The sequence below is a fragment of the Cupriavidus sp. SIMBA_020 genome, from assembly GCF_046535395.1.
Classification (GTDB): Bacteria; Pseudomonadota; Gammaproteobacteria; order Burkholderiales; family Burkholderiaceae; genus Cupriavidus; species Cupriavidus campinensis.
On sequence record NZ_JAWRWU010000007.1, the window covers coordinates 1 to 113,651 of the forward strand.

At 67.9% G+C, this 113,651-nt stretch carries 106 protein-coding genes and 4 pseudogenes (1 of these 110 running past the window's edge); 83 read left to right on the forward strand and 27 right to left on the reverse strand.

Going from position 1 to position 113,651, the window contains the following annotated elements:
* On the forward strand, positions 1–112 hold a 112-nt coding region (locus SB751_RS14870; protein ID WP_410748228.1), incomplete at its 5' end, for an IS3 family transposase.
* A gap of 71 nt (positions 113–183) precedes the next feature.
* Here the strand turns inward: SB751_RS14870 and SB751_RS14875 are convergent.
* From SB751_RS14875 to minC, 4 genes are all read right to left on the reverse strand, one after another.
* Entirely contained in the window at positions 184–1,257 is a 1,074-nt protein-coding gene (locus SB751_RS14875) for a porin (protein WP_144202629.1), read from the reverse strand.
* A 450-nt stretch (positions 1,258–1,707) separates the two neighbouring features.
* Positions 1,708–1,962, reverse strand: coding sequence for a cell division topological specificity factor MinE (gene minE / locus SB751_RS14880; RefSeq protein ID WP_011296252.1), 255 nt, complete (start codon positions 1,960–1,962; stop codon positions 1,708–1,710).
* 14 nt (positions 1,963–1,976) lie between these two features.
* Positions 1,977–2,792, reverse strand: coding sequence for a septum site-determining protein MinD (minD, locus tag SB751_RS14885; protein ID WP_144202627.1), 816 nt, complete (start codon positions 2,790–2,792; stop codon positions 1,977–1,979).
* 72 nt (positions 2,793–2,864) lie between these two features.
* A complete protein-coding gene (gene minC, locus SB751_RS14890) occupies positions 2,865–3,671 on the reverse strand; it encodes a septum site-determining protein MinC (RefSeq protein WP_250024973.1) in 807 nt (268 codons plus the stop codon).
* Positions 3,672–3,869: 198 nt separating this feature from the next.
* Between minC and SB751_RS14895 the strand changes: the two genes are divergently transcribed.
* The 15 genes from SB751_RS14895 to SB751_RS14965 all read left to right on the forward strand — a co-directional run bounded on the left by SB751_RS14895 (position 3,870) and on the right by SB751_RS14965 (position 25,290).
* Complete coding sequence (locus SB751_RS14895) at positions 3,870–4,841, forward strand: magnesium and cobalt transport protein CorA (protein ID WP_410748199.1); 972 nt, start codon at positions 3,870–3,872, stop codon at positions 4,839–4,841.
* 187 nt (positions 4,842–5,028) lie between these two features.
* Complete coding sequence (locus SB751_RS14900; protein WP_255370702.1) at positions 5,029–5,157, forward strand: hypothetical protein; 129 nt, start codon at positions 5,029–5,031, stop codon at positions 5,155–5,157.
* Positions 5,157–5,246, forward strand: a complete 90-nt coding sequence (gene kdpF, locus SB751_RS14905) for a K(+)-transporting ATPase subunit F (protein WP_092291198.1) — start codon at positions 5,157–5,159, stop codon at positions 5,244–5,246. The genes SB751_RS14900 and kdpF overlap by 1 nt, the downstream gene beginning before the upstream one ends.
* 11 nt (positions 5,247–5,257) lie before the next feature.
* Positions 5,258–7,084, forward strand: coding sequence for a potassium-transporting ATPase subunit KdpA (gene kdpA / locus SB751_RS14910; protein ID WP_186296974.1), 1,827 nt, complete (start codon positions 5,258–5,260; stop codon positions 7,082–7,084).
* Between the two features lie 14 nt (positions 7,085–7,098).
* Positions 7,099–9,279, forward strand: a complete 2,181-nt coding sequence (gene kdpB, locus SB751_RS14915; protein WP_144202618.1) for a potassium-transporting ATPase subunit KdpB — start codon at positions 7,099–7,101, stop codon at positions 9,277–9,279.
* Between the two features lie 25 nt (positions 9,280–9,304).
* The gene (gene kdpC, locus SB751_RS14920) at positions 9,305–9,940 is read left to right on the forward strand and encodes a potassium-transporting ATPase subunit KdpC (RefSeq protein WP_244845102.1); all 636 of its coding nucleotides are present in this window, start codon (positions 9,305–9,307) and stop codon (positions 9,938–9,940) included.
* A gap of 67 nt (positions 9,941–10,007) precedes the next feature.
* On the forward strand, positions 10,008–12,884 hold the full coding sequence (locus SB751_RS14925; protein ID WP_144202616.1) for a sensor histidine kinase: 2,877 nt from the start codon (positions 10,008–10,010) through the stop codon (positions 12,882–12,884).
* A gap of 5 nt (positions 12,885–12,889) precedes the next feature.
* A complete protein-coding gene (kdpE, locus tag SB751_RS14930) occupies positions 12,890–13,585 on the forward strand; it encodes a two-component system response regulator KdpE (RefSeq protein WP_144202614.1) in 696 nt (231 codons plus the stop codon).
* Positions 13,586–13,990: 405 nt separating this feature from the next.
* Entirely contained in the window at positions 13,991–14,671 is a 681-nt protein-coding gene (locus tag SB751_RS14935; RefSeq protein ID WP_377731808.1) for a tetratricopeptide repeat protein, read from the forward strand.
* 152 nt (positions 14,672–14,823) lie between these two features.
* Positions 14,824–18,363 carry a DUF2126 domain-containing protein gene (locus tag SB751_RS14940; RefSeq protein WP_284454411.1) on the forward strand — a complete coding sequence of 1,180 codons (3,540 nt, stop codon included), beginning with the start codon at positions 14,824–14,826 and terminating at the stop codon, positions 18,361–18,363.
* A 30-nt stretch (positions 18,364–18,393) separates the two neighbouring features.
* Positions 18,394–21,036, forward strand: coding sequence for a circularly permuted type 2 ATP-grasp protein (locus SB751_RS14945; protein WP_410748200.1), 2,643 nt, complete (start codon positions 18,394–18,396; stop codon positions 21,034–21,036).
* Entirely contained in the window at positions 21,033–21,971 is a 939-nt protein-coding gene (locus tag SB751_RS14950) for a transglutaminase N-terminal domain-containing protein (RefSeq protein WP_144202606.1), read from the forward strand. The genes SB751_RS14945 and SB751_RS14950 overlap by 4 nt, the downstream gene beginning before the upstream one ends.
* A 168-nt stretch (positions 21,972–22,139) precedes the next feature.
* The gene (locus SB751_RS14955; protein WP_144202604.1) at positions 22,140–23,006 is read left to right on the forward strand and encodes a hypothetical protein; all 867 of its coding nucleotides are present in this window, start codon (positions 22,140–22,142) and stop codon (positions 23,004–23,006) included.
* A gap of 103 nt (positions 23,007–23,109) precedes the next feature.
* Positions 23,110–23,985: a hypothetical protein gene (locus SB751_RS14960; RefSeq protein ID WP_410748201.1), complete on the forward strand. Its 876-nt coding sequence runs from the start codon at positions 23,110–23,112 to the stop codon at positions 23,983–23,985.
* A 195-nt stretch (positions 23,986–24,180) separates the two neighbouring features.
* On the forward strand, positions 24,181–25,290 hold the full coding sequence (locus SB751_RS14965; protein WP_144202598.1) for a hypothetical protein: 1,110 nt from the start codon (positions 24,181–24,183) through the stop codon (positions 25,288–25,290).
* Positions 25,291–25,388: 98 nt separating this feature from the next.
* On the opposite strand, the gene gatB is transcribed toward SB751_RS14965, so the two are convergent.
* From gatB to gatC, 5 genes are all read right to left on the reverse strand, one after another.
* Positions 25,389–26,843 carry an Asp-tRNA(Asn)/Glu-tRNA(Gln) amidotransferase subunit GatB gene (gene gatB, locus SB751_RS14970; RefSeq protein WP_144202596.1) on the reverse strand — a complete coding sequence of 485 codons (1,455 nt, stop codon included), beginning with the start codon at positions 26,841–26,843 and terminating at the stop codon, positions 25,389–25,391.
* A gap of 60 nt (positions 26,844–26,903) precedes the next feature.
* Positions 26,904–27,893, reverse strand: coding sequence for a dienelactone hydrolase family protein (locus SB751_RS14975; RefSeq protein WP_244845096.1), 990 nt, complete (start codon positions 27,891–27,893; stop codon positions 26,904–26,906).
* Positions 27,894–27,996: 103 nt separating this feature from the next.
* Positions 27,997–28,461 (reverse strand): hypothetical protein, encoded by a 465-nt coding sequence (locus SB751_RS14980; protein WP_144202592.1) that lies wholly within the window; start codon positions 28,459–28,461, stop codon positions 27,997–27,999.
* The gene (gene gatA / locus SB751_RS14985) at positions 28,461–29,957 is read right to left on the reverse strand and encodes an Asp-tRNA(Asn)/Glu-tRNA(Gln) amidotransferase subunit GatA (RefSeq protein ID WP_410748202.1); all 1,497 of its coding nucleotides are present in this window, start codon (positions 29,955–29,957) and stop codon (positions 28,461–28,463) included. The genes SB751_RS14980 and gatA overlap by 1 nt, the downstream gene beginning before the upstream one ends.
* A 62-nt stretch (positions 29,958–30,019) precedes the next feature.
* On the reverse strand, positions 30,020–30,319 hold the full coding sequence (gatC, locus tag SB751_RS14990; RefSeq protein WP_144202588.1) for an Asp-tRNA(Asn)/Glu-tRNA(Gln) amidotransferase subunit GatC: 300 nt from the start codon (positions 30,317–30,319) through the stop codon (positions 30,020–30,022).
* 780 nt (positions 30,320–31,099) lie between these two features.
* Here gatC and SB751_RS14995 point away from each other — a divergent pair.
* The 11 genes from SB751_RS14995 (at position 31,100) to SB751_RS15045 (ending at position 41,880) form a co-directional block, all read left to right on the forward strand.
* Entirely contained in the window at positions 31,100–32,143 is a 1,044-nt protein-coding gene (locus SB751_RS14995) for a rod shape-determining protein (protein ID WP_011296266.1), read from the forward strand.
* Between the two features lie 127 nt (positions 32,144–32,270).
* Positions 32,271–33,242, forward strand: a complete 972-nt coding sequence (gene mreC / locus SB751_RS15000; RefSeq protein WP_144202586.1) for a rod shape-determining protein MreC — start codon at positions 32,271–32,273, stop codon at positions 33,240–33,242.
* Positions 33,239–33,751, forward strand: coding sequence for a rod shape-determining protein MreD (mreD, locus tag SB751_RS15005; protein WP_144202584.1), 513 nt, complete (start codon positions 33,239–33,241; stop codon positions 33,749–33,751). Before mreC ends, mreD begins: the two co-directional genes overlap by 4 nt.
* A gap of 85 nt (positions 33,752–33,836) precedes the next feature.
* A complete protein-coding gene (mrdA, locus tag SB751_RS15010; RefSeq protein WP_250024977.1) occupies positions 33,837–36,215 on the forward strand; it encodes a penicillin-binding protein 2 in 2,379 nt (792 codons plus the stop codon).
* A 14-nt stretch (positions 36,216–36,229) separates the two neighbouring features.
* Complete coding sequence (gene rodA, locus SB751_RS15015) at positions 36,230–37,372, forward strand: rod shape-determining protein RodA (RefSeq protein WP_144202580.1); 1,143 nt, start codon at positions 36,230–36,232, stop codon at positions 37,370–37,372.
* Positions 37,373–37,421: 49 nt separating this feature from the next.
* The gene (locus SB751_RS15020) at positions 37,422–38,093 is read left to right on the forward strand and encodes a DUF484 family protein (protein WP_144202578.1); all 672 of its coding nucleotides are present in this window, start codon (positions 37,422–37,424) and stop codon (positions 38,091–38,093) included.
* 1 nt (position 38,094) lies between these two features.
* The gene (gene xerC, locus SB751_RS15025; protein WP_211944097.1) at positions 38,095–39,144 is read left to right on the forward strand and encodes a tyrosine recombinase XerC; all 1,050 of its coding nucleotides are present in this window, start codon (positions 38,095–38,097) and stop codon (positions 39,142–39,144) included.
* 143 nt (positions 39,145–39,287) lie between these two features.
* A complete protein-coding gene (locus SB751_RS15030) occupies positions 39,288–40,172 on the forward strand; it encodes a hypothetical protein (protein WP_410748203.1) in 885 nt (294 codons plus the stop codon).
* Complete coding sequence (locus tag SB751_RS15035; protein ID WP_244845083.1) at positions 40,114–40,605, forward strand: hypothetical protein; 492 nt, start codon at positions 40,114–40,116, stop codon at positions 40,603–40,605. Before SB751_RS15030 ends, SB751_RS15035 begins: the two co-directional genes overlap by 59 nt.
* 58 nt (positions 40,606–40,663) lie before the next feature.
* Positions 40,664–41,200, forward strand: coding sequence for a DUF3274 domain-containing protein (locus SB751_RS15040; protein WP_246119035.1), 537 nt, complete (start codon positions 40,664–40,666; stop codon positions 41,198–41,200).
* Positions 41,200–41,880: a hypothetical protein gene (locus SB751_RS15045; RefSeq protein WP_211944098.1), complete on the forward strand. Its 681-nt coding sequence runs from the start codon at positions 41,200–41,202 to the stop codon at positions 41,878–41,880. Before SB751_RS15040 ends, SB751_RS15045 begins: the two co-directional genes overlap by 1 nt.
* Positions 41,881–41,886: 6 nt before the next feature.
* On the opposite strand, the gene SB751_RS15050 is transcribed toward SB751_RS15045, so the two are convergent.
* Positions 41,887–42,846 (reverse strand): transcriptional regulator GcvA, encoded by a 960-nt coding sequence (locus tag SB751_RS15050; RefSeq protein WP_144202572.1) that lies wholly within the window; start codon positions 42,844–42,846, stop codon positions 41,887–41,889.
* A gap of 195 nt (positions 42,847–43,041) precedes the next feature.
* Between SB751_RS15050 and SB751_RS15055 the strand changes: the two genes are divergently transcribed.
* From SB751_RS15055 to pcp, 9 genes are all read left to right on the forward strand, one after another.
* Entirely contained in the window at positions 43,042–43,410 is a 369-nt protein-coding gene (locus SB751_RS15055) for a DUF2917 domain-containing protein (RefSeq protein WP_144202570.1), read from the forward strand.
* Positions 43,411–43,528: 118 nt separating this feature from the next.
* Positions 43,529–44,272 (forward strand): lipoyl(octanoyl) transferase LipB, encoded by a 744-nt coding sequence (gene lipB / locus SB751_RS15060; RefSeq protein ID WP_144202635.1) that lies wholly within the window; start codon positions 43,529–43,531, stop codon positions 44,270–44,272.
* 82 nt (positions 44,273–44,354) lie between these two features.
* Entirely contained in the window at positions 44,355–45,347 is a 993-nt protein-coding gene (gene lipA / locus SB751_RS15065; protein WP_144202568.1) for a lipoyl synthase, read from the forward strand.
* A 324-nt stretch (positions 45,348–45,671) separates the two neighbouring features.
* On the forward strand, positions 45,672–46,322 hold the full coding sequence (gene pxpB / locus SB751_RS15070; protein WP_144202566.1) for a 5-oxoprolinase subunit PxpB: 651 nt from the start codon (positions 45,672–45,674) through the stop codon (positions 46,320–46,322).
* Positions 46,319–47,338, forward strand: a complete 1,020-nt coding sequence (locus SB751_RS15075) for a biotin-dependent carboxyltransferase family protein (protein WP_313819217.1) — start codon at positions 46,319–46,321, stop codon at positions 47,336–47,338. Before pxpB ends, SB751_RS15075 begins: the two co-directional genes overlap by 4 nt.
* Positions 47,339–47,373: 35 nt before the next feature.
* On the forward strand, positions 47,374–48,114 hold the full coding sequence (pxpA, locus tag SB751_RS15080; protein WP_144202562.1) for a 5-oxoprolinase subunit PxpA: 741 nt from the start codon (positions 47,374–47,376) through the stop codon (positions 48,112–48,114).
* Positions 48,115–48,180: 66 nt separating this feature from the next.
* Positions 48,181–48,912 (forward strand): DUF969 domain-containing protein, encoded by a 732-nt coding sequence (locus SB751_RS15085; protein ID WP_144202560.1) that lies wholly within the window; start codon positions 48,181–48,183, stop codon positions 48,910–48,912.
* A 3-nt stretch (positions 48,913–48,915) separates the two neighbouring features.
* Positions 48,916–49,866 (forward strand): DUF979 domain-containing protein, encoded by a 951-nt coding sequence (locus SB751_RS15090; protein ID WP_250024979.1) that lies wholly within the window; start codon positions 48,916–48,918, stop codon positions 49,864–49,866.
* Between the two features lie 18 nt (positions 49,867–49,884).
* A complete protein-coding gene (gene pcp / locus SB751_RS15095) occupies positions 49,885–50,541 on the forward strand; it encodes a pyroglutamyl-peptidase I (protein ID WP_144202558.1) in 657 nt (218 codons plus the stop codon).
* A 15-nt stretch (positions 50,542–50,556) separates the two neighbouring features.
* Here the strand turns inward: pcp and SB751_RS15100 are convergent, their stop codons facing one another.
* Genes SB751_RS15100 through SB751_RS15120 form a run of 5 tightly spaced genes read right to left on the reverse strand, consistent with a single transcriptional unit; the run spans position 50,557 to position 55,547 of the window.
* Positions 50,557–51,867 (reverse strand): VanZ family protein, encoded by a 1,311-nt coding sequence (locus SB751_RS15100; protein WP_144202556.1) that lies wholly within the window; start codon positions 51,865–51,867, stop codon positions 50,557–50,559.
* A gap of 29 nt (positions 51,868–51,896) precedes the next feature.
* A complete protein-coding gene (locus tag SB751_RS15105; protein ID WP_144202554.1) occupies positions 51,897–52,598 on the reverse strand; it encodes an ABC-type transport auxiliary lipoprotein family protein in 702 nt (233 codons plus the stop codon).
* A 38-nt stretch (positions 52,599–52,636) separates the two neighbouring features.
* Positions 52,637–53,578 carry an MlaD family protein gene (locus SB751_RS15110; protein ID WP_186296971.1) on the reverse strand — a complete coding sequence of 314 codons (942 nt, stop codon included), beginning with the start codon at positions 53,576–53,578 and terminating at the stop codon, positions 52,637–52,639.
* Positions 53,578–54,420, reverse strand: coding sequence for an ABC transporter ATP-binding protein (locus tag SB751_RS15115; RefSeq protein ID WP_144202550.1), 843 nt, complete (start codon positions 54,418–54,420; stop codon positions 53,578–53,580). The genes SB751_RS15110 and SB751_RS15115 overlap by 1 nt, the downstream gene beginning before the upstream one ends.
* The gene (locus tag SB751_RS15120) at positions 54,417–55,547 is read right to left on the reverse strand and encodes an MlaE family ABC transporter permease (protein ID WP_211944100.1); all 1,131 of its coding nucleotides are present in this window, start codon (positions 55,545–55,547) and stop codon (positions 54,417–54,419) included. Before SB751_RS15120 ends, SB751_RS15115 begins: the two co-directional genes overlap by 4 nt.
* A gap of 206 nt (positions 55,548–55,753) precedes the next feature.
* Here SB751_RS15120 and SB751_RS15125 point away from each other — a divergent pair, with 206 nt between their 5' ends.
* The 3 genes from SB751_RS15125 (at position 55,754) to SB751_RS15135 (ending at position 58,369) form a co-directional block, all read left to right on the forward strand.
* On the forward strand, positions 55,754–56,650 hold the full coding sequence (locus tag SB751_RS15125) for a biotin--[acetyl-CoA-carboxylase] ligase (protein ID WP_144202546.1): 897 nt from the start codon (positions 55,754–55,756) through the stop codon (positions 56,648–56,650).
* Entirely contained in the window at positions 56,647–57,477 is an 831-nt protein-coding gene (locus SB751_RS15130; protein ID WP_313819218.1) for a type III pantothenate kinase, read from the forward strand. Before SB751_RS15125 ends, SB751_RS15130 begins: the two co-directional genes overlap by 4 nt.
* Before the next feature lie 61 nt (positions 57,478–57,538).
* Positions 57,539–58,369, forward strand: coding sequence for an SPOR domain-containing protein (locus tag SB751_RS15135; protein WP_250024981.1), 831 nt, complete (start codon positions 57,539–57,541; stop codon positions 58,367–58,369).
* Between the two features lie 13 nt (positions 58,370–58,382).
* Here the strand turns inward: SB751_RS15135 and rfaE2 are convergent, their stop codons facing one another.
* The 6 genes from rfaE2 to SB751_RS15165 form a co-directional block, all read right to left on the reverse strand.
* Positions 58,383–58,877 carry a D-glycero-beta-D-manno-heptose 1-phosphate adenylyltransferase gene (gene rfaE2, locus SB751_RS15140; RefSeq protein ID WP_211944262.1) on the reverse strand — a complete coding sequence of 165 codons (495 nt, stop codon included), beginning with the start codon at positions 58,875–58,877 and terminating at the stop codon, positions 58,383–58,385.
* Between the two features lie 21 nt (positions 58,878–58,898).
* Positions 58,899–59,753: a ferritin gene (locus SB751_RS15145; RefSeq protein WP_092291283.1), complete on the reverse strand. Its 855-nt coding sequence runs from the start codon at positions 59,751–59,753 to the stop codon at positions 58,899–58,901.
* A gap of 255 nt (positions 59,754–60,008) precedes the next feature.
* On the reverse strand, positions 60,009–61,196 hold the full coding sequence (locus tag SB751_RS15150; RefSeq protein ID WP_211944264.1) for a patatin-like phospholipase family protein: 1,188 nt from the start codon (positions 61,194–61,196) through the stop codon (positions 60,009–60,011).
* Between the two features lie 70 nt (positions 61,197–61,266).
* Positions 61,267–62,136: a PhaM family polyhydroxyalkanoate granule multifunctional regulatory protein gene (locus SB751_RS15155; RefSeq protein ID WP_313819219.1), complete on the reverse strand. Its 870-nt coding sequence runs from the start codon at positions 62,134–62,136 to the stop codon at positions 61,267–61,269.
* Positions 62,137–62,195: 59 nt separating this feature from the next.
* Positions 62,196–63,035, reverse strand: coding sequence for an enoyl-CoA hydratase/isomerase family protein (locus SB751_RS15160; protein ID WP_144202536.1), 840 nt, complete (start codon positions 63,033–63,035; stop codon positions 62,196–62,198).
* A gap of 89 nt (positions 63,036–63,124) precedes the next feature.
* Complete coding sequence (locus SB751_RS15165) at positions 63,125–64,105, reverse strand: fumarylacetoacetate hydrolase family protein (protein ID WP_144202534.1); 981 nt, start codon at positions 64,103–64,105, stop codon at positions 63,125–63,127.
* A gap of 196 nt (positions 64,106–64,301) precedes the next feature.
* Between SB751_RS15165 and SB751_RS15170 the strand changes: the two genes are divergently transcribed.
* The 4 genes from SB751_RS15170 to SB751_RS15185 all read left to right on the forward strand — a co-directional run bounded on the left by SB751_RS15170 (position 64,302) and on the right by SB751_RS15185 (position 67,596).
* On the forward strand, positions 64,302–65,186 hold the full coding sequence (locus tag SB751_RS15170; protein ID WP_144202532.1) for an IclR family transcriptional regulator: 885 nt from the start codon (positions 64,302–64,304) through the stop codon (positions 65,184–65,186).
* A gap of 40 nt (positions 65,187–65,226) precedes the next feature.
* Positions 65,227–66,231: a DUF3108 domain-containing protein gene (locus tag SB751_RS15175; RefSeq protein WP_313819222.1), complete on the forward strand. Its 1,005-nt coding sequence runs from the start codon at positions 65,227–65,229 to the stop codon at positions 66,229–66,231.
* A 36-nt stretch (positions 66,232–66,267) separates the two neighbouring features.
* Positions 66,268–67,098: a 3-oxoadipate enol-lactonase gene (pcaD, locus tag SB751_RS15180; RefSeq protein ID WP_144202530.1), complete on the forward strand. Its 831-nt coding sequence runs from the start codon at positions 66,268–66,270 to the stop codon at positions 67,096–67,098.
* 240 nt (positions 67,099–67,338) lie between these two features.
* Positions 67,339–67,596: a DUF3567 domain-containing protein gene (locus SB751_RS15185; protein WP_092291295.1), complete on the forward strand. Its 258-nt coding sequence runs from the start codon at positions 67,339–67,341 to the stop codon at positions 67,594–67,596.
* 84 nt (positions 67,597–67,680) lie between these two features.
* On the opposite strand, the gene SB751_RS15190 is transcribed toward SB751_RS15185, so the two are convergent.
* Positions 67,681–68,073, reverse strand: a complete 393-nt coding sequence (locus tag SB751_RS15190; RefSeq protein ID WP_144202528.1) for a rhodanese-like domain-containing protein — start codon at positions 68,071–68,073, stop codon at positions 67,681–67,683.
* Between the two features lie 225 nt (positions 68,074–68,298).
* Between SB751_RS15190 and SB751_RS15195 the strand changes: the two genes are divergently transcribed.
* From SB751_RS15195 to SB751_RS15215, 5 genes are all read left to right on the forward strand, one after another.
* The gene (locus tag SB751_RS15195; RefSeq protein ID WP_410748204.1) at positions 68,299–69,375 is read left to right on the forward strand and encodes a homocysteine S-methyltransferase family protein; all 1,077 of its coding nucleotides are present in this window, start codon (positions 68,299–68,301) and stop codon (positions 69,373–69,375) included.
* 45 nt (positions 69,376–69,420) lie between these two features.
* Positions 69,421–72,168 carry a methionine synthase gene (gene metH, locus SB751_RS15200; protein ID WP_144202524.1) on the forward strand — a complete coding sequence of 916 codons (2,748 nt, stop codon included), beginning with the start codon at positions 69,421–69,423 and terminating at the stop codon, positions 72,166–72,168.
* A gap of 148 nt (positions 72,169–72,316) precedes the next feature.
* On the forward strand, positions 72,317–72,721 hold the full coding sequence (locus SB751_RS15205) for a hypothetical protein (RefSeq protein WP_144202522.1): 405 nt from the start codon (positions 72,317–72,319) through the stop codon (positions 72,719–72,721).
* Between the two features lie 308 nt (positions 72,722–73,029).
* Positions 73,030–73,662, forward strand: a complete 633-nt coding sequence (locus SB751_RS15210) for a response regulator transcription factor (RefSeq protein WP_061956399.1) — start codon at positions 73,030–73,032, stop codon at positions 73,660–73,662.
* A 52-nt stretch (positions 73,663–73,714) separates the two neighbouring features.
* A complete protein-coding gene (locus SB751_RS15215; protein WP_144202520.1) occupies positions 73,715–74,119 on the forward strand; it encodes a response regulator in 405 nt (134 codons plus the stop codon).
* 4 nt (positions 74,120–74,123) lie between these two features.
* On the opposite strand, the gene SB751_RS15220 is transcribed toward SB751_RS15215, so the two are convergent.
* Positions 74,124–75,527 (reverse strand): CHASE3 domain-containing protein, encoded by a 1,404-nt coding sequence (locus SB751_RS15220; protein ID WP_144202518.1) that lies wholly within the window; start codon positions 75,525–75,527, stop codon positions 74,124–74,126.
* Positions 75,528–75,811: 284 nt separating this feature from the next.
* Between SB751_RS15220 and SB751_RS15225 the strand changes: the two genes are divergently transcribed.
* From SB751_RS15225 to SB751_RS15235, 3 genes and pseudogenes are all read left to right on the forward strand, one after another.
* Positions 75,812–75,976, forward strand: a complete 165-nt coding sequence (locus SB751_RS15225) for a DUF1328 domain-containing protein (RefSeq protein ID WP_092291307.1) — start codon at positions 75,812–75,814, stop codon at positions 75,974–75,976.
* An 83-nt stretch (positions 75,977–76,059) separates the two neighbouring features.
* On the forward strand, positions 76,060–76,491 hold the full coding sequence (locus tag SB751_RS15230; RefSeq protein ID WP_144202516.1) for a YqjD family protein: 432 nt from the start codon (positions 76,060–76,062) through the stop codon (positions 76,489–76,491).
* A 380-nt stretch (positions 76,492–76,871) separates the two neighbouring features.
* Positions 76,872–76,994, forward strand: a pseudogene (locus SB751_RS15235) (ESPR domain-containing protein); the annotation flags it as partial.
* A 35-nt stretch (positions 76,995–77,029) separates the two neighbouring features.
* On the opposite strand, the gene SB751_RS15240 reads toward SB751_RS15235, so the two are convergent.
* Positions 77,030–77,269, reverse strand: coding sequence for a hypothetical protein (locus tag SB751_RS15240; RefSeq protein ID WP_244845093.1), 240 nt, complete (start codon positions 77,267–77,269; stop codon positions 77,030–77,032).
* On the opposite strand from SB751_RS15240, the pseudogene SB751_RS15245 reads away from it, so the two are divergent.
* From SB751_RS15245 to SB751_RS15255, 3 pseudogenes are all read left to right on the forward strand, one after another.
* Positions 77,256–78,755: pseudogene (locus tag SB751_RS15245) on the forward strand (hypothetical protein); the annotation flags it as partial. The gene SB751_RS15240 and the pseudogene SB751_RS15245 sit on opposite strands and share 14 nt — an antisense overlap.
* Positions 78,756–78,884: 129 nt before the next feature.
* Positions 78,885–79,049 (forward strand): annotated as a pseudogene (locus SB751_RS15250) (hypothetical protein); the annotation flags it as partial.
* Positions 79,050–79,277: 228 nt separating this feature from the next.
* A pseudogene (locus SB751_RS15255) lies at positions 79,278–82,430 on the forward strand (YadA-like family protein); the annotation flags it as partial.
* Positions 82,431–82,562: 132 nt separating this feature from the next.
* Here the strand turns inward: SB751_RS15255 and SB751_RS15260 are convergent.
* Positions 82,563–82,883 carry a DUF1840 domain-containing protein gene (locus SB751_RS15260; protein ID WP_144199279.1) on the reverse strand — a complete coding sequence of 107 codons (321 nt, stop codon included), beginning with the start codon at positions 82,881–82,883 and terminating at the stop codon, positions 82,563–82,565.
* Positions 82,884–83,073: 190 nt separating this feature from the next.
* On the opposite strand from SB751_RS15260, the gene argS reads away from it, so the two are divergent.
* The 5 genes from argS (at position 83,074) to SB751_RS15285 (ending at position 88,240) form a co-directional block, all read left to right on the forward strand.
* Positions 83,074–84,882 carry an arginine--tRNA ligase gene (gene argS, locus SB751_RS15265; protein ID WP_144199277.1) on the forward strand — a complete coding sequence of 603 codons (1,809 nt, stop codon included), beginning with the start codon at positions 83,074–83,076 and terminating at the stop codon, positions 84,880–84,882.
* Between the two features lie 105 nt (positions 84,883–84,987).
* Positions 84,988–85,737: an SPOR domain-containing protein gene (locus SB751_RS15270; protein ID WP_144199275.1), complete on the forward strand. Its 750-nt coding sequence runs from the start codon at positions 84,988–84,990 to the stop codon at positions 85,735–85,737.
* 115 nt (positions 85,738–85,852) lie between these two features.
* The gene (locus SB751_RS15275; protein WP_144199272.1) at positions 85,853–86,491 is read left to right on the forward strand and encodes a thiol:disulfide interchange protein DsbA/DsbL; all 639 of its coding nucleotides are present in this window, start codon (positions 85,853–85,855) and stop codon (positions 86,489–86,491) included.
* Positions 86,492–86,594: 103 nt separating this feature from the next.
* Positions 86,595–87,407, forward strand: a complete 813-nt coding sequence (locus SB751_RS15280) for an SDR family oxidoreductase (RefSeq protein ID WP_144199270.1) — start codon at positions 86,595–86,597, stop codon at positions 87,405–87,407.
* Entirely contained in the window at positions 87,407–88,240 is an 834-nt protein-coding gene (locus SB751_RS15285; RefSeq protein ID WP_144199268.1) for a helical backbone metal receptor, read from the forward strand. The genes SB751_RS15280 and SB751_RS15285 overlap by 1 nt, the downstream gene beginning before the upstream one ends.
* 12 nt (positions 88,241–88,252) lie before the next feature.
* Here the strand turns inward: SB751_RS15285 and SB751_RS15290 are convergent, their stop codons facing one another.
* Positions 88,253–89,329, reverse strand: a complete 1,077-nt coding sequence (locus SB751_RS15290; RefSeq protein WP_313819083.1) for an MBL fold metallo-hydrolase — start codon at positions 89,327–89,329, stop codon at positions 88,253–88,255.
* A 193-nt stretch (positions 89,330–89,522) separates the two neighbouring features.
* Here SB751_RS15290 and SB751_RS15295 point away from each other — a divergent pair, with 193 nt between their 5' ends.
* From SB751_RS15295 to SB751_RS15410, 24 genes are all read left to right on the forward strand, one after another.
* A complete protein-coding gene (locus tag SB751_RS15295; RefSeq protein WP_144199305.1) occupies positions 89,523–89,948 on the forward strand; it encodes a MerR family transcriptional regulator in 426 nt (141 codons plus the stop codon).
* 101 nt (positions 89,949–90,049) lie between these two features.
* Positions 90,050–91,231, forward strand: coding sequence for an isovaleryl-CoA dehydrogenase (locus SB751_RS15300; RefSeq protein ID WP_144199264.1), 1,182 nt, complete (start codon positions 90,050–90,052; stop codon positions 91,229–91,231).
* Positions 91,232–91,323: 92 nt separating this feature from the next.
* On the forward strand, positions 91,324–93,147 hold the full coding sequence (aceK, locus tag SB751_RS15305) for a bifunctional isocitrate dehydrogenase kinase/phosphatase (RefSeq protein WP_144199262.1): 1,824 nt from the start codon (positions 91,324–91,326) through the stop codon (positions 93,145–93,147).
* The gene (can, locus tag SB751_RS15310; protein WP_144199260.1) at positions 93,144–93,815 is read left to right on the forward strand and encodes a carbonate dehydratase; all 672 of its coding nucleotides are present in this window, start codon (positions 93,144–93,146) and stop codon (positions 93,813–93,815) included. The genes aceK and can overlap by 4 nt, the downstream gene beginning before the upstream one ends.
* 38 nt (positions 93,816–93,853) lie before the next feature.
* Positions 93,854–95,050, forward strand: a complete 1,197-nt coding sequence (locus SB751_RS15315; RefSeq protein ID WP_410748205.1) for an acetyl-CoA C-acetyltransferase — start codon at positions 93,854–93,856, stop codon at positions 95,048–95,050.
* A gap of 38 nt (positions 95,051–95,088) precedes the next feature.
* Positions 95,089–95,769 carry an SDR family oxidoreductase gene (locus SB751_RS15320; RefSeq protein WP_250024985.1) on the forward strand — a complete coding sequence of 227 codons (681 nt, stop codon included), beginning with the start codon at positions 95,089–95,091 and terminating at the stop codon, positions 95,767–95,769.
* 29 nt (positions 95,770–95,798) lie between these two features.
* Complete coding sequence (locus tag SB751_RS15325; RefSeq protein WP_211943014.1) at positions 95,799–96,929, forward strand: acyl-CoA dehydrogenase family protein; 1,131 nt, start codon at positions 95,799–95,801, stop codon at positions 96,927–96,929.
* A gap of 120 nt (positions 96,930–97,049) precedes the next feature.
* Complete coding sequence (locus tag SB751_RS15330; protein WP_144199252.1) at positions 97,050–97,718, forward strand: 2-hydroxychromene-2-carboxylate isomerase; 669 nt, start codon at positions 97,050–97,052, stop codon at positions 97,716–97,718.
* On the forward strand, positions 97,715–98,407 hold the full coding sequence (locus tag SB751_RS15335; protein ID WP_144199250.1) for an HAD family hydrolase: 693 nt from the start codon (positions 97,715–97,717) through the stop codon (positions 98,405–98,407). Before SB751_RS15330 ends, SB751_RS15335 begins: the two co-directional genes overlap by 4 nt.
* Positions 98,404–98,835 (forward strand): YchJ family metal-binding protein, encoded by a 432-nt coding sequence (locus SB751_RS15340; RefSeq protein WP_211943015.1) that lies wholly within the window; start codon positions 98,404–98,406, stop codon positions 98,833–98,835. The genes SB751_RS15335 and SB751_RS15340 overlap by 4 nt, the downstream gene beginning before the upstream one ends.
* A gap of 44 nt (positions 98,836–98,879) precedes the next feature.
* A complete protein-coding gene (locus SB751_RS15345; RefSeq protein WP_144199246.1) occupies positions 98,880–100,487 on the forward strand; it encodes a carboxyl transferase domain-containing protein in 1,608 nt (535 codons plus the stop codon).
* A gap of 61 nt (positions 100,488–100,548) precedes the next feature.
* Positions 100,549–101,475 carry a dienelactone hydrolase family protein gene (locus tag SB751_RS15350; protein ID WP_144199244.1) on the forward strand — a complete coding sequence of 309 codons (927 nt, stop codon included), beginning with the start codon at positions 100,549–100,551 and terminating at the stop codon, positions 101,473–101,475.
* Positions 101,476–101,505: 30 nt separating this feature from the next.
* Entirely contained in the window at positions 101,506–102,294 is a 789-nt protein-coding gene (locus tag SB751_RS15355) for an enoyl-CoA hydratase/isomerase family protein (RefSeq protein ID WP_144199242.1), read from the forward strand.
* 257 nt (positions 102,295–102,551) lie between these two features.
* Positions 102,552–103,970, forward strand: a complete 1,419-nt coding sequence (gene bioA / locus SB751_RS15360) for an adenosylmethionine--8-amino-7-oxononanoate transaminase (protein ID WP_410748206.1) — start codon at positions 102,552–102,554, stop codon at positions 103,968–103,970.
* Positions 103,960–105,174 carry an 8-amino-7-oxononanoate synthase gene (gene bioF, locus SB751_RS15365; protein ID WP_410748207.1) on the forward strand — a complete coding sequence of 405 codons (1,215 nt, stop codon included), beginning with the start codon at positions 103,960–103,962 and terminating at the stop codon, positions 105,172–105,174. The genes bioA and bioF overlap by 11 nt, the downstream gene beginning before the upstream one ends.
* Positions 105,171–105,968 carry a dethiobiotin synthase gene (gene bioD / locus SB751_RS15370; protein ID WP_211943017.1) on the forward strand — a complete coding sequence of 266 codons (798 nt, stop codon included), beginning with the start codon at positions 105,171–105,173 and terminating at the stop codon, positions 105,966–105,968. The genes bioF and bioD overlap by 4 nt, the downstream gene beginning before the upstream one ends.
* Positions 105,969–105,999: 31 nt before the next feature.
* Positions 106,000–107,052 (forward strand): biotin synthase BioB, encoded by a 1,053-nt coding sequence (gene bioB / locus SB751_RS15375; RefSeq protein WP_144199234.1) that lies wholly within the window; start codon positions 106,000–106,002, stop codon positions 107,050–107,052.
* Between the two features lie 64 nt (positions 107,053–107,116).
* Positions 107,117–109,156, forward strand: a complete 2,040-nt coding sequence (locus tag SB751_RS15380) for an acetyl/propionyl/methylcrotonyl-CoA carboxylase subunit alpha (protein WP_211943018.1) — start codon at positions 107,117–107,119, stop codon at positions 109,154–109,156.
* A gap of 63 nt (positions 109,157–109,219) precedes the next feature.
* A complete protein-coding gene (locus SB751_RS15385; RefSeq protein WP_144199230.1) occupies positions 109,220–110,161 on the forward strand; it encodes a 2-hydroxyacid dehydrogenase in 942 nt (313 codons plus the stop codon).
* A gap of 40 nt (positions 110,162–110,201) precedes the next feature.
* On the forward strand, positions 110,202–111,134 hold the full coding sequence (locus tag SB751_RS15390) for a hydroxymethylglutaryl-CoA lyase (protein ID WP_144199228.1): 933 nt from the start codon (positions 110,202–110,204) through the stop codon (positions 111,132–111,134).
* Positions 111,135–111,171: 37 nt separating this feature from the next.
* Positions 111,172–111,705: a YbaK/EbsC family protein gene (locus SB751_RS15395; protein WP_410748208.1), complete on the forward strand. Its 534-nt coding sequence runs from the start codon at positions 111,172–111,174 to the stop codon at positions 111,703–111,705.
* An 8-nt stretch (positions 111,706–111,713) separates the two neighbouring features.
* The gene (locus SB751_RS15400; RefSeq protein WP_144199224.1) at positions 111,714–111,974 is read left to right on the forward strand and encodes a DUF1289 domain-containing protein; all 261 of its coding nucleotides are present in this window, start codon (positions 111,714–111,716) and stop codon (positions 111,972–111,974) included.
* Positions 111,971–112,912 carry an MBL fold metallo-hydrolase gene (locus SB751_RS15405; protein ID WP_410748209.1) on the forward strand — a complete coding sequence of 314 codons (942 nt, stop codon included), beginning with the start codon at positions 111,971–111,973 and terminating at the stop codon, positions 112,910–112,912. Before SB751_RS15400 ends, SB751_RS15405 begins: the two co-directional genes overlap by 4 nt.
* Before the next feature lie 15 nt (positions 112,913–112,927).
* On the forward strand, positions 112,928–113,476 hold the full coding sequence (locus SB751_RS15410) for a GNAT family N-acetyltransferase (protein ID WP_149137608.1): 549 nt from the start codon (positions 112,928–112,930) through the stop codon (positions 113,474–113,476).
* A 3-nt stretch (positions 113,477–113,479) separates the two neighbouring features.
* Here the strand turns inward: SB751_RS15410 and SB751_RS15415 are convergent, their stop codons facing one another.
* On the reverse strand, positions 113,480–113,651 hold the 3' end of the coding sequence (locus SB751_RS15415) for a TonB-dependent receptor (RefSeq protein WP_410748210.1). It continues 1,970 nt past the right edge of the window; 172 of the gene's 2,142 nt are visible here — the last part of the coding sequence; its start codon lies off the right edge, out of view; it ends in the stop codon at positions 113,480–113,482.

Consider the following 113,651-nt stretch of genomic DNA (forward strand, 5'->3'; position numbering starts at 1 on the left):
GCTCAAGACCGGACTAGCGCGCTACATCCGCTACTACAACCACGACCGTATCAAGCTCAAACTAAAAGGGCTGAGTCCCGTGCAATACAGGACTCAGCCCTCCGGCGCCTAGCGTCACCGACCGTCCAACTTTAGGGGGTCAGTTCACGAAGGTGCCTTTCTGCGATGCGGTCAGACCAACAATCAGAAGATGTGGCGGATACCTGCGGCCACGCCCGTCTGGTTGTTCTTGCCAGGCAGTTCGGTGACTGCGGCGCCAGTGACCTTGTTGTAGTCGACGGTGCCGTACACCTGGGTACGCTTGGAGAGCGAGTACTCGGCCAGCAGCACGCCGGTGTAGCGGTTGCCGCTGTTGTCCAGGCCGTTCTTGCCCTTGATGTGATCGCCGTAGAACACGCCGGTCACGGCCAGTGCCGGGGTGACCTGGTAGGTCGCGCCGACGTAGCCGATCATGTCTTCACGCGGGTTGGCCTGTGCGTTGCCGCCAGCCGGGATCGGGTTGGCAGTGTTGGCCGGCGAGAAGAAGTTGGCGTCGATCAGGCCAGTGCGGTCCTTGCCGCCGATGTAGCCCAGGAAGACCTTGGCCGCGCCAAAGCCGACCTTGCCGGCGGCGCCCCACATCTGCTGCTTGTTGCCGAGCGGGTCGCGGACTTCCTGGTACACGCCACCGAAGCCGAACGGCCCGATGTCGTAGGAAGCGCGGGTACCCCAGTACTGGCTGCGCGTCATGCTGCCTGCGGACTCGCCGAAGCCATAGCTGGCGCCGACGTTCAGGCCTGCGAACGAACCTGCGTAGCTGACGACGTTGTTGTTGCGGAATTGCGTCAGGAAGAACGGCCAGGCGTTGTTGTCGTAGTTGCCGATGGTCAGCGGATCGAAGTCGCCGAAGAAATTAAAGCCTTCGGTGTACTGGCGGCCCAGCTTGACCGTGCCGAACTCGCCCGACAGGCCCACGTACGCCTGACGACCGAACAGCGAACCGTTCTGGTTTGCGCGGCCGGTATCCGGATCGAAGCCGTTTTCCAGCTGGAAGATGGCCTTCAGGTTGTTGCCCAGTGCTTCGCTGCCCTTGATACCCCAACGGCTGTTGGTGATCGCGCCGTTGGTCAGTTGGGTCTGGCTGTGGTTGCCTGCGTCAGCGTTGGTCTGGAAGCGGATGCTCTGGTCAACGATACCGTAGAGCGTCACCGACGACTGTGCGTAGGCGCTGCCGGCCAGCAGACTGCCAATGGCGAGGGTGAGTAGCGATTTCTTCATGGTGCTCCTTTTCTGTCTTGTGGTTGTGCCGTAGCCGGATCACGGCCGGCACAAAGGTTTACGTTTGCAGTAAACGCCGCGAAAATTTAACAAAACACGGAACTTTCGGACATAAAAGCAGCGTGAACCAGCGCTCTAGAGAGACATTTGGTGCAATTCCGTTGGTTTGTCGCTACACAATGTCACACCCTCGTGATAATGGTGCATTGCAGCGTGCGCCATGGCAGTGCATGGACGTGGGAGGCGAGCAGTGGGGCGGGTGTGCAGGCGCGATCGCAGCCACCACGCGGAGGGTTGCTGCAATGCAAAAAGCCCCTACTTGAGAGGGGCGGGTTATCCCTTAGATAATGGGATAACGGCGCACGGAAGGTATCCGGGCGCCGTTCAGGACCGAGAAACTCGAATTAATCCGAAAACCGAAAAGCGAATACCGAAAATGCCGAAAGGCGATCAGTTTTGCGGGATTTCGATTTTCACCTCGAGCACTTCGAGGTTGTCCTGGCGCTCCAGGCTGACGCGCAGGTCCTGGTCGCTGATCTTCACATACTTGGATATCACGGCTACCAGCTCGCGCTGGAGGGCCGGCAGGTAATCGGCCGGCGCGGAATGGCCGGTGCGCTCATGGGCGAGGATGATCTGCAGCCGCTCTTTGGCGACCGACGCTGACTTCTTCTTCTCCCCCAGCAGGAAGGACAGGATCGACATGGGATGAGTCCTCCTTACTTGTTACCGAAGAGGCGCGAGAGCAGGCCCGGCTTCTGGTAGTCGGTGAAACGCATCGGCTTGTCCTTGCCCAGGAAGCGGTCCACCACGTCGCCATAGGCGTCGGCCACGTCGCTGCCTTCCAGGTGGATGGCCGGCGTGCCCTGGTTGGACGCGTGCAGCACGGCTTCCGATTCCGGCACCACGCCAATCAGCTTGATGCGCAGGATTTCCTGGATGTCGGTCAGCGACAGCATTTCGCCGCCGTGCACGCGCTTCGGGTTGTAGCGCGTGATCAGCAGGTGCTCCTTGATCGGCTCGCCGCCTTCGCTGGCGCGCTTGGTCTTCGAGGCCAGGATGCCGAGGATGCGGTCCGAGTCGCGCACGGACGAGACTTCCGGGTTGGTCACGACGAGCGCCTCGTCGGCGAAGTACATCGCCATCAGCGCGCCGGACTCGATGCCCGCCGGGGAGTCGCAGACGATGAACTCGAAGCCCATGTCCACCAGGCCGTTGATGACCTTCTCCACGCCGTCGCGGGTCAGCGCGTCCTTGTCCCGCGTCTGCGAGGCCGGCAGGATGAACAGGTTCTCGCACTTCTTGTCCTTGATCAGCGCCTGGTTCAGGTTGGCTTCGCCCTGGACCACGTTGATCAGGTCATACACCACGCGGCGCTCGCAACCCATGATCAGGTCGAGGTTGCGCAGGCCGACGTCGAAGTCGATCACGGCCGTCTTGTGGCCCCGCAGGGCCAGGCCGGCGGCGAAGCTCGCGCTGGTGGTGGTCTTGCCAACGCCTCCCTTGCCGGAGGTCACAACGATGATTTTTGCCATGGCTCTATGGTCCAGTATGGGTGCAGGGTATTTCGTACCGGGCGGGCCGGCCGTACCGATGGGTTAGCGCGGTTATTTCATCCGCAGCGGTTCGAGAATCAATTTTTCGTCGGCCAGGCGCACCTGGGCCGACTTGCCGAGCACGTCGGCCGGGAGCGTCTGCTCGGCGGTCCGGTAGATGCCGGCGATGGAAATCAGCTCGGGTTCCAGGCACGTGCAGAAGATGCGCGCGTCCGGGTTGCCCTTGACACCCGCCAGCGCGCGGCCGCGCAGCGGGGCGTAGATATGGATGTTGCCTTCGGCGATGACCTCGGCGCCGTAGCTGACCAGGTCCAGGATGACCACGTCGCCCTGGGCGTAGATCTGCTGGCCGGAGCGCAGCGGCTTGTCGATCAGCAGGGTCGGCACCGCGCGCGGCGCGGCGGCGGCGGCCATGATCTCGGCGATATCCGAGGCCGTGCCGTTGACTGGCGGAGCCTCGGCGGCAGTGGATTCCGGGGTGTCGGCGGCCTTGGCGGCGGCGGTGGGGGCGGGCGGGGCAGCTTCGTCCCGGCCGCCACGCCGGCTCTGGCTTTCCAGCAGCGGCAGGCCGAAGGCTTCGGCCCAGCTGCGCTGGTCGTCGCGCGCCACCACCCCGATGGCCCGGGCGCGCAGCGTGGAAAGCGTGTCGATCACGCGGTCCAGCGCCAGCGGGCTATCGCCTTCCAGGCGGCGCAGGTCCAGCGCAACCACGTCATTGGAGAAGAAATCGGGGGTCGATTCGAAGCGGGAGAGGAGATCGTCCCGCAACGCGTCGATGTCGGCGGTCTTGAGGGCGAGAAGGAGGGCGTCGACGTTGCCACTGCGCAGCTCGAAGCGTGGCGATTTCTTCTGAGACATAGTCGGTGACCGTGGAAATGCCACATTCTAACGTCGGTTCTCCGGCGAACTGTAACAATTCTCGAACCCGGCCCCGAACGTGCCCGATGCGGGGCTTCCCGGCCGGATCGCACCGCTAAAGTGGCGGGCGATGCCGCTTGCGCTCGCGTAAAGGGTGACGCTCTTGTTACGATTGCGCATCTCGACAACGGAGTTCCCATGGGCGCCATCGTGAATTGCGCGGCCTATCGCAGCGGCAAGAAGCTCGGTCCGGTCGAATTCGACGCCATCGCCGGCGTGCTGGCCGACCCCGGCACCTTCGTCTGGCTGGGCCTGCACGAACCGGACCTGGCGTTGCTGCGCAAGGTCCAGCAGGCGTTCGGGCTGCACGATCTGGCCGTGGAGGACGCCCTGGACGCCCACCAGCGGCCCAAGCTGGAAACCTACGGCGATTCGGTCTTCGTGGTGCTCAATACCGCGCAACTGGTCGGGGAGGAGGTGGTGGTGGGCGAGACCCACCTGTTCGTCGGCCCGAACTACGTGGTTTCGGTGCGGCACGGCGCCAGTTCCACCTACGCCCCGGTGCGCGAGCGTTGCGAGAGCGACCCGCAGGGCCTGGCCAACGGCCCCGGCTACGTGCTCTATGCGCTGATGGACTTCGTGGTGGACCACTACCTGCCCATCGTCAACCGGCTGGAGGACAACTTCGAGGCCCTCGAGCAGGACATTTTCCGCGACGAGTTCGACCGTGCCGCCATCGAGCGGCTGTACCAGGTCAAGCATCAGGTGCTGCGGCTGCGCAACGCGGTCTACCCGGTGGAGGACATCTGCAGCCAGCTGATCCGGCTGCACGAGGAACTGGTGCCAAAGGAGCTGCGCGCCTATTTCCGCGACATCGAGGACCATGCCAGCCGCATCGTCCGCACGCTGGACGTGGTGCGCGAGATGCTGACCACGGCCGTGCAGGTCAACCTGGCGCTGGTCACGGTGGGCCAGAACGAGGTGGTCAAGCGGCTGGCCGGCTGGGGGGCCATCCTCGCCGTGCCGACCGTGATCTTCAGCCTCTACGGCATGAATTTCAGCTTTATGCCAGAGCTGAAGCTCCATTACGCCTATCCGGTGGTCATCGGCATCACCGCCACGGCCTGCACCTGGCTCTGGCGCAAGCTGCACCGGGCTGGCTGGATCTAGCCCCGCCCGCATTGCCGGTCATGGCTGCCATGGCTGGAAAACGGTGCCGCGCCTGGTGTTGGCGCCGTTTTTATATCTTCTTTACACCCCTCCTTCCCCTCTCTACCCCGTTTTTACCCCGCCGTCCCTAATCTCCAGAACGTGATGTCAACGTGAATCCTTCACGTTTTTCCTATTTGGGGTTTGTATGGACGGGATCTATTTCCTCGTGTTGCTGGCCTTCGGCGCGCTGACCGGCGCGCTGCTGGCATTGTGCGCCGCGCTGGGCGCCAACCCGCCGTCTGCGCGGCAGACGGACGACGAGCGGGGGCGCTGATGGACTGGACTGACATCCTGAGCGGGGCCCTGGCCGCCGCGATCTTCCTCTACCTGCTTTTTGCCCTGTTCCGGCCGGAGAAATTCTGATGTCCACGCCGTTGTCCACACAATTCATCGGGCTGCTGGTCCTGTACCTCGCGGTCCTGTTCGCAGTGGCGCCGTTCCTCGGCCGCTACATGCGCCGCGCGCTGGAGGAGGGCGACTATCGCCTGACCGCCTGGGGCCGTCCCTTCGAGCGCGCGCTCTACCGCCTGGCCGGTGTGCGCGCCGACGCGGAGATGGGCTGGAAGCAGTACGCCATCGCCGTGCTGGTCTTCAACGTGCTCGGCGTGGTCTTCGTCTACGCGATCCAGCGCCTGCAGGGCATGTTGCCGCTGAACCCGCAGGCGTTCGGCGCGGTCTCGCCCGATTCCTCGTTCAACACCGCCATCAGCTTCGTCAGCAATACCAACTGGCAGGGCTACGCCGGTGAATCGACGATGAGCTACCTCACCCAGATGCTGGCGCTGACGATGCAGAACTTCGTCTCGGCGGCCACCGGCATCGCGGTGGTGTTCGCGCTGATTCGCGGCTTCGCGCGGCACGGCGCCGCCACGCTCGGCAATTTCTGGGTCGATCTGGTACGCACCACGCTCTATGTGCTGCTGCCGCTGTCGCTGATCACCGCGCTGCTGCTGGTCAGCCAGGGCGTGATCCAGAACTTCGACCGCTACCAGGACGCCACGCTCGTCTCGGAACTCTCCTATACCCAGCCTAAGGTGGACGCAGCCGGCCAACCCGTGCTGGACACCGCCGGGCAGCCCGTGACCGAGGACGTCAAGACCCGCACGCAGACGCTGGCGATGGGTCCGGTGGCGTCGCAGGAAGCCATCAAGATGCTCGGCACCAACGGTGGCGGCTTCTTCAACGCTAACTCGGCGCACCCGTACGAGAACCCCACGCCGTTCACGAATTTCGTGGAAATGCTAGCCATCTTCCTGATCCCGGCGGCGCTGTGCTTCGCCTTCGGCGAGATGGTGCGTGACCGCCGGCAGGGCGTGGCGGTGCTGGCGTCGATGACCGTGATCTTCGTGGTCATGGCGATTGCCGCCGTGGTGTCCGAGCAGCAGGTCAACGCGGCGCTGACGTCGCTGGGTATCGACCACGTGGCCTCCGCGCTCCAGGCCGGCGGCAACATGGAAGGCAAGGAAGTGCGCTTCGGCATCTCGGCGACCTCCCTGTTCGCGACGATCACCACGGCGGCGTCGTGCGGCGCGGTGAACGGCATGCACGACTCCTTCACGGCCATCGGCGGGCTGGTGCCGATGCTGCTGATGCAGCTGGGCGAAGTGGTCTTCGGCGGCGTGGGCTCGGGCCTGTACGGCATGCTGGTCTACGCGGTGCTGGCGGTGTTCATCGCCGGGCTGATGATTGGCCGCACGCCGGAATACCTCGGCAAGAAGATCGAAGCCTACGAGATGAAGATGACCGCCGTGGCGATCCTCGTCACGCCGCTGCTGGTGCTGGTGGGCACGGGCATCGCGGTCATGACCGAGGGCGGCCGCGCAGGGGTGTTCAACCCCGGCACGCACGGTTTCTCGGAAATCCTCTATGCGCTTTCTTCGGCGGCGAACAATAACGGCAGCGCGTTCGCGGGCCTCTCCGCCAACACGCCGTTCTATAACACGCTGCTCGCCGCGGCGATGTGGTTCGGCCGCTTCTGGATCATCGTGCCGGTGCTGGCGATGGCCGGCTCGCTGGCCGCCAAGCGCCGTACCCCGCCTACCGCCGGCACCATGCCGACGCACGGCCCGCTGTTCGTGGTGCTGCTGGTGGGCTCGGTCCTGCTGGTGGGCGCGCTGACCTATGTGCCGGCGCTGGCGCTGGGCCCGGTGGCCGAGCAGTTGCAGCACATCCCGGCCGCCGTCCAGGCGGTGGCCCGGTAATCGTGGAGAATCGTATGCAGCAAGACACTACGGTGACGCGCACTTCGGTGGCGCGCACCCCGCGTCAGGTGCCGGCCCGGGGCGGCATGTTCGCGCCCGAGCTGGTCAAGCCGGCCATCGTCGACGCCTTCAGGAAACTGTCGCCGCGCGCCCAGTTGCGCAATCCGGTGATGTTCGTGGTCTACGCGGGCAGCGTGCTCACGTCGATCCTGTTCCTGCGCGCGCTGTTCAACCCCGCGCCGGGTGGGGAATCGGCCGGTTTCATCCTCGCCATCTCCATCTGGCTGTGGTTCACGGTGCTGTTCGCCAACTTCGCCGAAGCCATGGCCGAAGGCCGCAGCAAGCAGCAGGCCGCCGCGCTGCGGGGGCTGAAGACCACGGTGACGGCACGCGTGCTGCGCCCGGGCCGGACCAACATCCGTGCCGACGGCGCCACCGAGGCCCGCATCGCCACGGACCTGCGCCGCGGTGACGTGGTGCTGGTCCAGGCTGGCGACATGATCCCCGGTGACGGCGACGTGATCGAAGGCGTGGCCTCGGTCGACGAGTCCGCCATCACGGGCGAGTCCGCACCGGTGATCCGCGAGTCCGGCGGCGATTTCTCGTCGGTCACGGGCGGCACGCGCGTGCTGTCCGACTGGATCGTGGTGCGCATCACCGCCAACCCCGGCGAGAGCTTTATCGATCGCATGATCGGCATGGTGGAAGGCGCCAAGCGCCAGAAGACCCCCAACGAGCTGGCGCTGACCATCCTGCTGGTGGGCCTGACGCTGGTGCTGCTGCTGGCCACGGCCACGCTGCAACCGTTCTCTCTATATAGCGTGATGGTGGCCAAGGCCGGCGTGCCGGTCTCGGTGACGGTGCTGGTGGCGCTGCTGGTGTGCCTGATCCCGACCACGATTGGCGGCCTGCTGTCTGCCATCGGCGTGGCTGGCATGAGCCGGATGATGGAGGCGAATGTGATCGCCACGTCCGGCCGGGCCGTGGAAGCTGCCGGCGACGTGGACGTGCTGTTGCTCGACAAGACCGGCACGATCACGCACGGCAACCGCCAGGCTGCGCGCTTTATCTGCGCACCGGGCGTGACCCCGCGCCAGCTGGCTGAGGCTGCGTGGCTGTCGTCGCTGGCCGATGAGACGCCGGAAGGCCGCAGCATCGTGGCCCTGGCCCGCCAGCAGCCTGACGCCACCGTCCCCGAGATGGGCGGCAAGGGCCTGGACGCCCCCGTGTTCGTACCCTTCACCGCGCAGACCCGCATGAGTGGCGTCGACGTCACTCACGGGATGCGCGTGCGCAGCGTGCGCAAGGGCGCCGCCGATGCGGTACGCCGCTACGTGGCCGACCGCGCCGGCAAGTTCCCTGATGCCGTGATGCAGGCCGTGGACGATGTGGCGCGCGCCGGCAGCACGCCGCTGGTGGTGGCGGAGGCCATCGCCGAAGGCACCGAGGACAGCGTGCGCGTGCTCGGCGTCGTCGAACTCAAGGACATCGTCAAGACCGGTATCCGCGAGCGCTTTGGCGAACTGCGCCGGATGGGCATCCGCACGGTGATGATCACCGGCGATAACCGCCTCACGGCGGCGTCGATCGCGGCGGAAGCCGGCGTGGATGACTTCCTGGCCGAAGCCACCCCCGAAGCCAAGCTGGCGCTGATCCGCGAGTACCAGCGCGAGGGCCGCCTCGTCGCCATGACCGGCGACGGCACCAACGACGCCCCCGCGCTGGCCCAGGCCGACGTGGCCGTGGCCATGAACAGCGGCACGCAGGCAGCGCGCGAGGCCGGCAACATGGTCGACCTGGACAGCAATCCGACCAAGCTGATCGAGATCGTCGAGATCGGCAAGCAGATGCTGATGACGCGCGGCTCGCTGACCACGTTCAGCGTGGCCAACGACGTGGCCAAGTACTTCGCGATCATCCCGGCCGCGTTCGCCACCACGTATCCGCAGTTGAACCTGCTGAACGTGATGGGGCTGGCCACGCCGGCGTCCGCAATCCTGTCGGCGGTGATCTTCAACGCGCTGATCATCGTCGCCCTGATTCCGCTGGCACTGCGCGGCGTGGTCTACCGCCCGCTCGGCGCGGCCGTGCTGCTGCGCCGGAACCTGCTGATCTACGGCCTGGGCGGCATCATCGTGCCGTTCGCGGGGATCAAGCTGATCGATCTGTTGCTGACGATGTTCGGCTGGGTCTGAGCCGAGTCGTCTAGGAGAAATACGCATGACTACGCAAACCAAGGCCGCCATGGGCGCCGCCGCAAACAACGTACCGCGCCAGCCGGGGCTGCTTCGGCCCGCGCTGACGATCTTCGTCGGCCTGGCGGTGGTGACCGGGCTGCTGTATCCCGGCGCGGTGACCGGCATCGCCCGCGCGGTGTTCCCGCACGAAGCCGCCGGCTCGCTGATCGAGAAGGATGGGAAGGTGGTCGGCTCGGCGCTGATCGGCCAGCCGTTCTCGGAGCCGAAGTACTTCTGGGGCCGCCTGTCGGCCACGGCGCCGATGCCGTACAACGCGGCGGCGTCGGTGGGCTCGAACCTCGGGCCGAGCAACCCGGCGCTGACGGACGCGGCGCGGGCGCGCATCGAGGCCCTGCAGGCCGCCGACCCTGACAACAAGGCGCCGGTGCCAGTGGATCTGGTAACGGCCTCGGGCAGCGGCCTCGATCCGCACATCAGCCCGGCGGCGGCCCGCTACCAGGCGGCGCGCGTGGCGCGTCTGCGCGGGCTGTCGGTGGCGCAGGTGGAGGCCCTGATCGCGGCGAACACGGAAGGCCCGGGGCTGGCCGTGTTCGGCGAGCCCGGGGTGAATGTGCTGAAGCTGAACCTTGCGCTGGATGGGGTGAAGCGGGGCGCCTGATGGAATGGATGCGCCAGCCCACGGCCGCCGGCGCCGTGGCAGAATCCGTCCCACCGCCCCCTCTACCATGACCCTCGCCGACAACCGCCCGGACCCCGACGCCCTGCTGCAACGCATGCAGGAGGAGGGCGCACGCGCCGGGCGCGGCAAGCTGCGGGTCTACTTCGGCGCCTCGGCCGGCGTGGGCAAGACGTTCGCGATGCTCACCGCCGCCCGCGCGCTGCGCACGCAGGGGGTGGATGTGGTGGTGGGCGTGGTGGAGACCCACGGCCGCGCCGAGACCGAGGCGCTGGTCGCCGGGCTGGACATCGTGCCGCTGCGCGAAATGCCCTACCGCGACCGCGTCCTCAAGGAATTCGATCTCGATGGCGTGCTCGCGCGCCATCCCGCGCTGGTGCTGGTGGACGAACTGGCCCACACCAACGCCGCCGGCAGCCGGCATCCCAAGCGCTGGCAGGACATCGCCGAACTGCTGGCCGCCGGCATCGACGTCTGGACCACGGTCAACGTGCAGCACCTGGAGAGCCTGAACCAGGCCGTGGGCGGCATCACCGGCGTGCGGGTCTGGGAGACCGTGCCCGATGCCGTGTTCGACGATGCCGACGACGTCGTGCTGGTGGACCTGCCCGCCGACGAACTGCTGCGCCGCCTGCGCGAGGGCAAGGTCTACCTGCCCGAGCAGGCGCGCCATGCCGCGCGCAACTTCTTCCGCAAGGGCAACCTGATCGCGCTGCGCGAACTGGCGCTGCGGCGCACGGCGGATCGTGTCGATGACGATGTGCGCGCCTATCGCGACGCCCAGTCGATCGAACCGGTCTGGCGCACGCGCGAGGCGCTGGTGGCCTGCATCGGCACCGGCGACGACGCCGAGCAGGTGGTGCGCAGCGCGCGCCGGCTGGCCAGCCAGCTCGATTGCGACTGGCACGTAGTGACGATTGCCACGCCCCGGCTGGTGCCGTTGTCCACCGAGGTGCGCACCCGCGTGCGCGCGGCGATGCGGCTGGCCGAGGAACTGGGCGCCCGCACCGAGACACTGGCCGGGCACGACATGGTGCGCGCGGTCACCGGCTACGTGCGCCGCCACAACCTCACCAAGGTGCTGGTGGGCCGCGCGCGCACCGACTGGCAGTACGAAGGCGGATGGCTCGAGCAGGGGCGCATGCTGCTGGGGCGCGCCTTGTCGCCGGTGCTGGGCGCCGGCAACCGGCTGATCGGCCGCCAGACCTTTGCCGATGCGCTGGCGGCTGGCTGCCCTGAAATCGACGTGATCCGCGTGGCGGCGGACACCACCCGCCCGGCACCGCTGCCGGCAGCGCAGGGCCTGCCGGCGGGCGCCGTGTCCGAGCAGAATCCGGCCCAGGCGGGCGCGCGCCGGCTTGACTATGTCTGGTCCGTGGTCTGGTGTGCCGGGGCCACACTGCTTTCCACAGTCGCCCGGCCCTGGTTCGATATCGTCAACATCGCCATGCTGTTCCTGGCCGCCGTGGTGGGCGTGGCGCTGCGGCACGGGCGGGGGCCGGCGGCGCTGGCTTCGGTGCTGTCGGTGGGGGCGTTCGATTTCTTTTTCGTGCCGCCCCGGCTCTCGTTCGCCGTCAGCGACGTGCAGTACCTGCTCACCTTTGTGGTGCTGCTGACGGTGGGGCTGGTCATCGGCCAGCTGACTGCCGGCCTGCGCGAGCAGGCGAGCGTGGCGGTGCGGCGCGAGACCGACGCCCGCACGCTCTACGAGCTGGCGCGCGAGCTGTCGGCGGCGCTGACCACGCAGCAGATCGTGGAGATTGGCGGACGCTTCCTGCGTGCCGCGTTCGACGCCCACGCCTCGTTCTTCCTCGTCTCGGCATCGGGCCGGCTGCTTCCGGTAGCGGATGTCAATGAGACAAGTCCGAAAGAAGGCCGGACCACCAAGGGCGAAGCCATCGACACCGTGCTGGCCCAGTGGGTCTTCGACCACGGCGAGGCGGCCGGCACCGGCACCCACACGCTGCCGGGCAGCACCGTGCTGTACCTGCCGCTGAAGGCGCCGATGCAGACGCGCGGCGTGCTGGCCGTGGAGCCGCATGACTGGGGCGCGCTGGCTGACCCCGCGCTGCGCCGCCAGGCCGATGTCTTCGCCACGCTGATCGCCATCGCCATCGAGCGGCTGCACTATGTGGAGGTGGCGCAGCAGGCGCTGGTATCGATCGAATCCGAGCAGCTGCGCAGTTCGCTGCTGGCGGCGGTGTCGCACGACCTGCGCACGCCGCTGACCGGACTGATCGGCATGGCCGAGTCGCTCGCGCGGGCGCCGCTGCCGGCCGATGTGGCGGCCACCGTGGACGCCATGCGCGTCCAGGCCCACCGCATGCGGACCATGGTGGTGAATCTGCTCGACATGGCGCGGCTGCAGCGGCACGACGTGTCGCTGACGCGCGGCTGGCAGTCGATGGAAGAACTGGTGGGCGCGGCGCTGGCGGCGATGCGCGAGGCGCTGGCGGGGCATCCGGTGCAGGTGTCGGGGCTGGCGGCGCTGCCGCTGGTCGAGTGCGACGCGGTGCTGGTGGAGCGCGTGCTCTGCAACCTGCTCGAGAACGCCGCCAAGTACACGCCGCCGGGCACGACGGTGCGCATCGGCGGCGCCGTGGCCGGCGAGATGGTGCAGGTGTTTGTCGAGGACGACGGCCCCGGCGTGCCGGCCGGGCAGGAGCGCCGCATCTTCGAGAAATTCACACGCGGCGCGCACGAGTCCGCCACGGCGGGCGTGGGACTCGGCCTGGCGGTGTGCGACGCCATCCTGCAGGCGCACGACGGCCGCATCTGGGTGGAGCCGGTACACGGCGCGGCGCCGCATGGCGCGCGCTTCACGCTCGCGCTGCCGCGCGGCAATCCGCCGGACATCGAGCCGGAAGCCCTCCATGACCTCGATGAATCGAGCGACCTGAAACTGACCGCGAAGACGGAACCCTGACCGAGATGCCATTCGACTATTCGCCGACCGTCCTGCTGGTGGAGGACGAGCCCCATATCCGGCGCTTCGTGCGGGAATCGCTGCAGGCCGAGGGCTGCACCGTGCACGAGGCGGAGACGCTCAAGCGCGGGCTGATCGACGCGGGCACGCGCCAGCCGGACGTGGTGATCCTCGATCTGGGCCTGCCCGATGGCGACGGCATGACGCTGATCCGCGAGATGCGCACGTGGACGCAGGTGCCGGTGCTGGTGCTGTCCGCGCGCACCGAGGAGGCGGACAAGATCGCCGCGCTCGACGCCGGCGCGGACGACTACCTGACCAAGCCCTTCGGCGTGGGCGAACTGGTGGCGCGCGTGCGCGTGCTGCTGCGCCGCCACGCGCGCGCCAATCCACAGGGCACGCCGACCATCGCCTTCGGCGACGTGCAGGTGGACCTGGCCAACCGCCTCGTCACGCGCGGGGAGGCGGCCGTGCACCTGACCCCCATCGAGTACCGGCTGCTGGCGGTGTTGATCGCCCACCGCGGCAAGGTGATGACCCACCGCGAACTGCTGCGCGAGGTCTGGGGCCCATCGCACGCCGAGAGCAGCCACTACCTGCGCGTGTACATGGGCCACCTGCGCCACAAACTCGAATCCGACCCCGCCCAGCCGGCCCACCTGCTGACCGAGGTCGGCGTCGGCTACCGCTTCGCGGCGTGAGCGCAACGCCCGGCTTGCGAGATCGCGTCGATCGGGCTACCATCGCGGCGTTGGCATATGAACGGAACGGCGAAAGCCGCGTGTCAGCTCCGCCTCGCAAGAGGTTTGCGCCCAAGTGCGCTGATAGCTGAAAAGCGAAGAGGTCCGATTAGCAGTGCGAACAAAGGCTCCTTCGGGAGCCTTTTTCGTTTGCATCCCCATTCTCTGCAGGCGGTGTCCCCCAGTCTTCTGTGCCGTCCAATCCACGTACATAAGACGACTCGCATTCTGGCGAGCCGGTCGAAGCGTCGTCCGCTACACTGAATTGGTAGCGCCCCGTTCCGTCCGACCCCCGTTCGCCGGAGTCACGTCATGTCTGCCTCCCTTGTCCCGATTCGCCAGGCCGCTGCTGCCGTCCTGGCGTGCATGGTTCTGGTCGTACTCATGGGGTCCGTGGCCCATGCCGCGCCGATGCGGGCCGCCACCGAGCCGCCGGCGCCCGCGCAGGCGCAGACGCGCGATGCCGTCAGTGCCTACGAGGCCGGGCGGTTCGATGCCGCGCTGCAGGGGTTTGCGGCGGCGGCGCAGAAGGGCAACCGGCTGGCCCAGTTCAACTACGCGATGATGCTGCTGCGGGGCGAGGGGACGGCGCCCAAGCCGCAGGAGGCGCTGGTCTGGCTGCGCAAGGCCGCTGACAACCAGATGACACATGCGCAGTTCACATTGGGCGATCTGAGCGAACGCGGCGAGCTGGTGCCGAAGTCGCTCGAGGAGGCCAACCGCTGGTATGAGCGCGCGGCGCAGGGCGGGCACGTGCAGGCGCAGATGGCGCTGGCCACCAACTACTTCACCGGCCGGGGCGTGCCGCGCGACTACGGCAAGGCGTTCACCTGGTACAGCCGGGCCGCCACGGCCGGCGACGGCGGCGCGCAGTACATCGTCGGCAGCTATTACGAGCGCGGCGAGCCGGGCGTGGTGGACAAGGACATCGAGCAGGCCAAGATCTGGTACGCCCGCGCGGCGGCGGGCGGCGACCCCGGCGCGCTGGCCAAGCTGCGGTCGCTGCTGGAGGAGGGCCTGCGCGCCAAGAGCGGCGGGCCGATGTGAAGCGCCGCGCGCACCACCTAGCCGGCCCATGGCGCGGTCTGCCGACGGGGCTCGGTACAAGTCTTGCTTGCTGCATTCCCATCCGGCCGATGCCTATCTGGACGATTCACTGACGCTTCACTGACGATTCACCGCACCCCTGGGAGGTTGTAGTGGCTACGCACGTCGCGCTGAACCATGTCACGCATTACCGCTACGACCGGCCGGTGAATCTGTCACCGCAAGTCGTGCGGCTGCGCCCCGCGCCGCATTGCCGGACCCCGATCCTGTCCTATTCCCTGCGCATCGAGCCCGCGCAGCACTTCGTGAACTGGCAGCAGGACCCGTTCTCCAACTACCTCGCCCGCCTGGTCATCCCGGAGAAGACCACCAGCTTCAAGGTCACGGTGGACCTCGTGGCGGAAATGGCGGTCTACAACCCGTTCGATTTCTTCCTGGAGCCATCGGCCGAGACGTTTCCGTTCGACTACGACGCCAGCCTCGGGCACGACCTCGCCCCCTATCTGGTGCGCGGCGAGCTGACGCCGCGGCTGGCGGCCTTCGTGGCCAGCATCGACCGCACGCCCACCGCCACGCTGGATTTCCTGGTGGCCCTGAACCAGCGCCTCCAGCACGACATCCGGTACCTGATCCGCATGGAGCCGGGGGTGCAGACGCCCGAGACCACGCTGGAGAACGCCTCCGGCTCGTGCCGCGACACCGGCTGGCTATTGGTGCAGACGCTGCGCCATCTTGGGCTGGCGGCGCGCTTCGTCTCCGGTTACCTGCTGCAACTGACGCCCGACGTGAAGGCCGTGGATGGCCCGGTGGGCACCGAGACCGATTTCACTGACCTCCACGCCTGGTGCGAGGTCTACCTGCCCGGCGCCGGCTGGATCGGGCTGGACCCCACCTCCGGGCTGCTGGCCGGGGAGGGGCACATCCCGCTGGCCTGCACGCCGGAGCCCGGCGGCGCCTCGCCGGTGAGCGGGGCGGTGGACGAGTGCGAGGTCTCCTTCGAGCACCATATGTCGATCACGCGCATCTATGAGTCCCCGCGCGTGACCAAGCCCTATACCGAGGCGCAGTGGATGGCCGTCGATGCGGCCGGCGCCGCCGTCGACCGCACCCTGCAGCAGATGGACGTGCGCCTGACGATGGGCGGGGAGCCCACCTTCGTCGCCGCGCGCGACCGTGAGGGCGCTGAGTGGAATACCGACGCGCTCGGCCCCACCAAGCGCGGGCTGGCCACCGAACTGGTGCAGAAGCTGCGCGCGCAATATGGCGAGGGCGGCTTCCTGCACTTTGGCCAGGGCAAGTGGTATCCGGGCGAGCAGTTGCCGCGCTGGGCGCTGTCGATCTGCTGGCGTGCCGATGGCGTGCCGTGCTGGGAGAACCCGGCGCTGTTCGCCGATGAGCGCGAGCCGGACGCCTACACCGACGCCGACGCGCGGCGCTTCATCGAAACCCTGACCGCGCGGCTCGGCCTGGCCTCGCATTTCATCCTGCCCGGCTACGAGGACGTCTGGTACTACCTGTGGCGCGAGCGCAGCCTGCCGGTCAATGTCGATCCGCATGAGGCGCGGCTGGAAGACGCCATGGAGCGCGCGCGGCTGCGCCGGGTGTTCGAGAGCGGCCTGTCGCGCGTCACCGGCTACGTGCTGCCGCTGGCCCGCGCCACGCAGGAGCCGCCGTCGCGCAATGACGCCGCGTGGATTACCGGCCCGTGGTTCCTGCGCGATGACCGCATGTATCTGCTGCCCGGCGATTCGCCGATGGGTTACCGGCTGCCGCTCGACGCCCTGCCGTGGGTGTCCGAGGCCGACTACCCGTGGCAGTTCGACCAGGACCCCTTCGCGCCACGCGCGCCGCTGCCGGCCACCACGCCGCTGCGCAGCCAGTTGCCGGCGCCGGCCGGCGGGCTGTCGCTTGAACCGACCGGGCTGGGCCCGGCCGCCATGGCGGTACGGCGCGCCCAGGCACGCGGCGAGACCGTCGCCCCGGCACCTTCCGGGCCCGCAACACCAGCGGAGCCAGCACCCGCACCGGCCGCCACGGCCGACGCAGCGGGCCTGGCCCCGGCCTTCACCCGCCCGCCCGCGCTGGGCGAGTCGGCGGCGGACATCATCCGTACCGCGCTCTGCGTCGAAGTACGCCACCCCAGCCGCGCCGCCGGCCCGGCCGTCGAGTTGAAGTCGATGGGCGACAAGCGCGGCATCCTCTATGTCTTCATGCCGCCGCTGACCGTGCTCGAGGACTACCTCGCGCTGGTGGCCGAGGTGGAAGCCACGGCGGCCGAACTCGGCATGAAGATCGTGATGGAAGGCTACCCGCCGCCGCGCGATCCGCGCCTGAAGCTGCTCCAGGTCACCCCGGACCCGGGCGTGATCGAGGTCAACATCCATCCGGCCAGCAACTGGGCGGAACTGGTGGATCACACCGAGTTCCTCTACCAGGCCGCGCACGAGACGCACCTTTCCACCGACAAGTTCATGCTCGATGGGCGCCACACCGGCACGGGCGGCGGCAACCACTTCGTGCTCGGCGGCGCCACCCCGGCGGACAGCCCCTTCCTGCGCCGGCCCGACGTGCTGGCCAGCCTGATCGCCTACTGGCACAACCATCCGGCGCTGTCCTACCTGTTCTCGGGCCTGTTCATCGGCCCGACCAGCCAGGCGCCGCGCGTGGACGAGGCCCGTAACGACCAGCTCTACGAACTGGAGATCGCCTTCGCGGAACTGCGCCGGCAGGTGGCGCTGCACGAAGGCGCCGGCGATGGCTACACCCCGCCATGGCTGATCGACCGGGCACTGCGCAACCTGCTTGCCGATGTGACGGGTAATACGCATCGATCGGAGTTCTGCATCGACAAGCTCTATTCCCCCGATGGCGCCACGGGCCGGCTCGGCCTGCTGGAGCTGCGCGCCTTCGAAATGCCGCCGCACGCACGCATGAGCCTGGTGCAGCAACTGCTGCTGCGGGCGATGGTCGCCCGTTTCTGGCGCACGCCCTATACCGCGCGGCTCACGCGCTGGGGCACGGCGCTGCACGACCGCTTCATGCTCGGCACCTTCGTGCAGATGGATCTGGAGGACGTGCTGGCCGAGATGCGCAGCGCCGGCTTCGTGTTCGAGTCCGCGTGGTTTGCGCCGCACTTCGAGTTCCGCTTCCCGCGCGTGGGCGAGGTGGAGGCCGAGGCGGCCGGGCTCTCGCTGCAACTGCGCGCGGCGCTGGAGCCGTGGCACGTGATGGGCGAGGAGGGCGCGGCGGGCGGCACGGTGCGCTATGTCGATTCGTCGGTGGAGCGGCTGGAGGTGCGCGTGCTCGGCATGAACGAGACCCGCCATGTGGTGACGGTGAACGGCCGGACCATCCCGCTCCAGCCCACCGGCCGCGCCGGCGAGTACGTGGCCGGCGTGCGCTACCGCGCCTGGGCGCCGCCGTCGTCGCTGCATCCGACCATCGGCTCCCATGCCCCGCTGACCTTCGACGTGGTGGATACGTGGATGGATCGCAGCGTTGGGGGATGTCAGTATCATGTTTCCCACCCCGGCGGCCGTAATTACCAGACATTCCCGGTGAACGCCTACGAGGCCGAAAGCCGGCGGCTGGCCCGCTTCTTCACCATCGGCCATACGCCGGGGCGGTCCGTGGCGCCGCCGGTGGAGCGCAGCCTCGAATTCCCCTTTACGCTCGATCTGCGGCAGATATAAGCCGACACCCTCCCCCGGAGACCTCTCCCCGTGCCCTTGCAGTCGTCGCTTCCCCTCGACGGATCGGACAGCCCGGCTGCCATGGCGGGCCGGCTGGCCCTGCCCGTGCCGGACGGCCATCTGGACGAGCTGCGCCTGCCGGACGGCACGCTGCGCGCGCCCTGGGCGCGCTTCTTCGCGGAACTGGGCGAGCAGGGCGACCTCGGCAGCCTGAGCCCGGACGCGCTGGCGGCGCGCGCGGCGGCAGTGGCGCGCCAGATCCGCGACAACGGCGTGACCTACAACGTCTATGCCGACCAGGGCGGCGGCGCGCGGGCGTGGCAGCTGGAATTGCTGCCGTTCCTGATCGCCGAGGAGGACTGGGCCGTGATCGAGCGCGGCGCGGCCCAGCGCGCCACGCTCGCCAACGCGATCATGGCCGACATCTACGGCCCCCAGACGCTGCTCACGCGCGGCCTGCTGCCGCCGGGGCTGGTCTACGGCCATCCCGGCTACATGCGGCCCCTCAAGGGCTACCAGCCGCCGGGCGGCAGCTTCCTCCAGACCATGGCGATCGACCTGGTCCATACCGACGATGGCTGGACCGTCATCGCCCATCGCACGGAAACCCCGTCGGGCATGGGCTACGCGCTGGAGAACCGGCTGATCATCTCGGGCCAGTTCGCCGATGCCTTCCGCGAGATGCGCGTGCGGCGGCTGCCGCCGGCCTTCGCCCAGCTCATCTCCACGCTGGCGCATGCACCGCTGGTGGCGGGGGCGGATGAAGGGGCCTCGCTGCCGTCGAGCGGCGGGCTGCACATCGTGCTGCTGTCGCCGGGGCCGTTCAACGAGACCTACTTCGAGCACACCTTCCTGGCGCGCTACCTCGGCATCACGCTGGTGGAAGGCAAGGACCTGACCGTGCGCAACGACATGGTCTACCTGAAGACGTTCGGCGGGCTGGAGCGCGTGGACGTGATCCTGCGCCGGCTGGACGACGTGTTCTGCGACCCGCTGGAGCTGCGCAGCGACTCCACCATCGGCGTGCCGGGGCTGCTGGAGGCGATGCGGGCGGGCAACGTGATGGTGTCCAACGTGCCCGGCGCGGGGTTCCTGGAGTCGCCGGCAATCCACGGCTTCCTGCCGGGCATCGCCCGCGCGCTGCTGGATGAGACGCTGATCCTGCCCGCCGTGTCGAGCTGGTGGTGCGGCGAGGCCGCCGCGCAGGAAGAGGCCATGGCGACGCTGTCCGAGGCCTTCGTCATGCCGACCTATCCGCGTGTGCCGGGCGAGCCGCGCCTGGGCATGGAGCGCGGGCTGCAGCCGCTCGAAGACTGGCGCGCGCGCATCGCCGAGACGCCCGACCGCTACACGCTGCAGGCGCCGCTGCCGCTCTCGCACACGCCGTGCTGGGAGCCGGACGGGCGCGGCGGCGGGCGCATCGGCTCACGGGCGGCCATGCTGCGCGTGTTTGCCATCGCCGATGGCAACGGCGGCTGGCAGGTCATGCCGGGCGGGTTCATGAGACTGGCGCCGCCCCGGCTGGAGGCGGTGTCGATGCAGCTGGGCGGCACCAGCGCCGACACCTGGGTGCTCTCCAGCCAGACATCGGGCGCCGCCGCCAGCCCGCTGGCCGCGCGCAGCGGGCTGGCGGCGGCGCCCGCCTCGCGCCCGCTGGCTGTTTCCAGCCGCGCCGCCGAGAACCTGTACTGGGCCGGCCGCTACGCGGAGCGTGCCGAGAACACCGTGCGCCTGTGCCGGCAGATCCTCGGATCGATCGAATCGAACGACGAAACCGACGACGGCACGCTGAACATGATCGGCCAGCTGGCGCAGTGGTTCGGCCTGGTGCCGGCCCAGACGCCGTCGCCGCAGGCGTCGCTGCGGGTGTTCGAGCGCAGCCTGGTGTCCGCGCTGGCCGATCCCAGCGGCAGCGCCGGGGTGGTGCAGACGCTGGCCAGCCACGCGCGCGCGGCCAACGAGATCCGCAACCGGCTCTCGAACGATCACTGGCGCACCATCCTGGCCGCCCGCAACGACTTCCACGACGCGATGGCCGCCGCCGCGTGCCCGGCCGGCTCGGCCAGCGGCGAGGGCGCGTACGACCGCTCCCGGGTGCTGGTCGCGCTGGAGCAACTGTCGATGCAGCTCGGCGCGATCAGCGGCGCGCAGGGCGACCGCATGTCGCGCGACGAAGCGTGGCGGCTGGTGTTCATTGGCCGTCATATCGAGCGCGTCTCCACGCTGGCGCTGTTCCTGGAGGTGGCCGAGCGCAGTGGCGCGCTGCGCTCGCGCAGCGGCTTCGACCTGCTGCTGCACCTGTTCGACAGCACGCTGACCTACCGCTCGCTGTTCCCGGGCCGGACCGACGTGCCGGCGCTGGTGGACCTGCTCGTGCTGGACGCCACCAACCCGCGCGGCCTCTACGGCGTGCTGGACCGCCTGCGCGAGAAGCTGGTGCAACTGCCGACCGGCGCCACGGGCCAGGCCCGCGTGCCGCTGGCGGAACTGCTGCCGCCGGCCAGCGCGCTGCCGTCGCGCACGGTGCTGTGCGCCACTGATGACGAGGGCCGCCATGCCACGCTGGCCGCGCTGTGCGACCAGCTCGGCGCGCGCATGGCCAAGCTGTCCGACGAAATCGGCGGCCGCTACTTCAGCCATGCCGGCGTGGCGCCGGAAACGGACCTGCCATGAGCGTGAATCCAGTGCCCGCCACCAAGCCCGCGGCCGCCCCGGCGCCCGAGGCGCCGTCCACCCTGAGCGTGCACCACGTCACCACCTACCAGTACGCCTGGCCCGTGGAGCACGCGCAGCAGCGCGCCGTGGTCACGCCGCCGTCCTACCCGTGGCAGGCCGTGAGCGCGCACTGCACCGACATCGATCCGCCGCCCTCGCACCAGCACGTGCGCACCGATGCCTTCGGCAACAACGTGCTGCATTTCATGCTCGACGTGCCGCACGAGACCATGCAGCTGACCACGGCCAGCACGGTCACGCTGACGCCGCGCTGGGCCAGGCTCGACCCGGCCCGCAGCCCGCCGTGGGAGCAGGCCGCGCAACGGCTGCGCTACCGCGCCGGCCAGCCGTTCGACCCCGAGGCCGAGTTCGTCTTCGCCTCGCCCAATGTGGCGCTGCACGCGGACCTGCGCGACTACGCCCGGCGCAGCTTCACGCCCGGGGTGAGCGTGGTGGCCGGCGCCATCGACCTGATGCACCGCATCCACGCCGATTTCGAGTATCACGCCGAGATTACCGAGGTCCACACACCCGCGCTGGAGGCCTTCGCGCTGCGCAGCGGCGTGTGCCAGGACTTCGCCCAGGTGATGATCGGCTGCCTGCGCTCGCTCGGGCTGCCCGGGCGCTATGTCAGCGGCTATCTCCGCACCGATCCGCCGCCGGGCGAGCCGCGCCTGCTGGGCGCCGATGCCTCCCATGCGTGGGCCGGCGTCTGGTGCCCCGGGAACGGCTGGGTCGATCTCGACCCGACCAACGACATGCTGGCCGACACCCGCCACGTCACCCTGGCCATCGCGCGCGACTACAGCGACGTGCCCCTGCTGCACGGCGTCATCGTGGGCGGGGGCGAGCACACGGTGGAGGTGGAGGTGAGCGTGGTGCCGGTGGAGTGATCGGCGGCGCCCGCCGATCCATGGTCTTCCGAAGGGCGGCTTGCGAGGATGGTCGCGTCCCGCCGATCCATGTACTTATGGAGAGGGACCGCGGAACATGGTGACGTCCTGGACGTTGTGGCGCCATGATGCCCGCCGTCCACCAACGGCACCTTACGGAGAACTGCAATGACCCATCGCACCGAGATCGAAGCAAGGAGAAATCTTCCGGGGAGGGACTTGCAGGGTGTGTATGTCACCCTGCAACAATTCAATGCGCTACGGAAACGGGTTGACGCCATTGCGCTGACAGAAGACGGCATTGCGTACTTCACAGTCAACAGCACCGGTCCGGATAGTCAGGCCAATGGCAACGAGTCGGTGGCGATTGCCAGCGGTGCCTCCGCAAATTCCGAAGAATCTGTTGCAGTCGGCTACCTGGCTACCGGATCTGGCCAGGGCTCGGTGTGTGTGGGGGCGTATTCCCTAGCCAGCGAAACGTGCAGCACCTCCATAGGCTTTGACACGCTCGCTCAGGCTTATGGAGCGGTTGCGATCGGGTCTGCCGCGATAGTGGACCCCCTTGGTAACAAGGGGATCAGTATCGGCAACACAGCCATCGTTGCCGGTGATTCAGCCTTGGCCATCGGCGCGAGTGCCACTGCGAGCGGCGAGCAGAGTGTGGCGATAGGCGCTGGTTCCACGACCGATCGCGCGCAGACGGTGTCCGTAGGCAATGACAGCGCGCTCCGCTTCATCGCCCGTGTTGCGGCGGGGCAGGAGGATGATGATGTCGCCACAGTCGGCCAGTTGAAGGAGGCTGGCCTGCCCGTGAATGCGCGCGGCGAAGTGGAGCGTGCGCTGGTGCTGTACGACGACAGGAACAAGACGAGGCTGACGCTGCCGTTGGTAAGGGTGTCGGGATTGCGCCCCGCTGAACTGAGCGCGCAGAGCACGGAAGCGGTAACGGGGAGCCAGCTCTTCAAGGCAAATCAGCGGCTGGTCGAACTCGAGGCGCGCTTCGCGGCGCTGGAGCGTGCTGTGCGCGACAGGTAGTCGTGCAGGAATGGCCCCGGGTGGCTTGAGCACATGGTGCGGTCACACGGCATTCTTACTCAGGATGGGGCGCTGTCCGCCGCGGCAGCTGACGGAGAACGCAATGAGCAATCAGACTGATGTCCAGACTAGGGCCAACGCCTCGGACAGGGACCGCCCGGGCCAGTATGTCACCCTGCAACAGTTCAATGCGCTACGGGAACGGGTTGACGCCATTGCGCTGAAAGACGACGGCATGATGTATTTGGCAGTCAACAGCACCGGTCCGGCTAGTCAGGCCAATGGCATCGAGTCGGTGGCGATTGCCAGCGGTGCCGAGGTGGATTCCGAGGAATGCGTCGCTGTCGGCTACCTGGCGGGAACAATCAGCGCGGACTATCCGGGCTCGGTGTATGTGGGTGCGTATGCCCAAGTATATGCATTATCCGCCACTGCCATGGGCTATTACACCTTTACCAACGCTTATGGAGCGGTTGCGGCCGGGTTTCTGGCGACGGTGAGCGCCAGTGGCAACAAGGGGATTGCTATCGGCGATCTGGCCCTCGCTGACAGTGATTCAGCAGTGGCCATCGGCGCGAGTGCGTGCGTGAATGGCGCCCAGAGTGTGGCGCTGGGTTGCGCTTCCACGACCGATCGCGCGCAGACAGTATCTGTCGGCAATGACAGCACCCGTCGCTTCATCGCACGGGTTGCGGCGGGGCAGGAGGAGGATGATGCCGCCACGGTCGGCCAGTTGAAGGAGGCGGGCCTGTCCGTGAATGCGCGCGGGGAAGTGGAGAGTGCGCTGGTGCTCTACGACGACAGGAGCAAGACCCGGCTTACGCTGCAATCGGTAAAAGTTGCGGGGTTGCGACCCGCTGAGCAGAGCCTGCAGAGCACGGATGCGGTGGCAGGCAGCCAGCTCTTCCAGACAAACCAGCAGCTGGTTGAACTCGAGGCGCGCCTCGCGGTGCTGGAGCGTGCGGTGCGCCACAGGTAGTGCGGGCGGCAACCGTTCGTGGGCGGGGTGAGCACACGGTGGAGGTGGAGGTGGAGGTGAGCGTGGTGCCGGTGGAGTGAGCGCCGTCGGGGCGATCCATGTACTTCCGGAAAGGGGGTAGCGACCATGGCGACGGCATGGGCAGCGTATGCGCCCGTGCCGTGGTGCTGATCAACCCGATTCCAGGAGCCCTTCATGGCAATGTCTCAGACTGATCTCGAAGCAGGGAACAATCCATCGTCCGCCAACGGTAATGGCGGGAATAGCGGTGGCGGTGGCGGTGGTGCGCCCTACCTGGCCTATGACGACAAGAGCAAGAGCCGCGCTACGCTGCCATCGACACTGGTGACGGGGCTACGGCCCGGCGAGGTGAGCCAGGGCAGCAGCGACGCCGTCACCGGCGGCCAGCTGGCCGAGACGGCGGCCCAAGTCGCTGGCAATGCCCAGGACATCGCCGCGCTGTCGCAGACCGTGGAGAACCTCGCCACGGGCAAGACCGGGCTCAAGTATGTGCAGGTGAACGCCACCGGGGCGGCGGCTTCGGCAGCCGGCAGCAACGCCATCGCCATTGGCGCGGATACCGTCGCTACCGGGGGCGGCAGCGTCGTGCTCGGCCAGGGGGCTACGGTCAGCGAGTCAGGCCCGGGTGTGGCCATCGGCTTGAATGCCCGTGCCGATGTCGCCTCGCGAGACCCCGTGGACGCGGGCTCGGTGGCGCTGGGCTGCAATACGTATGCCTTTGGCAGCCGCTCTGTCGCCATCGGCGAAAAAGCGCAGGCCGCCTACGCGTGGAGCGTCGCCATCGGCGGCAATGCCGTGGCGTCCGGCGCGGACAGCTTCCAGGTGGGCGGCACCACGGCGGTGGGGATGGCCGCGGTGGCGTCCGGCCACAAAAGCGTGGCGCTGGGCCAGCGATCGGAAGCCTCCGGCGCGACGGCGATCGCCGTGGGGCCGATGGCGCAGGCCACCAATACCGGCGCGGTCGCCGTGGGCACCGACGCCGTCGCCAGCACCGAGTTCGCGGTGGCGCTCGGGCACGGCAGCCGCGCGGCGGCCGCGCACGGCGTGGCGCTCGGCACGGCCTCGTACTGCGACCGCGACCTGACGGTCTCGGTCGGCACCAACACCCTGCAGCGCCAGATCATCAACGTCGCGCCGGGCACCGCGCCGACCGACGCGGCCACCGTGGGGCAACTGAGCGCGCCCATCGCCCAGATGCAGGAAGCCCTCGCCTCGCGCGAGCGCCGCCTGCACGACCTCGAGGCGCGCATCGTGGCGCTGGAGCGGGCGCTGCGGGGCGCTTAGGGGTGCTTAGGGGTGCTCAGGGGCGCCCAACAAAAAAGCCGGCCGCTTGCGCGGACCGGCTTCTTTCGTCAGAGGGTTCGGATGACGCCGAGGGCGGGTCAGCCGAGCTTTTTCTTGAGCAGTTCGTTGACCTGGGCCGGGTTGGCCTTGCCCTTGGTGGCCTTCATGGCCTGGCCGACCAGTGCGTTGAACGCCTTTTCCTTGCCGGCGCGGAACTCTTCGACGGACTTGGCGTTGGCGGCCAGCACGTCGTCGATGATCTTCTCGAGTTCGCCGGTGTCGGACATCTGCTTGAGGCCCTTGGCGGCGATGATCGCGTCGGCGTCGCCGCCGGACTCGCCGGCCCACATCGCCGGGAAGACGTCCTTCTTGGCGGTGTTGTTGGACACCGTGCCGTCGGCGATGCGTGCCAGCAGCTTGGCCAGTTGCGCCGGGCGCACCGGGGCGTCGTCGATGGCCATGCCTTCGCGGTTCAGTTGCGACGCCACGTCGCCCATCAGCCAGTTGGCCGCCGGCTTGGCGCTGGCCACGCCGGCCTCGGTCACCACGGCCTCGAAGTAGGCGGCGAGGGATTTGGTGGCCGTGAGCGTGCTTGCATCGTAGGCGGAGAGGCCGTACTGCGAGACGAAGCGCGCCTGCATCGCCACCGGCAGCTCGGGCAGGCCGGCGCGCACGCGCTCGACCCACTCGCTGTCGATCTCGAGCGGCATCAGGTCCGGATCGGGGAAGTAGCGGTAGTCGTGCGCGTCTTCCTTGGTGCGCATCGCGCGCGTCTCACCGGTGTCCGGGTCGAACAGCACGGTGGCCTGGACGATCTTGCGGCCGTCCTCGATCTCGTTGATCTGCCACTGCACTTCGTAGTCGATGGCCTGCTGGAGGAAGCGGAACGAGTTCAGGTTCTTGATTTCGCGGCGGGTGCCGAATTCCTTCTGGCCGACCGGGCGCACGGAGACGTTGGCGTCGCACCTGAAGCTGCCTTCCTGCATGTTGCCGTCGCAGATGCCCAGCCATACCACGAGCGAGTGCAGGGCCTTGGCGTAGGCCACGGCCTCGGCCGAGCTGCGCATGTCCGGCTCCGTCACGATCTCCAGCAGCGGCGTGCCGGCGCGGTTCAGGTCGATGCCGGTCATGCCGGCGAAGTCCTCATGCAGCGACTTGCCCGCATCCTCCTCGAGGTGGGCGCGGGTCAGGTTCACGGTCTTCTCGTAGACGCCCTGCCGTCCTTCCACCTGGATCGTGATGGTGCCGCCCTGCACGACCGGAATCTCGTACTGGCTGATCTGGTAGCCCTTCGGCAGGTCAGGGTAGAAGTAGTTCTTGCGCGCGAAGATGCTGCGCGGCGCGATATGAGCGCCGATGGCCAGCCCGAACTCGATGGCGCGCTCGACGGCGCCCTTGTTCAGCACGGGCAGCACGCCCGGCAGCGCCAGGTCCACGGGCGAGGCCTGCGTGTTGGCTTCGGCCCCGAACGCGGTGGAGGTGCCGGAAAAAATCTTCGAGGCGGTGGAGAGCTGCGTATGCGTCTCCAGGCCGATCACCACTTCCCATTGCATGGCGGTATTCCTGGTTTAAGTCTTCTGTTCTGTTCTATATAGGGCCGGACCCGGCGTTCTTCAGGGCGCCGGGTTCAACAGCCACGAATCGAGTTGGGCGAGCGCGGCTACGCGCGCCAGGGCGTCGCCGCCGCTGGCGGTATCGGCGCCCGGGGTGCGCCGGGGCGCGTCGCGCCGGCCGTGCAGCTCGCTGGTGCCGTCGAAGCCATGATAGGCGCCCGGGTAGATCTCGAGCCGGAAGCGCGCATCGGGCTGGCGCGCCAGCACGGCGTTCTGGAGCATCGCGCAGCGGGTGGCCGGGGTCCAGTCGTCCGCGCCGCCAATCATCATCAGCACCGGCGCGCGCAGCTTGAAATTGTGCTGCCGCACCACGCGCTTGCAGGCCGGGTAGAAGGCCACGGCGCGCTCCACGGCAGGCGTGCCGGCCGGCCACGGGCGGCTGGCGTCGATGGCGGCCAGCACTGCCTGCGCGCCGTTCGACCAGCCCAGCAGCACGATGCGGCGCGGGTCCACGCCGGGCTGGCGCGCCACCCAGCGCAGCGCGGCCAGGGCGTCGGCGCGGCGGGTCTTGTCGTCGATGCCGCGTGCGTCCGGCGTATCACCGCAGCCGCTGGTGATGCGCCCGCGCGGGCCGAAGCTGTCCGGCATCAGCACGGCGTAGCCGCGCTCGGTCAGCCAGTGCGCGTACTCGCGGTAGCGGGCCTGCATGGTGCCGGCCGGATTGAGGATTTCGTCGATGGAACCCGTGCGGCGCGCCACGCGGTGCGTGTCTTCGAGCCCGCCGCAGCCGTGCAGCGCTATCACCACCGGCAGCGGCTGCGCCCGTGGATGGCCGCTGTCGCGCGGCAGGAACCAGTAGGCCGGCAATGTTGGCATGCCGGCATCGCCGGCCAGCCGCACGCGCTGGACGATGGGCGCGGGGGCGGCCGGCGTGGACGTGGCCGCGGAAGCTGCCACCGAAGCCGCCACCGCCGGCGCGCTGGAAGCCGAGATCGGCGCTTGCGGCGCCGAGACCGTGCTCCACGCCGGCACCGCGCTCACCGTCATCATCGCCAGTCCCGCGCGCAGCCAGCGCCGCACCCGAGGCATAACCCCGGGCATAACCCCGGCGGCGAAGGAGGAGAGTGGGCGGCGTGGCGGCATGGGGGAGACGTTATCGCGTGCGCGCGCAGGCGCCCGTGTCCGGTTCGAACATCACCGGCCACGCTTCCTCATAGATGCCGGGCGTGCAGTGCGACTGGCAGCTCGCATGCGCCAGCGTCACGCGGCGCGGGTCCTGCCAGACCATCAGCTTGCAGGCGCTGCCATCGTTGGCGCGCAACTCGATATGTGGCTTCTTGCGCACCTGACGAAATTCGGCCAGGTTGAAGCTGCACGAGCCGCGCTTGCCGACCCACAGCTTCCACTGCAACTGCTGCACGGCGTTGTCTGCCACGCGCAGCTGGGCGTCCTCGCGGAAACCGTCCTCCTCGGTGCGGCGGCAGTCGCCGTTCAGGTCGATGTCGCGCGCGGCGATGGGCGTGGAGCGCCCGCCGAACGGCAGCGAGCAGCCGGCCAGCACCACCGCGAGGGCCATCGCGGCGAAGAGGCGTAGCAGGCGCTTGTCGTGCATCGTCATCAGGCCGGGCGGCGCAGGTGCCAGTCGGTGGCCTGCTGGAACGCATGGGCCACCTGCAGCAGGCGCGCTTCATCGAAATAGTTGCCGATCAGTTGCAGGCCCACGGGCATGTTGTCCTGCCCCGTGCCGCACGGCACGCTCATGCCGGGCAGGCCGGCGAGGCTGGTGGAGAGCGTGAAGATGTCGGCCAGGTACATCTGCACCGGGTCGGCGGTCTTCTCGCCGAGCTTCCACGCCGCCGTGGGCGCCACCGGGCCCATGATCACGTCGCACTGGCTGAAGGCGCGCTGGAAATCGTCGGCAATGATGCGGCGGATCTTCTGCGCCTGCAGGTAATAGGCGTCGTAATAGCCGTGGGACAGCACGTAGGTGCCCACCAGGATGCGGCGCTTGACCTCGGCACCGAAGCCTTCGGCGCGGGACTTCTTGTACATGTCGAGCAGGTCGCCGTACTCGGCTGCGCGGTGGCCGTAGCGCACGCCGTCGAAGCGCGACAGGTTGCTCGACGCCTCGGCCGGCGCGATCACGTAGTACACCGGGATCGACAGTTCGGTCTTGGGCAGGGTCACGTCGACCAGCGTCGCGCCGAGCTTCTCGTACTCGGCCAGCGCGCCGCGCACGGCGGCTTGCACATCGGCGGACAGGCCCGCGCCAAAGTACTCGCGCGGCAGGCCGATGCGCAGGCCGGCCAGTGGCTTGTCGGCGCTGGCGCCGGCGCGCGGCTGGCCCAGATGGCGCGTGAAGTCCTCGTCCACGCCGCCCTGGGCGGGCGTGAGGCTGGTGGAATCCTTCGGATCGAAACCGGCCATGGCGTTGAGCAGCAGCGCGCAGTCCTCGGCCGAGCGGGCCATCGGGCCGCCCTGGTCGAGCGACGAGGCGAACGCGATCATGCCGTAGCGCGAGACGCGGCCGTAGGTTGGCTTGATGCCGGTGATGCCCGAGAACGACGCCGGCTGGCGGATCGAGCCGCCGGTGTCGGTGCCGGTGGCGGCCGGGGCCAGGCCCGCAGCCACGGCGGCGGCGGAACCGCCCGAGGAACCGCCCGGCACGCGCTGCTTGTCCCACGGGTTGCGCACGGGGCCGAAGTACGAGTTCTCGTTCGACGAACCCATCGCGAATTCGTCCATGTTGGTCTTGCCCAGCGTGACCATGCCGGCGGCGGCCAGGCGCTCCACCACGGTGGCGTCGAACGGGCTCTGATAGCCGGCCAGCATCTTCGAGCCGGCCGTGGAGGCCCAGCCGCGCGTCACGAAGACGTCCTTGTGGGCGATGGGCACGCCGGTCAGCGGCGCGGCCTGGCCCTGGGCGCGGCGCGCATCGGCGGCGCGGGCCTGGGCCAGGGTGAGGTCGGGGTTGACGTCTACAAAGGCGTTCAGGTCGCGCGCGGCGTCGATGCGGGCGAGGTAGTCGCGTGCGAGTTCCTCGGCGGAAACGGTGCGCGCCGCCAGGGCATCGGCGATCTGGCGCAGGGAAGTGGAATCAGCGGAAAAGGACATGTCGGTCTGGTGTCTGCGGTGGCGGTCAGGGGCGGCGGCGGGCCGGGCTGGTGGCCCGGGCGTCACTCGATGACCTTCGGCACCAGGTAGAGGCCGCGCGCGGTGGCCGGGGCCGGGCGCTGGTAGTCTTCGCGGCGGTCGGTCTCGGTCACGACATCCTCGCGCAGGCGCTGGGCGATGTCGCGCACGGCGGAGAGCGGGTGGGCCAGCGGTTCGATGCCGGTGGTGTCCACCGCCTGCATCTGCTCCACCAGCGAGAAGAAGTTGTTCAGTTGGGCGAGTGTCTGCGCGGCCTCGGCATCGCTGGTTTCGATGCGGGCCAGATGCGCGATGCGCTTGACGTCGGAGAGTGCGAGAGCCATGGCGTGATGCGGCGCGGGCGCCGGGTTCAGTCCATCGGACTGGAGATGTGCGGTCGGGTGGCGGGCAGGACGCCCGGTGCGGGGTCCGGGGGCGCCCCGGGGATCGTTTCGTTACAAGTTTTTCCGGGCGCTGACGCCCCGAAACAGCGTGGATTATAAGGTATCATTACGCGTTGCAGGCCTCCCGCAACGCGGACTTCACATGGCGCGCCAAATGGCGGGGTCCAGGCAGGTCGCGGGTCACTCCGGCGCATGCGCCGGTGATGTCGTCGCCACTGCCGGCACGCACCATAAGTGCCGGGCAGGGCGGTCGGGCGGGGCACGCGGCGCGCGAGCGTCGCAAGACTGCAACAGACTGCAAGAGCAGGCAGGAAACGCGATTGGCGAACGATAAAGGCACGGCCCGGCGGCAAGTCCGCGATTAGCAGCCGGTTTTCATCGCAGTTTCACACTTCACAATCAGGTTCCTCCGATTAGGCTTCTGCCATCGTCAGGCGATTTTCCGACCTGTCCGGCGCATCTGGCGGCGAACTTTCGCGCAGAGTCTAATCAAAGGTTCCCGTAGGTCCGGCGTGCAGGCTGCGCCGGTTGCGGATCGCCGATGACCGGGCGGGCATGCGCCCCTCGCCGTCGGCACCGGGGCGTACCGGCTTGCCGGTACGGGCCGCAGCGCACCGGGGGAACCGTGAACCATCACCCTTGCAAACGTATACCTGGCCGGGCCGAACACGGCGCCGGCCGTTTCGCATACTCGCGAACCAACAAAAGACAGGATTCCTGATGTTCGGATTTCTCCGCAGCTATTTCTCCAACGACCTGGCCATCGACCTGGGCACCGCCAACACGCTGATCTATATGCGCGACAAGGGCATCGTCCTGGACGAACCGTCGGTCGTGGCCATCCGTCAGGAAGGCGGCCCCAACGCCAAGAAGACGATCCAGGCGGTTGGCAAGGAAGCCAAGCAGATGCTGGGCAAGGTGCCGGGCAATATCGAGGCCATCCGCCCGATGAAGGACGGCGTGATCGCCGACTTCACCGTGACCGAGCAGATGCTCAAGCAGTTCATCAAGATGGTCCATGACTCGAAGCTGCTGCGCCCGAGCCCCCGGATCATCATCTGCGTGCCGTGCGGCTCCACCCAGGTGGAACGCCGCGCCATCCGCGAATCGGCGCTGGGCGCCGGCGCCAGCCAGGTGTACCTGATCGAGGAGCCGATGTCGGCCGCGATCGGCGCCGGGCTGCCGGTGTCGGAGCCGTCGGGCTCGATGGTGGTGGATATCGGCGGCGGCACCACCGAGGTGGGCATCATCTCGCTGGGCGGCATGGTCTACAAGGGTTCGGTGCGCGTGGGCGGCGACAAGTTCGACGAAGCCATCGTCAACTACATCCGCCGCAACTACGGCATGCTGATCGGCGAGCAGACCGCCGAAGCCATCAAGAAGGAAATCGGCTCGGCATTCCCGGGTTCCGAAGTGCGCGAGATGGAAGTCAAGGGCCGCAACCTGTCCGAAGGCATTCCGCGCGCGTTCACGGTTTCGTCGAACGAAATCCTCGAAGCCCTGACCGATCCGCTGAACCAGATCGTGTCCGCCGTGAAGATCGCCCTCGAGCAGACGCCCCCGGAACTGGGTGCGGACATCGCCGAGCGCGGCATGATGCTGACCGGTGGCGGCGCGCTGCTGCGCGACCTGGACCGCCTGCTGGCCGAGGAAACCGGCCTGCCGGTGCTGGTGGCCGAAGACCCGCTGACCTGCGTGGTGCGCGGCTCCGGCATGGCGCTCGAGCGCATGGACAAGCTCGGCAGCATCTTCTCGTACGAGTAAGAACAGGAACCGCAACGTGGCGACACGCGGCATGCCGGCCCCCGCAGGCTGCGCCGGTGCGTGCGCCACGAGATTTCCGCCCTCTCCCGCCGCCCCCGGCGGGATGACTTCGCCTGCGCACGGGTAAATGGATTACTCCCCACCGCCGCTCTTCAAGCAAGGCACGTCCGCCGTGGCGCGGCTGGTCATCTTCGTGACCATCGCGCTGACGCTGCTCGTGGTCGATGCCCGCTTCGACGCCATGCGCGTCGCACGCCAGGTTGCCGCCACCGTGCTGATGCCGGTGGAACGCGTGGTCCTGGTGCCGCGCGACGCGCTGCGCGGCGTCTTTGACTACGCCCAGTCGTCCGTGACGTTGGCCAACGAGAACCGCGAGCTGCGCCGCAGCGCCGTGGAGCAGGCCAGCGCCGCCGTGCGCCAGGCCCAGCTCGAGGCCGAGAACAACCAGCTGCGCAAGCTGCTGAATCTGACCCAGCAATCGGCCACGCCGGTGGTGGCGGCCGAGATCCTCTATGACGCCCGCGACCCGTACAGCCAGCGCATCGTGATCGACCGGGGCAGCGTGCAGGGCCTGCGCGCCGGCTATCCGGTGATCGACGAACGCGGCGTGATCGGCCAGATCACGCGGGTCTCGCCGCTCCAGTCCGAGGTGACGCTGCTGACCGACAAGGACCAGGCGATTCCGGTCCAGGTGGTGCGTAACGGGCTGCGCAGCGTGGCCTTCGGCGGCTCGCGCGCCGGGCAGCTCGACCTGCGCTTCATGGCGGCCTCGGCCGATCTTCAGCAAGGCGACCTTCTCGTCACATCTGGTCTGGACGGTACCTATCCGCCCGGCCTGCCGGTGGCGAAGATCGCCCATATCGAACGCAAGGCCGATACGGCCTTCTCGCGCGTGTATTGCGAGCCGGTGGCTGGCGTGCGCTCGCACCGGCAGTTGCTGGTGGTGCGCTACGAGTCCGGGCTGGGCCCGCGTCCGCAGGACGAGGACAAGCCGCAGAAGGCCGAGCGCGGCGCGCGTTCGGCGGCGGCCCGCGCCGGTGCCGAGAAGTCGGCGGAGAAAAACGGCGAAAAACCTGCCGCCACGGAGCCCGCACGGTGACCAATCCCCACTATCTGCTGCGCCCGGTCAACCCCGCGTTCATCGCGGTGACGTTCATCGTCGCGTTCCTGTTCAACCTGATGCCGTGGGGCACCACGCTCTGGATTCCGGACATGGTGGCGTTGGTGCTGGTGTTCTGGAACATCCACCAGCCGCGCAAGGTCGGCATGGGTGTGGCGTTCCTGCTGGGCCTGCTGATGGATGTGCACGATGCCCGCCTGCTGGGCGAGCACGCCATGGCCTACACACTGCTGGCCTACTTCGCCATCACGATCCACCGCCGCGTGCTGTGGTTCTCCGTCTATACCCAGGCGCTGCATGTGCTGCCGCTGCTGTTTATCGTCCACGCCGTGCCGGTGGTGATCCGCCTGGCCATGGGCGCGCCCCTGCCGGGCTGGCAGCTGCTGCTGGCGCCCTGCATCGAGGCGCTGCTGTGGCCGCTGGCCACCAGTGTGCTGTTGGCGCCACAGCGGCGTTCGCATGACGTCGACGAAACCAGACCGATTTAGCCGATCCAGCCTTCCCGGGCCGGATCTATCTATATAGAGCCGTCCGGGCCACCGCCCACGCCGAACCCGCAGCCGCAGTACCGCCATGACCGAAATCCGCAACGTCGAACTGGAAATCGGCCGCTTCCGCATCCGCGTGGCGGCCGCTGCCCTGTTTACGGTGATCTGCTTCGGGCTGCTGTTCACCCGCTTCCTGTGGCTCCAGTGGTACAAGCACGACCAGTACTCGGCCAAGGCGGAGGACAACCGGATCTCCGTGGCGCCGATCGAGCCCAATCGCGGCATCATCATGGACCGCAACGGCGTGATCCTGGCGCGCAACTACTCGGCCTACACGCTGGAAATCACGCCGTCGAAGCTGACCGATACGCTCGACAATACAATTGAGGCGCTTTCATCACTTGTAGATATCCAGCCGCGTGACCGCCGCCGCTTCAAGCGGCTGCTGGAGGAGTCGCGCAGCTTCGAAAGCCTGCCGATCCGCAGCCAGCTGTCCGACGAGGAAGTGGCCAAGTTCTCCGCCCAGCGTTTCCGCTTTCCCGGCGTGGACGTGCGCGCACGGCTGTTCCGCCAGTACCCGCTCGGCGAGTCGGCCAGCCACGTGATTGGTTATCTGGGGCGCATTTCGCAGCGCGACCAGGAACGCATCGATGCGATGGACGAGGCCAACGACGCCGAGGGCGCCAAGTACGATCCGCGCAAGGACGCCGACAACTACAAAGGCACCAACTACATCGGCAAGATCGGCCTGGAGCAGAGCTACGAGGCCGAACTGCACGGGCTGACCGGCTTCGAGGAAGTGGAAGTGAGCGCGGGCGGGCGGCCGATCCGCACGCTGTCCACCTCGCCGGCCACGCCGGGCAACAACCTGATCCTGTCGCTGGACATCCGCCTCCAGCAGCTGGCCGAGCAGCTGTTTGGCGACCGGCGCGGCGCGCTGGTGGCGATCGAGCCGGCCACGGGCGACATCCTGGCCTTCGTCTCCAAGCCCACCTACGACCCGAACCTGTTCGTGGAAGGCATCGACTCGAAGACCTGGGACGAACTCAACAGCTCGCCGGACAAGCCGCTGCTGAACCGCCCGCTGCGCGGCACCTATCCGCCGGGCTCGACCTACAAGCCGTTCATGGCGCTGGCGGCGCTGACCATGGGCAAGCGCACGGCCGCCTGGGGCATGCACGACCCGGGCTTCTTCACGCTGGGCAACCATACCTTCCGCGACGACAAGCCGGGCGGCCACGGCTGGGTGGACATGCAGACCTCGATCGTGCAGTCCTGCGACACCTATTACTACGCGCTGGCGCGCGACATGGGCGTCAACGGCATCCACGACTTCATGAAGCCGCTTGGCTTCGGGCAGATCACGGGCATCGACATCGAGGGCGAAAGCCGCGGCATCCTGCCGTCCACCGAGTGGAAGCGCAAGGCGTACCGCAAGCCCGAGCAGCAGAAGTGGTATGACGGCGAGACCATCTCGCTGGGCATCGGGCAGGGCTACAACAGCTTCACGATCCTGCAGCTGGCCAATGCGGTGTCGATCATCGTCAACAACGGCGCGGTGATGAAGCCTCACCTGGTGAAGGCGGTGGAGGATTCGGTCACGCGCCAGCGTACGCTGACCGTGCCCAAGGAAAGCTATCGGATTCCGCTCAAGCAGGCCGATATCGACGTGATCAAGAAGGCCATGGTGGCCGTGACGCACTCGGGCACCGCCGCGCGCGTGTTCGCGGGCGCGGCCTATGAATCGGCCGGCAAGACCGGCACCGCGCAGACCTACACGCTGGCCAAGGGCGAGAAGTACAACCACCATGCGCTGGAGGAGCGCAAGCGCGACCACTCGCTCTATACGGCCTTCGCCCCGGCGGACAACCCGAAGATCGCGCTGGCGCTGATCGTCGAGAACGCCGGCTTCGGCGCGGCTGTGGCGGCGCCGATCGCCCGCAAGGTGATGGATTACTACCTGGTCGGCAAGTGGCCCGAGGAGCTGCAGGCCAGCGCGCCGCCGCCGGCCGAGCGCGAGCGCGCAGGCGGCAAGCCGCCGGTGGATACGCCAAGCGTGTTCACCACCGGCCTGACGGCCAACGCCGCGACGGCCACGGTAATGGCCAACGCGCCGGCGGGCGCGGCCTCGGGTGCGGACGCCAGCGCTGCCGGTGCGGCGAGTGCTGCACTTGTCGGGGCTTCCGGCGCCACCGTGGCCTCGGGCGCGGGTGCGCGCGGCGCTTCGGAATCGATCGCCGCCCAGCTGGACCCGGCCGCCATCGCGCCGGCCTCGGCCGTGGCCACGCTCGACGAACGGATGCTCCAGGCGCTCGGCCACAGCAAGCCGGCCGCGCCGCCTCCGACCCCGAACCCGGCCCCCGCCGCGCGCCCCGCGCCTGCCTCGGCGCCGGCGCCGGCCAAGCCACGCGTCCGGCCGGTCAGCACGACGGCACCCGCCCCCCGTAACCATGCTGCAGAGTAAAGGAGACGGGCGCCATGGATAAACGCCGCGTCATGTCCCTGATCCGGACGGCCCTCACCGGCTTCGACAAGCCGCTGGCCCTGATCGTCTTCCTGCTGTTCGCCACGGGCATCGTGGCGCTGTATTCAGCCGCCATCGACATGCCGGGCCGCGTGGAAGACCAGTTGCGCAACATCCTGCTCTCGTACGCAGTGATGATGGTGATCGCCTACATGCCCACCCAGCTGCTGATGCGGATCGCGGTCCCCTTGTATACGGTGGGCGTGGCGCTGCTGATTGCGGTGGCGATGTTCGGCCTGATCCGCAAGGGCGCGCGGCGCTGGCTCAACGTGGGCATGGTGATCCAGCCGTCCGAGATCATGAAGATCTCGATGCCGCTGATGCTGGCGTGGTACTTCCAGAAGCGCGAGGGCGTAATCAAGTGGTTCGACTTCGTCGTGGCGCTGGTCATGCTCGGCATTCCGGTGGGGCTGATCGCCAAGCAGCCGGACCTCGGCACGGCGCTGCTGGTGCTGGCGGCCGGCCTCTATGTGATCTATTTCGCCGGGCTGACGTGGAAGATCATCCTGCCGCTGCTGGGCATCGGCGTGGTGGCGATCACGCTGCTGATCTCGTATGAAAGCCAGATCTGCGCCCCGGGCGTGAACTGGCCGGTCCTGCACGACTACCAGCAGCACCGCGTCTGCACGCTGCTGGACCCCACCACCGACCCGCTCGGCAAGGGCTTCCACACCATCCAGTCGATCATCGCCATCGGCTCGGGCGGCGTGACCGGCAAGGGCTGGCTCAAGGGCACCCAGACCCACCTGGAATTCATCCCCGAGAAGCACACCGACTTCATCTTCGCGGTGTTCTCTGAGGAGTTCGGCCTGATCGGCAACGCGGTGCTGCTGGTGCTGTACCTGCTGCTGATCTTCCGCGGGCTGTATATTGCCGCCAATGCGCCGACGCTGTTCTCGCGGCTGCTGGCGGGCGCCATCACGCTGATCTTCTTCACCTACGCTTTCGTGAACATGGGCATGGTGAGCGGGATCCTCCCGGTGGTGGGGGTGCCGCTGCCGCTGCTCAGTTATGGCGGGACGGCGCTGGTGACGCTGGGCATGGGGATTGGCATCCTGATGAGTATTTCGCGTCAGAAGCGGCTGATCCAGACCTAGCAGTGCCGTTTGCTACACTGCCATCCGAAAAATACTCCGGTAGAAGCTTATGAACGCCCAAGATGTCGCCGCCTGGCTGCAGAGCAATCCGCAGTTCTTCGAGGAACACGCCGAACTGCTGGCCGCGGTGCAGCTGACCAGCCCGCACAGCCATCGCGCCGTGTCGCTGCAGGAGCGCCAGATGGAAATCCTGCGCGAAAAGAACAAGGGGCTGGAGCTGAAGCTGGCCGACCTGGTCCGCCACGGGCATGACAACGACCGCACCCAGCAGCGCATGCATGCCTGGCAGTTGCGCCTGCTGGCCGAGGCCGATTCGCACGCGCTGCCGTACACGGTGCAGGACGGCCTGCAGCAGGTGTTCGACGTGCCGGCGGTGGCCCTGCGCGTGTGGAACGTCGGCGAAGCCTTCACGCACATCGAAGTGGCGCAGGGCGCCAGCGACGACCTGCGCCTGTTTGCCGAAGGGCTGCGCGCGCCGTACTGCGGCCCGAACAGTGGCTTCGAGGCCGCCGCGCTGCTCGAGCGTGACGACATCGCCTCGCTGGCGATGGTGGCCCTGCGTGTGCCGGCCCGGCCGGACGAAGACGCGCTGGGCGCCGCCTTCGGCCTGCTGGTGCTGGGCTCGCCCGATGCGCGCCGCTTCCACGAAGGCATGGGCACGGCCTACCTGGGCCAGATCGGCGAAGTGGCCGGCGCCGCGCTGAACCGCCTGCGCGACTGACATGGCCCGCCGCCCGCCATCGGAGAGCGAGGCACCGGACCCCAAGCCGGCGCCCGATCCGCTGGTGGTGCGCTACCTCGACTGGCTGGCCACCGGCCGCAAGCTGGCCGAGCACACGCTGGCCAGTTACGGCCATGACCTCTCCGTACTCCAGACCCACGCCGCGCGCCACGCGCCGGGCGTGGCGCTGCTGGCGCTGGAAACCCATCACATCCGGTCCTTTGCCGCGCGCATGCACGGCGGCGGCCTGTCCGCGCGGACCATCGCCCGCACGCTCTCCGCCTGGCGCGGCTTCTACCTGTGGGCGGCGCGCCATGGCCACGGCGTGGCGATGAATCCCGTCGATGGCGTGCGCGCGCCCAAGCGCGGCCAGCCGCTGCCCAAGGCGCTGTCGGTGGAGCATGCGGTGGCGCTGGTCGCCCATCGCCCCGGCGACTCGGCCGAGGCGCGGCGCGACCAGGCGGTCTTCGAACTGTTCTATTCGAGCGGGCTGCGGCTGTCGGAGCTGGTGCAGCTGGACCTGCGCTATACCGAGGATGGCGCGTACCGCTCGATCGGCTGGATCGACCTGGCCGGGGCTGAGGTCACCGTGATCGGCAAGGGCTCGCGCCGGCGCTCGGTGCCGGTGGGCAGCAAGGCGATGGAGGCGCTGCGGGCCTGGCTGGCCGTGCGTGACACGCTGCTGCGCCCCGGCGCGGCGCCCGAGGACGCCCACGCGCTGTTCCTCGGCACACGCGGCAAGCGGCTGTCCGGGGCCACCGTGCAGTCGCGCATCCGCAAGCAGGCGCTGTCGGCCGGCGTGCCGACCCACGTGCATCCGCACATGCTGCGCCACTCATTCGCCACTCACATGCTGCAGTCGTCAGGCGACCTGCGCGCGGTGCAGGAGATGCTCGGCCACGCCAGCATCGCCACGACGCAGGTCTACACCTCACTCGACTTCCAGCATCTGGCCAAGGTCTACGACCAGGCCCACCCGCGCGCGGGGCGTGCAAAGACTGCCGCCGCAAAGCCTGCGCCGACACCATCGGAAAAAGACGAAGAAAGCTGAGTCACCCGGCCGGACCCCATAGCCGCCAAGCCATCTTCGCCGACGCGAGTTTCGGCGTTTTACGATTGTAGTGACCGGATCCTCGCGTCTAGCATGCCGAATACGCAGCTTTTCAGGCTGCGGTGGCATGGAAGCGAGGTCATATGGCTGATGTTTTTGAAGAGGACGATGGGCGGTCGGCTCAACCCGCGCCGGCTAACGAATCGAAGCGGAACAAGCTCAATATCGCCACGCGCGTCGTGCCGATGCAGATCGACGCGCAGGGACGGCCTTACTGGGAGTCGTTCCTGACACCGGAAAGCTTCGAGGTCCGGGCGGAAGCACAGATTCCTCCGCACCTGCCCGGAATTATTATCTTTGTGCACGGGGTCAATTCGGAAGGGGAGTGGTATGACGCGGCGGAAGGCGCGCTATGCGACGGGTTGAATCAGCGATTGAATCGCGCAGACCTCGAAACAACCACCTACACGGCGGTTGATAGCGTAACGAAACAGCAGGATGGGCGCCGTGTCGTAACAGCAGGATATTCCCCCGTCATCCGCTTCTACTGGGGCTATCGAGCTCCCGATGGTCAGGAAGAAAACTATACGATCCCGCTACGAAATATCCGGGGCACTGATTACAGTGCGCCGCAATGCACGAGTCAGGGCGGGCCATGGTATTGGGGCGGTGGTCCTTTCCAGAACGGCACAAATAATCTTCAGCAACTCTGGAGCGAGGCCGGTTTCCGCCGGCATGTCCTGGGTGTGGATATGCAGGCGCTCAATACCGAGACGGAGCGCCAATTGCAGGACGCGCCGCCACGCACCTATTACGCCCATGCGGTGCAGCGTCTGGCCGGGCTGATCGACAAGATTCGCCGGCATTCGCCTAATGACACGATCTCGATTTGCTCGCACAGCCAGGGAACGATGATTGCCATGGCCGCCACGGCCTTGTGCGAGACGCGCGCCGGACGCGCTGTTCATCATGAATTCGCCGTTCGCGCTCGACGACAAAATCACCGACTCCCTCACCTGTGGCAATGAACGACCTACCGAACGGGCAAGGGTCAGTACTTTCCGCAATATCGCCAACCGGATCAAACAGGAAAAGCGGGCGCTCTCACCGGCGCAGATAAAGTGCTTGCAAGTCGGTGCGACCGAGGACATGAATTTCTGGCGCCCCGATCTCGAAAATCACTTCGGCATGCCCGAGCGCGACAACCATGGGCGGTTATACGTGTACTTCAGCCCCCATGACCGGGTGATGGGTTGCACGGCCTTGCAGAGTATTGGCTGGCAGGGCTTGGATGCCAATCTGCTGGCGGAGTTGGGCGATACGGTCAAACAAAGGATGCTGGCGCGAGGTACGCCTTGGTACGCCTTGCGGCGACGCGCCGGGCGTCAAGAAGTTTGGGTCGCTACCGCCGATCCCGGATCCACCTCCCGGGGTCAAGTCCGACGATTTCTGGGACGGTAATCGCGGGGTACTGGGTGGATTGATGAAGCTTTGGGCGGTACCTGACAAGAACAAGACGGTGACGATCAACGCCGAGGCAGTGCCGAATCCATTGACGGCTGAGGAGGTGCAGCGCTTCGATAGGCCAAAACATACTGCCGCAAAATGGGGCGAGGTTGACCCGGAAACCGGTGAGCGTCTCGATACGACATTCTCATATCTCGCATCGATCTACGAGCCGGAGGAATACAGGGAAGAGCCAGACATCTACAACGATGGGCGACCCAATCGCAGAATTGAGACCCGGGAAGAGATGCGGAAGCGCATCGACCAATATCAATCCGAGCCGACGGATCACAGCAGCTTGCCTGAAAATGCCGAATTCATGAAGCGCGTGGTCGCCTATGACCTGCCCGTTGGCTTCTGCGATGCATATAAGGACCCCACATTCTGGACCCGATTGCTGCAGGAGGCGGATTGGACCTCCTTGCGGGACCCGTATTTCCTTACCGGCAACCTGATGAAGCCCGCCATGCCGTCGCATATCGACGGCGAAACCGTGGCAGCTGAAATCACCCGCGCTCAGGCTGAAAAGATCAAACGGAGGGAATTCTGATGCGAAGCGCCATCACCGCCGCCGCGCTGGGCGCCCTTTTGATTGCCGGTTGCGCCACGCCGCCCTCTTATGTCGGCCCACCGCTGGACGCCGTCTACGATGTGCCGCCACAGGTGATCTATCGCATCGACGACCATCGTTTTGTGACACTAGAGAACTATTGGGATTGCCACCATGGGACGACGTACTACAACGACACGAAGCAAGGGATTCGCAAAAGACTTGGGCGCAACGGCATCGAGAACTTTCAGGGCAGGCTCATCAATGCGGATGCAACCGGCCTGAACCTTGTCATTCCGTCGTCCCAGCCGCCAGAACGGACGTGCAGCGACCGAGGCTGCTCCATCTCGTTGCTCTATTCGACCGATGGCGGCAAAACCTTCAAAGGCTGGCGCTATATGGTGAGCTTCGACCCATTCAAAGACTCGAAGCGGTTCACCATTGCGGCGACTGAAGACGCTATGTATATATCGAAATTGCACAGCGAGACTACCGGCAGAATTATTACCGCGCGATATCCGTTGATTCCCGGTTTTGTCTACGGCAAGGAAGACCTGCCCAATGGTCTGCGCATTGAGTTTGATACCAAATTGCCGTCTGGTCTCCGCTCCCCCACCGGTCAGGAACGCTTCTCCTGTGACCCGTCCATTCGCCCCACCAACCCTCCGGTTGTGAGGTAAGGGGCGCTAGTCAGACCACTGCGACAAAATGTTGCGGAAGCGCTCCATCTCGGGCAGCAGCCACTGGCGGAACGCCTGTACCTTCGGCAATTCCAGGCTGGCGTGCGTGCTGACGAAGTACAGCAGCCACGGGCAGACGATATTCACGTCGAACAGCCGCACCACGCGGCCGGAGAGCAGGTCGTTGTAGGCCAGCGAGGAGCGGATCAGCGCGATGCCCTGGCCCTCGGCGGCGGCCTGCAGCAGCAGCGAGGAATCCTGCAGCAGCAGGCCCTTGCGCGGCTCCGGCCAGTCCAGCCCGGCGGCTTCGAACCACGGTTGCCACGGATCGCCCTCGCCGCGCAGCAGCGGCATGCCGGCCATGTGCGCCGGCTGTTCGGGCAGGCGGCCACCGTTGAAATCGGGGCTGCACACCGGAAAGAACACATCGTCGAGCAGCCGTTCCACGTACAGGCCCGGGTAGTCGCCATTGCCCATGCGCAGCGCGACGTCCACTTCCTCATTGGCGAAATCGACCAGCGAGTTCGATGACAGCAACTCCACGTCCAGCTCCGGATGCTGCTCGATAAAGCTGCCGATGCGCGGCGTGAGCCAGCGCGCGGCGAAGGACGGCATGGTGCTGATGGTCAGCCGCTTGTCGCGGTTGCCGGCCTGGAGCACACGCGTGGCATCGGCGATCTGCAACAGCGCGTCGCGCACGCGCTCGGCGTAGACCCGGCCGTTGGCGGTCAGCATCACCCGCTTGCCGCGCCGCTCGAACAGCGGCTGGCCCAGTTCTTCCTCCAGCGCGCGGACCTGGTGGCTGACGGCGCCATGGGTGACGAACAGCTCCGCCGCCGCGCGGGAAAAGCTCTCGTGGCGCGCGGCGGCCTCGAAGGCGCGTAGCGCGGAGAGCGCCGGCAGGCGCGGGAAATCGCGCTTCCAGCGCTGTCCGTTGTCGGGGTTCCAGCTGCCGCTCCAGACCATGATGCGAGTTCTCTATGTGAGTTTGGCTAACAAGACACAAGAATATATATCGTTTTGATAGTGCTAGGGCAATCACTAGAATGCAATGCACCGGAACCGCTTGTCAGCGCCCCCTAACTGGCCCGGTCCAATATCCAGGCCAGTTCCGGTGCATCTGACCCGTCAGCGGGCACCCGGCACACGGAGAAAGCCATCATGAAAGCCTTGCTCACAACGACAGTGTTCACCCTCGTCCCTGGCGAAGTCACCAGCCTCTCGCTCCATGCTGCCCAGCGTCTGTTTGTGGAAGACGCCAAAGCCACGGACGTGTGGGTGACCCGCGAGAACGACTCGGAGGATTACTGGCTCCGTTGTGGCGGCAGCCTGTTGCTCCGGCGCGGCGATGAGATCGTGATCAGCGTGGACCCGAGGGCGACCCGCCCGGTCAGGCTGGCGCTGATTGCCGAAGCACGCCGCCCGGCGGCGACCGTGGCGGACCTGCCACATTTCGTGTTCCGCGCCGTGAGGCGTTTGGTTCGAGGGACCGAATGGACACCGGGCCAGGATCAGGTCACGGCCTCCTGAACTGAGGCTGGTCTGGCCGCCGAGGCCGGGCCGGGAGGCCGAACGCGAGACCCCGCCATGACCGGGGTCGCCCACCAGGGGCCGGCGCATGCCGGCCCTTTTCGTTACACTCTCGGGCATGCATGCCATTCAAGTCATCGAGCGGGGTCTGGAGCCGTACGCGCCCTGTTTCGACGCCATGCGCGCCTATACCGAGGCCCGCACGCCCGACACGCCGGACCAGATCTGGCTGGTCGAGCACCCGCCGGTCTACACGCTCGGCCAGGCCGGGGACCCCGCGCACCTGCTCTCGCCCGATGCCGCGATTCCCGTCGTCAAGATCGATCGTGGCGGACAGATCACTTATCACGGGCCGGGCCAGGTCGTGGCCTACCTGCTGCTGGACCTGCGCCGCCGCCACCTGATGGTGCGCGAGCTGGTGACCGATATCGAGCAGGCGGTGCTGGACACGCTGGCGGCGTATAATCTCGCAGCCGAACGCAAGCCCGGCGCCCCCGGCATCTATCTGTCGGACGGGCCGCACCAGGGCGCCAAGATTGCCGCGCTCGGCCTCAAGATCCGCAACGGCTGCAGCTATCACGGCGTCAGCCTCAACGTGCAGATGGACCTCTCACCGTTCCTTCGCATCAACCCGTGCGGCTATGCCGGACTGGAAACAGTCGACATGGCCAGCGCGGGCGCCACCGTGCCGGTGGCAGGCGAAGCCGGGGGAACGCCATTGACGCTGAGTGCAACGACCCCCGTCACTGCGGCCCACTACCCCGAAATCGCGCGACGCCTGGCGGCGGCCCTGTGCGAGGTGCTGGCGGCGCGCGAAGCGCGGGCCCCGGCGCGCGGGAATGCCGCCGCCGAGGCCGCCTGAGCACAGCGATGGCGCCCCCGGCCCTGATTCACAGCCAAGTCCACAGCCAAACATGCACGCGGCCAAGCGTGCGGAGAACAGTATGAGCGACGCCCTGATCGCCCCGTCCAGCGAAGCCCCGCAATCCCCCGCCGAGTACGATCCGACCCGCAAGCAGAAGTCGGCCGACAAGACCGCGCGCATCCCCATCAAGATCGTGCCGGCCGAGAAGCTGAAGAAGCCGGAGTGGATCCGCGTGAAGGCGGCCACCGGCAACTCGCGTTTCTACGAGATCAAGGACATCCTGCGCGCCAACAACCTCGTCACGGTGTGCGAGGAAGCCAGCTGCCCGAACATCGGCGAGTGCTTTGGCAAGGGCACGGCCACGTTCATGATCATGGGCGACAAGTGCACGCGCCGCTGCCCGTTCTGCGACGTGGGCCATGGCCGCCCCGATCCGCTCGACGTGAACGAGCCGGGCAACCTGGCGCGCACCATCGCCCAGTTGAAGCTGAACTACGTGGTGATTACCAGCGTGGACCGCGACGACCTGCGCGACGGCGGCGCCCAGCATTATGTGGATTGCATCTCGCAGACCCGCGCGCTGTCGCCGGCCACCCGCATCGAGGTGCTGGTGCCCGACTTCCGTGGCCGTCTGGACAAGGCGCTGGACGTGCTCCAGGCCGCCCCGCCCGATGTGATGAACCACAACATGGAAACCGTGCCGCGCCTGTACAAGCAGGCCCGCCCGGGCGCCGACTACGCGCACTCGCTCAAGCTGCTGCAGGAGTTCAAGCGCCGGAATCCGCACCTGCCGACCAAGTCGGGCCTGATGGTGGGCCTGGGCGAGACCGACGAGGAAATCCTCGAGGTCATGCGCGACATGCGCGCCCACGATATCGACATGCTGACCATCGGCCAGTACCTGGCGCCGTCGAACCACCACCTGCCGGTGATGCGCTACGTGCATCCGGATACCTTCAAGATGTTCGAGGAAGAGGCCTACAAGATGGGCTTCACCCACGCCGCCGTCGGTGCCATGGTGCGCAGCTCGTACCACGCCGACCAGCAGGCGCATCAGGCCGGGTTTGCCTGAAGCGGGCGGGTAGCACGAACAAGGAAGGCCGGGACATGCTCCCGGCCTTTTTTATTGCCAATCGTTCCGACAGGCAGGCAAGGGGCGTCCTGAATGTCTGCTCGCGGCTTTCAAGCACCTTTCATAGAAAGATACTCAAAAGGCACTTAATCCCCGTCTTGGCGTCATCTTGTCGCTAACGGTGCATAACACCCTAGGGACAACCCCGAGTGCTGGGCGTCGGCATGTTTCGTTATGATGAATTTATCGATAAATCGTCGATGAAATACGACTGAGTCACATTCGGTCCGAAACCATCCGCCCCATCCTCACTGGTTGCCCCACATGCCCGATTGCACCGTCCATCGCCTGGCCGAGCAAGCGCTGCTCTATAGCGTGTCGCCGCCCGCTTCGCTCGATGTCCAGCGCCGCATCTGGGCCATGGCCGAGCGCGCTGCCGACTGGCGCGGCGTGGTGGACGTGGTGCCCGGCATGAACAACCTCACCGTGGTCTTCGACGACACCGCCGACGTGGCCGCGCTGGAGCGTAATCTGAAGGTGGCGTGGGCGTCGGGCGAAACGCGCAACGCCACCGGCAAGCTGGTGGAAATTCCCGTGCGCTACGGCGGCGAGTTCGGCCCCGATCTGGCCGATGTGGCCGCGCATACGGGCATGACGCCGCAGGAAGTGGTGCGCCGGCATGCGGCGGGCGAGTACGTGGTGTATTTCCTTGGCTTCCAGCCCGGTTTCGCCTATATGGGCGGCATGGCTCCGGAGCTGGCCACGCCGCGCCGGCGCGAGCCACGCCTGGCCGTGCCGGCCGGTGCCGTGGGCATCGGCGGCGAGCAGACCGGCATCTATCCCGCCGTGCTGCCCGGCGGCTGGCAACTGATCGGGCATACCGACGCCCAGCTCTTCGTGGCGGACCGCGATCCGCCGTCCCTCTTCGCGCCGGGCGACACCGTGCGCTTCATCGTCGAGGAGTATCTGGCGTGATCGAAATCATTCGTCCCGGCGCGCAGGCGTCCGTACAGGATCTCGGCCGGGTGGGCTTCCGCCGCTTCGGGGTGGGCCGCTCGGGCGCGGCGGACAGCCTGGCGCTTCACGTGGGCAACCGGCTGCTCGGCAACGCGCCCGGCGCCGCCGGCATCGAATTCACGCTGGGCCGCGCGGCCATGCGTTTCCATGCCGATATGCGCGTGGCGCTGGTCGGGGCCGAGTGTGGCGCCAACCTGGACGGCGTGCCGGTCTGGTGCTGGCACGCCTTCGATGTACATCGCGGCGAAACCCTGACACTGCCGTCTCCGCGCGGCGGCACCCGCACCTACCTTTGCGTGGCGGGTGGCATCGACGTGCCGCTGGTCATGAACTCCCGCAGCACGGACCTGAAGTCCGGCTATGGCGGCTTCGAAGGGCGCGTGCTGCGCGAGGGCGACAAGCTGCCCGCCGGCCGTCCGGGCCTGGACGAGGAGCGCGACTGGCTCGGCGTGGCCGCCCCGGGCTGGGCGCTGCCCGTGAACCGCATCGACGACGCCTGGGCCATCCGCATGCTGCCCGGCCCCGAATATCCCGATTTCGAACCCGCCGCGCAGGCCGCGCTGTGGCAGTCCGACTGGACCATCACGCCGCAGAGCAACCGCATGGGCCTGCGCCTGCAGGGCCCCGCGCTGGCGCGCCGCGCCGAGCGCAGCGGCGACCTGCTCTCGCACGGCGTGGTGCCGGGCGTGATGCAGGTGCCGCCGGCCGGCCAGCCCATCGCGCTGATGAGCGATGCGCAGACCACGGGCGGCTATCCGAAGATTGGCGTCGTGATTGGCGCCGACCTCTGGCGGCTGGCGCAGGTGCCGCTCGGCGCGTCCGTGCGCTTCGTGCAGGCCACGCTGGACGAGGCCGCCGCCGCGCAGGCGGAGCTGGACCGCTACCTGCGGCAGATCGACCAGGCGCTGCAATGGCAGGGCGATGGCATGAAGATCGCCGCGCGCCGCCGCACCACCACGCGCTTCGTCGCGTAACGCCGGCTGGACCCCACCGTACAAGGAGAACCCCCATGCAAATCGACCTGAACGCCGACCTGGGCGAAGGCTGCGGCAACGACGAAGCCCTGCTGGCACTGATCAGTTCCGCCAACGTGGCGTGCGGCTGGCACGCCGGCGATGCCGCCACCATGCTCCAGACCGTGAAATGGGCGATCGCCAACAACGTGGCGATTGGCGCACATCCGAGCTTCCCGGACCGCGAGAACTTCGGCCGCACCGAGATGCAGCGCGACCCCGAGGCCGTCTACGCCGACGTGCTGTACCAGATCGGCGCGCTCGACGGCATCGTGCGCGCCCAGGGCGGCCAGCTCGCCCACGTGAAGCCGCATGGCGCGCTCTACAACATGGCCGTGCGCGACGAAACGCTCTGCGCCGCCATCGTGCGTGCCGTGCGCGACTACAACCCCGACCTCGTCTTCTTCGGCCTGGCCAACAGCCGCATGATCACCCTGGCGCGCGATGCCGGGCTGCGCGTGAAGGAAGAAGTGTTCGCCGACCGTGGCTACAACCCCGACGGCACGCTGGTCAAGCGCGGCACGCCGGGCGCGCTGCACGACGACGAGGAAGTTGCCCTGGACCAGACCCTGTCGATGGTGCGCGACCAACGCGTGCGCGCGATCGACGGCACCTGGGTACCGATCCGCGCCGAAACCGTGTGCCTGCACGGCGACGGCGCCCACGCGCTTGCCTTCGCGCGCCGCATCCGGGAACGGCTCGGCGCGGAAGGCATCGCCATCCGGGCTGGTGCCTGACGGGCGCCCGCCCGCCGGCGCTGGCTTTGCTCCACCGTTCGCTTCACCTTCTATCTGGTGTTACCCATGGAATCGGCTGTCAATCTTTGGCCCCTGCTCGGGGTCGGCGTCATCGTCATCGGCTTTGTCCTGCGGTTCAATCCCATGCTGGTGGTGGCGCTTGCCGCCATCGTCACGGGGCTGACCGCTTCCATGCCGCTGATGCAGATCTTCACCGCAATCGGCACGGCCTTCGTCAAGGCACGCAACCTGCCGCTGATCATCCTGCTGCCGCTGGCCGTGATCGGCCTGCTCGAGCGCCACGGCCTGCGGGAGCACGCGCAGGCGTGGATCTCGCGCATCGCCTCGGCCACGGTTGGCCGCCTGCTGATCGTCTACCTCGCCGTGCGCGAGCTGACCGCCGCCGTGGGGCTGACCAGCCTGGGCGGGCATCCGCAGATGGTGCGTCCGCTGCTGGCCCCGATGGCCGAGGGCGCGGCCGAGAACCGCTTCGGGCACCTGCCCGAGCCGGTGCGCCAGCGCGTGCTGGCCTTCTGCGCCGCTACCGACAACGTCGGCCTGTTCTTCGGCGAGGACATCTTCGTGGCCTTCGGCGCCATCGCGCTGATGCACACCTTCCTGCTGTCGTCGAACATCGACGTGGAGCCGCTGCACATCGCCGTCTGGGGCATTCCGACCGCGATCTGCGCGTTCCTGATCCACGCGGTGCGCCTGAAGCGGCTGGACAGCTGGCTGGAGCGCGAGCTGGGCAAGACGCCCTCGGGCACGCCGGCTACGGCTGGCAAGGTGGGGGAGTAAGCCATGATCGTATCCATCGACTATCTCTACTGGCTGGCCGGCTTCGTGCTGGCGATTACCGCCCTGATGACCTTCACGGACAAGACGCACCCGCGGCGCCTGTCCACCGGCCTGTTCTGGGCGCTGTATGCGGCCATCTTCCTGATTGGCGACAAGATCCCGCCGGCCATCGTCGGCATCGCCGCCGTGCTGATGGCGCTGATCGCCGGCTTCGGCGGCGTGGGCCATGGCAAGCACGGCACGCTGCCCGAGTCGGAGCGCCGCGCCAGCGCCAAGCGTCTGGGCAACAAGCTGTTCATCCCGGCGCTGCTGATTCCGCTGGTGACCGTGATCGGCACGGTGCTGTTCAAGGACGTGAAGCTGGCCGGCGTGCCGCTGCTCGATCCGAAGAATGTGACGTTCGTGTCGCTTGGCATTGGCTGCCTGGTCTCGCTGGCCGTGGTGTGCTGGCTCACGCGGGACACCGTCACGCAGGGCATGCGCGAGTCGCGCCGGCTGATCGAGTCGCTGGGCTGGGCGCTGGTGCTGCCGCAGATGCTGGCCATGCTGGGCCTGGTCTTCGCCGATGCCGGCGTGGGCAAGGCCGTGGCGCACCTGGCCACCGCCTACATCAACATGGACTACAAGCTGGTGGCCGTGGCGGTGTACTGCGTGGGCATGGCGCTGTTCACGGTGATCATGGGCAACGGGTTTGCCGCCTTCCCGGTGATGACCGGCGGCGTGGGCGTGCCGATCCTGGTGGGCATGTTCGGCGCCAACCCGGCCGTGATGGCGGCTATCGGCATGTTCTCGGGCTACTGCGGTACGCTGATGACGCCGATGGCGGCCAACTTCAACATCGTGCCGGCGGCGCTGCTGGAGCTGGACGACAAGAACGCGGTCATCCGCGCGCAGGTGCCGTCGGCGCTGGCCATCCTGGCCGCCAATATCATCCTGCTGTACTTCCTGATGTAACCCATGGAGACACGCATCATGCGTACCCGCACCGTACTGCTTACCGGCTTCGAGCCGTTCGACAAGGAACCGGTCAACCCCTCATGGGAGGCGGTGCGGGCGCTGGACGGCCAGCAGGTGGGCGATGCGGTCATCGTCGCCCGCCAGCTGCCGTGCGTGTTCGGCGCGGCCATCGAGGCGATGTCGGCGCTGCTGGCGTCGGTGAAGCCGGATGTGGCGATTGCGGTGGGCCAGGCTGGCGGCCGCACGGAATTGTCGATCGAGCGCGTGGCGATCAATGTGGACGATGCGCGCATCGCCGACAACGCCGGCGCGCAGCCGATCGACCTGACCATCGCCGCCGATGGCCCGGCCGCCTACTTCGCCACGTTGCCGATCAAGGCCATCGTGCGCGACCTGCGCGCGGCGGGCGTGCCGGCGATGGTGTCGCAGACCGCCGGCACTTTCGTCTGCAACCATGTGTTCTACGGGCTGATGGATGCCATCGCGCGGCAGGGCCTGACCGGCACGCGCGGCGGCTTCATCCACATTCCCTATCTGCCGGAACAGGCGGCGCGGCACCCCGGCGCGCCGAGCCTGGCGCTGGACACGCTGATCGCCGGCTTGCGCGTGGCGGTGCAGACCACGCTGGCCACCGACACGGATATCCGCGAGCAGGGCGGCCAGCTCCACTAATCGATTCGATTTCGATCACGGCTGGCCCGGACCCGGGCCGGCATCCGCCTGCCGGTCCGTCGCCGCCGCCACGGCGCGCGCCGTGGCACGGCGCCGCGCCAGCCGTTGCAGCCGCCGGCGCATGCTCATCTGCTCCACGCGCCACAGCACATAGAAGAACGCCGCGAACGGCCACAGCCAGCCCAGCCACTGGGCCAGGCTGTTGAAGTGCACGAAACGTCCCATGCGCCAGCCTTGCTCTGAAATCCACGCATACGGGTTCGGCGGCAGCACGTTGGTCAGCACCACCAGCCCCGCCAGCGCCACGATGGCCAGCAGCGCGCGCAGCCAGCGCGGCAGGCGCAGCAGCAGCACCAGCACCAGCGAACTCGTGGTCAGCGCGAAGCGGCCCCCCTCGGACAGCCAGTTGAAGGTGTTGTCGTCCGCGAACTGCAACTCGGCCACGGTGGCCTTGAGCAGCAGGGCGAAGGCGAGCAGCCCGGCCAGGATGCGCAGCATCGGCGCGGTGCGCCGCATCGCCAGCGAGGCGAATAGTCCGGTCCCGATCCAGCTGCACGCGGTCACCATGGTTTCCAGCATCAGCTGGGCCTGCATGTCGTCGGGCCGCAGTCCCACGTTGTTCTGCCAGTCGAGCAGCGCCGGGAAGTAGCTCTGCAGGATCTCCATCGGCCAGGAATCGGGGTCGGTCATCCATTCCCGCACGATGCCGCCCATGCCGAACAGGTGCTCCTGCGGAAAGATCTGCGCGAACGGCCACAGCAGCACCAGCAGGATCGCAAAGCTGGCATGGGGCTCGAACCAGGCCATGCGCAGGCGCGTGAGCGTGCCGCGATCGACCAGCGCGCTGGTGAACGGCGCCACCATGGCCGCGCCCAGCAGCGCGCCGAGTGCGTTGGTAATCAGGTCGATATTCGACGAGATGCGGCTGGGCAGCCAGGTCTGCAATGCCTCCATCACCGCCGACAGCAGCGCGCCCGCCACCAGCGCGATCAGCGTGGCGCGCGCGCCCGAGATGCGCGGGTGCAGCGCCAGCACGACCAGCGCCCCGAACGGGCAATAGCCGAGCACGTTGGTCATCAGGTCGAACTCGGTGATGTAGCGCGGCTTGGGCGCCGTCAGGAAGGCCAGCGGCGAGATGCCGTTGTTGACCCAACCCGTGAACGGATAGAGGCTGGCGTAGGCCACCAGCAGCGTGAAGCAGATCAGCCCGACGCGCGCCAGCGGCGAGTGGCGCGGCAGCCAGCCGTCCAGCTCCGTCTGGCGCGGCTGCTGCGGTGGCTGCGGCGGCGGGGGCGGGGGAGATGTCGGGGGCGCGACCAGTGTCATGCGTTCAAATGCGAGGGCCCGAAGAACCGTTACGGCCGGGGCGGATTCGGTGACGGCGGCGAGGCCGGCAGCGGCACCGCATTGGCGCCGGGCGGGTTGGCGACGGGCAGCGCGGCGGGGCCGGATGCCGTGGCGGCAGCCAGCGGCAGCGTGGCGGCCCAGTCGAGGATGGCGGCGATCACCGCATCGCTGCTGGTGGAGAGCGCCTTGACGCCGCCGGCCCCATCGGCGCTGGGGGCGGGCTGCTCGGCCACGAAGGTCTTCTGCCCGATCAGGCCCTTGTGATAGACGGTGGCGCGCGCCCGCACCACGCCGCGGCTGGCGGTGGCGCTGTCGAACACCTGCTCGAAGGCGAGCAGGTCCACCTTGAGTGCCGGCACCGAGCCATCGCCGAACCACGTCAGCGCGCCGCGCCCGGACACCGCGTCGCGCAGGCGCGCATCGAACAGCCGGGGCGGCGAATCCACCCAGCGCTGCGTGGCATAGGCCTGCAGGCGCTGCGCCTGGGAATATTGCAGGCGGTAGTAAAGCGACTGGTTGTCCATCCATACCGGGCCATCGGTCTGGGCCACGCGCAGCTTGGGCAGCGCCGCGGGCGACTGGGACGGCGTGCCGGCCATCGGCCCGAGGTCGTAGGTCAGCGCGGACGGTCCCGGCGACAGCGCGCTGCATCCGGCCAGTGCCAGCAGTGCGGCCAAAGCAGCGATTCGTACGAGTCCTACAGGCGTCATGGCTGGGTCCAGATGAAAGTGAGAGCGATGGTGGATGGTCATGGTGCGCGGAACCCCGCTTCGCCCGGGCCCGGCGCGGGCGAGGGGCCGCCGAACAGCACGCTGCTGGGCCGGTCGTTGAAGGTGCCGGCGGCGCGGTCGATGGTGCGCGCGGTCTGGCGGGCGTCGCGCGCCAGACCGTTGAGCTGCGGCAGCGTTTCCTCGCTCAGGATGCCGGCGGCCGACTGCACCGAGTCCGCCGCGCCCTGGAGGTTGGTGCCCACGCCGTTGACCGTGCGCAGCACCGTGCCGTTGGGGCTGGCCAGCTCGTCAGCCAGGCGCCGCGTGGAGGCCAGCGTGGCGTTGAGGTTGTCCACCGCCTGCGGCAGCTTGGCGGCGGCCGGCTGGAGCGAGGCGGATAGCTTCGAGTAATCCTCGGCTGTCTTGTGTACCGAGCGGATGGCGGCCATCAGCTCGTCGCGGTTGGTGGTCTGGAACATCTCGTTAAGCGAGGCCATCAGCGTCTCGGTCTGGGTCAGCAGCGAGTCGCCGCGCTTCTCCAGTTCCTCGAAGAAGCCCGGCCGCATGGCGATGCGCGCCGGCGCCCGCGCCGAGGTGGGCAGCGGCGGCGACGCCTTGTCGTTGCCGGCCTCGCGCGCGGTGTCATCGAGCTGCACGTAGGCGATGCCGGTCACGCCCTGGAAGCCCAGCGTGGCGTAGGTGGTGCGGGTAATCGGCGTGTCCTGGTTCACGCTGATGCGCACGATGATCTGCCCCGGCACCTGCGGATCGAACTTGATCGACACCACCTTGCCCACGTCGAGCCCCCGATACTTTACATCGGCCTGCGGCCCGAGGCCGTTCACCGTGGAGCGGGTGATGAGGTCATACGGCACGCGCACGGCGTGGTCGGAACTGAACCAGAACAGCGAGAACAGCACCAGCACGGCCAGTCCGATGGTGAAAACGCCGGCAAGGAAGGCGTTCGACTTGTTTTCCATCAGGTGTCTCCGGAAGGGGGGCGCGGGGCCTCGGGCCGGCTCGGGGCCGGCAGGGCCTGCAACGCGCGCTGGGCGCGGTCGCCCAGGAAATATTCGCGGATGAAGGGGTGGTCCACCTTCACCAGTTCGGGGATCGGGGCGGCGGCCAGCACCTTGCGGTCGGCCAGCACGGCCACGCGGTCGGACAGCGCTACCAGGGTGTCGAGGTCGTGGGTGATCATCACCACGGTCAGGCCCAGCTCGCGCCGCAGTTCGCGGATCAGGGCCACGTAGTCGTCGGAGGCCATCGGGTCCAGGCCGGCCGTGGGCTCGTCGAGGAACACCAGCTCCGGCTCCAGCGCCAGCGCGCGGGCCAGCGCCACGCGCTTGATCATGCCGCCGGAGAGGTCGGCCGGCATCTTGTCGGCGTCCTTGGCCGAGAGCCCCACCAGTTGCAGCTTGAGCAGCGAGGCCTGGCAGATCAGGTTGTCCGGCAGGGCGCGCAGCTCGCGCATGGGCAGGGCGATGTTATCGATAACCGACAACGCCGAGAACAGCGCCCCGCGCTGGAACTGGAGTCCCCAGCGGTTGCGCAGCGCCTGCAACTGTGCCGGCTTCAGCTTGGCGGGGCTCTCGCCGAAGACCTTGATGGTCCCTGAGGTGGGCCGCTCCAGCCCGACGATCTGGCGCAGCAGCACGGTCTTGCCCGTGCCCGAGCCGCCCACGATGGACAGCACCTCGCCGCGATAGACATCGAGGTTGAGGTGGTCGTGCACCACGTTGTCGCCGTAGCGCTTGACCAGGTCGCGCACCTCGATGATCGTCTCGCGGCGGGCGGGGGAGGGATTGGCCGGTTGGTTCATAGGCCCACGTCCTTGAACAGGATGGCGAAGATCGCGTCGGCGATGATGACCACGGTGATCGACGTGACCACCGAGGCCGTCGTGCCTTCGCCCAGGCTCTGCGTGTTCGGCCGGATGCGCAGGCCGAAGTGGCAGGCCGTCAGCGCGATCAGCATGCCGAACACCACGCCCTTGCCCAGCCCGAGCCAGAGGTTGGCCACCGGCACCGCCTCGGGCAGCTGGCGCAGGAAGAACGAATAGCTGATGCCCAGCTGGAACTGCGCGGCGGTCATGCCGCCCAGCAGCGCCATCATGTCGGTCCAGGCCACCAGCAGCGGCATGGCCACGGCCAGCGCGATCACGCGCGGCATGATCAGCCGGAAGCCGTGCGAGATGCCCATCACCCGCATCGCATCGAGTTCCTCGGTCACGCGCATCACGCCAATCTGCGCGGTGATGGCGGACCCGGAGCGCCCGGCGATCAGGATGGCGGCCAGCACCGGCCCCAGCTCGCGGATCACGGCCATGCCCAGGATGTTGACGATGAAGGTGCTGGCGCCGAAGGTGCGCAGCTGGTTGGCCGACAGATAGGACAGCACGATGCCGATCAGGAAGCCCACCAGCGCCGTGATGCCCAGCGCCTTGTATCCCACGTTATAGACGTTGGCCGAAATCTCGCGCCATGGCCCTCGGTGCGGCGCCCGGGCGAAGCGCAGCAGGTCGAAGGTGAGCTGGCCCAGCATGGTCACCCCGATGGCGAACTGGGCGAAGAACGACAGCAGGCTCGCGCCGAGGATGGTGACCGGGTTGAAGCGATCCACCATGCGCTTCTTCCAGCCGTCGCGGCGCAGCGAGGCGATGCGGTCGAACACGCGGCGCTGGCCGTCGTTGAGCGCCACGTTCGCCGGCATCTTGCCGTTCCACGCCTGCCAGATCAGCTGCGCGCCGATATGGTCGAGCCGGTTCACGCCGGCCAGCGACCACGCGGCGTGCTGGGGCGCCTCGGTCAGTTCGTGCAACTGCGCGCGCAGCCCACGCGCTTCGTGGCAGCCGGCGAGCGCGAGTGCGGTCCAGTCCCCCTGCAGTGCGATGCTGCAGGATCCGTCCTGGCGCGAAATCGTGATGGCTGGCGTCGATGGGCGATCCAAGGGTGAATCCAAAGGGGGGCGGCGATGTGATGGGGGAGTCTCGATTCTATGCTACCGGCCGTGACGTGGCGACCGGGCATCCTCTGACACGGCCACGCGGCGCCGTCTGACAGCCACGCCATCGGGCCAATCCGGCCAAATCGGGCGACGCGGCTACAATCGCGGCTAACTGCGCAACCCCGCGCGCTGACCTTGACCCGCCCCGCATGACCGCGCCTCCCGACCGCTCCCCCCCCAGCATTCCCAGCCTTGCCGACGATGCCGCCGCGCTGCCCGCGTGGCACATTGACGCCGCCGCGCTGCGCACCGCGCTGGACGCCGGCCCCGCGCGCGGCTGGACCGTGGAGGTGGTGGAGGAAACCGGCTCGACCAACGCCGACCTGACCCAGGCCTGCCGCAGCGCCGGCTGGGTGGAGGGTGAAGACAGCGCGCGGGTGCGCGTGGCCTATCGCCAGACCGCCGGGCGCGGCCGCCAGGGCCGGCCGTGGCAGGGGCAGGCGGGGCTGACCTTCTCGGTGGCCATGCCGCTGGCGCTGACCCCGGCCCGCCTGAGCGGCCTGAGCCTGGCCGTGGGACTGGCGCTGGCGGAGGCGCTCGAGGACGTCGCCCCCGTGCTCGGCCCCCGCGTGGGCCTGAAATGGCCCAACGACCTCCAGATCGATGGCCGCAAGCTGGCCGGCATCCTGATCGAATCGGTGCCGGCGCGGCCCGGCGCGCTCTGGGCGGTGATCGGCATCGGCCTGAACCTGGTGCGCGATGCCCGGATGGAAGCCGCGCTGGGCCGCCCGCTGGCCGGCGTGGCGGAGGCGCTGCCGGGCTTCAACCCGGCCCACCTTCCCACCCGGATCCTCGGCGCGGTGCTGAACCGGCTGGCGGCGATGCGCGCCGTGTTCCTGGCCGAAGGCTTCGCGCCGATGGCGGCCCGCTGGTCCGCGCGCGATGCCTTCCGCGACGAACCGGTGCGGCTGCTGCACGACGGCACGCTGCTGGCCGAGGGCCTCGCCCGGGGCGTGGACGGCGACGGCCACCTGCTGCTGGAGACGGCGGACGGGCTGCAACGGATCGCCAGCGGCGAGGTGTCCTTGCGCGGAGCGGCGGCATGAGCGCGCGCCTGCTCATCGATATCGGCAATACGCGACTCAAATGGGCGTGGAGCACGGACGACACTGACGCGGCCGCGCCACCTGCCACCCTGCCCACCCCTTGGCGCCACGCGGGCGCCGCCACCCACGCCGCACCGGCGGAGTTGGCGGCGCTGGTCGGCACGTGGCGCGGGCTGGCGGATGGCGGCGTGCCGTCGGTCTGGATCGCCAATGTGGCCGGAGCGGCGATTGGCAAGGCGGTGGCGGCCACGCTGGGCGACGCCTTCGGGGCCGCCCCAACGCTGCAATGGGTACGCACCACGGCCGCCCACGGCGACCTCGTCAACGGCTACCGCGAGCCCACGCAGCTCGGCGTGGACCGCTGGGTCGGCAGCATCGGCGCGCACCGCTGGCTGCCCGGCGAGACGTTGCTGATCGTCACGGCCGGCACGGCCACTACGCTGGACATCGTTACGGCGCAGGCCGATGGCGGCGCGCGCTTCGAAGGCGGGCTGATCCTGCCCGGCGTGGCGCTGATGCTCGGCTCGCTGGCCCGCAACACGGCCCAACTGCCGGCGCTGGACGTGCTCGATACCGGCGCGGGCGCCGCGCGGGCGGTGCGGGCGTTGGGCGCTGACAACACTCACGACGCCATCGCCGCCGGCTGCCTGGCCGCTCAGGCCGGCGCCGTGGAGCGCTCCTGGCGGGCGCTGGGCGAACGCGGGCCGGTACGCTGCCTGCTTTCGGGCGGTGCGCGACAGGCGCTCTCCGGCGCACTCGCGATGCCGTTCGAGATGCACGATAATCTCGTGCTGCTTGGACTGCACGCGATGGCCACCGGGGCCTGAGGCAGCCGCCAGGCGGCCCAGCATCCAAGCTTCCCAGCATCGCCAACCGAATCCGTCTTCCATGTCCCAGAAAGGCCAGACTGCCCTGCTGCTGATCCTGCTGCTCGTCAACGCGCTGCTGCTGGCTGCCGTGCTGGGCGGGTTTGGCCCGGACCCGCTGGCCGGCTGGATGGAAAGCCCGCGCGAGCCGCAGCGGGTGGCCCAGCAGGTGCGCGGCGAGCGGATGCGGCTGGAGCCGCCCGCCGACACCGCCACCGGGCGCCCGGCCCCGGCGCCACCGACCAGCGCGCCGCGCGGCGCGCTGGGTCCCGCCCCCGCCGGCAGTGTCTCGCTGGCCGTGGCCCAGCCGGCCCCGCGCGCCGATGCCTGCTTCGAGATCGGCGGGTTCTCGGCACAGACCGTGGCGCGGGCGCGTGAAGACCTCGCCGCCATCGCCCCCGGCGCCACGCTGCCGGTGCAGCAGTTCGAGCGGACCGAACAGGTGCGCTGGTGGGTCCACCTGCCGGCACAGCCCACGCGCGAGAACGCTGACCGCAAGCTGGCGGAGCTGAAGCGCCGCAAGGTGACCGATGTGTCCGTGGTGAGCAGCGAGGAGGGTGCCTCTGAGGCGTCCCCGGCGTCTTATACCGTGTCGCTGGGGTTGTTCCGGGAGCGCGAGCGCGCCGACCGCTTCCTCGAATCCCTGCGCGCCCAGGGCGTGCGCACGGCGCTGATTACGGACGCACCGCGGCCGGTATCGCGCCAATGGCTGCGCGTGACGTCCTCGGACGACGCGGTGCGGGCAAGGATGGATGAAGTGCGCCTGCGTTATGGCGCGGAGTCGCTCCAGGCGTGCCGCGCCGGCACGCAGGCGCGCGGCGCGAAACAGCCCGGATCGGGCGCCGAAGGTTGAACAGCGAGGCTGATCAGCCCTGCTGGCGCACCTTGGTCAGCAGCTTGGTGGTGGAGCGGTCGTGCAGGAAGGGGATGGCGTAGGCCTGGCCGCCCCAGCTACGGACGAGGCGGGTTTCCTCGAGGGTGTCGATGTCGTAGTCGCCGCCCTTCACATAGATGTCGGGGCGCACCAGGCGGATCAGCTCCACTGGCGTCTTTTCGCGGAACATCGCCACCAGATCGACCGAGGCCAGCGCTGCGAGCAGCGCCATGCGGTCCGACTCATGGTTCAGCGGGCGGTCATCGCCCTTGCCCAGCATCTTCACCGAACCGTCGCTATTCACGCCCACGATCAGCGCCGCGCCCAGCTCGCGCGCCTGCGCGAGGTAGGTGGCGTGGCCACGGTGCATGATGTCGAACACGCCGTTGGTGAAGACCAGCGGGCGCGGCAGGGCGGCCACGGCGGCGCGCAGCGCGGCCGCGTCGTCAGCGGGAACGAGCTTCGATTCGAAGGCGGGAGCGGTCATGGAACGGCGCGGGTCGCGGGGTCAGGCCGGTTGCTGGCCCGCCGCCACGAGGCTGGCGTTCAGTTCCTTGCGGTAGCGGTTCAGCTCCTGCACGGTGTCGAACGTGCGTTCGAACAGCAGCGACATGTTGTGCAGGATGCGCTCGATCACCTTCTTTTCCCACACTTCGTCGAAGCGGATCTGCTCGTCGAGCCAGTGCTCGAGCCAGTCCGGGTCCGGCAGGCGGGACTGCACGGTGTCGTTGGGGAACAACGCCTTGTTCACGTGCAGGTTGGTCGGGTGGAGCGGCTTTTCCGTGCGGCGGGCCGAAGCCATCAGCACGCCGATCTTGGCGAAGGCGGCGCGCGCGGAGTCGCCGAACTGCGCCAGGTACTTCTTCATATAGCGCAGGTAGGCGCCGCCATGGCGGGCTTCGTCCTGCGACAACGTGCGGTAGATGTGCTTGATCACCGGCTCGGTGTGCCATTCGGCGGCACGGCGATACCAGTGGTTCAGGCGGATCTCGCCGCAGAAGTGCAGCATGAGCGTCTCCAGCGGCGGGGCCGGATCGAACTCGAAGCGCACCGCGTGCAGCTCTTCTTCCGTTGGCACGAGGTCCGGGCGGAAGCGGCGCAGGTACTCCATCAGCACCAGCGAATGCTTCTGTTCCTCGAAGAACCAGATGCTCATGAACGCCGAAAAGTCGGAATCATGGCGGTTATCGCGCAGGAACATCTCCGTGGCCGGCAGGGCGGACCATTCGGTGATGGCATTCATGCGGATGGTCTTCGCCTGATCGTCCGTCAGCAGGCTGGGGTCGAAGGAATCCCAGGGGATGTCCTTGTCCATGTGCCAGCGGACCGATTCCAATGATTTGAACAGTTCGGGGTAGAGCATGGTAAGCCTTTGAAATTACGGGCGGATTCTACCAGATGGGAATTATTCTCGAATCTTTTCTCTAGTTCCTTTTTAGTGCGGTTACGAGGGATTGCAACAGACGTTGCCCTTTTTCCGGGAAGCGATGACTGAGGAATCAGCGAGGCTTGCCCCGGGAAAGTGGACGAATTGCGACCTGGGAGCCCGAAAAGCGGCGCTGGGACGGCTGCTCAGGGGGCCATAGGGGCCATAGGGGCCATAGGGGCCATAGGGGCCTTAGGGCGCCAGCGCGGGATCGGTAGCGCGCACGGCGGCGTGCCCGGTTTCGGGCACCACGCCATAGAGGAAGGCCGCGATGGCGTCAGCCTCCGCCGCGGCATCGCGCTCGCCCAGCGCCAGCAGGGCCTGGGTGAATTCGGGCTCGAACAGCAGGTAGCTCGCGAACGCGGCGCCGCGCGCCTCGGTCCCGCCGAGCGGGGCGAGCAGCGCGCGCACCGTACGCGGCAAGCGGTGCACATGCTGGGCGGCAATGGCCTCGATCGGCTCGCTCGGGGCAATTGTCATGACTTCCACCGGGCGCCAGCCGTCGGTATCGCCGGCGGCCTCGGGCATGCGCGCGAGCAGCCGGTTGATGTGCGTCAGCCGTTCGATATCGGCCTGCAGGCCATCGAGAAAGATGCTGGCCAGCGCCTGCCCGCCCACCTGCGCGAGCGACGGATAGCCGCCGGACGGCACGGTATCGAACCAGCCCGGCCGCTGGCGCGACGCCGCGCCGATGGCCAGGATGCGCGAAGCGCCAAGGTGGATGGCCGGCGAGAGCGGCGACATCTGGCGCATCGTGCCGTCGCCGAACCACTCGTGATGGCCCTCGATCTCGAGCGGCACGGACGGGAACAAAAACGGAATCGACGAGGAAGCGAGCAGGTGGTCCACGCCAATCGGCGCTTCCACGGCCAGCCGCTGGCTGCGCTGCCACGGCTGGATGCGCCGGTGCGACTGGTAGAACGTGACATGGCGGCCGGTGCTGTAGGACAGCGCGGTCACGGCGAAAGCCTGGAGCACGCCCGCGTCCAGGCTGGCCTGCACGCGGCCGGGTTCGAACAGCTCGGTCAGGAAGCTGTCGAGCGGGGCGTTATCGAACAGCGCGCGCGGGGCCTGGCGCGTGATCCAGCCGAATGCGAGCGACGAAAGCCAGCGCGCGCCCGAGACGCCCACGCCCAGCACGCCGGTGCGATAGACGTCATCGGCATGAATGCCGTGCCAGAGCGCGCCGAGGCGGTCGGTGGCGGCCTGGAAGTCCGCGGCGCCCACCGCCATGCCGGCGCTGTTGATCGCCCCGGCCGAGGTGCCGGTGACGATGCCGAACGGCAGCGGGCAATGCGCGAGGCCATGCCGCGCGGCGATACGGGCGATGCCGGCCAGCACGCCGGCCTGGTAGGCCGCCCGCGCGCCGCCGCCCATCATGACCAGCGCCGTGCGCTGGCGCTGGCTGGCGCGGATGGCCGGATCGGCGTGCGCGACGTTCACTGGCGGCTCACTCTACGCTGTCCTCGGGGGTGCCTGGCGCGGCGGGTGTCTTGGCGGCGGGCTGCCTGGGCTTTTTCGCGGCGGGTTTCCTGGTGGCGGGCTTCGCAGCCTTGGTGGCAGCTTTCTTCGCGGCGGGCTTCCTTGCCGGCGTACGCTTTGCCGCCGGCTTCGGGCTCGCCTTGCCATTCGGGGCAGGATTGTCCCGTGCGGCGGGCGCCACGCCCTCCGCGCCCGGGGCGCCCATCCCACCGAATCCGCCCAGGTTGCCGAACGGTGCCGTGGTGGCCGCCGTCGCGCTGCTGGCGATCTGGCTGAACTGTTGCTGGAGCAGATCCCACCACAGGCTCGCGTTGGGCGGCAGCGGTGCGGGGCCGGCGGATTCGGGCGATGGGGCGGGCTCGGGCTCTTCGCCCCCGGCGGCCTCGGCGGCGGTGTCGGGCGGCGCGTCGAAGTCGTCGTCGTCCTCGGCATTGGCCGCGTCGGCTTCGGCTTCGGAGACGGTCTCGGGGGCTGCGGCGGGACGGAAGGGGTGCGGCGGCGAGGTGCTCGGCGCGTTGGCCGCGCGCGCCACGTTCTCCATCGCGGTCTGCATGGCTTCCGGGGACAGCGCGTTGCCGAAGGTTTGCAGCGCCACCAGCGTGGCGCGCTGCACCTCCAGCCCCTGGATGGTGGTGCGCAGCAGGCTCGCGTTCAGTTGCAGCCAGCCTTCCACGGCTTTCAGGTCGTGGATGCGCTTGTCGACTTCTTCGAGGTCCATCGGCGGGGTCATCGCGCTCAGGCCGGGCATCATGCCGCCGCCCGGCAGGCTGCCGCCGGCGCTCCAGATACGGCGCAGGAATTCGAAGCCATTGGTGAAATCGGGGATCTGTCCGAACATGGTCGCGCACGCTCCGTGGGGTGGCCGCCAGGGCCGATCATTCCACCTTGGCTGGCCGGTTACTGGAATTCGGGCGGCCGCTTCTGGCGCAGGCTCGCCATGCCTTCATGTACGTCGGGGCCGCCAAAGCCCATGAATTCGAGCGCCAGCGAGGTATCGAACGCCGGGCCAGCCATGCGCAGCCAGTTGTTCAGCGCGTACTTGGTCCAGCGGATGGCGGTCTGGGACCCCGCCGCGAGGCGGTTGGCCACCTCGAACGCCTTGGCTACCAGCTGGTCTTCGTCCACCGCCAGCGAGACCAGGCCGATGCGCTCGGCTTCCTCGCCGCTGAGCGACTCGCACAGCATCAGATAGTACTTGGCCTTGGCCATTCCGCACAGCAACGGCCACACGATGGCCGCATGATCGCCCGCCGCCACACCCAGCCGGGTATGGCCATCGACGATCCGCGCGGTCTTGGCGGCAATCGAGATGTCGGCCAGCAGCCCCGCCACCAGCCCGGCGCCCACGGCCGGGCCGTGCATGGCCGAGACGATGGGTTTGTCGCAGTTGATGACGTTGTAGACCAGGTCGCGCGCTTCATGCCAGACCCGCGTGCGGGTGGCGAAGTCGTTGGCCATGTCCTCGACCAGGGACAGGTCCCCACCGGCCGAGAAGCCGCGGCCTTCGCCCCGGATGACGGCCACGCGGATGTCCGGATCGGCGGAAATGTCGCGCCAGATCTCGGCCAGCTCGCGGTGCATGCCGGCGTCGGCGGTGGCCAGCTTCTGGTTGGCGGACTGCGCCGCGCCCATGATGACCTCGAGCACGGGGCCGTGGCGGCGCAGCGTTAGCGACGCGTAGCGCGCCAGGCGCGGGGAGAGGGTGGTGTCCGGGGTCTCGGGGGTCTCTGCAGTCATGGGGGCGGCTTCCGTGGCAAGGGGTGGCTCCGCCGGCATGGGATCAATTGTCCGACCGGTCGGTCGGACAATTATAGGCACATTGCGCGTCAGCGCGGCGCCACGAGCTGGTCGATGGCGCCGAAGATCGACTGGCCCTGGGCGTCGAGCATCTCGATGCGCACCGCGTCGCCATATTTCATGAACGCGGTGACCGGCTGGCCGCCTTCGATGGTCTCGATCATGCGCTGCTCGGCGATGCAGCAGTAGCCCTTGCTGCGGTCCACGTTCGAGATCGTGCCCGAGCCGACGATGCTGCCCGCGCGCACGTTCCGCGTCTTGCAGATGTGCGCGATGAGCTGGCCGAAGTCGAACACCATGTCGGTGCCGCAGTCGGGCGCGCCCACCTTCTTGCTGTTCCAGTGGACGGTCAGCGGCCGGTGCACCTTGCGGTCGTGCCAGGCTTCGCCCAGTTCGTCCGGCGTGACGGCCACCGGCGAGAACGCCGTGGCCGGCTTGCTCTGGAAGAAGCCGAAGCCCTTGCCCAGCTCGGCCGGAATCAGGTTGCGCAGCGAGACATCGTTGGCCAGCATCACCAGGCGGATGCCTTCGCCGGCCTGCTCGGGCGTGGCGCCCATGCGCACGTCGCCGGTAATCACGGCCACCTCGGCCTCGAAGTCGATGCCGAACGCCTCGCTGGCGCAGACGATGTCGTCCTGCGGGCCGAGGAAGTCGTCCGAGCCGCCCTGGTACATCAGCGGATCGGTCCAGAACTCGGGCGGCATCTCGGCGCCCCGGGCCTTGCGCACCAGTTCCACGTGGTTGACGTAGGCCGAGCCGTCGGCCCACTGGTACGCGCGCGGCAGCGGCGCCATGCAGTCCTTCGGCTGGAACGGGAACGGATGGCGCGCGCGGCCGGCGTTCAGGGCGTCGTAGAGGTCCTGGAGCTGCGGGGCGTGGAAAGACCAGTCGTCGAGCGCGCGCTGCAGCGTGCCGGCGATGTCGGTGGCGAAGTGCGCGGTCTTGAGGTCGCGGGAGACGACCACGAGCTGGCCGTCGCGCGAACCGTCCTTCAGGGTTGCGAGTTTCATGGGGGTGCGGGCAATCGTCGATGTGCGGTGGCCGGTAGTCTACCGGACCCCGGGACCCCGGGACCCCGGGACCCCGGGACCCCGAGGATGCCGCCCGCCGTCCGCCGTCCGCCGTCCGCCGTCCGCCGCCCGCCGCCCGCCGCCCGCCGCCCGCCGTATAGAATGGCCGGCAACGCCGCTCCCACCTTCGCCCCGCATGACCGCACCCGACGATTCCCGCCTCGATGACGCCGCCGACCGCCCGGACGACAACGCCGGTGAGGACGATGGCAAGCGCGCGGGCATCCAGTCGATCGAGGTTGGCTTCCGGCTGCTCCAGGCGCTGGCGGCCTCGCCGCGCGCGATGATGCTGCGCGACCTGGCCGCCGCCGCCGACATGCCGCCGGCCAAGGCCCACCGTTACCTGGTGAGCTTCCAGCGGCTCGGCGCGGTGGCGCAGGACGCCGTGAGCGGGCGCTATGACCTCGGGCCGTTCGCGCTGCAACTGGGTCTGGCGGGGCTGAACCGGCTCGATCCGGTGCGCAAGGCGCGGCCGCTGCTGTCGCAGCTGCGCGACGAGATCGACCAGACCGCCGGCATCGCCGTGTGGGGCAACCACGGGCCGACCATCGTCCATTGGGAGGAATCGAGCCATCCGGTCAGCGTGAGCCTGCGGCTGGGCGATGTCATGCCGATGCTGAACTCGGCCACGGGGCGGCTGTATGGCGCCTACCTGTCGCGGCGCCAGACGCTGCCGCTGATCGAACGGGAATTCGCCACGCGCGGCGCCACGCCGCTGCCGGACATGCCCGCCTCGCTGGCCGACTACGACGCCATCTGCGCCGAAGTCCGCGCCCAGGGCGCGGCGCGCACGCGCGGCGGCGTGCTGCCGGGCATCAACGCGATCTCGCTGCCGGTGTTCGACGCCAACGGGCATTTGTCGATGGCGCTGATTGTGCTCGGCGCGCAGAGCGTATTCGATGCAGAATGGGGCGGTTCGGTGGACCGCCGCGTGCGGGACATCGCCCGACAGATCTCTTCGGAACTCGGATACCTTGGCGCCAGCCACGCGGCCGGACCCGCCGGCCACCCCTCGCGCTAGCACGAAACCACGCAGGCGGCTCAGGCAGCGCTGGGTCGCGGTGATCGTGGTCGCCGTGTGCGTGGTGATTGCGCACCTGCTGGTGCTGCTCGGGCTGCTGCGCATGCCGTTGCCGGGCCTGCCCGAGATCAGCATTCCGCCGTCGATGGAGGCGATGCTGCTGCCGCCGCCCACTCCGCCCGCCCCGGCCCCGCGCCCCCGGCCGCGCCCCGTGCCCAAGGCCCAGCCGACGCCGCAGCCACAGCTCGCGCCGGCCGAGCCGCAGGCGGCGCCGGACCTGGCCACGGCGCCATCTGGCGAGACCAGCGCCGTGACCGGCACCGGCGGGGAGGGGGCCGCGCCAGCCGGTACCAGCGCCACCGCCGCGCCGGCGCCCCCGGCCCCGCCCGCGCCGGCATCGCCCCAGTACACCCCGCCGCCATCGGCCACCATGCATTACTCGAGCTACGTCAATGGCGTGCAGAACCCGGACGGCCTGATCCGCTGGGAGCAGGACGGCGGCCGCTACCGGCTGGTGGTGGAGACGCGCGTGCTGTGGTTCCGCTTCGTGTTCCAGAGCGCCGGCGAGATGGGGCCGGGCGGGCTGACCCCGCTGCGCTACGAGGAAGCCCGCCGCAGCAAGAAGGAAGTGGCGCGCTTCGATCCTGCGGCCGGGCTGATCGTGTTTGAAACGCGTGGCGGCCAGGCGCCGATGCCGCAGAACTTCCAGGACCGCTTCAGTGTGTTCCTGCAACTGGTGGGATGGGTCGCCGCCAACCCCCAGCGCTACGCCGCGCCGGGCGTGACCGACACCTTCAATGTGGCCGATACCCGCGAGGTGGAGCCGATGCAGGTGCAATACGTGGGGGAGGAGACCATCGAGATCGGCGTGCATGGCATGGTCAGCACGAAGCACTTCGTGCGCCTGCCACGTCATCCGGGTGATAAACGGCGCGTGGAAGTGTGGCTGGCGCCCGCGCTGAAATGGCTGCCGGCGCGTCTGCGTCAGACGGAACCCGATGGCACTCAGATTGATCTCGTCTATCGTAGTACTGAGGGACGTTGAGAATCATTCGTGCCGTGACACTCCGGAGATCGACATATGGCTGACACGAACACCCGACGCATACGCACTGGCGACGTGGACCTGCAGGTCCGCATCGACGGTTCGGACGGCCCGTGGGTGGTGTTGGCGCACGCTTTGGGTGCGAATTTGTCGCTCTGGGACGACACCGCACGGCATCTGGCGCCCCGGTATCGCATACTGAGGTACGACCTGCGCGGCCATGGCGGCAGCGATGCCCCGATCGGGTCTTATACGATGGCGCGGCTGGCCGATGACGTGGCCGCGCTGATGGACACCCTCGAGATTCCGCAGGCGCATTTCTGCGGGGTCTCGGTGGGCGGCATGATCGGGCAGACGCTCGGCGTGCGGCATGCGGAGCGGCTGCTGTCGCTGACGCTGGTCGACACGCAAGACCATACGCCGATGACGGCGCACCCGATGTGGGCCAACCGCATCGGCCAGGCCGAGGCACATGGCATGGCGGGCATGGTCAATGCCACGCTGGAGCGGTGGTTGACGGCCGGATTCCGGGAAGCGCATCCGGAGGCGGTCGAGCGGGTCCGCAGGATGCTTCTGGGTACGCCGGTGGAGGGCTACGTCGGGGTGGCGCAAGCCATCGTGGCCTTCGACCTCTCGGAGGCCATCGGCCGGATTCATTGCCCCACGTTGGTGATCGTGGGCGAAAACGATGAGGGTGCGCCCGTTTCGATGGCGCAATCCATTGCCAGCAAGATCCATGGTGCGAAGCTGGAGGTATTGCCCGAGGCCGCGCACCTGCCGTTCCTGGAACAGCCGGAACGCTTTTTCGCGGTGTTCGATGCGTTCCTCGGCAATGCGGCATGCGGCGGTCAATGCGACGTGCCCTAGTAATACGCTGAAAGATTTGGAATACAGAACTGCTCGGCGCTCAAGAAACTTGCGTGCGGCGCCGATGCCCAACCTAGGAGGGCAGCAATGGCACGCAAGGTTTCGTCCGGCAGCAGAACTTGAATTACGGACGACTACCCTCAGCTTGGAGGTGAAATCGCGGCATTCACGCCGGTTTAACGCCGGAAACCGCAATAATCTGCGGGATTGTCGCCAACCATGACGCCAGGAGGTAGCGCAATGCAAATGATCTACAACAGCGACAATTACTGCATTGTCGAGTTTGGAGCAGATGTCGAGCATGCGCCCCTTGCCTCGGGCGGCTACGAAATCGTCGACAAGAACCTGAAACGCGAAATTTTCCTCGGCGGCCATATGGCCGAGACCTTCCGCGCCGATGTGACGCGTCTGATCGAGAGCGAGCCATCCGTGGAAGAGGTGGATGAATTCCTCGGCAAGTTCGATACGGTGATGAACAACCCGCTGGTCATGCACTGACCCGGCACCGTCTGCCCCACCGCGATACGACGACGCCCGCGCAAGCGGGCGTTTTTCATGGCGCGGGCGGGTCAACAGCCGGTGTCAGTACTGTTCCCACGGCAACCCGTCGTGGCGCCAGCCATTCAGGGTATTGCGATGCCGCTGGGGGTCCAGGTCGCCCTCGAAGCCGTGCAGGACGTTGTACACCGTGGTGAAGCCGGCGCCCTCCAGCGCACGCGCCGCCGCCGTGGAGCGGTTGCCGCTGCGGCAGATCAGCAGCACCGGGCGGGCCGAGGCATGGCCGGCCAGCTTCTTCACCGCCTGGACGAAATGCGGGTTCACCTCCCAGTCCGGCCCATCGTTCCAGGGCACGTTGTGGGCGCCCTGCGGATGGCCGACGAACAGGTATTCCATCTCGCTGCGGCAGTCGATGAACAGCGCATCGGGGGCGCTGTCGAGCAGGGCGCGGGCGTCGGCGGGGCTCAGGTGTTGCATGCGGTTCGGGCCGGTTTGGGCGGGTTGGGGCGGGTTTGGGAGGACGGGAACAAGTGCGGTGGCGATTACGTCTCCCAGTGTAGGCCGCCGCGCCCGGCACTGACAACCCGGGCGCGGCGCGGAATAGCGGGGTTTCCGATGTCCTTTCTGCCCGCAATGCCTTGATCACCCTGATAAAATCCCGCTCTTACCCAAAATTCGGCAGTCTTCCGCCCCAGCCCCGTCATGAGCGCCACTCCCACACCTGTCCGTCCGTACACGCGGGCCGCCAACCTGCCCCGGTTGCTGCGCGACCGCATCCTGATCCTGGACGGCGCCATGGGCACCATGATCCAGCGCTACAAGCTTGGCGAGGCCGACTATCGCGGCACGCGCTTCGCGGACCATCGCATCGACGTGAAGGGCAACAACGAACTGCTGCTGCTGACGCGCCCGGAAGTCATCAGCGAGATCCACGAGCAGTACCTTGCCGCCGGCGCGGACCTGATCGAGACCAACACGTTCGGGGCCACGCGCGTGGCGCAGGAAGACTACAAGATGGCGGACCTCGCCTATGAGATGAACGTCGTGGCCGCCCGCCTGGCGCGCGCCGCCTGCGACAAGTTCAGCACGCCGGAGAAGCCGCGCTTCGTGGCCGGCGCCTTCGGCCCCACGCCGAAGACCGCCAGCATCAGCCCGGATGTGAACGACCCCGGCGCGCGCAACGTCACGTTCGAGGAACTGCGCGAGTCCTACTACGAGCAGGGCAAGGGTCTGCTCGAGGGCGGCGCCGACGTGTTCCTGGTCGAGACGATCTTCGACACGCTGAACGCCAAGGCCGCCCTGTTCGCCATCGACCAGCTGTTCGAGGACACCGGCGAGCGCGTGCCCGTGATGATCTCCGGCACCGTGACCGACGCCTCGGGGCGCATTCTCTCCGGCCAGACCGTCGAGGCGTTCTGGAACAGCCTGCGCCACGCCCGGCCGATCACCTTCGGCCTGAACTGCGCGCTCGGCGCCACGCTGATGCGCCCGTACATCGCCGAACTGGCCAAGGTGTGCGACGCCGCGGTGTCCTGCTACCCCAACGCCGGCCTGCCCAACCCGATGAGCGACACCGGCTTCGACGAAACGCCCGAGGTCACCTCGTCGCTGGTGGAGGAATTCGCCGCGTCCGGGCTGGTGAACCTGGTGGGCGGCTGCTGCGGCACCACGCCCGAGCACATCGCGGCCATCGCCCAGCGCGTGGCCAACAAGGCGCCGCGCACCTGGCCCGGCCAGTACTGCGACGACACCGCCGTGGCCGCCACCGCCGCCGCCTGATCCATCGCCCGCCCCACACCAGACATAGCGAGACATAGCCTTCCCATGAGCCAGCAAAACCTGCCCCCGCGTCCGATGCGCCTCTCCGGCCTGGAGCCGTTCACCATCGACGACGACACGCTGTTCGTCAACGTGGGCGAGCGTACCAACGTCACCGGCTCCAAGGCGTTCGCGCGCATGATCCTGAACGGCCAGTTCGACGAGGCGCTGGCCGTGGCCCGCCAGCAGGTGGAGAACGGCGCGCAGATCATCGACATCAACATGGACGAGGCCATGCTGGATTCGAAGGCGGCGATGGTTCGCTTCATGAACCTGATTGCCTCCGAGCCGGACATTGCGCGGGTGCCGATCATGATCGACTCGTCCAAGTGGGAGGTGATCGAGGCCGGGCTGCAATGCGTGCAGGGCAAGCCGGTGGTGAACTCGATCTCGCTCAAGGAGGGCGAGGAGCAGTTCCGCCACCAGGCCGCGCTGATCCGCCGCTACGGCGCTGCCACCGTGGTGATGGCGTTCGACGAGAAGGGCCAGGCCGACACCTTCGCGCGCAAGACCGAGATCTGCAAGCGCAGCTACGACCTGCTGGTGAACGAGCTGGGCTTCCCGCCCGAGGACATCATCTTCGACCCGAACATCTTCGCGGTGGCCACGGGCATCGAGGAGCACAACAACTACGCGGTGGACTTCATCGAGGCCACGCGCTGGATCAAGCAGAACCTGCCGTATGCGAAGGTGAGCGGCGGTGTCTCCAACGTGTCGTTCTCGTTCCGCGGCAACGACGTGGTGCGCGAAGCCATCCACACCGTGTTCCTGTACCACGCCATCGCGGCGGGCATGGACATGGGCATCGTCAATGCCGGCCAACTGGGCGTGTACGACCAGCTCGACCCGGAACTGCGCGAGCGCGTGGAAGACGTGGTGCTGAACCGCCGCGACGATTCCACGGACCGCCTGCTGGAGATTGCCGACCGCTTCAAGGGCGGCGGCGCCAAGCGGGAAGAGAACCTGGCCTGGCGCGGCACGCCCGAGCAGCCGGTGACGGTGGCCGCACGCCTCGCCCATGCGCTGGTGCACGGCATCACCACGTTCATCGTCGAGGATACCGAGGAAGCGCGCCAGGAGATCTTCGCGCGCGGCGGCCGTCCCATCGAGGTGATCGAAGGGCCGCTGATGGACGGCATGAACGTGGTCGGCGACCTGTTCGGCGCCGGCAAGATGTTCCTGCCGCAGGTGGTCAAGAGCGCGCGGGTGATGAAACAGGCCGTGGCGCACCTGCTGCCGTTCATCGAGGAAGAGAAGCGCCTGCTGGCCGAGGCCGGCGGCGACGTGCGCGCGCGGGGCAAGATCGTCATCGCCACGGTGAAGGGCGATGTGCACGACATCGGCAAGAACATCGTGTCGGTGGTGCTTCAGTGCAACAACTTCGAAGTCGTGAACATGGGCGTGATGGTGCCCTGCAACGAGATCCTGGCGCGGGCCAAGGTCGAGGGCGCGGACATCGTGGGCCTGTCCGGCCTGATCACCCCGTCGCTCGAGGAAATGGCCTATGTGGCGTCCGAGATGCAGCGTGACGACTACTTCCGCATCAAGAAGATTCCGCTGCTGATTGGCGGCGCCACCACCTCGCGCGTGCACACGGCGGTCAAGATCGCCCCGCACTACGAAGGTCCGGTGGTCTACGTGCCCGATGCCTCGCGCTCGGTCAGCGTGGCCTCCAGCCTGCTTTCGGACGAAGGCGCCAAGAAGTACCTGGACGAGCTGCGCGTCGACTACGACCGCATCCGCACCCAGCACGCCAGCAAGAAGGCCACGCCGATGGTGACGCTGGCCCAGGCACGCGCCAACAAGACGCCGGTGGACTGGAGCGCCTACGTGGCGCCGAAGCCGAAATTCATCGGCCGCCGCGTGTTCCGCAACTACGACCTCGCCGAACTGGCCAACTACATTGACTGGGGCCCGTTCTTCCAGACCTGGGACCTCGCCGGCAAATTCCCGGACATCCTCAACGACGAGATCGTGGGCGAGTCCGCCCGCCGCGTGTTCTCGGACGGCAAGAGCATGCTGGCCCGGCTGATCCAGGGCCGCTGGCTGACCGCCAACGGCGTAATGGCGCTGCTGCCGGCCAACACGGTCAACGACGACGACATCGAGATCTATACCGACGAGACCCGCACCAAGGTGGCGCTGACCTGGCACAACCTGCGCCAGCAGAGCGAGCGCCCGGTGGTGGACGGCGTGCGCCGCCCCAACCGCAGCCTGGCGGATTTCATCGCCCCGAAGGACAGCGGCGTGGCCGACTACATCGGCCTGTTCGCGGTCACGGCCGGCATTGGCGTGGACAAGAAGGAAGCCCAGTTCGAGGCCGACCACGACGACTACAGCGCGATCATGCTCAAGGCGCTGGCCGACCGTCTGGCCGAAGCCTTCGCCGAATGCCTGCACGCCCGCGTACGCACGGACCTGTGGGGCTACAACGCTGGCGAGACGCTGAGCAACGACGAGCTGATCGCCGAGTCGTATCGCGGCATCCGCCCGGCGCCCGGCTATCCGGCCTGCCCGGAGCACACGGTCAAGGGCCCGATGTTCGAATTCCTCGACGCCGGCGAGATCGGCATGGGCATCACCGAATCGCTGGCGATGACGCCGGCGGCCTCGGTGAGCGGCTTCTATCTTGCGCATCCGGACGCCACGTACTTCAGCGTTGGCAAGATCGGCCAGGACCAGCTCGACGACATGGTGGCGCGCCGTGGCGAAGACCGTGCCACGCTGGAACGCGCCCTCGCGCCGAACCTGTAACGGGCCTCACCACTGCTTACAGGGCATTACAAGTCCTCACAGACCGCGCCGGAAAGACTCCTTAGACTGAGCCTCAGTTCACGTGACACCGCGTGAATGCCGCGACGAATGTTTCGTCGCGGGGCATTCCAGAATAGGAGTCTCTTCCATGAACAAGCTGCTGATCTCCCTGTCCGCCCTGTCGATTGCTGCCGCTTCCTCCGTGGCGATGGCCCAAGGTACCGGCGTCACCGCCGGTGCGCAAAACGGACTGGGCGCCTCGGTGAACGCGCCGGGTGTGAGCGCGGGCGCCAACGCATCGGGCGGCCTGAGCACGCAAGGTGGCGCCGCCACGACCACCGCGCCGACGGCCGCCGACAGCAAGGCAGACATCGGCGCCAAGGCCGGTGCGAAGGCAGACACCTCAGCCGGCACCAAGGCCGAGACCCACTCGAAGAGCAAGCAGGGCAGCCACGCCAAGGCCAAGAGCAAGAAGGGCGAGTCGAAGGACGGCGTGACGCCGCTCGGCGCCAGTGCCGGGGCGGGGGCGGACGCCGGTACCAAGATCCAGTAGTCGATCGCTATCCCAGCGCTCGGCGCCCGGCAGGGGCCGGGGCGGTACCCTCCAGGCCGCCTCCCCCCAGGCCGGGGCGCAGGACGCGGAATGCATGACCAGAACGGGCGCTTCGGCGCCCGTTCTGCCGTTTTCACGTGCTGGAGGCGGCCGGGCGCCCGATTTGGCGCAGCGCAGCAGGCCCGTGCCGTGGCGCGTCAGTGTCAGCCTGACACTGACATATTTGCTGCGGCGCCGGCACTACAATGCAGAAACCGGCGCGGGCCGTGCTTTGGCAGCCGCGCTGCCCCCTCACCGTGGAGACACCGATGATCCGCGTCTTGATCGCCGACGATCATGAGATCGTTCGCGCCGGTCTGCGCCAGTTCATTTCAGAGGAACCCGACATCAAGGTGACGGGCGAAGCCGCCAGCGGCGACGAAGTGATGGCGCAGTTGCGCGACAGCGAGTTCGATGTCCTCGTACTCGATATTTCCATGCCGGACCGGAACGGCATCGACGTACTCAAACTCATCCGGCAGCGCCTGCCTAACCTGCCGGTGCTGATTCTGTCCACCTATCCGGAAGACCAGTACGCGATCAACCTGATCCGTGCCGGGGCGTCCGGCTACCTGACCAAGGAGTCCGCGCCGGACGACCTGGTCAAGGCCATCCGCACGGTGGCCCAGGGCCGCCGCTACGTCAGCCCGACCGTGGCCGACCTGCTGATCGGCGGGCTGGACAAGCCCACCGAGCAGCCGGTGCACCAGACCCTTTCCGAGCGCGAGTTCCAGATCTTCTGCAAGCTGTCGCGCGGGCAGTCGGTCTCGGTCATCGCCGACGAGCTGTTCCTGAGTGTGAAGACCGTGAGCACCTATCGCTCGCGCATTTTGGAAAAAATGGGCATGAAGACCAACGCCGACCTGACGTACTACGCCATCAAGAACGGCCTGGTGGAGTAGCGTCCCGTCGTCCCCGTCAGCAAACAGACCTTTCGCCGCCCCCTATCGCACCATGCCGGAGCAAGCCACGGCCTCCTCGACCCGCTCGCTGCGCGTCCTCCTGATCGAGGATTCCGCGGTCCTGCGGGGCATGCTGCTGGAATACCTGACGGCCTTCCCGTTCGTCGAATCCGTGGACTGGGCCGATACCGAGGCCATGGCCATCCGGCTGGCCGGGGGCGGGCATTATGACGTGGTGATCGTCGACCTGCAGCTCAAGCAGGGCAACGGCATCAATGTGCTGCGCGAGATGCAGCGCGCCGGGCTCTCCGGCATCCGCATCGTCTACACCAATCACGCGCAGGTCTCGATGTACCGCCGCCAGTGCGCGGAGGCCGGGGCCGACTATTTCTTCGACAAGTCGCTGGAACTGGAGCAGGTGTTCCGCGTGATCGAGGAATATGCGACCTCGGCCTGACGGCCTACAGCTGCTCGGCTGCCTTTTCCGTTTCCTCCGGCGGCGCCAGCACCGATGTGGTGAGCGGCACCTCGATGCGCACGCTCACGCCCTGGCCGGGCGCGGAGTCGATCTGCATCGTCCCGCCCAGCGCCAGCACGCGCTGCTCCATCCCCAGCAGGCCGTGGTGGCCGGCCGTGCTGCCGGCGTCGAAGTCCGGCGGCAGACCCTTGCCATCATCGCGGATGGTCAGGGTGAGATGGTCGTCGGTGCAGGCCAGCGCCACGGAGACGTGGCGCGCCTCGGCGTACTTGCTGGCGTTGGTCAACGATTCCTGCACGATCCGGTATAGCGCGATGGCCGCGCTGTCGCGCAGCGGCGGCAGGGAATCGGGCAGATCCACATCGGTTTCCCACTGGTTGCGCGCGCCGCCGTCCTCCACGGACTGGATGATGGCCTCGCGCAGGCCCAGGTTCAGCAACACGGTCGGGCGCAGGTCCTCGATCAGCTGCCGCTTGATCTGGATGCCCTGATCCACGTGCAGCATCACGCGGGTCAGCTTGTCGCGCGCCTCGGGGTGGGTCTCCTGCACGCGCATGCGCACCCAGTGCAGGTCGAGCTTGATGGCCGTCAGGATGGCGCCCAGTTCGTCGTGGAGTTCCCGGGCCAGCCGGGTCTTCTCGTCCTCGGTCACGCGCTGCAAGTGGGCCGCCAGCGCGGACAGCTGCCGCGTGCGCGCGCGCACCTTGCGGTCGAGCCGGGCGCTTTCCTCCTCCAGCTGGATGCGGGCCGCCTCGGCCATCGACATCCGGCGCGAATGGCCGAGCCCGACCGTGACCAGCAGCAGGATGTTGATCGCCGTCAACAGGCCGATGCCGTAGCGCGAGAGCTGCAGGTCATGCTCGGCCGCCTCCAGGTTGTGCGTCACGGTGCCGGACTCGCGCGCCTGCAGCTGCTCCAGCCCGCGCCGGGCGGCTTCCATGGTCTGGCGGCCGAAATCGGTGCGGATCAGGTCCATCGCCACGTCCACATCGCGCTTGCCGTAGACCAGCGTCAGGGCCATCTCGTTGAGCTTGCGGGTGACGAACTGGGACGCCTCGCCAAACTGGCGCAGGCCCTCGGCGTCGTTGGCGTAGTGCTGGCGGATGCGGGCCATCAGTGCGTTGATCTGCGGCAGCGCCTTGTAGTACGGCTCCAGATAGCTGTCCTGGCCGGTCAGCAGGAAACCGCGCTGGCCCGCCTCGGCGTTGACGAGTTCGCCCATCAGCGCGCCCAGGTCACTCTGCAGCTGCTGCGAGCGGATGGCTTCGGTATAGCCCTCGCGCAGGCGCAGGTTGCCCGTCTCCGAGGCAATCAGGACGGCCAGGGTCAGCACGATGCCGCCGGCGAGCAGCAGGGTATTTCTGAGAAGTAGGGAGTGCTTGGCCATCACGAATACCAGGAAATACCGGTTTGGGCGGACGCGCGGGCGCGCACGTGCGGCCATGGGATCACATCAACATGGCAGGGTCAATCGTACAGACGGCGCCCGGGTGGCGCACCCGGTGCGGCGCGGTGTGCATTGTAGGACTTGGCTGACACGGGAATCGGTCGGGTGTCGGTGTCTGGGGCCGGGGCATGACCCTACGATGAGGCTATGAGCTTGCGCGCCGTGGCGCAAGCCGGACGCACCACAGCATCAGGGGTGCGCCCGCTAACCTCGGGAGACTGGCCATGCTGCATTACGCACTCGTTTTCTTCGTTGTCGCGCTGATCGCGGCGATCTTCGGCTTTGGTGGCATTGCCGCCGGTGCCGTCGAAATTGCCAAGATCCTGTTCTTCATCTTCCTGGTCGTGGCGCTTGTCACCTTTGTGATGGGCCTGATCCGCAGAAGGTAAGGGGCACCCACGCGGCACGCGCCCATCGCCGGATTGGCGGCGGGGGCGGTGCTCAGTACCCCGAACCGCAATGAGGAGTCCCTATGCTCACGCAGAACCCCAAAGTAAGGAAGGAAATCAATCACTTGCATGACAGCGCCGACGCAGCCGTGCGCCAGCTGAAACATGCCGCCCGCGATACCCGCGACGCCGCGCGTGACGCAGCCGTACCGGTCTCGGGCGAGGTCAAGGCCCTGATCGCCCAGCTCCAGCAGACCATCGACGTGCTCACCCACGAGGGGTCGGAAGAGGGCCTGGCGGCCGGCCGCCGCCTGCGCATGCGGGCCAACGAGATGGCGGAACGGATTCGCGCCCGCGGTACCGATGGCATGCACTGGGCCCGGGAACATATGGACGAAGCCGTGGATCACGGCCGTGCTCGCGTGGCGGAAAGCCCGCTCAAGGCGGTAGGCATTGCCGCGCTGGTGGGCGCCTGTATCGGGCTGCTGCTGGCGGGCCGCCGCCGCGACGAGTAACCGCCGACGACACACCACTTTTCACGGCCCGGGAAGCCCGGGCCGGTACCGGTTTACCCCTGCAGCAAAACCCCCTTTCCGGATATATCCCTGATCCGGGACGCCCGGCACCTCACTGGTGGCCGGGCATTTTTTTGTGCTTTTTTCTTTGCATTTCCGTCGTATCAAGAGAATTACTAGGCTTCTAAGTCCTCCTTACTCCACAAGTGTCCTGTCCTTGTCCTGGGGCACTGCTTGGTTCGCCGGGTCATCACTCCGTTACTTTTAAAGATATCACTATTCAGGAAAGTCCCCACAACAACGAAATTGAGATCGTCGATGACATTGCAGATGGCGCAACAGTGATCGGGCGAATCCAGCAAATCAGAGTAGGGACTGACATGAACAAGCACTACAGAAGCATTTGGAACCACGTCACCGAGACATTCGTCGCCGCTGCAGAAAACGCGAAATCTGGCGGCAGGAAGGCCCGGACCACCGTGGCTGCAACCGCGCTGAGCGCGTTCGCAAGCTTCGCCCCTATCGACGTAGCAAACGCCTATGAGGCGGGCGGCGGCAGCGCCGCCGGAGAAGACGGCGTCGCCGTCGGTGCTGCATCAAATTCCGGCACAGGTGCGGGGAACACCGCGATCGGTGCCGACACTGTTGTGAATGGCGTCAGTTCGACTGCTGTTGGTTTCGGCGCCAGCGCGGAGGCGAACAACGCTCTCGCGCTGGGTGCGGACGCGGCCGCGAATCGCAATAATGCGATCGCCGTGGGCGCGATGTCGGTGGCCAACGGCGTCGATTCCGTGGCGATTGGCACGGGCGCGATGGCCACCTACGACAATGCGGTGGCGCTCGGGGCAAATGCCCGGGCAACTGGTGGGAATACTCTGGCCCTTGGCACCGGCGCAGTCGCGAGTCCGGCAAATAGTGTGGCGCTCGGTGCGGGCGCCGTGTCCTCCAGAAGCGATTCCGTATCCATAGGGAATGCGACGCAGACGCGTCAGATTACCAATATGGGGAATGGCACCTCGGATTCGGATGGCGCGACCGTGCGCCAGGTCCGGGGCGTGGCAGCGATGGTGGGAGGGGGCGCCGCGATTTCATCCAGTGGCTCGCCCGTGCTGCCGAGCTTCCGCGTGGCCGGTACCAACTACACCAACGTGGGCGCGGCCGTGTCCGCGTTGGACGTCCAAACCTCGTCGAACGCGGCAGCAATCGCGAACCTGGCCAACGCGCCCCGCCTGGTGCAGCAGGATGCGACCAGCAAGGTGCTGACGGTGGGCAAGGATGTGGCCGGCACGTCGGTGAACCTCACCGGCACGGCGGGTGCGCGCACGCTGACTGGCGTAAAGGCTGGCACGCTGTCGGCCGGCAGCACGGAAGCCGTGAACGGTGCGCAGTTGCATGCAACCAACCAGCAGGTGTCGACCAACACGACCAACATCGCAAGCAACACCACCAACATCGCGACGAACACGACCAACATCCAGACCAACACGACGGCGATCAACAACATCGCTACCGGCAGGACGGGCTTGGTGCAGCAGGATCCCACCAGCAAGGTGCTGACGGTTGGCAAGGACGTGGCCGGCACGTCGGTGAACCTCACCGGCACGGCAGGTACCCGCACGCTGACCGGCGTCAAGGCTGGCACGCTGGCGGCCGGCAGCACGGAGGCCGTGAACGGTGCGCAGTTGCATGCCACCAACCAGCAGGTGTCGACCAACACGACCAACATCGCCAACAACACCACAAACATCCAGAACAACGCGACGGCGATCAACAACATCGCTACCGGCAAGACAGGCTTGGTGCAGCAGGATGCCACCAGCAAGGTGCTGACGGTTGGCAAGGATGTGGCCGGCACGTCGGTGAACCTTACCGGCACGGCGGGTGCGCGCACGCTGACTGGTGTGAAGGCCGGCGCGTTGTCGGCCGCCAGCACGGAGGCCGTGAACGGTGCGCAGTTGCATGCCACCAACCAGCAGGTGTCGACCAACACGACCAACATCCAGAACAACACGACGGCGATCAACAACATCGCTACCGGCAGGACAGGCTTGGTGCAGCAGGACGCGACCAGCAAGGTGGTGACGGTTGGCAAGGACGTGGCCGGCACGTCGGTGAACCTCACCGGCACGGCGGGTGCGCGCACGCTGACTGGTGTGAAGGCCGGCGCGTTGTCGGCCGCCAGCACGGAAGCCGTGAACGGTGCGCAGCTGCATGCCACCAACCAGCAGGTCTCGGTCAACACGACCAACATCGCAAACAACACCACCAACATCGCAACGAACTCGACCAACATCCAGAACAACACGACGGCGATCAACAACATCGCTACCGGCAAGACAGGCTTGGTGCAGCAGGATGCCACCAGCAAGGTGCTGACGGTTGGCAAGGACGTGGCCGGCACGTCGGTGAACCTCACGGGCACGGCCGGTGTGCGCACGTTGACCGGCGTCAAGGCCGGCACGCTGTCGGCCGCCAGCACGGATGCCGTCAATGGCGCGCAGCTGCATGCGACGAACCAGCAGGTCTCGGTCAACACGACCAACATCGCTAACAACGCGACTAACATCGCGACAAATGCGACCAACATCGCGAACAACACGACCAACATCGCGAACAACACGCAGGACATTGGCGACATCAACACGGCGCTTTCCAACATCACCAATGGTGCGACGGGGCTGGTGCAGCAGGATACGACCAGCAAGGTGCTGACAGTAGGAAACGCCACGGACGGCGCGTCGGTGAACTTCACCGGCACGGCTGGCGCCCGCACGCTGACTGGCGTAAAGGCTGGCGCAGTCTCGGCCGGCAGCACGGAGGCGGTGAACGGTGCGCAGCTGCATGCGACCAATCAGCAGGTCTCGGTCAACACGACCAACATCGCGAACAACACGTCGGACATCGGCGACATCAACACGGCGATTACCAGGATCACCAACGGCGCGGCGGGCCTCGTGCAACAGAACGCGACCACCAGGGCGCTGACTGTGGGCAAGACCACGGACGGCACGTCGGTTGACTTTGCCGGCACTGCGGGTGCCCGCACGCTGACTGGCGTCAAGGCCGGCACGCTCTCCGCCGCCAGCACGGAGGCCGTGAACGGTGCGCAGCTGCATGCCACCAATCAGCAGGTGTCGACCAATTCTACGAACATCCAGAACAACACGACGGCGATCAACAACATCGCCACCGGCAGGGCGGGTCTGGTGCAGCAGGACGCCGCCAGCAAGGTGCTGACGGTGGGCAAGGACGTGAACGGCACGTCGGTGAACTTCACCGGCACGGCTGGTGCCCGCACGCTGACCGGCGTAAAGGCCGGTGCGCTCTCTGCCGCGAGCACGGAGGCCGTGAACGGTGCGCAGCTGCATGCGACCAACCAACAGGTCTCAATCAACACGACCAACATCGAGAACAACACGCAGGACATTGGCGACATCAACACGGCGCTTTCCAACATCACCAATGGTGCGACGGGGCTGGTGCAGCAGGATGCGACCAGCAAGGTGCTGACGGTGGGCAAGGACGTGGATGGCGCGTCGGTGAATTTCACCGGCACGGCTGGGGTCCGCACGCTGACCGGCGTGAAGGCTGGCGCGCTGTCGTCCGCCAGCACGGAGGCCGTGAATGGTGCGCAGTTGCATGCCACCAACCAGCAGGTGTCGACCAACACGACCAACATCGCAAACAACACCACCAACATCGCGACTAACACGACGAACATCGCGAACAACACGACCAGCATCGAGAACAACACGCAAGACATTGGCGACATCAACACGGCCATCACCAATATCACCAACGGCACGACCGGCCTGGTGCAGCAGGACGCCACCAGCAAGGGGCTGACGGTGGGCAGGGACGTGGCCGGCACGTCGGTGAATTTCACCGGCACAGCAGGTGCCCGCACGCTGACCGGGGTGAAGGCAGGCACGCTGTCGGCCGCCAGCACGGAGGCCGTGAACGGTGCGCAGCTGCATGCCACCAACCAGCAGGTGTCCACCAACACCACCAACATCGCGAACAACACCACCAACATCGCGACTAACACGACCAACATCGAAAACAACACGCAGGACATCGGCGATATCAACACGGCGATTACGAACATCACCAACGGCGCGGCGGGGCTGGTGCAGCAGGATGCGACCAGCAGGTTACTGACGGTAGGCAAGGACGTGGATGGGACGTCGGTGAATTTCACCGGCACGGCTGGGGTCCGCACGCTGACCGGCGTGAAGGCTGGCGCGCTGTCGTCCGCCAGCACGGAGGCCGTGAATGGTGCGCAGTTGCATGCCACCAACCAGCAGGTGTCGACCAACACGACCAACATCGCAAACAACACCACCAACATCGCGACTAACACGACGAACATCGCGAACAACACGACCAGCATCGAGAACAACACGCAAGACATTGGCGACATCAACACGGCCATCACCAATATCACCAACGGCACGACCGGCCTGGTGCAGCAGGACGCCACCAGCAAGGCGCTGACGGTGGGCAAGGAAGTGGCCGGCACGTCGGTGGACTTCACCGGCACCGCCGGGGTCCGCACGCTGACCGGCGTGAAGGCCGGGGCGCTCTCGGCCGGCAGCACGGAGGCCGTGAACGGTGCGCAGCTGCATGCCACCAACAAGCAGGTCTCGGTCAACACGACCAACATCGAGAACAACACCACGGACATCAACGAGATCAACACCAATATCACCGATGTCATCAACGGCACGACCGGCCTGGTGCAGCAGGACGCAACGACCAAGGCGCTGACCGTGGGCAAGGACGTGGCCGGCACGTCGGTGAACTTCGCCGGCACCGCGGGTGCGCGCCAACTCGACGGCGTGGCAGCGGGCACCGTTTCCGCTGGCAGCCTGTTTGCCGTGAACGGCGGCCAGTTCTATGGCGCCAGCCTGGCCACCGCCAACGCGCTGGGTGGCGGGGCCACGGTCGGCGCCAATGGTGCGATCACCGCGCCGACCTACAACGTGGGGGGTACGACGGTCCACAGTGTCGGCGCGGCGGTGACCAACCTCGACGGCCGTCTCGCGGGGGTGGAAGGCTCGGTGACCACGGTCACCAACCAGATCAACAATGGCGAAATCGGCCTGGTCAAGCAGGATGCGGCAACGGGCAACATCTCCATGGCGGCCGACAAGGGCGGCAAGATGGTGGATATCAGCGGCAAGGACGGTTCCCGCAAGATGACCGGCGTCGCCGATGGGGCGATTGCGGCCGGCAGCTCGGACGCCGTCAACGGTGGCCAGATCTATGCACTGACGGAGCGGGTGGGCACCATTTCCACCGCGACCTCCTACTTCGCCGCCGACGGGACGGGCGACGGCGGCGACGCGGCACGCGCCGCGGGCGGTAGCCAGGGCGTGGCCGCAGGCAGCAAGGCCAATGCCTCGGGCAATGGCAGTGTGGCGATTGGGCGCAGTGCGGAAGCGGCCGGCGACAAGGCGGTCTCGATGGGGGCCGGCGCGACCGCCACGGCGAGCAACAGCGTCGCCATCGGCGCGGACGCCGTCGCGGATCGGGCCGACACGGTGTCGGTCGGCGCGGCGGGCGCCGAACGGCAGATCGCCAACGTGGCCGCTGGCACAGCCGCTACCGACGCGGTCAACGTGTCCCAGATGGAGAGCCACGGCAAGAATACGGTGGCCCGGGCCAACGCCTACACCGACGCCCGCATCGACAGCAATCGCCGGGAAGCCAACGCAGGCGTCGCGTCGGCGATGGCGATGGCGGGCCTGCCGCAGGCCACGGCGGCGGGCAAGAGCATGGTTGCCATGGCGGGATCGACTTTTAATGGCGAATCGGCCATGGCGCTGGGCGTGTCCCAGGTGTCGAAGAGCGGCCGCTGGGTCTACAAAGCCGTCGCCAGTTCCAATACCCGTGGCAACTATGGTGCAACGCTCGGCGCTGGTTTCCAGTGGTAAGCATCGCCCCTCCCGGTTGACCGCATCGTGGCCGGCCGGGCGTAAAAAAGGGCTGCGGAGATCACTCCGCAGCCCTTTTTCTCTATTTGTATACCGGGATGTCGTCCGATGCCCGCACTTGGAGGCTTGCCGTCAGACGCCCCACATCACGTTGGCGCCTTCCTTCTCGGACGCGCGCAGCATGTCCAGGAAGGGGTAGGCGCGCTGGCCCAGGTGGAGGGGTTCTTCCTCGTCCTCGTCGCGGGCGTCGGCGTGGACGGAGGCATCGGCGGGGTGTACCTTCTTCGCATCCTGGACGGCCGCCTCGAGTTTCTTGATGGCGTGCGGCAGTTCCTCGGACATGATCACCCCGCGCTCGCCCATATGCTTGCCGATGATGCCAAGCAGCGTGATGGCAAGATCCTTCATCATGATCAGGTCCTGCGCCGCGTGGGATTTGAAGGTGATCAGCATGATGTTTCCTTTCACGAGTGACGAAGGTCCGCACAAGCCGGGCGGCGCGGTCGCATGATGTCAGCATAGCACCTGATAAAATTCCGCGTTTCCCGATTTCCGGGTGCCGGTCACGCGACGCGCGGCGCACTTGCCGCACCGCCCCGATCCGGTCATCGCTCTCTTTAGCGCCTTCAGGGCAAAGACATCCATGCTGCCTGTTCAGACCTCCAATCTTGCCGCCGCGTTCACTGACGCCGTGCGCGCGCTCGCCCCGGCCGACGCCGCCCTGCCCGCCGTCACCTTCGAGCGCCCCAAGGTGGCCGCCCACGGCGACCTGGCGTGCAATATCGCCATGCAGGTGGCCAAGGCGCTCAAGAGCAATCCGCGCGAACTGGCCCAGAAGATCGTCGCCGCCGTGCAGGCCGACCCGCGCGCCACGGCGATCGTCGCCCAGGCCGAGATCGCCGGCCCCGGCTTCATCAACCTGCGCCTGACCCCCGCCGCCCGCGCTGACGTGCTGCGCGCCGTGCTGGCCGAAGGTGATCGATTCGGCGCCCGGCCGGCCGGCGAGCATGGCCAGGTGCTGGTGGAGTTCGTCTCCGCCAACCCGACCGGGCCGCTCCACGTCGGCCATGGCCGCCAGGCCGCCCTGGGCGACGCGCTGGCCAACCTGCTGGCCTGGAACGGCTGGGCGGTGCACCGCGAGTTCTACTACAACGACGCCGGCGTGCAGATCCAGACGCTGGCCATCTCGGTCCAGGCCCGCGCGCGCGGCCTGAAGCCGGGCGAGGCCGGCTGGCCCGAGTCCGCCTACAACGGCGACTACATCGCCGACATCGCCGCCGACTTCCTGGCCGGCAAGACGGTGGCCGCCAGCGACGGCGAGCCGGTGACCGCCTCGGGCAACATCGAGGATATCGAGTCGATCCGCAAGTTCGCGGTGACCTACCTGCGCAACGAGCAGGACATCGACCTCCAGGCCTTCGGCGTGAAGTTCGACCGCTACTACCTGGAGTCGTCGCTGTACAGCGATGGCCGCGTGGAAGGCGCCGTGCAGTCGCTGGTGGGCAAGGGCAAGACCTACGAGAGCGAAGGCGCGCTGTGGCTGCGCACCACCGATGACGGCGATGACAAGGACCGCGTCATGAAGAAGACGGACGGCACCTACACGTACTTCGTGCCGGACGTGGCGTACCACACCACCAAGTGGGAGCGCGGCTTCGCCAAGGTCATCAACGTGCAGGGCAGCGACCACCACGGCACCATCGCCCGCGTGCGCGCCGGCCTGCAAGGGCTGGACATGGGGATTCCCAAGGGCTACCCCGACTACGTGCTCCACAAGATGGTCACGGTGATGAAGAACGGCGAGGAGGTGAAGATCTCCAAGCGCGCCGGCTCGTACGTGACCGTGCGCGACCTGATCGAGTGGAGCAATGGCGGCGACGAGACCATCCGCGGCCTGCTGGATGCCGGCGTGGCGGACTGGCCGGCCCACTTCACGCGCGGCCGCGACGCCGTGCGGTTCTTCCTGCTGTCCCGCAAGGCGGATACCGAATTCGTGTTCGACGTGGACCTCGCCCTGAAGCAGAACGACGAGAATCCGGTGTATTACGTGCAGTACGCCCATGCCCGGATCTGCTCGATCTTCGAAGCCTGGGGCGGCGCCGGCTGGGAAGCCCGCCTGCCGGAGCTGGCCGGGGCCGACCTGGCCGCCGTGACCGGCGCGGATGTGAGCGCCCAGGCCATCGCGCTGGGCCGCCGCCTGGCCGAGTTCCCGGACATGCTGGCCGCCGCCGCCGGCGAGCTGGCGCCCCATGCGGTGGCGTTCTACCTGCGCGACCTGGCCGGCGACTTCCACGCCTTCTACAACGCCGACCGCGTGCTGGTGGACGACGAGGCGGTCAAGCGCGCCCGGCTGGCGCTGCTGGCCGCCACGCGCCAGGTGCTCAAGAACGGCCTGGCGGTGATCGGCGTCTCGGCGCCGCAACGGATGGACCGCGAGGCCGCTCCAAACTGAGCCGCCAGGCGCCTGGGACGGATGGTTGGGCCACTTTTCAGAGTGGTCTCAATCGTGCCTGCCGGGACAGGCCCTATAATCCCCGGCAACACCGAAGAGGACTTCATGCAACAGCAACGCAAGCGCGCCGCGCGCCGAACCCGTACCCATGTCCGGATGCAGCGCGGTGGTACGTTCCTGGGCCTGGTGCTCGGGCTGATCGTCGGCCTGGCCATCGCCGTGGTGGTGGCCCTGTATATCACCAAGTCGCCCGCGCCGTTCCAGCAGAAGGGCGCCAACGGCAGTGCCCAGCAGCGCCCGCCGAGCGAGCCCGGCAACGTAGCCACGCCGCTGCCGGCACCCACGCAACCGCAGCAGCAGGCCGAAGGCCCGAGCGACCCGAACCGGCCGCTGTGGAGCAAGACGCCGGCCAAGCCCGTGGGGCAGCCCGATGCGCAGCCGTCCACCCCGGCCCAGCCGCCGGTGGCGACGACGCGCCCGGCCGACCAGCCCGCCGCCTCCAATGGCGCCGCCAAGCCGGCCGACGCCTCGCGTCCGGCCGAAAAGCCCGCCACGCGCCCGGCCGAGAAGCCGGTGGCCGACCCAATCGCCGAGATCGCCCAGGCTGACGCCAACAAGGTGGGTTACCTGCTCCAGGTGGGCGCCTTCCGCTCGCAGGACGACGCGGACCGCCAGAAGGCCAATCTGGCCATGCAGGGCTTCGAGGCCAAGGTGACCGAGCGCGATGTCAACGGGGTGAAGATGTACCGCGTTCGTCTGGGGCCGTTCAACCGTATCGAGGACATGAACCGGGCGCGCGACCGCCTGCAATCGAACGGTTTCGAAGCTTCGGTGATCCGCTTTACAAAGCAGTAACATGGCGGGCGGCGCCGCGGAGGAACCGGGCGCCGCCGCACTTGTCTTAACGGTCGGCTCGCCGCGTGCGGGCCATCCCCCTGATCTCTCTGACCTATCAGAAGGCCCTTCGAAGATGAAGAAAATCGCCGCTTTCCTCGCCACTGTCGCCGCCGTGGGCGGTCTGCTGATGACTGCGCCCGCAGCCATGGCCGCACCGGCCGAGGGCAAGGACTACACGGTGCTGAAGTCGCCCCAGCCGGTGCCGGCGGGCAAGATCGAAGTGACCGAGTTCTTCTGGTACGGCTGCCCGCACTGCTACGACTTCGAGCCGGAGCTGGAAGCCTGGGCCGGCAAGCAGGGCAAGGACGTGGTGTTCAAGCGCGTGCCGGTGGCCTTCCGCGACGACCTGCTGCCGCACACCAAGATCTTCTATGCGCTGGAGTCGCTGGGCAAGCTGGACGCGCTGCACGGCAAGGTGTTCGAGGCGATCCACAAGGACCGCAAGCGCATGCTGAGCACCGACGAGATCGCCGATTTCATGGCCAAGAACGGCATCGACCGCAAGCAGTGGCTCGATACCTACAACTCGTTCACGGTGACCACGAACGCCCAGCGCGCCAACAAGATCGCCGATTCGTACAAGATCGAGGGTGTGCCGACCGTGGTGGTGCAGGGCAAGTACGAGACTTCGCCGAGCATCGCCGGGACCAAGCCGGCTGCCATCCAGGCCCTGGATACCCTGGTTACCGGCGTGCGCGCGAAGAAGCTCTGATCCGCGCGGCATGACCCCAGACGGCCCGGTGCGCGAGACGCGTGCCGGGCCGTTTTGCATGGCCCGGGCCGTTCCATCCCTCCGTATTCACTATATTGATCCGATGCGACCCCTGAAAGTCTTCCTTACCGGCGCATCGAGCGGCATTGGCCAGGCGCTCGCACGCGCCTACGCGGCGCAGGGCGCCGTGCTCGGGCTGGTGGGCCGGCGTGAGGCCGCCCTGCGTGACTTCGCCGCCTCCCTGCCCAACCCCAACGCGGTACGCATCTATGCGGCCGATGTGCGCGATGCGGATGCCATGCACGCCGCCGCCACCGACTTTCTTGTCCATTTCGGCTGCCCCGACGTGGTGATCGCCAACGCGGGGATCTCCGTGGGCACCGTGGCCAGCGAGCGCGAGGATCTGGACGACTTCCGGCTGGTCATGGACACCAACTGGTTCGGCACCCTGACCACCTTCCAGCCCTTCCTGCACCCGATGCGCGAGCGCGCGCCCGGCGCCGGCGGCTGGCGCGGCACGCTGGTGGGCATCGCCAGCGTGGCCGGCGTGCGGGGGCTGCCTGGCGGCGGGGCCTACAGCGCCTCGAAGTCTGCCGTGGTCAAGCTGCTGGAAAGCCTGCGGCTGGAGCAGGCGCGGCACCGCATCCGCGTGGTGACCATCGCCCCAGGCTATATCCGTACGCCGATGACGGCGCACAACCCGTACCGCATGCCGTTCCTGATGGATGCCGATGTCTTCGCGCGCAAGGCCATCCGCCGGATTGCCGCCGGCACGCGCTACAAGGTGATTCCGTGGCAGATGGGGGTGGTGGCGTCGATCCTGCACGTGATGCCAATGTGGCTCTATGACAAGCTGTTCGCCCGCGCGCCGCGCAAGCCACGCAAGGCGGACCGCGCCGGCAGGGGAGACGCCTGATGTGGGCCGACGCCCTCGGGCAGGCCCACGGCCCGGCCAGTGGCGAGGTCCGCATCGCCTCGCTGGTGCCGTCCGTGACCGAGTTGCTGTTCGATCTCGGCCTGGCTGACCGCATGGTGGCCCGCACCGGCTTCTGCATCCATCCCGAGCCGGCGGTGCGGGCGGTGGAGAAGGTCGGCGGGACCAAGGACGTCAAGCTGGACAAGCTGCGGGCGCTGGCGCCGACCCACGTGGTGGTCAATATCGACGAGAACCGGCGCGAAACCGTGGACGAGATCCGCACCTTCGTGCCGCACGTGATCGTGACCCACCCGTGCGCGCCCGAGGACAACTTCGCGCTGTACCGGCTGCTGGGCGGCATTTTCAACAAAGTGCAACAGGCGGAGGGGCTGGCGCAGGCGCTCCAGGCCGAACTCGAGGCGATCCGCGCCCGGCGTTGGCCCGCGCGCACCGTGCTGTACGCGATCTGGCAGGACCCGTGGATGACGGTATCGCGCGCGACCTATATCAGCCGGATGCTGGCGCTGGTGAACTGGGCCACCTGGCCCGATGACGGCGCGGACCTCGCGGCCTGCGTCGATGGGGATTGCAGCCGGCCGAACGCGCCCGGCGAGCGCTATCCCACCTTTCGCTGGAGCGACGCGCTGGTGCGCGAGCTGGACGCCGTGCTGCTGTCGACCGAGCCGTACCGCTTCACCGAGGACCATGCCGATGCGCTCGAGCGCCAGATCGGCAGGCCGGTGATGCTGGTGGATGGCGAGATGCTGTCCTGGTACGGCAGCCGCGCCGTGGCCGGCGTGCGCTACCTCAGGACCCTCGCCGAGTCATTCTGAGACGTTTGGGCGTCAGGCCGCCCGGAAGCGGACGATGCCGTCGTCGCCGCATTCGCGCACAAGCTGGCCGCGATGCCAGAGCGCGTGCAGGTGCGCCAGCGCCTCGCCCATCGCGAAGGTCAGCTGGTGGATGTCGAACTGGCGCCGGAAGATCACGCCAACGATGTCGTGCGCATGGCACGGCTTCTCGGCACAGGCGGCCAGCGTCTCGGCCAGGCGGTCCACATGGTGCTCCTGCAACTGGCGGATGCGGGTGTGCAGGTTGCGGAACGGGCGGCCGTGCGACGGCAGGATCAGCACGTCGGCGGGCAGGTCTTCGTACTTGTCCAATGAGTCGAGGTAGAGCTGGAGCGGATTGGCCTCCGGCTCCATGTCGAACACGCTGACGTTGGTCGAGATGCGCGGCAGCACCATGTCGCCCGAGATCAGCACGTTGTTGGCGGCGTTGTAGAGCGCCACGTGCTCCGGGGCGTGGCCGAAGCCGGTGATCACGCGCCAGCCGGCCGTGGCCGGATCGGCGCCGATGTCCACGATGTCCTCGTCCATCAGGCGGCGGTACTGTGTGGGCACCTCGGGCACCATCGACGGATAGTAGGCCTTGCGGGCGCGCAGCTTTTCCAGGTTGTCCGGGTCCGTCAGGCCGTGGCGGGCGAAGTGGCTCGCCGCGAAGTCGCCGCCGGCGTTCGAGCCGACGCCGCTGCCGCCCGACATCACGCGCGCGGTCATGTAGTCGCCCAGGCTCATCCACAGCCGCACATCCCAGTGCTTGCAGAGCCAGTGCGCCAGCCCCACGTGGTCCGGGTGGCAATGGGTCACCAGCACGCGCAGCACGGGCAGGCCGTCCAGCTCGTTGGCGAAGATGGTCTCCCAGTGCCCCTTGATGATGTCGTTGGTGATGCCGCAGTCGATGATGGTCCAGCCGTCCCGCCCGTCCAGGCGGTCGCGCAGGAGCCACAGGTTGATGTGGTCGAGCGCGAAGGGCAGCGGCATGCGCAGCCAGAAGACGCCGGGCGCCACTTCCTGGCGCGTGCCGGGCGCCGGCATGGTCTCGTCAAACGGGTATTGGAGCTGGCTTTCGAGTGCGTTCATGGGGCGTGTCTCGGTCGAATCCGGCGCCTTCGGGTGCAGCGGGGCACCGGGCGCTCTATGGGGGCATGTTGTCCAGTCATTGTCAGCGGCGGCACTTGACGCTAACGTTAACGTCAATCGTCGCGGCCTGCTCGTCATCTTAGACCAAAACTTGACCGCGCAACGAACGACCGTTCACTTTCCTGGGCGCATCATGCCGGCACAGCCATCCCCCGCCACCTACACCATTACCGACCTCGCGCGCGAGTTCGACGTCACCCCGCGCGCGATCCGGTTCTACGAGGATCAGGGCCTGCTCTCGCCTGACCGCGAGGGCCCGGGCGGGCGCAAGCGCGTCTATAACGGACGCGAGCGCACCCGCCTCAAGCTCACGCTGCGCGGTAAAAGGTTGGGGCTCACTCTCAACGAAATCCGCGAAATACTGGATCTCTACGAGTCGCCACGCGATACCGCACCGCAGTTGGAGCGCTTTCTGGGCGCACTGTCGCAACACCGGGAAGTCCTGGAGCGCCAGATGGAAGACCTTCAGGCCCAGCTTGCGGAGATCGACCAGCACGAGCGCCATTGCCGGGCGCTGCTGGCGGCACATGGTGAGGCCCCGAAGACCAGAACCGCCTGATGCCGCACTTTTAGCCATCCGCCTTCGGATGGAATTGACGTTTACGTAAACGTCAATAAAATACGCCCCACAACACCGACACGAACAGACAGGAGACCGACATGACCGAACTGCCAGGCCTGAGATTCGATCTGGGCGAGGACATCGAGATGCTGCGCGCCTCCGTGCGCAGCTGGGCGCAGGCCGAACTGGCGCCGCGCGCGGCCGAGATCGACCGGTCGGACCAGTTCCCGATGGATGCCTGGAAGAAGATGGGCGACCTCGGCGTGCTGGGCATCACCGTGGCCGAGGAGTACGGCGGCGCGAACATGGGCTACCTCGCCCATATGATCGCGATGGAGGAGATCAGCCGCGCGTCGGCGTCGGTCGGGCTGTCCTACGGCGCGCACTCGAATCTGTGCGTGAACCAGATCCACCGCAATGGCTCGGCCGCCCAGAAGGCGAAATACCTGCCCAAGCTGGTGTCGGGGGACTGGATCGGCGCGCTGGCGATGAGCGAGCCGAACGCGGGGTCGGACGTGGTCAGCATGAAGCTGCGCGCTGACTTCAAGGGCGACCGCTATGTCCTGAACGGCACCAAGATGTGGATCACCAACGGGCCGGACTGCGACGTGCTGGTGGTCTACGCCAAGACCGAGCCGGACCTCGGCGCGCGCGGCATGACGGCGTTTATCGTCGAGAAAGGCATGAAGGGCTTCTCGGTGGCGCAGAAGCTGGACAAGCTGGGCATGCGCGGCTCCCACACGGGCGAACTGGTGTTCGAGAACGTGGAGGTGCCGGTGGAGAACATCCTCGGCGCCGAGAACGGCGGCGCCAAGGTGCTGATGAGCGGGCTCGACTACGAGCGCGCCGTGCTGTCCGGCGGCCCGGTCGGCATCATGCAGGCGTGCATGGACGTGGTGACACCGTACATCCACGACCGCAAGCAGTTCGGTCAGAGCATCGGCGAGTTCCAGCTGATCCAGGGCAAGGTGGCGGACATGTACACCACGCTCCAGGCCGCGCGCAGCTATTTGTATACCGTAGGCAAGAACCTGGATTCGCTGGGCAGCGGGCATGTGCGCCAGGTCCGCAAGGACTGCGCCGCGGTGATTCTCTACACGGCGGAAAAGGCCACGTGGATGGCTGGGGAGTCGGTGCAGATCCTGGGCGGCAACGGCTATATCAACGACTACCCCACCGGCCGGCTGTGGCGCGATGCCAAGCTGTACGAGATTGGCGCGGGCACGTCGGAGATCCGCCGGATGCTGATCGGCCGGGAGCTGTTTGCCGAGACGATGTGATCGAATGTGATCTAAGCATCGCTCAACCGGTCCTGACGAACCCCTTTACAATTCCCTGACCCCTTACCGCACCGCAGCCGCCGCCCTCGACCATGTCGCACTTCCCCAAGCTGCTCTCGTCGCAGATTGCCTACGATGTGGCGCGGACCATGCTGGACGGCTTCGACAAGCACTACCGGCTGTTCCGCGAGGTCAGCCACGCGGCCAAGCTGCGCTTCGAGGCAGGGGATTGGCACGGGCTGCAGCAGCTCCAGCGTGACCGCATCGCGTTCTATAACGAGCGCGTGCGCGAGACCACGGTGGTCCTTGAGGACGAGTATGACGCCGCGCGCATCGAGGACGGCATCTGGCAGCAGGTCAAGCTGCACTACATCGGCCTGCTGACCAAGCACCACCAGCCCGAGCTGGCCGAGACCTTCTTCAACTCGGTCTGCACGCGGATCCTGCACCGCTCGTACTTCAACAACGATTTCATCTTCGTGCGGCCCGCCATCTCGACCGAATACATCGAGAACGAGGAATCGCCGACGCGCCCCACCTACCGCGCCTACTACCCGGGCAGCCGCGAAGGCATGGCCGCCTGTTTCGAGCGGATGGTGCACAACTACCAGCTGGAGCGGCCGTTCGAGGACCTGGCGCGGGATATCGGCTACGTGGTGCGCGCCTTCACCGAACACCTGGGCGAGGCGCGGATTGCGCCGAACTTCCAGATACACGCGCTATCGTCGCTGTTCTTCCGCAACAAGGCCGCCGTGATCGTCGGCCGGGTGCTGAACGGCGACCAGACCTACCCGCTGGCGATCCCGATCATCCACGGCCCGACCGGCCAGCTCGTGCTGGACACCGTGCTGCTGCGTCCGGAACAGCTGCTGATCCTGTTCTCGTTCTCGCATGCCTATTTCATGGTCGACATGGAGATCCCGTCGGCCTACGTGACCTTCCTGCGCGACATCCTGCCGCGCAAGCCGCGCGGGGAGATCTACACCGCGCTGGGCTTGCAGAAGCAGGGCAAGAACCTGTTCTACCGCGACTTCCTCCACCATCTGCAGCATTCGTCGGACAAGTTCGTGGTCGCGCCCGGCATCCGGGGGCTGGTGATGCTGGTGTTCACGCTGCCGTCGTTCCCCTACGTGTTCAAGGTCATCCGTGATGTCTTCGCCCCGCCGAAGGAAACCACGCGCGCGCTGGTGGAGTCGAAATACCAGCTCGTGAAGCAGCACGACCGGGTGGGGCGCATGGCCGATACGCTGGAGTATTCGGACGTGGCCTTCCCGCTGTCGCGCTTCGACGAATCGCTGGTGCGCGAGCTGGAAGCCCACGCGCCGTCGATGATCGAGTACCAGCGCGGCCGCGACGGCGGGCAGGAGATCGTGGTGCGGCACGTCTATATCGAGCGCCGCATGACGCCGCTCAACCTCTGGCTCCAGGAGGGTACCGACGAGCAGGTCGAGCACGGCATCGTCGAGTACGGCAACGCGGTCAAGGAACTGATTGCCGCCAATATCTTCCCGGGGGACATGCTCTACAAGAACTTCGGCGTCACGCGCCACGGGCGCGTGGTGTTCTACGACTATGACGAGATCGAATACCTGACCGATTGCAACATCCGCCGCGTGCCCGAGCCGCGCAACGAGGAAGAGGAAATGTCGGGCGAGGTGTGGTACACCGTACGTCCGCACGACATCTTTCCGGAAACGTTCCGCACGTTCCTGCTCGGCGACCCACGCGTGCGCGCCGCCTTCCTGCGGCACCACGAGGATTTCTTCGATGCTGCCATGTGGCAGCACCATAAGGACCGGCTGATGGCCGGACACGTCCATGACTTTTTTGCCTATCAGAGTAAAGACCGCTTCATCCACCGCTACGGCCCCGGCGCCGACGACCACCACGCAGATTATCCAAGGAGGGCGGCATGACTGACGCCATCGCGCAACTGTTCAAGAACAACCGCGACTGGGTGGACCGCGTCAACGCGGAAGACCCCACCTTCTTCACGCGCCTGGCCAACCAGCAGGCGCCCGAGTACCTGTGGATCGGCTGTTCCGATTCCCGCGTGCCGGCCAACCAGATCCTCGGACTGGCGCCGGGCGAGGTGTTTGTCCATCGCAATATCGCCAATGTGATCTCGCACAGCGACCTGAACGCGCTGTCCGTGCTCCAGTTCGCCGTGGAGGTGCTCAAGGTGCGCCACATCACCGTGGTGGGCCACTACGGCTGCGGCGGCGTGAAGGTGGCGCTCAAGCGCGAGCGCGTGGGCCTGGCCGACAACTGGCTGCGCCACGTGCAGGACGTGGCGGACAAGCACGCGGCCTACCTCGGCACGGTGCTGCGCGAGGATGATGCCCACACGCGGCTGTGCGAGCTGAACGTGATCGAGCAGGTCAACAACGTCTGCCAGACCACGGTGCTCCAGGACGCCTGGGACCGTGGCCAGGCCGTGACGGTGCATGGCTGGGTCTACGGCGTGTCTGATGGCCTGCTGCGCGACCTCGGCATGGCCGCCAGCAACAACGAGGAACTGCAAGAACAACTGGCCGCGGCCTATCGCCAGTACGGCGACCCCCCGCAGGCCTCGATCCGCTGATTTTCAAGACAGTACGAACCGGTATTCAGGAGACAACCATGCAAGACCCGATCGTCATCGTATCCGCCGCCCGCACGCCCATGGGCGCGTTCCAGAGCGAGTTGAGCAGCCTGACGGCGCCGCAACTTGGCGCCGCGGCCATCCGCGCCGCCGTGGAGCGCGCCGGCCTGAAGCCGGAGCAGGTGCAGGAAGTGGTATTCGGCTGCGTGCTGCCGGCCGGCCAGGGGCAGGCGCCCGCGCGCCAGGCGGCGCTCGGCGCCGGGCTGCCGCTGGACGTGGCCTGCACCACGGTCAACAAGATGTGCGGGTCGGGCATGCGCGCGGCGATGACGGTCTTCGACGGCCTGCTGGCCGGTTCGTTCGAGATCGCCATCGCGGGCGGCATGGAAAGCATGACCAACGCGCCGTACCTGATTCCGAAGGGGCGCGGCGGCTACCGCATCGGTCACGGCATGATCTACGACCACATGATGCTGGACGGCCTGGAAGACGCCTACTCTCGTGACGAAAAAGGCGGGGGCCGCGCGATGGGCACCTTCGGCGAAGACTGTGCCGCCAAGTACGCCTTCACCCGCGCGCAGCAGGACGAATTCGCGATGGAGTCCGTGCGCCGCGCCCAGCAGGCCACCGAGAGCGGCGCCTTCCGCTGGGAAATCACCCCGGTGACGGTGTCCGGCAAGGGGGGCGACACGGTGATCGACACCGACGAAGGCCCGCGCCGCATCAAGGTGGACAAGATCCCGTCGCTGAAGCCGGCGTTCGCCAAGGACGGCACGATCACGGCGGCCTCGTCCTCATCGATCAACGACGGCGCCGCCGCGCTGGTGATGATGCGCGCATCGACGGCGAAGTCGCTCGGCCTGCAGCCGCTGGCGCGCATGCTCGGCCATACCTCGCACGCACAGGCGCCGGGCTGGTTCACCACGGCGCCGGTGGACGCCATCGCCAAGCTCTACCGCAAGCTGGACTGGACCACCGACAGCGTGGACCTGTTCGAGATCAACGAGGCCTTCGCCGTGGTGCCGATGGCGGCCATGCATGACCTCAAGATTCCGCGCGACAAGGTCAACATTCACGGCGGCGCGTGCGCGCTGGGCCATCCGATTGGCGCCTCGGGCGCGCGCATCATGACCACGCTGATCGGCGCCCTGCGCAAGACCGGCGGCAAGCGCGGCGTGGCCAGCCTCTGCATCGGCGGCGGCGAGGCCACGGCGGTCGGCATCGAAATCGTCTGATTTCCGCCCATCCCCACGACAACCACAGGAGTTCTCCCATGCCCACAGCCCTCGTCCTTGGCGCCTCGCGCGGTCTCGGTCTCGAGTTTGTCCGCCAGTACCGTGCCGACGGCTGGCGCGTCATCGCCGCCGCGCGCAGCGATGAGGGCGTGGCGGCGCTCAAGGCGCTCGGCGCCGAGGCCCACCAGCTGGACCTGACCGACGCCGGCGCGCTGGCCGGGCTGGGCTGGAAGCTCGATGGCGAGTCGTTCGACGTGGCGATCTACAACGCCGGCGTGATCGGTCCGCGCAGCGAAGGTGCGCAACCGGTCGTACGGGAAGACTTCGACGCCGTGATGCACACCAACGTGCTCGGGCCGATGATGGCCCTGCCGCTGATCCTGCCGTTCGTCGAGACCGGCAACCACGGGCGCGGCGGCGTGCTGGCCGTGCTGTCGTCGCGCATGGGCAGCATCGGCACGATGGACAGCAACCGTAGCTGGCTCTACCGCGTCAGCAAGGCCGGCGCCAACGCCGCCCTGAAGGCCGTCTCGCTGGACGCACGCCATGCCATCTGCGTGGCGCTGCACCCCGGCTGGGTGCAGACCGACATGGGCGGCCCCAAGGCCGACCTCACGCCGCAGCAGAGCGTCACCAGCCTGCGCCGCACGCTGGCCGGCCTGACCCAGCGCGACAACGGCAGCTTCCACAACTACGACGGCACCCCGCTCCCCTGGTAAGGGGAGGGAGACAAAGGACACCGGACACCATGCTGCTGACTCCCGAACAGGAAATGATCCGCGATGCCGTGCGGCAGTTCGCGCAGGACGTCATCGCCCCGCAGGCGGCGCAGTGGGACCGCGACAAGACCTTTCCGAAGGCCGTGCACAAGGAACTGGCCGCGCTGGGCTGCTATGGCGTGGCCGTGCCGGAAGAGCTGGGCGGGGCGGGGCTCGACTACCTGTCGCTGGCGCTGATCCTCGAGGAAATTGCCGCCGGGGACGGCGGCACCTCCACCGTCATCAGCGTGAACAACTGCCCGGTGTGCAGCATGCTGATGGCCTTCGCCAACGACGCGCAGAAGCAGCAGTGGCTGGCGCCGCTGGCGCGCGGCGAGATGCTGGGCGCGTTCTGCCTGACCGAGCCGCACGTCGGCTCGGACGCCGCCGCGCTGCGCACCACCGCCCGGCGCGATGGCGACCACTACGTGCTCAACGGCGTGAAGCAGTTCATCACCAGCGGCAAGCACGCCGACGTGGCCATCGTCATGGCCGTGACCGACAAGGGCGCCGGCAAGCGCGGCATCAGCGCCTTCCTGGTGCCCACGTCCACGCCCGGCTATGTCGTGGCGCGCATCGAGGACAAGCTCGGCCAGCATTCGTCCGATACCGCCCAGATTGTGTTCGAGGACTGCCGCATCCCGGCTGAGAACCTGCTGGGCGAGGAGGGCGCCGGCTACAAGATGGCGCTGTCCGGGCTCGAAGGCGGGCGCATCGGCATCGCCTCGCAGAGCATCGGCATGGCCCGCGCCGCGTTCGACGCCGCGCTGGCCTACGCCAAGGAGCGGGAAAGCTTCGGCCAGCCACTGTTCCAGCACCAGGCCGTGCAGTTCCGGCTGGCCGACATGGCTACCCGCATCGACGTGGCGCGCCAGATGGTCTGGCACGCGGCGACGCTCAAGGATGCCGGCCGGCCGTGCCTGAAGGAAGCCGCCATGGCCAAGCTGTTCGCCAGCGAGATGGCCGAGGCGGTCTGCTCGGACGCCATCCAGGTCTTCGGCGGCTACGGCTATGTGAACGATTTCCCGGTCGAGCGCATCTACCGGGACGTGCGCGTGTGCCAGATCTATGAAGGCACGAGCGACATCCAGAAGATCCTCATCGCCCGCGCGCTCGCCTGAGCGCGGGCGGGAAGCGTACTATCGGCAATCGTACTTGTACTATTGGCATTCCCATTAGGCAGTCCCCGTCGCAGTTCCTGACCCCAACGCAAGCGAATCTGACCTGGAGCCCCCTTCGCCATGACCGCACCGATCGACTTCTACTTCGATTTTTCCTCGCCCTACGGCTACTTCGCCAGCACCCGCATCGACGAGATCGCGCAGAAGTACGGCCGCTACGTGGCGTGGCATCCGATCCTGCTGGGCGTGGTGTTCAAGACGACGGGCTCCTCGCCGCTGCCGAGCATCCCGCTCAAGGGCGAATACTGCTGGCGCGACTTCGAGCGCACCGCCGAATTCCACCATATCGACTACAAGCGCCCGACCCACTTCCCGCTGCCCACCCAGCACGCCGCGCGCGCGGTGCTGTGGCTGCAGAACCACCATGGCGCCGATGTGGCCACGGCGTTCGCCAAGGCGGTGTACCGGGCGCTGTTCGTCGATGACCTCAATATCGCCGAGCCGGCGGAGCTGGCCAAGCTGGCCGAGCCGCTGGGCGTCGACCCCATCGCCATGAACGAGGGCGCCACCAGCTACCAGATCAAGGACCAGCTCAAGGCCGAGATCGAGGTGGCGATGGCCAAGGGCGTGTTCGGCTCGCCGTTCGTGATCATCGACGGGGAGCCGTTCTGGGGCTTCGACCGCTTCGAGCAGGTGGAGCAGCACCTCAAGAGCCGGCGGCAGACGGCACAGACCCCGCTGCGCGCCGTCGGCGGCAACGACATCACCAAGGAAAAGAAACCCGCATGACCGCAGCAACCCAGGCCCCTGTGCAGCCCTCCGCCTTCGATTGCGTGATCTTCGACTGTGACGGCGTGCTCGTCGACAGCGAGCCCATCGTCCACCGCGTGCTCAACGAGATGCTCAACGAGCTGGGCATCGCCATCTCGCTGGAGGAGTCGAAGCGCTGGTTCCTCGGCCGCGCCGTGCGCGACGAGCTGGGCAATATCGAGCGCCGGCTGGGCAAGCCGCTGCCCGAGAACTGGCTGTCGACGTGGCTCGCGCGCCGCAACCAGGTGCTGGAGGCCGAGGTGGTGGCCGTGCCGCACGTGCGCGAGGCCATCGAGGCGATCACCGCGCGCGGCCTGCCCGTGTGCGTGGCCTCCGGCGCGGACCGTATCAAGGTGAAGCTGCAACTGACGCGCACCGGGCTGGTCGAGCTGTTCCAGCAGGACGCGCGCGAGCACATCTTCTCCTCCACCGAAGTCGATCGCAGCAAGCCGGCGCCGGACGTCTACCTGCTGGCCGCGCGCACGATGGATGTCGATCCGTCGCGCTGTGTGGTGGTGGAAGACAGCCCCACCGGCGTGACGGCCGGCGTGGCGGCGGGCATGACCGTGCTCGGCTACGCCGCGCTGAACGACGCCCGTGAGCTGCGCCAGGCCGGCGCGCACACCATTTTCACGGACATGCGCCAGTTGCCGGAGCTGATTGGATGAGCCGAAGCCGCCCCATGCGCGCCGGTCCCGAGCCTTGCCCGTGCGGTCATGCCGACTACGCCGCGTGCTGCGGGCGCTTTCATCGCGGTGAGGCGCTGCCGCCCAACGCCGAGGCGCTGATGCGCTCGCGCTACAGCGCCTATGTGAAGGGGCTGGTGGACTGGCTGCGCCAGACCTGGCACGCCACCACCTGCCCGGACGACCTGGCCCCGGAGCGTGAGACGCGCTGGCTCGGGCTGACGGTCAAGGCCCACGCCCAGCAGGACGACACCCACGCCATCGTCGAATTCGTCGCCCGCTACAAGGTGGGCGGCCGCGCGTGGCGGCTGCATGAGCGCAGCCGCTTCGTGTTCGAGCCGCGCGCGGCTGGGGAGACGCCGCGCTGGCTCTATGTCGATGGCGAGATGCTGGGGCAGGACCAAGGGTAGGGATTGGCAGGGAAGCGGGAACGAGACAAAGAACAGGACGAGACATGCCCACGCTGGAAACCAAACTGAACGCACGCTCGGAGGCCTTCAAGGCCAATGCCGAGGCCATGCAGGCACTGGTGGCGGACCTCAAGGCCCGCATCGCCAAACTGGCCGAAGGCGGCGGCGAGGAAGCCCGCGCCAAGCACCTGGGGCGCGGCAAGCTGCTGCCGCGCGACCGCGTGCAGCAACTGCTCGATCCGGGCACGCCGTTCCTGGAGCTGTCGCAACTGGCCGCGTACGAGATGTACGACAACGCCGCGCCGGGCGCCGGCATCATCACCGGCATCGGCCGGGTGGCCGGCCAGGAATGCGTGATCGTCTGCAACGACGCCACGGTCAAGGGCGGCACCTACTACCCGATCACGGTCAAGAAGCACGTGCGCGCGCAGGAGATTGCCGAAGAGAACAACCTGCCGTGCATCTATCTGGTCGATTCGGGCGGCGCCAACCTGCCCAATCAGGACGATGTCTTCCCGGACCGCGACCACTTCGGCCGCATCTTCTACAACCAGGCCAACCTGTCCGCCAAGGGCATTCCGCAGATCGCCGTGGTGATGGGTTCCTGCACGGCCGGCGGCGCCTACGTGCCGGCGATGAGCGACGAGTCGATCATCGTCAAGGACCAGGGCACGATCTTCCTGGGCGGCCCGCCGCTGGTGAAGGCCGCCACCGGCGAGGAAGTCAGCGCCGAGGACCTGGGCGGCGCGGACGTTCACACCCGGCTGTCCGGCGTGGCCGACTACTTCGCCCAGAACGACCACCACGCGCTGTCCCTGGCGCGCAACATCGTCCAGCACCTGAACCGGCGCAAGCCGGACCAGATCCGCCTGCACGAGCCGGCGCCGCCGCTGTATCCCACCGAGGAACTGTACGGCGTGATCCCCACCGACACGCGCAAGCCCTACGACGTGCGCGAGGTCATCGCCCGCCTCGTCGATGGCTCGGAATTCGACGAATTCAAGGCGCGCTACGGCACCACGCTGGTCTGCGGCTTCGCGCGGATCTGGGGCTACCCGGTGGGCATCATCGCCAACAACGGCATCCTGTTTTCGGAGTCGGCGCTCAAGGGCGCGCACTTTATCGAGCTGTGCTGCCAGCGCAAGATCCCGCTGGTGTTCCTGCAGAACATCACCGGCTTCATGGTGGGCCGCAAATACGAGAACGAAGGCATCGCCCGCAACGGCGCCAAGATGGTGACCGCCGTGGCCACGGCGCAGGTGCCGAAGTTCACGGTCATCATCGGCGGCTCGTTCGGCGCCGGCAACTACGGCATGTGCGGCCGCGCCTACTCGCCGCGCTTCCTGTGGATGTGGCCGAACGCGCGGATTTCGGTGATGGGCGGCGAGCAGGCGGCCAGCGTGCTGGCCACGGTGCGGCGCGACGGCATCGAGGGGCGCGGCGGCAAGTGGAGCGCGGACGAGGAGGAAGCGTTCAAGCAGCCCATCCGCGACCAGTACGAGCATCAGGGCCACCCGTACTACGCCAGCGCGCGGCTCTGGGACGATGGGGTGATCGATCCGGCGCAGACGCGTACCGTGCTGGGCCTCGGCTTGTCCGCCAGCCTCAACGCGCCCATCGGCGACATGAAGTTCGGCGTGTTCCGGATGTAGGCCCGCGCTTGCGCCGTTGCCGTTTCGACCTTTCGTTCACCGTATTTTTTCTGGTTTGACCATGCTTCGCCTTGCCCCCCTCGTTCGCGGCGTTGCCGTCGCGCTGGCCTGCGTCACGCTGTGCGGGGCGGCCCTCGCCCAGTCGGCCCAGGCCGCGCTGCCGCCGCGCACGATCGAGCGCGTGGTGATGGTGCCCAAGGCCGGCGCGGACGCCAACGTGGACCTGGAGACCACCATCTTCCGGCCCGCCGCCGATGGCCGCTACCCGCTGGTGGTGATCAACCACGGCAAGGCGCCCGGCAAGCCCGCCTACCAGGGCCGCGCGCGCTTTGCCGCGCAAAGCGCTGAGTTCGTGCGGCGCGGCTACGTGGTGGCGCTGCCGATGCGGCAGGGCTTCTCGAAGTCCGGCGGCGCCTACGTGGGCGGCAGCTGCAACATCAGCGCCAACGGCATGGCGCAGGCCGAAGACGTGATCGCCGCGCTCGACTACCTCGTGCAGCAGCCCTATGTGGACCCGACCCGCATCGTAGTGATCGGCCAGTCACATGGCGGGCTCTCGACCATGGCGCTGTCCGCCATCGGCTATCCGGGCGTGCGCGGCGTGGTCAACTTCGCCGGCGGGCTGCGCAATGCTGCCTGCGCCGGCTGGGAGAACAACCTGATCGATGCGTTTGGCGACTACGGCCGCACGGCGCGCTACCCGTCGCTCTGGTTCTACGGCGACAACGACAGCTTCTGGCCCTGGCCGCTGCCCGAGCGGCTGTACAACAACTACAAGGCGACCGCGAGCGGCCCCGCCGCCGACGCGCGCTTCGTCAACGTGGGCGAGTTCGATGGCGACTCGCACCGGCTGTTCAGCAGCCGCCACGGCATTGCGCTGTGGCTGCCGGAGGTCGATGCTTTCTTCCACCATATCGGCATGCCGTTCGACGACGACGCGCCGGAAGACCCGCCCAAGCCAGCCGGCGCCACAGAACGCGCCTCCTGACCCCCCATCGATGCACCGGAGACAGAGACCATGCACTTCACCACGCTGAACGTGACCGCCGCGCACCACGTTGCCACGGTCACGCTGAACCGCCCGGACGTGCGCAACGCGTTCAACGAAACCGTGATTGCCGAGGTGACCGGCGCCTTCCGCGCGCTGGGCGATACCCCCGAGGTGCGCGCCATCGTGCTGGCCGGCAACGGCCCGGCCTTCTGCGCCGGCGCGGACCTGAACTGGATGAAGAAGATGGCCGGCTACACGGACGATGAAAACCGTGCCGACGCGCTGACGCTGGCCCAGATGCTCCACACCATCTGGGCCTGCCCGAAGCCCGTCATCGCCCGCATCCACGGCGACACCTACGCCGGCGGCGTGGGCCTGGTGGCCGCGTGCGACATCGCCGTGGCTGCCGAGCCGGCCAACTTCTGCCTGTCCGAGGCCAGGCTTGGCCTGCTGCCGGCCACCATCAGCCCCTATGTGATCCGGGCGATGGGCGAGCAGGCGGCGCGGCGCTACTTCATCACGGCGGAACGGTTCGACGCCGCCGAGGCGCTGCGGCTCGGCTTCGTCCACGCTGTGGTGCCCGCCGCACAACTGGACACGAAGGTGGCCGAGATCGCCGCCGCGCTGGTCGCCAACAGCCCCAACGCCGTGCGCGAGAGCAAGCGGCTGGTGCAGGACGTGGCGGGGCGCGCCATCGACAACGACCTGCTGGCCGACACCGCGAACCGCATCGCGGCGATCCGTGCGTCCGAGGAAGGGCGCGAGGGCGTGCGCGCTTTCCTCGAAAAACGCGCGCCGGCATGGCGTCCGCAATGATTTTTTTTGCCGGTTTGTTTCGGGACGTTGCCGGACGTTAGCCGCCGGAAGCCGGATTGGCGCGACGCGTGCGTCACCGCATCCGCCAACATCGCGCAACATCGGCCAAATAGCCGCTAACGTACCGGGGCAGCCCGGTTTGCCAAGTCCCCAAGGACCTTCCTACCATGAGCCTCCCCATTCCGTCCTGCCTGCCAGCGCGCCCCGGCCTCGTCCGGCGTGGCGCCGGCGTGGACGGACAACAAAGGAGGCTTCCCTTGGCACATCCGGAACACCTTTCTTCCCCAGCGGCTGACGGATCACTCGCCGCGCGCAGCCAGCGCGCCGTGTGGCACCCGTGCACGCGCCTGCGGCCCGACGCGGGCGCCAACGAGCCGCCGCTGGCCATCGCGCGTGGCGAAGGCCCGTGGCTGATCGACACCGACGGCCGCCGCTACTTCGACGCCATCAGTTCGTGGTGGGTCAACCTGTTCGGCCACGCCAACCCGGTCATCAACGCCGCGCTGGCGGACCAGATGCAGACGCTCGAACACGTGATGCTGGCCGGCTGCACGCACGCGCCGGCCGTGGAACTGGCCGAGCGGCTGTCGGCGCTGACCGGCGGCGCGCTCGGCAATACGTTCTATGCGTCCGATGGCGCGTCGGCGGTGGAGATCGCGCTCAAGATGAGCTTCCACTACTGGCACAACACCGGCCTGCCGGCCAAGCGCGAGTTCGTGTGCCTGCGCCACAGCTACCACGGCGAGACGGTGGGCGCGCTGGCCGTGACCGACGTGGCGATCTTCCGCGACGCCTACGCCCCGCTCACGCGCCGCGCCCACGTGGTGATGTCGCCGGACGCCCGCCAGGCGAATCCTGGCGAGAGCGCCGCCGATGTCGCCACCCGCACGCTGGCCGACCTGGAAGCGCTGCTGCGCGAACGCGCCGGCCAGATTGCCGCACTGATCGTCGAGCCGCTGGTGCAGGGCGCCGCCGGCATGGCGATGTACGACCCGTCCTATCTGGAAGGCGCCCGCGCGCTGTGCGACCGCTATCGCGTGCACCTGATCGCCGACGAGATTGCCGTGGGCTGTGGCCGCACCGGCACCTTCTTCGCCTGGGAGCAGGCGCGCGAGCGTCAGGAGGGCGAGGCGCTGCCCGCCCACGCGTGGCCGGATTTCCTGTGCCTGTCGAAGGGCATCAGCGGCGGCTACCTGCCGCTCTCGCTGGTGCTGTCGCGGCCGGAGATCCAGCGCGCCTTCGTCGCCGACGACATTGCGCGCAGCTTCCTCCATTCGCACTCGTACACCGGCAACCCGCTGGCCTGCCGCGCCGCGCTGGCCACGCTCGACCTGTTCGACGCGGAAGACGTGCTCGCCCGCAACCGCGAGCGCGCCCGCTGGCTGGCCGACGCCATGGCGCCGCTGGCCGCCGACCCGCGCCTGGTCAACGTGCGCCAGCGCGGCATGATCTGGGCTGCCGATGTGGACCCGGAGGTCGCCGGCGCCGATTTTGCGTCGCGCTTCCATCTGGCCGCGCGCGAACAGGGCGTGCTGGCGCGCCCCATCGGCCACACCATCTATCTGATGCCGCCGTACGTGTTCGACCAGCAACTCGCCGAATGGCTAGGCGAGCAGCTGCTCACCACGCTGCACGCGGTGGCGGGACCGATGCCGGAGGTGCGCCATGCTGCTTGAGCAACTGACCCGCGCCGCCGCCGACCGCGAAGCCCAGGCGCTGACGCGCCGGCGCCGCATCGCCCACACGGCCTGCGCGCCGCACCAGTCGGTGGGCGCCATCGACGCCAGGCCGGTGCCGCTGCTGACCTTCAGCAGCAACGACTACCTCGGGCTGGCCAACCATCCGGCGATTGCCGAGGCGCTGGCCGATGGCGCGCGTCGCTATGGCGCCGGCAGCGGGGCCTCCCACCTCGTCAGCGGCCATTCGATTGCGCACGCCCAGCTCGAACAGGAACTGGCGCGGTGGCTGGCGCCGCATATCCCGCAGGCGCAGGCGCTGTACTTCTGCACCGGCTATATGGCGAACCTTGCCGTGCTGACCTCGCTCGGCACCGCCGGCGCGACGCTGTTCTGCGAGGCGCTGAACCATGCCTCGCTGATCGACGGCGCCCGGCTGGCCCGTGCCGATGTGGAGCGTTATCCGCATGGCGATCTGGCCGCGTTGGACGCCCAGCTCGCCGCCCACACCGGCGGCCTGAAGCTGATCGTGACCGACAGCGTGTTCAGCATGGATGGCGATATCGCGCCGCTGGCTGGCCTGCTGGCACTGGCCGAGCGCCACGATGCGTGGATCATCGTCGACGATGCCCACGGCTTCGGCGCGTTGGGCGAGAACGGGCGGGGCGTGCTGGAGCACCTCGGCCTGCGCTCGGAACGGCTGATCTATATCGGCACGCTGGGCAAGGCCGCCGGCGTGGCCGGGGCGTTCGTGGCGGCGCACGCCACGATCATCGAGCATCTGGTGAACACCGCGCGCCCCTATATCTATACGACGGCGGCGCCGCCGGCCGTGGCGCACGCGCTGCTGACCAGCCTGACGATCATCGCCGGCGAGGAAGGGCGCCAGCGCCGCGCGCAACTGGGCGGCCTGATTGCCACGCTGCGCGACGGGCTGGGACGGCTGGCCGCCCAGGCCGGCTGGACGCTGGGCGAGAGCGACACGGCAATCCAGCCGCTGATCGTGGGCGACAACGCCGCCGCGCTGGCGCTGTCCGCCGCGCTGGAGGCCGAGGGCATCCGCGTGGGCGCGATCCGGCCGCCGACCGTGCCGGCCGGCACCGCGCGGCTGCGCATCACGCTGTCCGCCTCGCACACCGCGCAGGATGTGCAACGGCTGCTAGATGCCATCGCGCGGGCGGTCCCGCACCGGGAGGCCGCATGACGGACATCGACAAATCCATCGACAAGGACCAAGGCGAGGACAAAGGCGGGGACAACCGGCCGGGCCGCGTGGCCTGTTTCGTGACCGGCACCGATACCGGCGTTGGCAAGACCCACGCCACGGCCACGCTGCTGCACGCGCTGCACGCGGCGGGCTACACCACGGTCGGCATGAAGCCGGTGGCGAGTGGCGGCGAGTGGCTGGACGAGCGCTGGCAGAACGACGACGTGGAGCAGTTGCGCGCCGCCGGCTCGGTGATCGTGCCGCAGGAGGAGATGTGCCCGTTCCTGATGCGCACGCCGGTGTCGCCGCACCTGGCGGCGGCCATGGAGGGGCTGCGCATCACGCGCGAGCCGATCCGGACCGCGTTCACGTCGCTGCGCCATCGCGCCGAAGCCGTGGTGGTGGAGGGCGTGGGCGGTTTCCAGGTGCCGCTCGACGTGGGCGCCGCGCGCTGGAACACCGCCGACCTGGCTGAAATGCTCAACCTGCCCGTGGTGATGGTGGTGGGCGTCCGGCTCGGCTGCCTGAACCACGCGATGCTGACCGCCGATGCGGTGCGCGCGCGCGGGCTCACGCTGGCCGGCTGGATCGCCAACCGCATCGACCCCGACATGCTGCTGCCGTGCGAGAACATCGCCACGCTGCACGACGCGCTCGGCGCGCCTTGCCTGGGCGAGCTGCCCTGGCAGGTGGCCCCCGCCGTGGCGGCGACCGAACTCGACCTCGCCCCGCTGCTGGCCAGCATGCCGCCGCATATCCGATACACCGCCGTGGCCCAGTACGCTGACTGAGCCCCGACTACACAGAATCCCCAAAAAGATCATGACGCAACAATCGCAACAGACCCCCGCCCAGACCGTCGCCACGATTTCCGCCGACGCCCTGCGCCAGTCCGCCCGCAACCTGCAAGCCGCCGCCGAGCGTGACGAAAACGCCGCATGGCGTGTCGATGACGTCGCCGCGCTGTTCGCGCTGCCGTTCAACGACCTGCTGTTCCGCGCGCAGCAAGTGCATCGGGAACACTTCGACGCCAACACGGTGCAGCTTTCCACGCTGCTGTCGATCAAGACGGGCGGCTGCGAGGAGGATTGCGGCTACTGCCCGCAGAGCGCGCACCACGACGCCGGCGTGAAGGCCGAGAAGCTGATGGAGCTGGACGCCGTGCTGGAGGCCGCCCGCAACGCCAAGGCCAACGGCGCCACGCGCTTCTGCATGGGCGCCGCCTGGCGCAGCCCGAAGGACCGCCATCTGGAGCCGGTGATCGACATGGTGCGCGAGGTCAAGGCGATGGGCCTGGAGACCTGCGTGACGCTGGGCATGCTCAAGGCCGAGCAGGCGCAGCGCCTGGCCGACGCCGGCCTGGACTACTACAACCACAACCTCGATACCTCGCCCGAGTTCTACGGCAAGATCATCGGCACGCGGACCTACCAGGACCGCCTGGACACCATCGGCCACGTGCGCGGCGCCGGCATCAACGTCTGCTGCGGCGGCATCGTCGGCATGGGCGAGGCGCGCGAGGCACGCGCCGGCCTGATCGCCCAGCTGGCCAACCTGGACCCGTACCCCGAGTCGGTTCCCATCAACAACCTGGTGCAGGTGGAGGGCACGCCGCTGGCGGGCACCGAAGCGCTGGACCCGTTCGAGTTCGTCCGCACGATTGCCGTGGCACGCATCACCATGCCGCGCGCGATGGTGCGCCTGTCCGCCGGCCGCGAGGCCATGGACGAAGCGTTGCAGGCGCTGTGCTTCATGGCCGGCGCCAATTCGATTTTCTATGGCGAAAAGCTGCTGACTACCGGCAACCCGCAGGCCGAGCGCGACCGCGCGCTGCTGGCCCGGCTCGACATCCGCGCGGAAGGCTACGCGGGATGACGGCCCTGCCGTGAGGTAAGCAACTGGCCGCCCCCCGGATAACAAGGGAAACAAAGGAGGAGCCATGTTCAACAAGATCCTGATCGCCAACCGTGGCGAGATTGCCTGCCGCGTGGCGGCCACGTGCCGCCGGCTGGGCATCCGCACGGTGGCCGTCTACTCCGATGCGGACGCGAACGCGCGCCATGTGGCGTTCTGCGACGAAGCCGTGCATATCGGCGGCCCGGCCGCGCGCGACAGCTACCTGCGCGCGGACCACATCATCGAGATGGCCAAGGAGACCGGTGCCCAGGCCATCCACCCGGGCTACGGCTTCCTGTCCGAGAACGAGGCATTCGCGCAGGCGTGCGCCGCCGAGGGGCTGGTCTTCATCGGCCCGCCGGCCTCGGCCATCCACGCCATGGGCAGCAAGAGCGCGGCCAAGCAGCTGATGGAAAAGGCATCCGTGCCGCTGGTGCCCGGCTACCACGGCGAGGATCAGGACCCGGCGCTGCTGCGCCGCGAGGCCGACCGCATCGGCTACCCGGTGCTGATCAAGGCCAGCGCGGGCGGCGGCGGCAAGGGCATGCGCGTGGTGGAGGCGGGCGAGGGCTTCGAGGCCGCGCTGGCCTCGGTCAAGCGCGAGGCATCGGCCAGCTTCGGCGACGACAAGGTGCTGGTGGAGAAGTACCTGACCCGCCCGCGCCATATCGAGATTCAGGTTTTTGCCGACACCCACGGCAACTGCGTCTACCTGTTCGAGCGCGACTGCTCGGTGCAGCGGCGCCATCAGAAGGTGCTGGAGGAGGCCCCCGCGCCCGGCATGACGGAGGAACGGCGCCGCGCGATGGGCGAGGCGGCGGTGGCGGCGGCCAAGGCCGTGGGCTACGTCGGCGCCGGCACGGTCGAGTTCATCGCCAATCAGGACGGCTCGTTCTACTTCATGGAGATGAACACCCGCCTCCAGGTGGAGCATCCGGTCACGGAGATGATTACCGGCCAGGATCTGGTGGAGTGGCAGTTGCGCGTGGCGGCCGGCGAGCCGCTGCCGCTGACGCAGGACCAGCTCCACATCCACGGCCACGCGCTGGAAGCGCGCATCTACGCCGAGAACCCCGACAACCAGTTCCTGCCGTCCACGGGCACGCTGCGCTTCCTGCGCACGCCGCCGGCGGTGCAGTTCATGCTTGGCGGGGACTCCCACGGCCCGGCAGGCGTGCGGATCGATGCCGGCGTGCGCGAGGGCGACACCATCAGCCCGTTTTATGACCCGATGATCGCCAAGCTGATCGTCTGGGGCCCCAACCGCGACGCGGCGCTGGCGCGCATGGAGCAGGCGCTGGGCGGCTACCACGTGGTGGGGCTGCAAACCAACGTCGCCTTCCTGCAGCGGCTGGTCAAATCCGAGGCGTTCCGCACGGCAGACCTCGACACCGGCCTGATCGAACGTAACCAGTCCGTGCTGTTCCCGCCGCCCAAGGCGGCCGGCATGGAGGCCATTGCGCTGGCCGTGGCCGCGCTGCTCGAGCGCGAGACGCGCACGCGCCGCATCGACGAGGCCGACCGCCATTCGCCGTGGACCCACGCCGGCCCGTGGCGCCTGAACGGCCGGGAGTCCCGTACGCTGTACTTCTCGCACCGTGGCAACAAGGTGGAAGTGGTGCTGCGCGCCGACCCGCGCCGCAGCACGCTGATCTATGCCGATCAGGCAGCGCCGTTCGCCTATGTGTTCAAGGCGGATGACATCCGCGTGGACCTGGGCACCCGCCGCACCCACGGCCAGGTACACGTGGAGGGCGACATGTTCCACGTCTTCACGGCCGGCCGGCACACGGAACTGGCGTGGCTGGACCCGCTGGCCCACGCCGGCGAGGCCGAGAGCGAGGGCGGCAAGCTCACCGCGCCGATGCCGGGCAAGGTGATCGCGGTAATGGTCCAGCCGGGCAGCACCGTCACGCGCGGCACGCCGCTGCTGGTGATGGAAGCCATGAAGATGGAACACACCATCAGCGCACCCGCCGACGGCGTGGTCAGCGAAGTGCTCTACGGCGTGGGCGAGCAGGTGGCGGAAGGCGCGCAACTGCTGGCGTTTGCGGTGGCGGTGGCGGAGGCGGCTGGCGCCTGACCGGCGAACGCCGTCCCGTGCCAAAATGCCCCCACAACACCCCCGAAAAGAACTGGAGTCGAGATGAAGTTGCAGTTGTACGTGCCGGATGGCCGCTATGAACCCTGGATCGAAGGCTTTGCCGAGGCGCTGCCCGAGGCGCAATGCCTGAAGTGGGAGGAAAGCCAGGGCGAGGCCGCCGACTACGCCGTGGTCTGGCGTCCGCCCGTGGCCATGCTGCGCGGCCGCCAGGACCTGCGCGCCGTGTTCAATCTCGGGGCCGGCGTGGACGGCATCCTGCGTCTGCGCGACGAAGACCCCGACGCGCTGCCGGCCGGCGTGCCCATCGTGCGGCTCGATGACGCCGGCATGGCCGCCCAGATGGCCGAATACGTCACCGCCGCCGTGCTGCGCTACTTCCGCAAGCTCGACGCCTACGACGCCCAGGAACGCGCCGGCACGTGGAAATTCCTCAAGCCCCATCGCCGCGCCGACTTCACCATCGGCGTGATGGGCATCGGTACGCTGGGCGCCCACATCGCCCGCACGCTGGCGGGCTTCGGCTTCCCGGTGCGCGGCTGGAGCCGCTCGGCAAAGGCCGTGGATGGCGTGGAATCGTTCCATGGTGAGGATGGCCAGCGCGCCTTCCTCGACGGCCTGCACGTGCTGGTGAACGTGCTGCCGCTGACCGCCGAGACCGAGGACATCATCGACACCGGCCTGCTCTACCGCCTGGCCCGGGGCGCCTATGTGATCAACGTGGCGCGCGGCCCGCACCTGGTGGAAGACGACCTGCTGGCCGCCGTGCGCGAAGGGCAGATCGCCGGCGCCACGCTGGACGTGTTCCGCACCGAGCCGCTGCCGGCCGACCACCCGTTCTGGCAGGAGCCGCGCATCACCATCACGCCGCATATCTCCGCGCTGACGCTGCGCGAGGACAGCATCGCCCAGATCGCCGGCAAGATCCGCGCGCTGGCCGAGGGCAAGCCGATTGCCGGCGTGGTGGACCTGCAGCGCGGCTACTGAGCCGCGCCGCACGCACAGACAAGGAAGCGAGGAGACAGCCATGACCATGCCCCAGTACGTGAAGATCGTCGAAGTGGGCCCGCGCGACGGGCTCCAGAACGAGAAAGCGATGGTGCCCACCGACGTCAAGGTGGCACTGATCAACCAGCTCACCGACGCGGGCTTCGTCAATATCGAAGCCGCGTCGTTCGTCTCGCCCAAGTGGGTGCCGCAGATGGCGGACGGCGCCGAGGTCATGGCGCGCATCCAGCGCCGCCCCGGCACGCTGTATTCGGCCCTGACGCCGAACTTGCGCGGCTTCGAGGGCGCCGTGGCGGCCGGGGCCGACGAGGTGGTGATCTTCGGCGCGGCCAGCGAGGCGTTCTCGCAGAAGAACATCAACTGCTCGATCGCCGAGTCCATCGCCCGCTTCGAGCCGGTGGCGGCTGCCGCCAAGGAAGCCGGCGTGCGGCTGCGCGGCAGCATCTCGTGCACGCTGGGCTGCCCGTATCAGGGCGAGGTGTCCGTCCACGACGTGGTGGACGTGGTGCGCCGCATGCGCGACCTGGGCTGCGACGAGATCGACATCGCCGATACCATCGGCGTGGGCACGCCCACCCGGGTGCAGGAGGTGATGCGCGCGGCGTCGATGGAGTTTGCGATCGACCGGCTCTCGGGCCACTTCCACGATACCTACGGGCAGGCGCTGTCCAACATCCTGGCCAGCCTGGAAGTGGGCATCGGCATCTTCCACGCGTCCGTGGCGGGGCTGGGCGGCTGCCCGTACGCCAAGGGCGCCACCGGCAACGTGGCCACCGAGGACGTGCTCTACATGCTCCACGGCATGGGGCTGCATACCGGCATCGACCTGGAAGCGGTGGTGCGCACCGGCGACTACATCTCCCAGGCAATCGGTCGCCCCAACAACTCGCGCGTGGGCCGCGCCCTGCTGACCAAGTGGGCGGCGGCGGACGACGCGGCGGTCTGCACCTGAGCTGCCCCCTATATAGATAGATAAGGAGAATCCACCCATGAGCGCGTCCCCCGCATCCAACGAGCCGAACGAACTCGGCGAATTGCCCGACGCCGCGCAGCGCGTGGCCGACCTGCTCGCCGGCATCGGCCATGACCGCCCGGTGGTGATGCTGCCGGCCACCGGCAAGACCTCGGCCGAAGCCGCCGCCGGGCTCGGCTGCAGCGTGGCGGAGATCGCCAAGTCGATCATTTTCCGGCGCGTGGCGGACGACGCCCCGGTGCTCGTCATCGCCAGCGGCAGCAACCGCGTGGACGAGGCCAAGGTAGCCGCCCGCGTGGGCCCGCTGGGCAAGGCCGACGCCAAATTCGTGCGCGAGAAGACCGGCTATGCGATTGGCGGCGTCTGCCCCATCGGCCACGCCGTGCCGCCCGTGATGCTGCTCGACCAGGACCTGTTCCGCTACGAGAGCCTGTGGGCCGCCGCCGGCCATCCGCACGCGGTGTTCAACCTTACGCCGCACCAGCTCCAGGCCATGACCGGCGCCGAAGTTGCCGACGTGGCGGCGCCGGTGGCGCCGGTGACGAGCTGACCCGCGCGATGTCCGCCGTGCTCCCGCCCGCCGCGCGCCGCCTGCAGGCCGACCTCACGCGCGGCGCCGCTGCCGCGCTGGAGGCATCGCCGGTGGCGTCCCCGTGCCGCAACGTCTGCAAGATGGACCCGGTGACCGGCTATTGCGAAGGCTGCCTGCGCACCATCGAGGAAATCGCCGGCTGGTCCCAGGCCGATGACGCCGAGCGCCGGCGCGTGTGGGCGCTGCTGCCCGCGCGCGTGGCGTGGCTGGGCGGAGACGGGGCATGAGCGCGCCGCTAACTTTCCCTCCCTCGCTGCCATCCTCCGTCCGCGTATTCGAGCGCGGTTGGCTGTCGGCCAACAACGTGCTGCTGGTCGATGACGAGACCGGCGACACGGCGCTCGTCGACACCGGCTACCTGACCCACGCCGCCCAGACCGAGGCCCTGGTCGCGGCGGCGCTCGATGGCCGGCCGCTGCGGCAGGTCATCAACACCCATCTCCATTCGGACCATTGCGGCGGCAACGCCGCGCTGCAGGCGCGCTGGCAGCCGCACACGTCGATCCCGGCCGCCGAGGCGGCGGCGGTGTCCGCGTGGGATGACGACGCCCTGAGCTTCGTGGCTACCGGCCAGCAGTGCCAGCGCTTCACCTTCGACGCGCTGCTGCACGATGGCGACCACCTGCGTCTGGGCGGCCTGGACTGGCACGTAGTGGCCGCGCCGGGTCATGACCCGCACGCGGTCATGCTGTTCGCCCCCGGCCCGCGCATCCTGATCTCGGGTGACGCGCTCTGGGAAAACGGCTTCGGTGTGATTTTTCCGGAGCTCGACGGCGAAAGCGGCTTCGCGGAACAGGCCGCCGTGCTGGCGCGCATCGCCGAACTCGACGCCCGCATTGTCATTCCCGGCCATGGCCGGGTATTCGGCGACGTGCCGGAAGCGGTGGCGCGGGCGCAGGGCCGGCTGGCCCACCTGCGCAGCGACCCGCTGCGCAACGCCAGCCATGCGGTGAAGGTGCTGGTGAAGTTCAAGCTGCTGGAGCAGCAGTCGATGTCGCGCGCCGCGCTGCTGGCGTGGATGCACGGCACGCCGCTGATGCAGCGCATCCACGCGCGCTTCATGGCCGAGACGCCGTTCGAGACGGTGTTCGCCCAGACGCTGCGCGGGTTGGCGGCAGTGGGCGCGCTGGCGCTGGACGGCGAGACCGTCCACAACCGCGACTGAGGCCCCCGCGCCATGATGCCGCCGCTGCGGGGCAAGGACTTCATGCTGCGGCCCTTCCGTGCGGCCGATGTGCAGCCGTTCGCGGCGGCCGTGCGGGAGTCGATGGGCACCGTCGGCGCCTGGATGCCGTGGGCCCGGCACGACTACAACACGCTGGACGCCCAGGAGTGGTTCGCGCGTTGCGACGCCAATATGGCGGATGGCTCGGCGTTCGACATCGGCGTGTTCTCGCCCGATGGCCGCGAGCTGTACGGCGGCGTGGCGATCAACCAGATCCGGCCGGAGGACAACCTCGGCAACCTGGGCTACTGGATTCGGGAGAGCCGCCAGCGGCAGGGGCTGGCGGCCGGCGCGGCCACGATGATGGCCTGCCATGGCTTCCACGGGCTCGGCCTGACCCGCATCGAGATCGTGGCGGCCGAGGCCAACGTGGCGAGCCGCGCCGTGGCGGTGAAGATCGGCGCCACGCTGGAATGCATCGCCCGCAACCGGCTGATCCTGCGCGGCAGGCCGGTTGCGGCGGCGGTGTACTCGCTGGTGCCGGAGTGGTTCTCGGGGGGCTGACCCTTAGAACGACGTCCGCATGCCGATCTTGACGCTGCGGCCCGGCAGCGGGGCGATGTCGCGCAGGATCGACGTGGCGCTGCGGGCTTCCTGGTTGGTGAGGTTGTCCCCACGCACGTAGAACAGCGTCTGCACGCCCGATACCTTGAGCTTGTACGTCAGCGCCACGCCCAGC

What these genes read in the sequence shown, in the direction of transcription:
- gatA (WP_410748202.1), bottom strand. Translation starts at nt 29,957, where the DNA reads ATGTCCTTTTCCGCTGATTCCACTTCCCTGCGCCAGATCGCCGATGCC.
- gatB (WP_144202596.1), bottom strand. Translation starts at nt 26,843, where the DNA reads ATGCAATGGGAAGTGGTGATCGGCCTGGAGACGCATACGCAGCTCTCC.
- SB751_RS15345 (WP_144199246.1), top strand. Translation starts at nt 98,880, where the DNA reads ATGCCCACGCTGGAAACCAAACTGAACGCACGCTCGGAGGCCTTCAAG.
- pxpB (WP_144202566.1), top strand. Translation starts at nt 45,672, where the DNA reads ATGCCCGATTGCACCGTCCATCGCCTGGCCGAGCAAGCGCTGCTCTAT.
- SB751_RS15225 (WP_092291307.1), top strand. Translation starts at nt 75,812, where the DNA reads ATGCTGCATTACGCACTCGTTTTCTTCGTTGTCGCGCTGATCGCGGCG.
- SB751_RS15295 (WP_144199305.1), top strand. Translation starts at nt 89,523, where the DNA reads ATGCCGGCACAGCCATCCCCCGCCACCTACACCATTACCGACCTCGCG.
- rodA (WP_144202580.1), top strand. Translation starts at nt 36,230, where the DNA reads ATGGATAAACGCCGCGTCATGTCCCTGATCCGGACGGCCCTCACCGGC.
- SB751_RS15190 (WP_144202528.1), bottom strand. Translation starts at nt 68,073, where the DNA reads ATGCAACACCTGAGCCCCGCCGACGCCCGCGCCCTGCTCGACAGCGCC.
- SB751_RS15395 (WP_410748208.1), top strand. Translation starts at nt 111,172, where the DNA reads ATGAGCGCGTCCCCCGCATCCAACGAGCCGAACGAACTCGGCGAATTG.
- kdpE (WP_144202614.1), top strand. Translation starts at nt 12,890, where the DNA reads ATGCCATTCGACTATTCGCCGACCGTCCTGCTGGTGGAGGACGAGCCC.
- SB751_RS14875 (WP_144202629.1), bottom strand. Translation starts at nt 1,257, where the DNA reads ATGAAGAAATCGCTACTCACCCTCGCCATTGGCAGTCTGCTGGCCGGC.
- bioB (WP_144199234.1), top strand. Translation starts at nt 106,000, where the DNA reads ATGACGCAACAATCGCAACAGACCCCCGCCCAGACCGTCGCCACGATT.
- xerC (WP_211944097.1), top strand. Translation starts at nt 38,095, where the DNA reads ATGGCCCGCCGCCCGCCATCGGAGAGCGAGGCACCGGACCCCAAGCCG.
- SB751_RS15335 (WP_144199250.1), top strand. Translation starts at nt 97,715, where the DNA reads ATGACCGCAGCAACCCAGGCCCCTGTGCAGCCCTCCGCCTTCGATTGC.
- rfaE2 (WP_211944262.1), bottom strand. Translation starts at nt 58,877, where the DNA reads ATGACCGCTCCCGCCTTCGAATCGAAGCTCGTTCCCGCTGACGACGCG.
- SB751_RS15410 (WP_149137608.1), top strand. Translation starts at nt 112,928, where the DNA reads ATGCCGCCGCTGCGGGGCAAGGACTTCATGCTGCGGCCCTTCCGTGCG.
- SB751_RS15400 (WP_144199224.1), top strand. Translation starts at nt 111,714, where the DNA reads ATGTCCGCCGTGCTCCCGCCCGCCGCGCGCCGCCTGCAGGCCGACCTC.
- SB751_RS14965 (WP_144202598.1), top strand. Translation starts at nt 24,181, where the DNA reads ATGGCAATGTCTCAGACTGATCTCGAAGCAGGGAACAATCCATCGTCC.
- SB751_RS15290 (WP_313819083.1), bottom strand. Translation starts at nt 89,329, where the DNA reads ATGAACGCACTCGAAAGCCAGCTCCAATACCCGTTTGACGAGACCATG.
- SB751_RS15045 (WP_211944098.1), top strand. Translation starts at nt 41,200, where the DNA reads ATGCGAAGCGCCATCACCGCCGCCGCGCTGGGCGCCCTTTTGATTGCC.
- SB751_RS15055 (WP_144202570.1), top strand. Translation starts at nt 43,042, where the DNA reads ATGAAAGCCTTGCTCACAACGACAGTGTTCACCCTCGTCCCTGGCGAA.
- kdpB (WP_144202618.1), top strand. Translation starts at nt 7,099, where the DNA reads ATGCAGCAAGACACTACGGTGACGCGCACTTCGGTGGCGCGCACCCCG.
- SB751_RS15145 (WP_092291283.1), bottom strand. Translation starts at nt 59,753, where the DNA reads ATGCTCTACCCCGAACTGTTCAAATCATTGGAATCGGTCCGCTGGCAC.
- SB751_RS15195 (WP_410748204.1), top strand. Translation starts at nt 68,299, where the DNA reads ATGAGCGCCACTCCCACACCTGTCCGTCCGTACACGCGGGCCGCCAAC.
- SB751_RS15230 (WP_144202516.1), top strand. Translation starts at nt 76,060, where the DNA reads ATGCTCACGCAGAACCCCAAAGTAAGGAAGGAAATCAATCACTTGCAT.
- SB751_RS15170 (WP_144202532.1), top strand. Translation starts at nt 64,302, where the DNA reads ATGACCGCACCCGACGATTCCCGCCTCGATGACGCCGCCGACCGCCCG.
- SB751_RS15115 (WP_144202550.1), bottom strand. Translation starts at nt 54,420, where the DNA reads ATGAACCAACCGGCCAATCCCTCCCCCGCCCGCCGCGAGACGATCATC.
- kdpC (WP_244845102.1), top strand. Translation starts at nt 9,305, where the DNA reads ATGACTACGCAAACCAAGGCCGCCATGGGCGCCGCCGCAAACAACGTA.
- gatC (WP_144202588.1), bottom strand. Translation starts at nt 30,319, where the DNA reads ATGGCTCTCGCACTCTCCGACGTCAAGCGCATCGCGCATCTGGCCCGC.
- SB751_RS15205 (WP_144202522.1), top strand. Translation starts at nt 72,317, where the DNA reads ATGAACAAGCTGCTGATCTCCCTGTCCGCCCTGTCGATTGCTGCCGCT.
- kdpF (WP_092291198.1), top strand. Translation starts at nt 5,157, where the DNA reads ATGGACTGGACTGACATCCTGAGCGGGGCCCTGGCCGCCGCGATCTTC.
- SB751_RS15125 (WP_144202546.1), top strand. Translation starts at nt 55,754, where the DNA reads ATGACCGCGCCTCCCGACCGCTCCCCCCCCAGCATTCCCAGCCTTGCC.
- SB751_RS15100 (WP_144202556.1), bottom strand. Translation starts at nt 51,867, where the DNA reads ATGACACTGGTCGCGCCCCCGACATCTCCCCCGCCCCCGCCGCCGCAG.
- SB751_RS15085 (WP_144202560.1), top strand. Translation starts at nt 48,181, where the DNA reads ATGGAATCGGCTGTCAATCTTTGGCCCCTGCTCGGGGTCGGCGTCATC.
- SB751_RS14980 (WP_144202592.1), bottom strand. Translation starts at nt 28,461, where the DNA reads ATGACGATGCACGACAAGCGCCTGCTACGCCTCTTCGCCGCGATGGCC.
- SB751_RS15105 (WP_144202554.1), bottom strand. Translation starts at nt 52,598, where the DNA reads ATGACGCCTGTAGGACTCGTACGAATCGCTGCTTTGGCCGCACTGCTG.
- bioD (WP_211943017.1), top strand. Translation starts at nt 105,171, where the DNA reads ATGACGGACATCGACAAATCCATCGACAAGGACCAAGGCGAGGACAAA.
- SB751_RS15355 (WP_144199242.1), top strand. Translation starts at nt 101,506, where the DNA reads ATGCACTTCACCACGCTGAACGTGACCGCCGCGCACCACGTTGCCACG.
- SB751_RS15385 (WP_144199230.1), top strand. Translation starts at nt 109,220, where the DNA reads ATGAAGTTGCAGTTGTACGTGCCGGATGGCCGCTATGAACCCTGGATC.
- SB751_RS15185 (WP_092291295.1), top strand. Translation starts at nt 67,339, where the DNA reads ATGCAAATGATCTACAACAGCGACAATTACTGCATTGTCGAGTTTGGA.
- pxpA (WP_144202562.1), top strand. Translation starts at nt 47,374, where the DNA reads ATGCAAATCGACCTGAACGCCGACCTGGGCGAAGGCTGCGGCAACGAC.
- minC (WP_250024973.1), bottom strand. Translation starts at nt 3,671, where the DNA reads ATGTCTCAGAAGAAATCGCCACGCTTCGAGCTGCGCAGTGGCAACGTC.
- argS (WP_144199277.1), top strand. Translation starts at nt 83,074, where the DNA reads ATGCTGCCTGTTCAGACCTCCAATCTTGCCGCCGCGTTCACTGACGCC.
- SB751_RS15340 (WP_211943015.1), top strand. Translation starts at nt 98,404, where the DNA reads ATGAGCCGAAGCCGCCCCATGCGCGCCGGTCCCGAGCCTTGCCCGTGC.
- SB751_RS15210 (WP_061956399.1), top strand. Translation starts at nt 73,030, where the DNA reads ATGATCCGCGTCTTGATCGCCGACGATCATGAGATCGTTCGCGCCGGT.
- SB751_RS15390 (WP_144199228.1), top strand. Translation starts at nt 110,202, where the DNA reads ATGACCATGCCCCAGTACGTGAAGATCGTCGAAGTGGGCCCGCGCGAC.
- SB751_RS15165 (WP_144202534.1), bottom strand. Translation starts at nt 64,105, where the DNA reads ATGAAACTCGCAACCCTGAAGGACGGTTCGCGCGACGGCCAGCTCGTG.
- SB751_RS14995 (WP_011296266.1), top strand. Translation starts at nt 31,100, where the DNA reads ATGTTCGGATTTCTCCGCAGCTATTTCTCCAACGACCTGGCCATCGAC.
- SB751_RS14900 (WP_255370702.1), top strand. Translation starts at nt 5,029, where the DNA reads ATGGACGGGATCTATTTCCTCGTGTTGCTGGCCTTCGGCGCGCTGACC.
- SB751_RS15150 (WP_211944264.1), bottom strand. Translation starts at nt 61,196, where the DNA reads ATGATGGGCGGCGGCGCGCGGGCGGCCTACCAGGCCGGCGTGCTGGCC.
- mrdA (WP_250024977.1), top strand. Translation starts at nt 33,837, where the DNA reads ATGACCGAAATCCGCAACGTCGAACTGGAAATCGGCCGCTTCCGCATC.
- SB751_RS15020 (WP_144202578.1), top strand. Translation starts at nt 37,422, where the DNA reads ATGAACGCCCAAGATGTCGCCGCCTGGCTGCAGAGCAATCCGCAGTTC.
- SB751_RS15350 (WP_144199244.1), top strand. Translation starts at nt 100,549, where the DNA reads ATGCTTCGCCTTGCCCCCCTCGTTCGCGGCGTTGCCGTCGCGCTGGCC.
- SB751_RS15405 (WP_410748209.1), top strand. Translation starts at nt 111,971, where the DNA reads ATGAGCGCGCCGCTAACTTTCCCTCCCTCGCTGCCATCCTCCGTCCGC.
- SB751_RS15135 (WP_250024981.1), top strand. Translation starts at nt 57,539, where the DNA reads ATGTCCCAGAAAGGCCAGACTGCCCTGCTGCTGATCCTGCTGCTCGTC.
- SB751_RS15280 (WP_144199270.1), top strand. Translation starts at nt 86,595, where the DNA reads ATGCGACCCCTGAAAGTCTTCCTTACCGGCGCATCGAGCGGCATTGGC.
- minD (WP_144202627.1), bottom strand. Translation starts at nt 2,792, where the DNA reads ATGGCAAAAATCATCGTTGTGACCTCCGGCAAGGGAGGCGTTGGCAAG.
- SB751_RS15300 (WP_144199264.1), top strand. Translation starts at nt 90,050, where the DNA reads ATGACCGAACTGCCAGGCCTGAGATTCGATCTGGGCGAGGACATCGAG.
- SB751_RS14950 (WP_144202606.1), top strand. Translation starts at nt 21,033, where the DNA reads ATGAGCGTGAATCCAGTGCCCGCCACCAAGCCCGCGGCCGCCCCGGCG.
- SB751_RS15155 (WP_313819219.1), bottom strand. Translation starts at nt 62,136, where the DNA reads ATGTTCGGACAGATCCCCGATTTCACCAATGGCTTCGAATTCCTGCGC.
- SB751_RS15160 (WP_144202536.1), bottom strand. Translation starts at nt 63,035, where the DNA reads ATGACTGCAGAGACCCCCGAGACCCCGGACACCACCCTCTCCCCGCGC.
- SB751_RS15325 (WP_211943014.1), top strand. Translation starts at nt 95,799, where the DNA reads ATGCTGCTGACTCCCGAACAGGAAATGATCCGCGATGCCGTGCGGCAG.
- SB751_RS15315 (WP_410748205.1), top strand. Translation starts at nt 93,854, where the DNA reads ATGCAAGACCCGATCGTCATCGTATCCGCCGCCCGCACGCCCATGGGC.
- SB751_RS15050 (WP_144202572.1), bottom strand. Translation starts at nt 42,846, where the DNA reads ATGGTCTGGAGCGGCAGCTGGAACCCCGACAACGGACAGCGCTGGAAG.
- SB751_RS14895 (WP_410748199.1), top strand. Translation starts at nt 3,870, where the DNA reads ATGGGCGCCATCGTGAATTGCGCGGCCTATCGCAGCGGCAAGAAGCTC.
- SB751_RS14960 (WP_410748201.1), top strand. Translation starts at nt 23,110, where the DNA reads ATGAGCAATCAGACTGATGTCCAGACTAGGGCCAACGCCTCGGACAGG.
- SB751_RS15330 (WP_144199252.1), top strand. Translation starts at nt 97,050, where the DNA reads ATGACCGCACCGATCGACTTCTACTTCGATTTTTCCTCGCCCTACGGC.
- SB751_RS14975 (WP_244845096.1), bottom strand. Translation starts at nt 27,893, where the DNA reads ATGATGACGGTGAGCGCGGTGCCGGCGTGGAGCACGGTCTCGGCGCCG.
- bioF (WP_410748207.1), top strand. Translation starts at nt 103,960, where the DNA reads ATGCTGCTTGAGCAACTGACCCGCGCCGCCGCCGACCGCGAAGCCCAG.
- SB751_RS14925 (WP_144202616.1), top strand. Translation starts at nt 10,008, where the DNA reads ATGACCCTCGCCGACAACCGCCCGGACCCCGACGCCCTGCTGCAACGC.
- SB751_RS15090 (WP_250024979.1), top strand. Translation starts at nt 48,916, where the DNA reads ATGATCGTATCCATCGACTATCTCTACTGGCTGGCCGGCTTCGTGCTG.
- SB751_RS15285 (WP_144199268.1), top strand. Translation starts at nt 87,407, where the DNA reads ATGTGGGCCGACGCCCTCGGGCAGGCCCACGGCCCGGCCAGTGGCGAG.
- SB751_RS15215 (WP_144202520.1), top strand. Translation starts at nt 73,715, where the DNA reads ATGCCGGAGCAAGCCACGGCCTCCTCGACCCGCTCGCTGCGCGTCCTC.
- SB751_RS15035 (WP_244845083.1), top strand. Translation starts at nt 40,114, where the DNA reads ATGAATTCGCCGTTCGCGCTCGACGACAAAATCACCGACTCCCTCACC.
- SB751_RS15220 (WP_144202518.1), bottom strand. Translation starts at nt 75,527, where the DNA reads ATGGCCAAGCACTCCCTACTTCTCAGAAATACCCTGCTGCTCGCCGGC.
- SB751_RS15380 (WP_211943018.1), top strand. Translation starts at nt 107,117, where the DNA reads ATGTTCAACAAGATCCTGATCGCCAACCGTGGCGAGATTGCCTGCCGC.
- SB751_RS15320 (WP_250024985.1), top strand. Translation starts at nt 95,089, where the DNA reads ATGCCCACAGCCCTCGTCCTTGGCGCCTCGCGCGGTCTCGGTCTCGAG.
- lipB (WP_144202635.1), top strand. Translation starts at nt 43,529, where the DNA reads ATGCATGCCATTCAAGTCATCGAGCGGGGTCTGGAGCCGTACGCGCCC.
- metH (WP_144202524.1), top strand. Translation starts at nt 69,421, where the DNA reads ATGAGCCAGCAAAACCTGCCCCCGCGTCCGATGCGCCTCTCCGGCCTG.
- pcp (WP_144202558.1), top strand. Translation starts at nt 49,885, where the DNA reads ATGCGTACCCGCACCGTACTGCTTACCGGCTTCGAGCCGTTCGACAAG.
- aceK (WP_144199262.1), top strand. Translation starts at nt 91,324, where the DNA reads ATGTCGCACTTCCCCAAGCTGCTCTCGTCGCAGATTGCCTACGATGTG.
- can (WP_144199260.1), top strand. Translation starts at nt 93,144, where the DNA reads ATGACTGACGCCATCGCGCAACTGTTCAAGAACAACCGCGACTGGGTG.
- SB751_RS14935 (WP_377731808.1), top strand. Translation starts at nt 13,991, where the DNA reads ATGGTTCTGGTCGTACTCATGGGGTCCGTGGCCCATGCCGCGCCGATG.
- minE (WP_011296252.1), bottom strand. Translation starts at nt 1,962, where the DNA reads ATGTCGATCCTGTCCTTCCTGCTGGGGGAGAAGAAGAAGTCAGCGTCG.
- SB751_RS15260 (WP_144199279.1), bottom strand. Translation starts at nt 82,883, where the DNA reads ATGCTGATCACCTTCAAATCCCACGCGGCGCAGGACCTGATCATGATG.
- SB751_RS15270 (WP_144199275.1), top strand. Translation starts at nt 84,988, where the DNA reads ATGCAACAGCAACGCAAGCGCGCCGCGCGCCGAACCCGTACCCATGTC.
- SB751_RS15110 (WP_186296971.1), bottom strand. Translation starts at nt 53,578, where the DNA reads ATGGAAAACAAGTCGAACGCCTTCCTTGCCGGCGTTTTCACCATCGGA.
- lipA (WP_144202568.1), top strand. Translation starts at nt 44,355, where the DNA reads ATGAGCGACGCCCTGATCGCCCCGTCCAGCGAAGCCCCGCAATCCCCC.
- SB751_RS14955 (WP_144202604.1), top strand. Translation starts at nt 22,140, where the DNA reads ATGACCCATCGCACCGAGATCGAAGCAAGGAGAAATCTTCCGGGGAGG.
- SB751_RS15030 (WP_410748203.1), top strand. Translation starts at nt 39,288, where the DNA reads ATGGCTGATGTTTTTGAAGAGGACGATGGGCGGTCGGCTCAACCCGCG.
- SB751_RS15130 (WP_313819218.1), top strand. Translation starts at nt 56,647, where the DNA reads ATGAGCGCGCGCCTGCTCATCGATATCGGCAATACGCGACTCAAATGG.
- pcaD (WP_144202530.1), top strand. Translation starts at nt 66,268, where the DNA reads ATGGCTGACACGAACACCCGACGCATACGCACTGGCGACGTGGACCTG.
- mreC (WP_144202586.1), top strand. Translation starts at nt 32,271, where the DNA reads ATGGATTACTCCCCACCGCCGCTCTTCAAGCAAGGCACGTCCGCCGTG.
- SB751_RS15275 (WP_144199272.1), top strand. Translation starts at nt 85,853, where the DNA reads ATGAAGAAAATCGCCGCTTTCCTCGCCACTGTCGCCGCCGTGGGCGGT.